Below are 111,947 nucleotides of genomic sequence, written 5' to 3' on the forward strand. Positions count from 1 at the left end.
ACACAGAACCGGACAGACGATGGGACGGACATGATGATCGGACTTGAGCATTACCTAACCGTGGCGGCGACGCTGTTCGTCATCGGGATCTTCGGGCTTTTCCTGAACCGGAAGAACGTGATCATCCTGCTGATGAGCATCGAGCTGATGCTGCTTGCGGTGAACATCAACCTTGTCGCTTTCTCAAGCTTTCTGGGCGATCTGGTGGGGCAGGTCTTTACCCTTTTCGTGCTGACCGTGGCCGCGGCCGAGGCGGCGATCGGGCTGGCGATCCTCGTCTGTTTCTTCCGTAACCGCGGCACCATCGACGTCGAAGACGTCAACGTGATGAAGGGGTAACGATCATGGCACAGATCATCCTATTCGCACCCCTGATCGGGGCCCTGATCGCTGGTTTCGGCTGGCGCCTGATCGGCGAGACCGCGGCCCAGTGGGTGACCACCGGCCTGCTGTTTCTGTCCTGCGCGCTGTCCTGGCTGGTGTTCCTGACGCTGGATGCCAGCGTCACGCAGCAGATCCATATCCTGGATTTCATCCGATCGGGCACGCTCGATACCGCCTGGGCGATCCGGCTGGACCGGCTGACTGCGATCATGCTGATCGTGGTGACCAGTGTCTCGGCGCTCGTGCATCTTTATTCCTTCGGCTACATGGCGCATGACCACGCCTGGAAAGAGGACGAGCATTACAAGGCGCGCTTCTTCGCCTACCTGTCGTTCTTTACCTTCGCGATGCTGGCGCTGGTGACGGCGGACAACCTTGTGCAGATGTTCTTTGGCTGGGAGGGCGTGGGCGTCGCCTCGTACCTGCTGATCGGGTTCTACTACAAGAAACCGTCGGCCAACGCGGCAGCGATCAAGGCCTTCGTGGTCAACCGGGTGGGGGATTTCGGCTTTATCCTCGGCATTGCAGCGCTGTTCTTCCTGGTCGATTCGATCAGGCTGGACGACGTGTTCGCCGCCGCGCCGCAACTGGCCGAAACGCAGCTGACCTTCCTCTGGCGCGACTGGAACGCGGCCAACCTGGTGGCGGTTCTGCTGTTCGTCGGCGCCATGGGCAAATCGGCGCAACTGTTCCTGCACACCTGGCTGCCCGACGCGATGGAAGGCCCGACGCCGGTGTCGGCGCTGATCCACGCCGCCACGATGGTGACGGCGGGCGTGTTCCTGGTCTGCCGGATGTCGCCGCTTTTCGAATACGCGCCCGAGGCCAAGACGTTCATCGTCTATATCGGCGCCACCACCGCGTTCTTTGCCGCGACCGTGGGCCTTGTGCAGAACGACATCAAGCGCGTGATTGCCTATTCGACCTGTTCGCAGCTCGGCTACATGTTCGTGGCGGCCGGCGTGGGTGTCTATTCGGTGGCGATGTTCCACCTGCTGACGCACGCGTTCTTCAAGGCGATGCTGTTCCTCGGCGCCGGGTCGGTCATCCACGGGATGCACCACGAACAGGACATGCGGAACTATGGCGGGCTGCGCAAGAAGTTCCCGGTGACCTTCTGGGCGATGCTGATCGGCACGCTGGCGATCACCGGCGTCGGCCTTCCGCTGACCACCATCGGTTTCGCCGGGTTCCTGTCCAAGGACGCGGTGATCGAAAGCGCCTTTGCCGGGACCAATGGCGGCTATGGCTTCTGGATGCTGGTCATCGCGGCCCTGTTCACCAGCTTCTACAGCTGGCGGCTGATGTTCCTGACCTTCTGGGGCGAGCCGCGCGGCGACAAGCACACCCACGAGCACGCCCATGAAAGCCCCAATGTCATGCTGGTGCCGCTGGGCGTCCTGGCGATCGGCGCGATCTTTTCGGGGATGGTCTGGTATAACAGCTTCTTCGGCCACACCGACAGCATCGGCAAGTTCTTTGGCGTGCCCTACGCCGAGGCCGGGGCGCATGGCGAAGAGGCCGCGCAGGACGAAGAGGCCGCACATGGCGACGAGGCTGCGGCCGGGGGCGAGCACCACTACGTGCTGACCGGCGCCCCGGGCGAGGGTGCCATTCACATGGCCGCCGACAATCATGTTCTGGACGATGCCCACGCGGTGCCGACATGGGTCAAGATCAGCCCGTTCATCGCCATGGTCCTTGGGCTGCTGACCGCTTACTGGTTCTACATCGTCAACCCGGCGATGCCCCGCCGCCTGGCGGAAACCCAGCGGCCGCTTTACCTGTTCCTGCTGAACAAGTGGTATTTCGACGAAATCTATGATGTCGTCTTCGTGCAGCCGGCCCGGAAACTGGGCGGCCTGCTGTGGAGGCGCGGCGACGGTAACGTGATCGACGGCACGATCAACGGCGTGTCGATGGGGGTCATCCCGTTCTTCACCCGCCTCGCGGGGCGCGCGCAGTCGGGCTACATCTTTACCTATGCATTCTGGATGGTGATCGGCATCGCGGTGCTGGTGACCTGGATGTCGCTCAGCGGGGGGGCGCAGTAATGGACAACCTTCTTTCCATCGTCACCTTCATCCCCGCCATTGCGGCGGCGATCCTGGCGATCTTCCTGCGCGGCGACGATCCCGCGGCGCAGCGCAACGCCAAGTGGCTGGCGCTGATTGCGACCTCGGTCACCTTCCTGGTGTCGCTGTTCATCCTGGCGCAGTTCGACCCCGCCGATACCGGCTTCCAGTTCGTGGAAGAACGCGAATGGCTGATGGGCCTGACCTACAAGATGGGCGTCGACGGGATCAGCGTGCTGTTCGTACTGCTGACCACCTTCATGATGCCGCTGGTCATCGCGGCCAGCTGGGAGGTGAACACCCGGGTCAAGGAATACATGGTCGCCTTCCTGATGCTGGAAACGCTGATGCTGGGCGTGTTCATGGCGCTGGACCTGGTGCTGTTCTACCTGTTCTTCGAGGCCGGGCTGATCCCGATGTTCCTGATCATCGGGATCTGGGGTGGCAAGAACCGGATCTATGCCAGCTTCAAGTTCTTCCTCTATACCTTCCTCGGCTCGGTACTGATGCTGGTGGCGATGGTGGCGATGTATGCGGATGCCGGCACCACCGATATCCCGACGCTGATGAACCACACCTTCGGCTCGGAAAGCTTCAGCGTGCTGGGCATCCAGGTTGTCGGCGGATTGCAGACGCTGCTGTTCCTGGCCTTCTTCGCCAGCTTCGCGGTGAAGATGCCGATGTGGCCGGTGCATACCTGGTTGCCCGACGCCCACGTGCAGGCGCCCACCGCGGGCTCGGTCGTGCTGGCCGCGATCCTGCTGAAGATGGGCGGCTACGGCTTCCTGCGCTTCAGTCTGCCGATGTTCCCGGTGGGGGCGGATGTGCTGACGCCGCTGGTTCTGTGGATGAGCGTGATCGCCATCGTCTATACCAGCCTCGTCGCGCTGGTGCAGGAGGACATGAAAAAGCTGATCGCCTATTCCTCGGTCGCCCATATGGGGTATGTGACGATGGGCATCTTCGCCGCGAACCAGCAGGGTATCGACGGCGCGATCTTCCAGATGCTCAGCCACGGCTTCATCTCGGGGGCACTGTTCCTGTGCGTCGGCGTCATCTATGACCGGATGCACACGCGCGAGATCGACGCCTATGGCGGTCTGGTCAACCGGATGCCGGCCTATGCGCTGATCTTCATGTTCTTCACCATGGCGAATGTCGGCCTGCCGGGCACCAGCGGCTTTGTCGGCGAGTTCCTGACGCTGATGGGGATCTTCCAGGTCAACACCTGGGTTGCGGTGGTCGCGGCCTCGGGCGTGATCCTGTCGGCCTCTTACGCGCTGTGGCTTTATCGCCGCGTGGTCTTTGGCGACCTGATCAAGGAAAGCCTGAAGACGATCAGCGACATGACCGCCCGTGAAAAGGCGATCTTTGCGCCGCTCGTGGTGATGACACTGTGGCTGGGGGTCTACCCGGCGGCGGTGACCGACATCATCGGCCCCTCGGTCGAGGCGCTGATCCAGAATTATGACATGGCCCTGGCCGATGGCGCATCCGCCACCCAGGTCGCCCAAGCCGAGTAAAGGACAGACGACATGATCCAGGCTGATCTGAACATTATCCTGCCGGAAATCGTCATCTCGGTCTTTGCGATGGGCGCACTGGTGGCATCGGTCTATACCGGAAAGGATCGCATGGCGGGGCTGCTGACATGGGTCACCGCGGGCCTCATGGCGCTGGTGGCGCTGTGGATCGCCTTTGTGGGCGGCGGAACGAATGTCGGGTTCGGCGGCATGTTCCACGACGACGCCTTTGCCCGGTTCGCCAAGGTCACCATCCTGCTGAGCGCGGCCGTGGTGCTGGTGATGAGCCAGGATTACATGGCGCGGCGCGGCATGCTGCGGTTCGAATACCCGGTGCTGGTGGCGCTGGCCTCGGTCGGGATGATGGTGATGGTCAGCGCGGGCGACCTGATCGCGCTCTACATGGGGCTGGAACTGCAGTCGCTGGCACTGTATGTCGTCGCCTCGCTGCGGCGCGACAGCATGAAATCGACCGAGGCGGGGCTGAAATACTTTATCCTCGGCGCGCTCAGCTCGGGGCTGCTGCTGTATGGTGCCTCGCTGATTTACGGCTTTGCCGGCACGACGCTGTTTTCCGGCATCATCGCCGCCGCGGGCGAGGGGCAGACGCCGCTTGGCCTGCTGTTCGGCCTTGTCTTCGTGATCTCGGGGCTGGCATTCAAGGTGTCGGCGGTGCCCTTCCACATGTGGACACCCGATGTCTACGAAGGCTCGCCCACGCCCGTTACCGCCTTTTTCGCCACCGCGCCCAAGGTCGCGGCGATGGGCCTGTTCGCCCGCGTGATGCATGACGCCTTTGGCGGCGTCGCGGCCGACTGGGGGCAGATCATCGCCATGCTGGCGGTGCTGTCGATGTTCCTGGGCGCGATCGCCGCGATCGGGCAGACCAACATCAAGCGGCTGATGGCGTTCTCGTCCATCGCGCATATGGGCTATGCCCTGATCGGCCTTGCCGCCGGCACCGCAATGGGGGTCGAGGCGATGCTGATCTACATGGCGATCTACGTCACGATGAACGTGGGCACCTTCGCCTTCATCCTGTCGATGGAAAAGGACGGTCAGCCGGTGACCGAAATCTCGGCGCTGAACCTTTATGCCAGGCGCGAACCGGGCCGGGCGCTGGCCATGCTGATCCTGCTGTTCAGCCTTGCCGGCGTGCCGCCGATGCTGGGCTTTTTCGCCAAGCTGGGCGTGTGGCGCGCGGCGCTGGATGCGGACATGGTGTGGCTGGTGGTGGCCTCGGCCGTGGCCTCGGCCATCGGTGCGTTCTACTACCTGCGCATCGTCTATTACATGTATTTCGGCGAAGAGGGCGAGACGCTGGAAACCGGGCGCGCGCCGGTCCTGTGGGTCTGCCTGATGGGCTCGGCCGCGATCATGGTGCTGGGTATCGTGAACCTTTTCGGCATCGAAGGCGCGGCGGCGGCCGCGGCGGCGACGCTTGTCAACTGAGCTTGCGGCATATCGGATGCGGCGGCGCCCAACGGGCGCCGTTCGCGTTTGGGCGGGCCGGGCATGAGCTGGCCCGCGGGATACGGGCGGCGCGTGCTGGCAGAGGTGGACAGCACCAATGCCGAGGCGATGCGGCTGGTGCCGGTGCTGACCGGGCCGGAATGGATACTGGCGCTGCGCCAGACGCAGGGACGCGGGCGGCGGGGCCGGGCCTGGACCGACCCGCAGGGCAATTTCGCGGGCACGCTGGTTCTGCGCCCCGACGGCCCGCCCGATCACGTGGCGCTGTTGTCCTTCGTCGCGGCGTTGTCGCTGTACGACGCCTGCGTGGCCGCGACCGGCCGGCCCGAGGTTTTCGCGCTGAAATGGCCCAATGACGTGCTGCTGAACGGCGGCAAGCTGGCCGGCATCCTGCTGGAAAGCACCGGCGGCGCGGGCGGTGTGACCCATCTGGCCATCGGAATCGGCGTCAACCTGCGCAGCGCGCCGGACACCGCCGGGGTCGAGGCGCGCGCGGTGCGACCGGTTTCCCTGATGACCGGGACCGGCGCGAATGTCGCGCCCGAGGAATTCCTCGACCTTCTGGCCGAGGCTTTCGCGGCCTGGAAGGCGCGGTTCGACGCCTACGGCTTTGCCCCGATCCGCGAGGCCTGGCTTGCGCGGGCGGCCCGGCTGGGGCAGGAGGTGACGGCGCGGACCATGCGGCAGGCGATCACCGGCCGGTTCGAGACGATTGACGACCGGGGCAATCTGGTGCTTGTGACGGCGCAGGGCCGGGTGGCGATCCCGGCGGCTGAGATTTTCTTTGATGGGGGCGGGGATGCTTCTGGCGATTGATTGCGGCAACACCAACACCGTGTTCTCGGTCTGGGACGGCAAGGCGTTCCTGTGCACCCTGCGCACCTCGACCCATCACGCACGGACGGCGGATGCCTATTTCACCTGGTTTTCGACCCTGATGAAACACTACGGGATAGATGCGGATATCAGCGATGTCGTGATCTCGTCCACGGTGCCGCGCGTGGTGTGGAACCTGCGCGTCTTTGCCGACCGTTTTTTCGGGGTGCGCCCGCTGGTGGTGGGCAAGCCCGAATGCCTGCTGCCGCAGGCGCCGCGCGTCGATCCGGGCACGCAGGTTGGGCCCGACCGGCTGGCCAACGCCGCCGCCGCCTTCGACCGGCATGGCGGCGACGTGGTGGTGGTGGATTTCGGCACAGCCACCAATTTCGACGTGGTCGCGGTGGATGGCGCCTATGTCGGCGGGGTGATCGCGCCCGGCGTGAACCTGAGCCTCGAGGCGCTGCACATGGGCGCGGCGGCGCTGCCGCATGTCGACATCACCCAGCCCGAGCGGGTGATCGGCACCAATACCGTGGCCTGTATTCAATCCGGCGTCTTCTGGGGCTATACCGGCCTGATCGAAGGGATCACCACGCGGATCAAGGCCGAGTATGGCCGCCCGATGAAAGTGGTCGGCACCGGCGGGCTTGCGCCGCTATTCGCGCAGGCCGAGGATCTGTTCGACTGTATCGAGGACGATCTGACCATGCACGGTTTGACCGTGATCCATGCCTATAACAAGGAAAACGGCAGCATATGAGCAGAGATAAACTGATTTACCTTCCCCTTGGCGGTGCCGGGGAAGTGGGAATGAATTGTTACGTATTCGGCTATGGGCCCGAGGATCGCGAACGCCTGATCGTCGTCGATCTGGGCGTCACCTTTCCCGACATGGACGGCACGCCCGGCGTGGACCTGATCATGCCGGATATCGCCTGGCTGGAAGAGCGGCGCGACCGGATCGAGGCGATTTTCATCACCCACGCGCATGAGGATCACGTCGGCGCGGTGGGCCATCTGTACGAACGCCTGGGCGCGCCGGTCTATGCCCGCGCCTTCACCGCCCATATCGCGCGCGGCAAGCTGGCCGAATACGGGCTGTCGGACAAGGTGGTGCGCACCGTGTCGGCCTGGCCCGAAACCGTCACCGCGGGGCCGTTCACCGTGGGGTTCCTGCCGGTGTCGCATTCGATCCCCGAAACCAGCGGGCTGGTGATCGACACGCCCGACGGCCGTGTCGTGCATACCGGCGATTTCAAGCTCGACCCGACCCCGATCGTGGGCGAGGCATGGAACCCCGAGCTTTGGGCCGAGGTGGCGCAGCCCGGGGTCAAGGCGCTGATCTGCGATTCCACCAACGTGTTCTCGCCCGATCCGGGGCGCTCGGAATCCGATATTGCCGACAACCTCGAGGCGCTGATCTCCGAGGCGCGCGGCATGGTCGTGGCCACCACATTCGCCAGCAACGTGGCGCGGCTCAAGACGCTGGCCGATGCGGGGCACCGCGCGGGCCGGTCGATCTGCCTGATGGGGCGTGCCATGCGGCGGATGATCGAGGCGTCGGTGACCACCGGCGTCCTGGCCGATTTCCCCTCGGTCGTCAGCCCCGAGGACGCGGCGCAGATGCCGCGCGACAACGTGATGCTGCTGGTCACCGGCAGCCAGGGCGAACGCCGCGCCGCCAGCGCGCAGCTTGCCAATGGCAAGTATAACGGGATGCGCCTGAAAGAGGGCGACCTGTTCCTGTTCTCGTCCAAGACGATCCCGGGTAACGAACGCGGCGTGATCCGCATCATCAACCAGTTCTCCGAGATGGGCGTCGACGTGATCGACGATCAGGGCGGGCGCTATCACGTGTCGGGCCACGCCAACCGGCCCGACCTGACGGCGATGCACAAGCTGATGAAGCCGCAGATCGTGATCCCGATGCATGGCGAACACCGCCACCTGCGCGAACATGCGCGGCTGGCGCAGGCCAACGGGGCGCAATCCATCGTCGCGGTCAACGGCACGATGGTATCGCTGTCGGGCAACGCGCCGCAGATCGCGGGCTATGTGGAAACCGGGCGCACCTATCTGGACGGCTCGGTGCAGATCGGCGCGCTGGACGGGATCGTGCGCGACCGGATTCGCATGGCGCTGAACGGGCATGTGGTGGTGTCGGTCGTTCTGGACGAAAACGACGAGCCGCTGGGCGAGCCGTGGTGCGAGCTGAAGGGGCTGCCGGAAATCGGCCGCTCGAACGCACCGCTGGTCGACGTGCTGGAAGAAGACCTGGACCAGTTCGTCGGGCGCGCGGGGGCCAGGACCCGTGGCGACGACGACAAGCTGGAAGAGGGGATCAGGCGCATCGTGCGCAAGACCTGCCTCGACGAGATCGGCAAGAAGGCCGAGGTGACGGTGATCGTCAGCCGGCTTGAGGCCTGATCGCGGCACCGGGCGCATTCCGAAAGACAAAAAAGGCGGCCTTCGGGGCCGCCTTTTCCTGTCCCGTGTCGCCGTTTCGTCAGCCGGTGCGGCGTTCGTCGAAACTCAGCGCGATGAAGCTGGGCAGGTGATCGCCCATGCCCACGACCTTGTCATCCTTGCCACGCCCGCCGCCGCGGCGGTCGGGTTTCGGCTTGTCGTCCTTGCGCGCGGGTTTCTCTGCGGCCGGTTCGGCGGAAACATCGGGTTTCCCGGCCTCGGCGCTGTCCCTGGCCGGCCTGTCCCGGTCGGACTTCCGCGACCGGCTGCGCGAGGACCGGCGCGGCTTGCCCTCGTCCGCGTCGGCGTCATCCGCCGCGGCGGGGCTTTCGGTGGCCTGGCCGCCCAGCGGGTTGTCGATGCGCGGAATCTCCTGCTGCACCAGCCGTTCGATCGCGTCGAATGCCTTTTCGTCGCGCGGGGTGCAGATCATCAGGGTGGTGCCCTTCTTGCCCGCGCGGCCGGTGCGGCCGATGCGGTGCACGTAATCCTCGGCATGGCCGGGCACGTCGAAATTGAACACGTGGCTGACATCGGGGATGTCCAGTCCGCGCGCCGCCACGTCCGAGGCCACCAGGAACCGCAGGCTGCCGTCGCGGAATCCGTCCAGCGTCCGCATCCGCTGGCTCTGGTCCAGGTCGCCGTGGATCGGGGCCGCGTCATAGCCGTATTTCTTCAACGACTTGGCGACGATATCGACATCCGTCTTGCGGTTGCAGAAGATGATCGCGTTCTTGCACTTGTCGCCCTCGGCGTCGATCAGCGCGCGCAGGAGGTTGCGCTTTTCGCTGCCTTCGCGGTCGCGGCGCGAGCCTTTGAACATCACCACGCCCTGCTTGATGTTCTCGCCGGTCGTGGCCTGGCGGGCCACCTCGATCCGTTCGGGGGCCGACAGGAAGGTGTTGGTGATCCGCTCGATCTCGGGCGCCATGGTCGCGCTGAAGAACAGCGTCTGGCGGGTAAAGGGCGTCAGGCTGAAGATGCGTTCGATATCGGGGATGAACCCCATGTCGAGCATCCGGTCGGCCTCGTCCACCACCATGATCTGCACGCCGGTCAGCAGCAGCTTGCCGCGCTCGAAATGATCGAGCAGCCGGCCCGGCGTGGCGATCAGAACGTCGACGCCGCGGTCGATCAGCTGTTCCTGCTCCTTGAAGCTGACGCCGCCGATCAGCAGCGCCTTGGTCAGCTTCATGTACTTGGTGTAGGTATCGAAATTCTCGGCCACCTGGGCGGCCAGTTCGCGCGTCGGGCACAGCACCAGGCTGCGCGGCATCCGGGCGCGGGCGCGGCCCTTGGCCAGCAGCGTGATCATCGGCAGCGTGAAGCTGGCGGTCTTGCCGGTGCCGGTCTGGGCGATGCCCAGAACGTCACGCCCCTGCAGCGCGGGCGGAATGGCGCCGGCCTGGATGGGCGTGGGCGTTTCATAGCCCGCATCTTCGATGGCTTTGAGAACTTTCGGGTCGAGATTGAGGTCGGAAAACTTCGTCATGTGTGTCCGTTGTTTACGGACACGTCTTGGCCCGCAGCGTCTGAATCGGGTCAGGCCCGTATGGCCCCGCGGCTGTTCGCGTGATGAACCCCTGAGCGGCACTTAGCGCAAAGGCCTGTGGGGGTCAATGCGGGCGCGTCGGGAAAGCCTTGCGCTGTGGTCATATCCGGGTAAATCGGTCGGCTGACGGCGGATTGTTTCCCAGATATGGTCAAATCCCGGGAAAATGGCGTTCGCGTTTCGAATCCAGGTTCAACCGATGGCTGTGCAGCAACCCGTGGCTGTCCAGCCGGTCCAGCAGGTCGGGGCTTGCGGTGCAGACCCGGTCGTAGAACCGGCGTATCGCCTCGTCGCCGCCCTCGGCGATCAGCGTCCCGAACAGCTCATGCATGGTCAGCGCGCCTTTCCGGCCGGGTTTCAGCTCGGCCCGGTAGGAGCCTTTTTCAAGGCGATAGTCCAGCGCGCGGCGGAAGCTGTCCCAGCTTTCGGCGTGCATGTGCAGCAGCATCGTATCGGTCAGCGTCGCCTCGCCCGGGTTCATGTCGTCGCCGACCCAGATGTTGTGGATCTGCACCTTCAGGCCCTCGACCCCGGTGCGATAGATCATCTTGCCCGCGACATGGCTGAGGAACCCGCCGTTCAGATGCGCGCCGTAATCGGGCCAGATCCCGGCGGTCTGGCGGTCGCGGGTGGGGCGGTCGGGGGCGCAGGCCTTGAAATGGGTGACCGGGCCGGGGCCCGCCAGCGCCTCGGCCGGGCGGATGCGCGCGCCCATGCAAGTGGCGGGCAGGGCGGCCAGTTGCCCGGCCAGCGGGGTGGCCGGCCAAAGAAATTCGTCCACGTCGATATGGGCCAGCCAGTCCACCTGCCCGGTGGCGCGGTCATAGGCGTGGCGCGCGTTTTCGAACTGGCGCGACTGGTGCTTGACGCGCCGCTTCATCCCCAGCTTTCGCCAATAGGCGTCGTCGGTCATCACGGGGCGGCATTTCGGATGCGCCTTGAGCGCGTCGAACGCCGCGCGATTGTCGTCGTCGAGATAGAGAAACAGCCGGTGCGCCCCGAGGTCGAGGTGATGGGCCGCGAAATTCAGCACCTCGGTCACCGGCGCCTTGATCGTTGCGACGATCCCCCATTTCGGCGCCGCCATCACGCGCCCTCCGGCAGCGGGCCGAAATGCCGGGCCACGGCGCCGTCCAGGTCGAGCGGGTGTTCGATCAGCATATCATGCGCGCGCAGCCCGGCCACAAGCTGCGGCGTCGCGGTGCAGACCTCGTCGAAAAAGCTGCGCAACCCGGCCTCGCCCTCGGAGTCGATCAGGAAATCCAGCACGTCGCGCAGTTTGAACGCCTCTTTCTCGGCCTTGCGATAGGAACCGCGCGTCATGCGGAACTCCAGATGGGTGCGGAAACTGTCCCAGTCCGGCGCGTGGGCATGGCCCAGCAGCAGGCGCTCCTCGCGCAGGCGGTTGGCGACCGGCGCGCCCTCGTGGCTGAGCGTATGCAGCCCCAGGCGCAGGCCGGGGATGCCGGTGCGGGTGATCAGCTTGCCCTCGAGATGGCTGACGAAGCCGCCGCGCAGATGCGGGCCGAATGTCGGGTAAAGCTCGGCCAGAACGGCCTTGTCCTGCCCGGCCATGCGCGGGGTGGTCTTGAACATCTCGGGCGCGCTGCCCGCCAGCAGCTCGACCGGGGGCATCAGCAGCGCGGCCTGATCGGCGGGCGCGGCGGCCAGCAACTCGGGCAGGCGGGCCTGCGGCAGCAGGAATTCGTCGATGTCGATATGGGCCAGCCAGTCGAGATCGGTGCCGTTATAGCATTGCGTCGCCACCCAGACCTGCCGCAGCTGGTGCGCCTTCATCCGCGGTTTCTTTTGCGTGTCCCACCAGTCATCGTCGCAGGTGACGACCTCGACCGAGGGGTTTCGGGACAGGAAGGCCGCGGTATCCGGCGCGGGCGTATCGAGACAGAGCGTCACGCGCGCCGCCCCCAGGTCGAGGTGATGGGCGGCAAAGCGCGCGATGCGCGGCAGCGGTGCATTGGTCAGCGTCACGGTGCCCCAGCGGATCGCGGAGGCATCGGTTTTCACCGAGGCGGGCACGGGGGCGTCGACCGGGGCGATGTCGGCGGGTTTGCGTGTGCGCAGGCCCTCGGCCGCCAGTTGCTTCCCGCGCCGGGCACGCATGATCCGCAACCGGCGGAACACGCCGCCGGGGTCGTGGATCAGCCGGTTCAGCAGGTCATGGGCCAGCGGCGCGAGCACCGCATCGCCATCCGCATCCTGCCAGAGCCGCCCCAGCATGTTAACGTCCAGCCCACCGCCCGCGATGGAATAGGCGTCCATTTCCAGCGGCAGGCGCGGGGCGGATTTCCGTTTGATGGCAAAGGCCTGGTCGGGGGTCGAGCCGGAGTAGAGCCGCTCGGTCTCGTACAGTTTCATCGTTCCGAACAGCACGGTCAGCGACTGTCCGACGCGGCGCTGCGTTTCGGTCGCGCCGTGATCGCCGAATGTCGTGATCGCCGAGACCAGCCAGCGCGCATCCAGCCGGGCCAGCAGGTACTCGGCCTCTTCCGCCCAGAGTCGTTGAAACAGCGCCGCGCAATGGGCGGGCTGATCCCGGCGGCGCAGGTTGGCGATCAGCAACCCGTGCAGCCGCAGAAGTTCGGGCAGGGTGTCAAACTCTTTCGCCAACTCCCTGAATTTGCGGGCATATGTGCTGCGCGATCCGGCGACTTCGGGGGCGCGGCCATCGACGCGGAGGGCTTTCAGCGGCGCGAAATCCACGTCGGGCGGCGGCAGCGCCTCGCCCGGGCCATAGACCAGCGGATCGCGGCGCCCCTCCATCTGCTGCAGGATCGCGGGAAACCCGCCGGGATAGGTTGGGTCGGGGTCGTTCATGGCGCGAAGATGGCCTGTGCCCGGGGATTGCGCAAGATGGCCATTCAGCCCGGCGGCAACGGGTCACCAGCATCGAGATCGGGGCCATCGCCACGCGCCGCCTCGACCCGGGCGCGGACAAGCGGATTCGCATCCTGCGGCCAGACCCCGCTGAGCGCAAAGCGGAACCGCGCCGAGGCGGCGGCCTCGCGCTCGATCGCGTCGATCAGCGTGGCCCCGTTGCGGACGATCAGAGCCTCCAGCGGGCCGGCGGCGATCATGGCGACGTCCTCGGGCGTGTCGGCCTGCCGCAAAAGCCGGTGCACAAGTGCCAGGCCGGTATCGGGGTGGTCGCTGCACAGGCTGTCGCACAGCAGGTAGGTCCAGGCATCGGGATGGTCGCGCAGCGCCGCCTCGGACGGATCGTCGGCCGCGGTGTCGCGCAGATAGGTCAGCAGCCGCTCGGCCAGGCGGTCCAGCGGCAGGTCGCCCGGCGGCAGGCTGCCGGGATCGACGCCAAGCGCCTGCGCCACGAGATCGCGGGGAAGGGTGGTCATCGTGCTGTCCTCTGCCATGCCCGGAATGCAGCATGGCCTGCCATGCGCCGCCCTGCAACCGGGGAGAGCGCCCTATTCGCTGGACAGCAGGGCGCGCGCCTCTTCGGCATAGGCGAATCCGGGGTCGAGTTCGAGGGCGCGGGCGACCTCGGCCCGGCCTTCGGCTGTCCTGCCCGCGGACAGCAAGGTGCGACCGTGGCGATAGGCGAAAACCGCATTCTGGGGGGCGGCTGCCGCGATCTCGTCGTACAGCGCCAGCGCCTTGTCGGTCTGGCCGGTGGCAAGCTGCGCCCAGGCCAGGGTGTCCATGACGGCAGGCACCTGCCCGGCGTATTCGGCGGCGGACTCGGCCAGGGTCAGGGCGCGGGCCGGATCGTCGGACACGAGCAGAGCGGAAAGGTTGTTGGCTGCAACCCAGTTCTCAGGCTCGGCCTGTAGCGCGCGTTCATAGCTGGCCATCGCTGCGCCGGGCTGACCGGCACGCTCCAGCAGGGTGGCCTGCCAGACATGATCGGCCGCCGCTGCATCGTCGCGCGACGACAGCCGTTCGGCCAGCGCCAGTGCGGCATCGGTCTCGCCCAGCCGCTGTTGGACAAGGCTGAGCCCCTTGAGCAGGCGGCGGTCGTCGGGATGTGCCTCGAGCCCCTCCTGAAAGATCGCGCGGGCCTGCTCATACTCGTTCATCGCGCCCTTGAGGCGGCCCAGTTCGACAAGGATGGCGGCATTCCCGGCAAAGGCGGCGCGGCCCTTTTCCAGCGTGTCGACCGCCCCGGCCAGCGCGCCGTCGCGCCTTTGTGCCTCGGCCAGCCGCAGCACGAGGTTCGGTTCATCAGGCGCGGCGGTAACGGCAGAGCGATAGGTTTCCGCCGCCTCGGCGAACATCTCGGCCCGCAACTGGGCAAAGCCCAGGGCGGTCAGGCCCACCGCATCGTCGGGGCGGCTGGCAACATAGGCGGCCATTACCGTGGCCGCATCGCCCGCCCGGTTCTGCCCGATCAGAAGCTCGGCCAGCCGGAGCCGGGGATAGAGGCGATCCATTGGGGCGTGTTCGACCGTCTTTTCGTACCACGAGATCGCGTCCGCGGCGTGCCCCGCCTTTTCGGCGCTGACGCCCAGGTTTTCCAGCGCAAGCCAGTTCAGGGGGTCCTTGGCGACGGCGGCAAGATAGGTGTCGCGCGCCTCGTTGCCGCGACCGAGCGAGGCGAGGATATCGCCCTTGGTGACAAGCGGGCCGGCATTGTCGTCATAGAACCGGTCGGCCTGGTCGAGCGCGGCGATCGCGTCCTCCATGCGGTCGAGATTGGCCAGCGTCAGGCCCAGCAGGTACCAGACATCGGGCTGTTCCGGGCTTTCGGCCAGCAGCGCCCGGGTCAGGGTTTCGGCACGCTCGAATTTCGAATCCGACAGGGCATCACCGGCCTGGCGCAGCCGGATTGCCTGCCCGGCCGTCAGTCCTTCGCCTGCGCGCGGGATATCGGGCGCCGCGATGCTGCGCCCGGGCGCGGGAAACTGGTCGAGCGAGAATGTGGCGGCAGGCAGGGGCGGGGCGGCCAGCAGCGAAATCGCGGCCAGGCCCGAGGGCAGCCAGGGAAATGATAACGGGCGGAAGGGCATAATGAATTCCCTTGCAGATGGTATTGAAAAGAACTGGTACAAGTGTAGCCGCAGAATGCGCAATCGTCCATGATGAAGCCGCGGTTCCCCCAAACCGTCCTGGGACCATCGCCATGCGGCGTTCACGAAACCTCGACAGACTTGGCTTTTCGTGTTAAAAAAAATGTGAAGGGCGATATTTCCCGCCCTTCTTCAGCGTAGCGGTCGCAGGGCTGTCATGGCCCGCATATTAACGATGGTCGGCCGTTCTTGGACATTGATTTTGACGGGTCGGCCGTCGGGCTGGTGACGGCGTTTATTCTGGATGGCTGATTTCGTCCAAATCTGATTAGCAAAGGGGGGCTTTCCTTTGAGACTATACCAAACATGGGCGGCGGTAGCCGCGCTAACCCTTGCCGGTGGGGTCGCATCCGCGGATTCGATCGACCCGGACACGTTTACGGCCGACCTGGCCGTGGGCGAAAGCGTAACCATCACCAAGACCGTGGTGATTTCCCAGGGCTCGCCGACCACGGCGCCGCTGGACGTCATGTTCCTGTTCGACACCACGGGCAGCATGGGCAGCCAGATCAACAACGCGAAATCGGCCGCGGGCGATATCATCTCGGGCCTCGGCGGGATCGGCGACACCCGGACCGGTGTGGCCTATTACGACGACGTTGCGGGGGCGTTCTCGACACCCGGCACAGGCGCCTGTGCCCCGAGCGAGTGCGGCATCATCTCGGACCTATCGGGCACCGCGGCGAACACCATCTCGGGTATCAACACCCTGTCCGCCAGCGGTGGCGGTGACCTGCCGGAAGAGGGCAATCTTGGTGTTCTGGAGGTTGTGAACAACGCATCCTGGCGCCCGGATTCCAACAAGTTCATCGTCATGCTGGGGGATTCGGCGTTCAAGACCCCGCCGGCGGATGCAACCGTCATGGCCGCGCTCGCGGCCGAGGGCGTCAGCCTGATCGGCATCAACTATGGCGGTTCGGCTTTCGAGAATGACGTCCTCAGCCTTGGCGGCACGGTATTCTCCGGGTCCGGCGGTGGCGCGGACATTCTGGACGACATCATTGGCAGTATCTCGGCCGCCTTCGCCGAATATGACGAGGTGACCCTTACCGACCTGGGGGCCGCCGCGCCGGAGATCTCGGTAAGCATCACCTGCACCGGGGCCGATAGCGGCGCATGTAACGGTGCCGTTGCCGAAGGCGACTATGACCGTTCGGTGGAGCGCACCTTTACCTTCGACGTGACCTTTACCCGCGATGCCGAAGGCGACAAGGACTTCTCGCTGTTCGCCACCACGGATGGGCGCATCGTGGCCGAGGAACTGGACAGCTTCCCGGGCGATGGTGCGGTTATCCCGCTGCCGGCCGCAGGCTGGATGCTGGTTTCGGGTCTGGCAGGTCTCGGCTTTGTCGGGCGTCGCCGCCGCAAGAGCTGAGCCGCGAGGCTGAGACAAGAACGATCGGAGGCCCCCGTTTCGGGGGCCTCTTTTTTCTGGTCCCGATGACGGAACGCCCGCCGTTTCCGCCGCGCGCCTTGCCTCAGACCATCATTTCCTTGGTCGCCGACAGTTTCACGTCCGGGTAGTCGCGTTCGATCCGGTCGATATCCCATTGCAGGCGCGTCAGGTACACGATGTCGCCATCGTGATCGTGGGCGATATGCTGCTTGTTGGCGGCGGTGAACTTGTCCACGGCTTCCTTGGGGCCGGTGACCCAGCGGGCGCTGGTGAATTGCGAGGATTCGAAGCGCACCGGCAGGCCGTATTCCAGCTCGATCCGGCTGGCCAGCACCTCGAATTGCAGCGCGCCCACAACGCCCACGATAAAGCCCGAGCCGAAGGAGGGTTTGAACACCTTGGCGGCGCCTTCCTCGGCGAATTGCATCAGCGCCTTTTCCAGGTGCTTGGCCTTCATCGGGTCGCCCGCGCGGCAGGTTTGCAGCAGTTCCGGCGCGAAAGAGGGGATGCCGGTCACGCGCAGCTCCTCGCCCTCGGTCAGGGTGTCGCCGATGCGCAATTGCCCGTGGTTGGGGATGCCGATGATATCGCCGGCCCAGCCCTCTTCGGCCAGTTCGCGGTCGGAGGCGAGGAACATCACCGGGTTCGACACGGTCATCGGTTTCCTGCTGCGCACATGGGTCAGTTTCATGCCGCGCCTGAAGTGCCCCGAGGCCAGCCGGACGAATGCCACGCGGTCGCGGTGCTTGGGGTCCATGTTGGCCTGCACCTTGAAGACAAAGCCGGAAACCTTTGATTCCTCGGGCGAAATCTGGCGCGGTTCGGCCGATTGTGGCTGCGGTTGGGGGCCGTACTCGGCGATCCCCTCCATCAGTTCCTTCACGCCGAACGAGTTGATGGCCGAGCCGAACCAGATCGGCGTCATATGCCCTTCGAGCACCGATTGCGGGTCGAGCGGGGGCAGCAGTTCGCGCGCCATCTCGACCTCTTCGCGCAGTTTCTCCAGCAGGTGTGCGGGCACGTGTGCGGCCAGTTTCGGATCGTCCAGCCCGTCGATCTGGATCGACTCGGCCACCTTGTTGCGGTCGGCGCGGTCCATCAGTTCCAGCCGGTCGTGCAGCATGTCGTAACAGCCCAGGAAATCGCGCCCCGTGCCGATGGGCCAGCTTGCCGGCGTCACGTCGATGGCCAGCATTTCCTGGATTTCGTCGATGATTTCGAAGGTGTCGCGGCTTTCGCGGTCCATCTTGTTGCAGAAGGTCAGGATCGGCAGGTCGCGCAGCCGGCAGACCTCGAACAGCTTTTGCGTCTGGCTTTCCACGCCTTTCGCGCCGTCGATCACCATGATCGCCGCATCTACCGCCGTCAGCGTGCGATAGGTATCCTCGCTGAAATCGCTGTGGCCGGGCGTGTCGACAAGGTTGAAGCGGAAGGTCCTGAAATCGAACGACATCGCCGAGGCCGAGACCGAGATGCCGCGATCCTGTTCCATCTTCATGAAGTCCGAGCGCGTGCGCCGCGCCTCGCCCTTGGCGCGGACCTGTCCGGCCATCTGGATCGCACCGCCGTAAAGCAGGAATTTCTCGGTCAGGGTCGTCTTGCCCGCATCCGGGTGCGAGATGATCGCAAAGGTGCGGCGCCGCGCGATTTCGGGCGGCAGGTCGGGGCGATTTGGAGCGGCGTCAAGCATGAGCGCGCGTATAGGTAAGGTTTCGGGCGATGGCAAGAAAATGCGCCTGCCACCGGTGCCGGTGCCACCGGGCGGTCAAACTGCCGCGCGCCCCCTTGCAGCCCCTTGGGCGCAACACTAAGACTCCTTTAGGAAGTGAACGCTAATCATCGGCAACAAATCTTAAGCAGGCGGGCGGAAATGAAAGATCCTCTAGACATTTACATGAACACTCTGGTGCCCATGGTGGTCGAGCAGACGAGCCGCGGCGAACGCGCCTACGACATCTTCTCGCGCCTGCTGAAGGAACGGATCATTTTCGTCAGCGGCCCGGTGCATGACGGCATGTCGTCGCTGATCGTGGCGCAGCTTCTGCATCTCGAGGCGGAAAACCCCTCCAAGGAAATCTCGATGTATATCAACAGCCCCGGCGGCGTGGTGACGTCGGGCCTGTCGATCTATGACACGATGCAGTATATCAAGCCCAAGGTCAGCACGCTGGTGATCGGGCAGGCCGCCTCGATGGGGTCGCTGCTGCTGACGGCGGGCGCCAAGGGGATGCGGTTCAGCCTGCCCAACAGCCGTATCATGGTGCACCAGCCCTCGGGCGGGTACCAGGGTCAGGCGACCGACATCATGATCCACGCCGAAGAGACGCTGAAGCTGAAGCGGCGCCTGAACGAGATCTACGTGAAACATACCGGGCAGGATCTGAAAACGGTCGAAGCCGCGCTGGAGCGCGACAATTTCATGAGCCCCGAGGACGCGAAGGACTGGGGCCTGATCGACGAGATCGTCGAAAGCCGCACCGCGGGCGAGGACGACAAGTAACCCCTGTGCCGCACCGCGCCGGTGTGGCACAATTTTCGCATTGTCGGCGCTGGGCGGCTGTTCTAGGCTTGTCCCGGCGCATGACACCGGCCCGCGGGCCGGGAAATGCACGACGAGGCCTGAAAGGGACGACATGGCGACGAATTCCGGCGGCGACAGCAAGAACACGCTCTATTGCAGCTTTTGCGGCAAGAGCCAGCACGAGGTGCGCAAGCTGATCGCGGGCCCAACGGTGTTCATCTGCGACGAATGCGTCGAGTTGTGCATGGACATCATCCGCGAAGAGACGAAAAGCGCGGGGCTGAAATCCACCGACGGCGTGCCCACGCCCCGCGATATCTGCGAGGTGCTGGACGATTACGTGATCGGGCAGGCGATGGCCAAGCGCGTGCTGTCGGTCGCCGTTCACAACCATTACAAGCGCCTGAACCATGCCGCGAAATCCAGCGATATCGAACTGGCGAAATCCAACATCCTGCTGATCGGCCCCACCGGCTGCGGCAAGACGCTGCTGGCGCAGACGCTGGCGCGAATCCTCGACGTGCCGTTCACCATGGCCGACGCCACCACCCTGACCGAGGCCGGTTACGTGGGCGAGGATGTGGAGAACATCATCCTCAAGCTGCTGCAATCCTCGGAATACAACGTGGAGCGCGCGCAGCGCGGCATCGTCTATATCGACGAGGTCGACAAGATCACGCGCAAGTCGGAAAACCCCTCGATCACCCGCGACGTTTCGGGCGAGGGCGTGCAGCAGGCGCTGCTGAAGCTGATGGAAGGCACCGTTGCCAGCGTGCCGCCGCAGGGCGGGCGCAAGCATCCGCAGCAGGAATTCCTGCAGGTCGACACCACCAACATCCTGTTCATCTGCGGCGGCGCCTTTGCCGGGCTGGACCGGATCATCGCGCAGCGCGGCAAGGGCAGCGCGATGGGGTTCGGCGCCGACGTGAAAGACCCCGACGCGCGTCGCGTCGGCGAATTGTTCGCCGAGCTTGAGCCCGAGGATTTGCTGAAATTCGGCCTGATCCCGGAATTCGTCGGCCGCCTGCCGGTGATCGCCACGCTTGAGGATCTGGACGAGGATGCGCTGGTCACCATCCTGACCGAGCCGAAGAACGCGCTGGTCAAGCAATACCAGCGCCTGTTCGAACTGGAAGACGTGCAACTGACCTTTACCGACGACGCGCTGACGGCGATCGCCAAGCGGGCGATCCAGCGCAAGACCGGTGCGCGCGGGCTGCGCTCGATCCTCGAGGATATCCTGCTGGACACCATGTTCGAACTGCCGGGCATGTCCGATGTGCAGGAAGTCGTGGTGAACGAAGAGGCGGTAACCTCGGACGCCAAGCCGCTGCTGATCTACTCCGAAAAGAAAAAGGAAGGCGCGAACGCGGGCTGACCCGCGCGCACCCCGTGCCATCCGGTGAGATAAAGGGGCCTGCGGGCCCCTTTTCCACGTTTTGCGCGGGCATGTTCCCGCGCGCCCGTGCCCGGTTTCGCACTGGACCTTCGGCCCCGAATGCGCCATATCAGGGGCGGTATTTTCGGAGGCACCCATGGGCATCACCACCTTCATCAAGCGTATCTTCATTTGGTGGAACGGCCAGACCCTCGGCACGCAGCTTTTCACCTGGCGCAAGGGCGAGAAGGTCGGCGAGGACGAGCAGGGCAACATCTTCTACCGCTCGCGCGACGGCAAGCGCCGCTGGGTCATCTTCAACGGCGAGGTCGAGGCCAGCCGCATCAGCCCCGACTGGCATGGCTGGCTGCATCACACCTTCGACAACGTGCCGGGCGACCATCCGCTGCCGCACAAGGCATGGGAAAAGCCGCACAAGGAAAACCTGACCGGGTCGCCGCTGGCCTATGCGCCGGCCGGCTCGATCCGCCGGGCCGAACCGGCCGAGCGCCGCGATTACGAGGCCTGGAGCCCGGAATAAACCGATGTCGCATTCCACCACGGAAATCCTGGTCGGCGGCGCGGTCCTGGCGGCCGCGATCGGCTTTGTCGTCTATACCGGCCAGACCACGGGATTCGCCACCACCGCCACGGGCTATCCGCTGACCGCCTCGTTCCGGTCGATCGAGGGGGTGAACGTGGGCACCGACGTGCGGCTGGCGGGCGTCAAGATCGGCACCGTGACCGATATCGCGCTCAACCCGCAGACTTTTCGCGCCGACACCACCTTTACCGTTTCGGACGGGATCGAGATTCCCGACGACAGCGCGGTGGTGGTGTCGTCCGAGGGGCTTCTGGGCGGCAATTTCGTCGAGATCATGCCGGGCGGCTCGCCCTTCAACCTGGAGCCGGGAACCGAGATCGAGGATACCCAAAGCTCGGTCAGCCTGGTGTCGTTGCTGCTGAAATTCGTGTCGGGCGGGGGCGAGGAGCAATGAGGGGCCTGCTGCTTGCCGGGCTGCTGCTGGGGGCAAGCGCGGGTTGGGCCGAGACCGTCAGCCGGGGCAATGGCGCGGTTCTGCGCGTGCTCGACAAGCTGACGGGCGATCTGCAGGATGTGGAACTTGCCGATGGCGACGCGGCCCCGATGGGGCGGTTGCAGGTCGAACTGGCCGAATGCCGCTACCCCGAAGGCAACCCATCGGGCGACGCCTATGCCTTTGTCACGGTGCGCGACACCACGGGCGAGCCGGTGTTTTCCGGCTGGATGATCGCCTCGTCCCCGGCGCTGAACGCGCTGGACCATCCGCGCTATGACGTCTGGGTCATCCGCTGCAAGACATCCTGAGCGTTTTCGGGCAGGGCAAGGTCGGTGAAATCCGCATCGCCTTCCAGCGCCTCGGCCAGCCGCGCGCGATATTCGGCGCGGGGGATTTCCATGGCCCCGAGGGACGCCAGGTGCGGGGTCAGGAATTGCGTGTCGAACAGGGTGAAACCGCAGCGCCGCAGGTGATCCACCAGCCATGCCAGCGCGATTTTCGACGCATCGCGGCGGCGTGAGAACATGCTTTCGCCGAAAAACGCCCGGCCCAGCGTCACGCCGTAAACCCCGCCGATCAGCGTCTTGCCGCCTGCGTCCCATATTTCAAGAGAATGGGCGTGGCCCAGCTCGAAAAGCGACAGGTAAAGGGTGCGGATGCGGTCGGAAATCCAGGTTTCCTCACGATCCGCGCAGCCATCGAGGACGCCCGTGAAATCGCGGTCGATGGTGACGCGGTAATTCTGCCCGCGCAGCGCGCGCCGCAGGCTGCGCGAGAGGCGGAACCCGTCCAGCGGGATCACGCCGCGCCGGCGCGGATCGACCCAGAAAAGATCGGGATCGTCGCGGGTTTCGGCCATCGGAAAGACACCCGCCGCATAGGCGCGCAGCAACAGCTCGGGGCTGATATCGGGGTCGTCGCGTGGCATGGGGGTGAGTCTGCCCGATCGCGGGGAAAATGGCGAGAGGGGGGAACGATGCACCCAGCCCGGAACAGCCGCGCAGCGGCCCGGGCATCGCACGGCCGCCCCCCGGCCGGGCGATTGGCTGCCGCAAGTGCCACGGTCTGAGGGAGGATGTGGCTGCACTATAAACTGCCACGAACAGACGTCGGATCGCCCGACCGCGGCCGTGCGATGCCCTCTGTTGCGAACTGCCTGAACGCTGGCAAGCGTGCACGCCGGTTCAACAGGCCGCCACGACGGGCGGCCTGCTTAGGAAATCACGCCTGCAAATTCGTCTCGAGCCAGCGTTCCAGCCAGTGGATGTTGTAGGTTCCGCTGTGAATGTCGGGCTCTTGCAGCAGCGCGTGGAACAGCGGCACCGTGGTGTCGACACCGTCCACGATCAGCTCACCCAGCGCGCGGTTGAGGCGCGACAGCGCCTCGGCGCGGTCGCGGCCATGCACGATCAGCTTGCCGATCAGGCTGTCGTAATAAGGCGGTATCCGATAGCCGTCATACAGTGCCGAATCCATCCGCACGCCCAGCCCGCCCGGCGCGTGATACTGGGTGATGGTGCCGGGGCAGGGTGCGAAATTCGGCAGCTTCTCGGCGTTGATGCGCACCTCGATCGCGTGGCCGTTGATCTCCAACTCGTCCTGGGTAAAGGACATCGGCAGCCCTTCGGCGACGCGGATCTGCTCGCGCACCAGGTCGACGCCGAAAATCGCCTCGGTCACCGGGTGTTCGACCTGCAGGCGGGTGTTCATCTCGATGAAATAGAACTCGCCATCCTCGTAAAGGAACTCGATCGTGCCCGCCCCGCGATAGCCCATTTCGGCGATCGCGTCGGCACAGATCGCCCCGATGCGCGCGCGTTCCTCGGCGCTGATGGCGGGGCCGGGGGCCTCTTCGAACACCTTCTGGTGGCGCCGCTGGAGCGAGCAGTCGCGCTCGCCCAGATGCACGCCGCCGCCCTTGCCGTCGCCGAAGACCTGGATCTCGATATGGCGCGGCTTTTGCAGGTATTTCTCGATATAGACCTCGTCATTGCCAAAGGCCGCCTTGGCCTCGGACCGCGCGGTCTGGAAGGCGCGCTCCATCTCGGCCTCGGATTGCGCGACCTTCATGCCGCGCCCGCCGCCGCCGGCGGTGGCCTTGATGATCACGGGATATCCGAAATCGGCGCCGATCTTCTTTGCCGCCGCCACGTCCGGCACCCCGCCTTCCGAGCCGGGCACGACCGGGATGCCCAGTTTCTTCGCGGTGTCCTTGGCGGTGATCTTGTCGCCCATGATGCGGATATGTTCCGCCGAGGGGCCGATAAAGGTGATGTCGTGATCTTCGACGATCTGCACGAAATTGGCGTTCTCGCTCAGGAAGCCATAGCCGGGGTGGATCGCCTGCGCGCCGGTCACCTCGCAGGCCGAGATGATGGCCGGGATCGACAGGTAGCTGTCGGTGCCCGGCGGCGGTCCGATGCAGACCGATTCGTCGGCCATGCGCACATGCATCGCGTCGGCATCGGCGGTCGAATGCACCGCGACCGACTGGATGCCCATCTCGCGGCAGGCGCGGATGACGCGGAGCGCGATTTCGCCGCGATTGGCGATCAGGATCTTGTCGAACATGATCGCCGCCTCACTCGATGATCATCAGGGGTGCGCCATATTCCACCGCGCCGCCGTCCTCGACCAGGATGCGTTTCACGGTGCCCGCGCGGGGGGCGGGGATATGGTTCATGGTCTTCATCGCCTCGATGATCAGCAGCGTGTCGCCCTCGGCCACCTTGTCGCCGACGCCGACAAAGGTCGGTGCGCCGGGTTCGGGTTGCAGGTAGACGGTGCCGACCATGGGCGAGGTCACCGCGCCGGGGTGGCTGGCGGGATCGGCCTCGGGCGCCGGGGCCGCCGCGGGGGCGGGGGCTGCCGGGGCGGCGGGGGCTGCCGGGGCGGGGGCCGCCACCTGCGTCACCACCTGGGGGCCGCCACGGCTGACGCGGACATTCAGGCTGTCGTTCTCGCCGTATTCGCGCATCACCTCAAGTTCGGTCAGCTCGTTCTCGCGCAGCAGTTCCGCCAGTGCCTGGATGAAAGTCACGTCGGCATCATGGTTTTTCTTGTTCATCTGTGTCCTCGCCGGTTCTGTCCGTCGGGCGCATTCATATGGCCCGGCCTCTGACCGCCGCTTATAGGGGATAGCTGACCCGACGAAAAGCGGCGGTTTCGGGTGAATTTGGGGGTTTTGCCACCCGAATGCGAGGGGAAAAGCACGCGATTCGCGGCTTTTCGCGCCTCACAGCGGCATCCCCGAAAGTTTCGCAACGAGTTCGGCCAGCTTCCTTGCCTGAAATTTCTCAAGCAGGCGCGCGCGATAGGCCTCGACCGTGCGATAGCTCAGCGCCAGTTCCAGCCCGATTTCCTTGGACGTCATGCCGCGGCAGGTCAGGATCGCCACCTCGCGCTCGCGCCGGGTCAGGGCGACCAGCGGGCGCTCGTCGGACAGGTCGGCGAACGACCAGATGCCGCGGCGGAACGGGTCTTCGGGCGTCAGGCTGTGGCCGCGCACGCGGCACCAGAACAGCGCGCCGTCGGTGCGGCGCATCACGCGTTCGTCGGCGTAATGCCCGGTGTCGCGCATTGCCCGCAGCCCGCGCGCGCCGATACGCTCGTAATCCTCGGGGCTGGGATAGAGCTCGGCGACGGGCCGGTCGGCATAATCCGCCGGTGCGCCCCCGAATACCCCGGCGAACAGGGCGTTGCAGCCCCGGATCACCCGGTTTTCCAGAAGGCACAGCCCGACAGGCGCGTGGTGAAAGGCGGTTTCGGCTATGTTCATGCCCGTAGTTCTACCAATTGATTGCGATCCGGTGCGATGGTTTTGTGAAACACGCAGAGGGAGGGGAGCAAGGCCCATGAATATCGGTTTGTGGCTGCAACGCAGCGCGATCCGCTGGCCGTCGCGGCCGGCGCTTTACCATGGCACCGACCTGGTGGCCGATTATGCCGGGTTCGACGCGGCGGCCCGCGCGGTGGCGGGCTGGCTGCCGACGCAGGGCGTCGCGCCCGGCGACCGGGTGGCGATCTTCATGAAGAACGTGCCGGATTACCTGATCGTGCAATATGGCGCGTGGTATGCCGGCGCGGTGGTGGTGCCGATCAACGCCAAGCTGCACGGGCAGGAGGCGGCATGGATCATCGAAAACAGCGGCGCGAACCTGGCCTTCGCCACGCCCGCGCTGGCCGAGGCCCTGCAGGCGGCCGGGGCTAAGGCGCGCGTGGTCGATACCGGCGGCACGGACTATGCCACCGCCCGCGCCCATGCCGCGATCGGCGGGGTGACGGAACGGGCCTCCGACGATCTGTGCTGGCTGTTCTACACCTCGGGCACCACGGGGCGGCCCAAGGGGGTGATGATCACCAATCGGATGCTGATCAACATGGCGCTGGATTACCAGGTGGATGTCGACCGCGTTTCGCAGGACGATACCGCGCTTTATGCCGCGCCGCTGTCGCACGGGGCGGGGATCTACAACCTGATGCATGTGCAGATGGGCGCGCGCCATGTCTGCCCGCTGTCGGGCGGGTTCGAACCGGGCGAGATTTTCGATCTCGCGCGCTATTTCGAACGGGTGCACATGTTCGCCGCGCCCACGATGGTCAAGCGGATGGTGCTGGCCGCGCGGGACACCGGCGAGACCGGCAAGGGCCTGCGCACCGTGGTCTATGGTGGCGGCCCGATGTACGTGGCGGACATCGTCGAGGCGGTGGACATGTTCGGCCCCGTCTTCGTGCAGATCTACGGGCAGGGCGAATGCCCGATGGCGATCACCGCGCTGTCGCGCGACGAGGTGGCCGACCGCAGCCACCCGCGCTGGCGGGACCGGCTGGCCTCGGTCGGGCGGGCGCAGGCCTCGGTCGCGGTGCGGATCGGCGATGCAGAGGGGCAGGAGCTGCCGCGCGGTGAGGCGGGTGAGATCATGGTGCGCGGCGACACCGTCATGCCCGGCTACTGGCGGAACCCGGAGGCCACGGAAAAGACGCTGCCGGAGGGCTGGCTGATGACCGGCGATGTGGGTTTCATGGACGATGACGGGTATGTCACGATGCAGGACCGGTCCAGGGATGTGATCATCTCGGGCGGCACGAACATCTACCCGCGCGAGGTGGAAGAGGCGCTGCTGACCCACCCGTCGGTGCAGGAGGTCGCGGTGGTCGGCCGGCCCGACCCGGAATGGGGCGAAGAGGTGGTCGCATTCGTGGTGCCGGCGCCCGGAGCGGCTCTGGATTCGGCAATTCTGGATGCACATTGCTTTGCACAAATCGCACGTTTCAAGCGACCGAAAGCCTATTTTCCCGTCCAGGAATTGCCTAAAAACAACTATGGCAAGGTTCTGAAGACGGAATTGCGCAAACATCTGGAGGAGGGCGCGGTATGACGGATCTGAACGGTAAAACAGCCTTGGTGACGGGCTCGGTCCAGGGGATCGGGCTGGCCATTGCCGAGGCGCTGGCCGGGGCGGGCGCGCGGATCGCGGTGCACGGGCTGGCCGGCGACAGCCAGATCGACGAGGTCTGCACCCACCTGCGCGAGCGTGGCGCGCCGCAGGCCGAGTTCTTCCATGGCGACCTGCGCAATCCCAACCGGGTGGATGAGTTGATGGAGGCCGTCGCGGCCTGGGGCGGGGCGGACATACTGGTGAACAACGCCGGTATCCAGAAAACCGCCGCGTTGCGCGACGTGACGCGCGAGACATGGGATACGATCCTTGCAGTCAACCTGTCGGCGGCGTTCCACACCATGCAGGCGGCGATGCCGGGGATGGCCGAACGCGGCTATGGCCGGGTCATCAACATCGCCAGCGTGCACGGGCTGGTCGCGTCGAAGGACAAGGCGCCCTATGTGGCGGCCAAGCACGGGCTGGTCGGGCTGTCAAAGGTGGCGGCGCTGGAATATGCCGATGCGGGCAGCAAGGCGGCGGGCGGCGTCACGGTGAACTGCATCTGCCCCGGCTGGACCGAAACCGCGATCATCGAACCGCAGGTCGCAGCGCGCGCCGCGCAAAGGGGCGGGGACCGCGACGCGGGCATTGCCGACCTGCTGGCCGAGAAGCAGCCCAGCCGCCGCACCAGCGACCCGTCCGAGATCGGAGCACTGGCGCTGTGGCTGTGCAGCCCGGTGGCGCATAACGTGACGGGCGTTTCGATCCCGGTCGATGGCGGCTGGACCGCGCAGTAGCGGTTTCTATACCCGGCTGTCCGGCGTCAGCGCCCTGACATTGGCGCGATAGCTGTTGTCGGCGGGATCGGCCTGAGCGGGCCGCATCTCCGCGGGTAGCAGGCCGGGCTGGGGGAGCGGGGCCACGGCTCTGTCTATGACCACCTCTTGCGCCAGCGCCTGCCGCAGCATGTCCGCCCGAAATCGCGCCTCGCCCAGATCGGAGATGACCGGGCCGTTCGGCGGCAGAATGCGCGGTTCCGGCGTGATACCGCGCGGTTTGTCGGGGCCGGTTTGCCCCCGCGTGGCCGGTGATGTGGCGGTGCCGGGGGCGGGGTGCGTTCCCGGTTGTGGTGCCAGGGCCGGTTGCGCACCGACCGGCGTTGTTCGCGCGGACGAAAACAGGCTGCCGAGCATGATAACCTCGCATCGTTGATGTGATGCCCCCACCGGAATCTTTACAGCAGTCCGGCTGCTGCCCCAAGCTGAACCTCGTCGAATGGTAAACGGGCCGGGGGATCGCCCCGGCCCGTCACGATCCTGTCCGCGATCCGGCGGATCAGCGGTTCATGCGGTTGTCGATCAGATCCTCCACCACGCCGGGATCGGCCAGCGTCGAGGTGTCGCCAAGGCTGCCGTAATCGTTCTCGGCGATCTTGCGCAGGATGCGGCGCATGATCTTGCCCGAGCGCGTCTTGGGCAGGCCCGGCGCCCACTGGATCAGGTCGGGCTTGGCGATCGGGCCGATTTCCTGGCGCACCCAGTCGGACAGTTCCTTGCGCAACTCCTCGCTCGGGGTTTCGCCCGACATCAGCGTGACATAGGCATAGATGCCCTGGCCCTTGATGTCGTGCGGGTATCCGACCACCGCGGCCTCAGCCACCCTGGAATGGGCCACGAGAGCGGATTCGACCTCGGCCGTGCCCATCCGGTGCCCCGACACGTTGATCACGTCATCCACCCGGCCGGTGATCCAGTAGCAGCCGTCGGCATCGCGGCGGCAACCGTCGCCCGAGAAGTAATAGCCCTTGTATTGCTGGAAATAGGTCGACTGGAACCGCTCGTGATCGCCCCAGACGGTGCGCATCTGCCCCGGCCAGCTGTCCTTGATGCAAAGCACGCCCTCGGCCTCGGTTTCGGTGATTTCCTTGCCGCTTTCGGGTTCCAGCACCACCGGCAGCACGCCGAAGAACGGATGCGTGGCCGAGCCGGGCTTGGCCGTGGTGGCGCCGGGCAGGGGGGTGATCATGTGGCCGCCGGTTTCGGTCTGCCACCAGGTGTCGACGATGGGGCGTTTGCCCTGTCCCACGACCTCGTTATACCAGTTCCACGCCTCGGGGTTGATCGGCTCGCCCACGGTGCCCAGCAGTTTCAGGTCGCTCAGGTCATAGCCGGTGACGAACTCGTTGCCCTGGCCCATCAGCGCGCGGATGGCGGTGGGGGCGGTGTAGAACTGGTTGACCTTGTGCTTTTCGCACACCGCCCAGAACCGGCCGGCATCGGGCCATGTGGGCACGCCTTCGAACATCAGCGTGGTGGCGCCGTTCGCCAGCGGGCCGTAGATGATATAGCTGTGCCCGGTGACCCAGCCGACATCGGCGGTGCACCAGAAGATATCGCCGTCGTGATAGTCGAAGGTGTATTGGTGCGTCATCGCCGCATAGACGAGATACCCGCCCGATGTGTGCACCACACCCTTGGGCTGCCCGGTCGAGCCCGAGGTATAGAGGATGAACAGCGGGTCCTCGGCACCCACCTCTTCGGGCGGGCAGTCGGCGCTGACCTTTTCGGCCTCTTCGTGCCACCAGAAATCCAGGTCGCGGCGCCATGCGATCTGGTCGCCGGTGCGCCGGACCACAAGGCATTTCACGTCGGTGGTGTCGTGCAGCAGCGCCTGGTTCACGTTGTCCTTCAGCTTGGTGCGGCGGCCGCCGCGCGGGGCGGTGTCGGCGGTGATCACCAGCTTGGCGTCGCAGCCGTTCACCCGCGCCCCCAGCGCGTCGGGCGAGAAACCGGCGAAGACGACCGAATGGATCGCGCCGACCCGCGCGCAGGCCAGCATGGCATAGGCGGCCTCGGGGATCATCGGCATGTAGATGACCACGCGGTCACCCTTTCTGATGCCGAGGTTTTTCAGCACGTTGGCCATGCGGCCCACCTGTTCGTGCAATTCGCCGTAGGTGATGTGCAGCGCCTCGTCACTGGGATCGTCGGGTTCCCAGATGATCGCGGTCTGATCGCCGCGTGTGGCAAGGTGGCGGTCGATGCAGTTTGCCGCGACGTTCAGCGTGCCGTCCTCGAACCACTTGATCGAGACCTCGCCGAAATCGAAATTCACGTCCTTCACCTTGCCGAAGGGTTTGATCCAGTCGATGCGCTTGCCATGCTCGGCCCAGAACGCTTCGGGGTCGTCGATGGATGCCTGGTACATCCTGGCATAGCCGGCGGCGTCCACATGGGCGTTGGAGGCGAATTCCGGGGTGGGGGGATAGGTTGCGTCAGACATGTTGCGGCCTTCTGTCACTTGGTATTTCCACGAGTTTGTTCTTTCTCGGCCCGCCCTGCAACCAATTGGCTGCGGGCGGGCCGGCCCGGCGCTCAGATCGCCAGGTATTCCGCGCGCAATTCCTCGTTCCCGAGAACCTCGGCCGCGGCCCCGTCGAACACGACCGACCCGGTATCGAGGATCACCGAGCGGTCCGCCAGTTCCAGCGCGCGCACGGCGTTCTGTTCCACGATCACCGTGGTGATGCCCTGTTCCTTGATCAGGCGCAGGGTCTTTTCGATCTCGTCCACGATCACCGGGGCCAGCCCTTCGTAGGGTTCGTCCAGCAGCAGCACCTTGATGTCGCGCGCCAGCGCGCGGGCGATGGCCAGCATCTGCTGTTCGCCCCCCGACAGCGTCACGCCCTCCTGCTTGCGGCGTTCGCCGAGGCGCGGGAACAGTTCGTAGAGCCGCTCGATCGACCAGCCGATGGGCGGGGCGATCTGCGCCAGTTGCAGGTTCTCCTCGACCGTGAGGCCGGGGATGATGCGGCGATCCTCGGGCACCAAGCCGATGCCCAGTTGCGACGCCTGGTGGCTGTTTTTCAGGTGCAGCGGCTGGTGGTCCAGCCAGACCTCGCCATGCGTGATCTGCGGATCGTCCAGCCGCGCGATGGCGCGCAGCGTCGATGTCTTGCCCGCGCCGTTGCGGCCCAGCAGCGCCAGGATCTCGCCCTCGTGCACGTTGAAGCTGACGCCCTGCACGATATAGCTTTCGCCGTAATAGGCGTGGATATCCCAGACCGACAGGTAGGCGGGGGCGGTTTCGGCCAGGTTCTTGCCCTTGGAAAAATCGGGTTTGACGTTCATGTCCGGCCCTCCTTACGCGGTTTCGCCCAGATACGCTTCGCGCACCTTGGGGTTGCCCTTGATGTTCTCGGGGCTGTCTTCGACCAGCGGTGTGCCCTGCGCCAGAACCGTGATCCGGTCGGCCAGGCTGAACACCACATGCATGTCATGTTCGATGATGCACATGGTGATGTCGCGCTTTTCCTTGATCTCTTTCAGCAGGTCGATGGTGTTGTTGGTGTCGGCCCGCGCCATGCCGGCGGTGGGTTCGTCCAGCAGCAGCAATTGCGGCTCCTGCACCAGGCACATCGCCATTTCCAGCCGCCGCTTGTCGCCCCGGCTGAGGCTGGCGGAATGCATGTTGCGCTTGTCGGCCATGTTCAGGTCGTCCAGCATGGCCAGCGCCTTTTCCATGATCTGCCTTTCGTTCTGCACCCCTTCGATCGCGTGCATCCGGAACGCCCCGTCGCGCTTGGCGAAGCAGGGGATCATGACGTTTTCCAGCACGGTCAGGTCGCCGAATATCTCGGGCGTCTGGAACACGCGGGAAATGCCCATCTGGTTGATCTCGAAGGGCTTGCGCCCCAGCACCGACTGGCCGTTGAACATGACCGACCCGGTGTCGGGGATCAGCTTGCCCACCAGGCAGTTCAGCAGGGTGGACTTGCCCGCGCCGTTCGGGCCGATGATGGCGTGGACGGTGTTTTCCGCCACGCTGAGGTTCACATCCCCCAGCGCCTGCAGACCGCCGAAGCGCTTGTTGACGCCCTTGACTTCAAGGATACCCATTGGTCCCTCTCCTTATTCCGCAGGTTGTTTGGCTTTGGTCTGATCGTCTTCGGTCGCTTTCCTGCGGCGGAACAGACGCATGATGCGCTGGCCGCCTTCGACAAGGCCGCCGGGCAGGAAGATCACCACCAGCATGAACAGGATGCCCAGCGTCAGGTGCCAGCCCTTGCCGATGAAGGGATGGATCAGCGTCACGGTCAGGTCCTCGATCCCGTCCGGCATCCATGCGAACCAGCCATGCAGCACGTTGTCGTTGATCTTCGAAAAGATGTTTTCGAAATACTTGATCATGCCCGCGCCCAGCACCGGTCCGATCAGGGTGCCCGCCCCGCCGAGGATGGTCATCAGCACGACCTCGCCGCTGGCGGTCCACTGCATCCGCTCGGCGCCGGCCAGCGGGTCCATCGAGGCCATGAGGCCGCCGGCCAGGCCGGCATACATGCCCGAAATCACGAAGGCCGCCAGCGTATAGGGGCGCGAGTTCAGCCCGGTATAGTTCAGGCGGTTCTGGTTCGACTTGATCGCGCGCAGCATCATCCCGAAGGGCGAGCGGAAGATGCGGATCGCCAGGTAGAAGGCCAGCAGCATCACCACCGCGCAGACGTAGTAGCCCGCCGAGAAGGTGAAGTTCCACGGCCCGAGCGCCATGTTGACGGCGGAACGCATCTCCAGCCCGAACAGGTTGGTCACCGGGATCGAGCCGTCGGCCGTGGCCGAAGCACCCAGGATGCGGGGATCGTCCAGTGTCAGCTGCAGGCCGGTCTCGCCGTTGGTGATCGGCGTCAGCACCGAATAGGCCAGCGCAAAGGACATCTGCGCGAAGGCCAGCGTCAGGATCGAGAAATAGATCCCCGAGCGGCGCAGGCTGACATAGCCGATGACCAGCGCGAACAGCCCCGCGATGATGACCGACAGGACGATCGCCGGGATGATGTTCATGCTGAGCAGCTTGAACATCCACACCGCCGAATACGACCCCACGCCCAGGAAGGCCGCGTGGCCGAAGGACAGGTAACCGGTCAGGCCGAACAGGATGTTGAAACCGATGGCGAAGATCCCGAAGATCACGAAACGCTGCATCAGGTCGGGATAGCCCGCGTTGAACTGCGCCAGTCCGCTGCCGGTGGGAAACGGGTTCAGGATGAAGGGCGCCAGCAGCGTCAGAAGCGCCACCACCAGCAGAAGGGTCAGGTCTTTTTTGTCGAGTCCGAACATGGGCTCAGTCCTCCATCACGCCGGCACGTCCCATCAGACCGCGCGGACGGGTCAGCAGGATGATGATGGCGACAAGGTAGATGATGATCTGGTTGATGCCGGGGATCGTGGTGGTCGCCCAGGTGGTCGAGGCAAAGCTTTCCAGGATGCCCAGCACGAAACCGGCCAGAACGGCGCCGGGCAGCGAGCCCATGCCGCCCACGACCACCACGACGAAGCTGAGCACGAGGAAATCCATCCCCATGTGATAGTTGGGCGCGTTGATCGGCCCGTACATCACGCCCGCAAGCCCCGCCACCGCGGCGGCCAGCCCGAACATGATGGTGAACCGCCGGTCGATGTCGATGCCCAGCAGGCCCACGGTTTCACGGTCGGCCATGCCGGCGCGCACGACCATACCGAAGGTGGTGAACTGCAAAAAGGCAAAGACGCCGCCGATGATCAGCGCGGCAAAGCAGAAATAGACGATCCGCCAGACCGGGTAGACGACGCCGTCCATCAGCGTGGCCACGCCCGACAGCATCTCGGGCGCCGGGGTCTGGATCGGGTTGGCGCCGAAATTGGCCTTGATGATTTCCTGCAGCACGATGGCAAGGCCGAAGGTCACAAGGATCTGGTCGGCATGGGGACGCTTGTAGAAATGCTTGATCAGCCCGCGTTCCATCACGAAGCCGAAGATAAGCATGACCGGGATGGCGAACAGGATCGCCAGCGGCACCGACCAGTCGATGATCGCGGCGCCGACATCGGGGCCGAACCAGCTTTCGACATAGGGTGTCTTGACCTTCAGCGGCTGGCCGAGAAAGTCGGTCTTGTCGGGGTCGACCGTTTCGTAGCTGAGGTTCAGGATACGCTGCAGCGTGACCGCGCAGAACGCGCCGATCATGAACAGCGCGCCATGGGCGAAGTTCACCACGCCGAGCGTGCCGAAGATGAGTGTCAAACCCAGCGCGATCAGCGCATAGGCCGAGCCCTTGTCGAGCCCGTTCAGGATTTGCACGAGAATTGCGTCCATTGTCCCACCCTTAAGCCGGGGAATGCGGAAAATGCCCAGGGCCCTTGCGGGCCGTCAGGCCGGGGCGAAAAGGGTGGGCGTTGCCGCCCACCCTTGCCGGGCGATCAGGCGCCGGCGTTGCACGATCCCAGCGCGCCACCCGCGAACATCGGGTGATCGGGGGCGTAGGTGACCTGCTCGACCGGCGTGACCTCGACGATTTCGACGAGGTTGTATTCGTCCGAGGGGTTTTCCGCCCCGCGCACCACCAGCACGTCCTTGAAGCACTGGTGATCCGCCCCGCGATAGGTCGTGGGGCCGTTGCCCAGGCCGTCGAACTCGAAATCCTCCATGGCCTCGGCCACGGCGCAGGGGTTGAAGCTGCCCGCGCGCTGCACGGCATCGGCATAAAGCAGGGTCTGCGCATAGCAGGTCTGCGCCGCCTGGCTGGGCGGGAAGCCGTATTTCTCGCCAAAGCTTTTCACGAAGGCGTTGGAGCCGGCATATTTGTCGCCGCGCTCGTTTTCCAGTTTCCAGTCCCAGTTCTGCGACCCGACGATGCCCTTGATGTTGGCGCCCGCGCCCTTGGCCATCAGCTCGGAGTAAAGCGGCACGACGATCTCGAAGTTCTTGCCGTTCACCTGCTTTTCACGCAGGCCGAACTGCACCGCGTTGGTCAGCGAGTTCACCATGTTGCCGCCATAGTGGTTCAGCACCAGCACGTCGGCCCCGGCATTCAGCACCGGCGCGATATAGGACGAGAAATCCGTCTGCGCGAGCGGCGTCAGCACGTTCTCGACCGTTTCCCAACCCAGCGCCTCGGTGGCGGCGGCGATGGATTCCTGCTGCGTCCAGCCCCAGGTGTAGTCGGCGGTCAGGTGATAGGCGCGGCGGTCGTTGCCATAGAGTTTCTCCAGCACCGGCGCGAGGGCCGCGCCCGACATGTAGGCGTTGAAGAAGTGGCGGAAGCCGTTGGCCTTCTTGTCCTTGCCGGTGGTGTCGTTCGAATGCGTCAGCCCGGCCATGAAGATCACGCCGGCCTCCTGGCACAGGCCCTGCACGGCCACGGCCACGCCCGAGGACGAGCCGCCGGTGATCATGATGGCGCCGTCCTTTTCGATCATCGACTTGGCCGATGCGCGCGCGGCGTCCGATTTGGTCTGGGTGTCGCCCGAGACGTATTGCACCTTCTTGCCCATGATGCCGGTGCCGTCCAGCACCTTGGAGCTGAAGGTGCCGAGCATACCGCCGTCACCGCCACCGTTCAGGTGTTCGACGGCCAGTTCATAGGCGCGCAGTTCGTCCGCGCCCTCGTCGGCATAGGGGCCGGTCTGGGGCACGTTGAAGCCCAGCGTGACGGACGAACCCGTTGGTTCGTTGGTGAAGGCGCTGGCGGACGATGCTGTAAAGATCGTCGGCAGGGCGACACCGGCACCGATGCCGACACCGCTCTTGAGAACGCCACGGCGCGTCAGAGTCTTGTTGGACATGTAATCCTCCCGTTTCGTGAAAGGCGGGGGCCTCCTCAAGCGTCCCCGCGGGCACAAATGTGCAAAGCGATTATCGGTGAGGATAAGAAAATTCTGCAACAACTGCTTTTAATGAAACAATTTTTTTGTAAAAAATTGCACAATGATATAGTGTGTGTTGTAAAGAAATTATTTGGCGGCGCAGAAAAGCGTTGATTTGTCACGAAAATGTGAGGGTAGAGACATGCCGCAGGGGCAACTGACCGGAACGCGCATCCGCGAGCGTCGGGGACGGCAGGGGATGCGGCAGGCCGATCTGGCCGCGCGGGTGGGGATTTCGGCCTCGTACCTGAACCTGATCGAGCACAACAAGCGCAGAATCGGCGGCAAGGTGCTGGTGGCGATCGCCGCCGAGCTGGGGGTGGAGCCGGCGCAGCTGACCGAAGGGGCCGAGGCCGCGCTGATCGCCGCCCTGCGCGAGGCGCGCGCCGCCCATTCCGGCGCCGGTGCCGAGGCCGAGCGCGCCGAGGAGCTGGCCGGCCGCTTTCCCGGCTGGGCCGAGGTGCTGGCGCGCAGCCACCGGCGCGCGGCCACGCTGGAACGCACGGTCGAAACGCTGACCGACCGGCTGACCCATGACCCGCATCTGGCCGCCGCCCTGCACGAGGTGCTGTCGACGGTGACGGCGATCCGCTCGACCGCCGCGATCCTGGCCGACACCCGCGAGATCGAGCCGGAATGGCGCGACCGTTTTCAGCGCAACATCAACGAGGATGCCGGGCGGCTGGCCGAAAGCGCGCAGGCGCTGGTGACCTACCTGGACCGCGCGGGCGAGGCCGGCGATGGCGAGGCCGCCGCCCCGCAGGAAGAGTTGGATGCCTTCCTGGCCGAGCTGGGCTGGCACGTGCCCGCGCTGGAGGGCGGGCAGGCGGATATCGAGGCGCTGATCGCGGCGGCCGGGACGCTGAAATCCGCACCGGCGCGCGCGCTGGCGCGGTCATGGCTGGAGCGTTACGCCGACGAGGCGGCGCTGCTGCCCGCGCGCGCGCTGGCCGAATGGTGTGCGGCAAATCCGCCCGACCCGGGCCGGGTGGCGCGTGAATTCGGCGTGCCGGTGCCGGTGGCGATGCGCCGTATCGCCAGCCTGCCCGCCGATGGCCCGGCCGGGCGCATCGGCATGGTCAGCTGCGACGCCTCGGGCACGCTGACCTATCGCAAGCCGGTCGACGGTTTCGCGGTGCCGCGCTTTGGCGCGGCCTGTCCGCTCTGGCCGTTGTTCGCGGCGCTCGGCCAGCCGATGGTGCCGCTGCGCCAGGCGGTGCGGCAGGCGGCGCGCGATGGCGGGCGGTTCCTGTGCTATGCGCTGGCGCTGCCACAGGGCGACGTCGATTTCGACGCGCCCCCGGTGCTCGAGGCGCATATGCTGATCGTGCCGCAGGCGGGCGCCGCCGATACCGCCGCGGCCCCCGCGCGCGAGGTCGGCGTAAGCTGCCGCATCTGCCCGCGCGGCGCATGCGCGGCGCGGCGCGAACCCTCGATCCTTGCGGATGGGTTTTGACTTGACCGCACGCATCGCGTTTAACTGTGCCAAAATACGGCGCTCAATGCGCATAAGGGAGGGGACGATGACATGGGCAAGCATGTCCTTGTGATCGAGGATGAACCGAACATCATCGAGGCGATCAGCTTTATTCTCAGCCGCGACGGCTGGCGCGTGGATTCCCATTCGAACGGGCATGACGCGGTCGAGGTGGTCCTGGCCAAGGCACCCGACCTTGTGATCCTGGACGTGATGCTGCCGGGGCGCTCGGGCTACGAGATCCTGACCGACCTGCGCGCGCGTCCCGAAACCGCGCGCCTGCCGGTGCTGATGCTGACCGCGCGCGGCCAGAGCAAGGACCGCGAACTGGCCGAACGGCTCGGCGCGAGCCGCTTCATGACCAAGCCGTTTTCCAATGCCGACGTGCTGGAGGCGTTGCGCGAACTGGTGCCGGCATGAGCGAGAAACCCGCCCCGCTGTTCCTGGAGCGGCGCAGCTATCGCCAGCGCCGGCTGATGGACGCGGCGCGGCTGGCGCCGCTGCTGGCGGCGATCCTGTGGGCGGTGCCGCTGCTCTGGCCGCGGCAGGGGGATGAGGCGATGCCGACCTCGACCTCGATCATCTATATCTTCGGCGTCTGGCTGGCGATGGTCGGGGTCTCGCTGGTGCTGTCGCGCCGGTTGACCGAGGCCGACGACGACACCACCACGCCGCGCGATGGCGGGGGCGGGGCGTGACGGCGACGCTGAACCTGCTGGTGGCGGTGTGCCTCGGCTATGTCGCCTTTCTGTTCCTGGTGGCCTTCGCGGCCGAACGCGCCGCGCTGCGCGGGCAGGGCGGCTGGCTGCGCTCGCCGCTGGTCTACACGCTGTCGCTGTCGATCTACTGCACCGCCTGGACGTTTTACGGCGCGGTCGGCTATGCCGCGCGGTCGGGGCTGGAATTCCTGACCATCTATCTGGGGCCGACGCTGGTCATGATCGGCTGGTGGTGGGGGCTGCGCAAGCTGGTGCGCATCGGGCGCACCCAGCGCGTGACCTCGGTGGCCGACCTGATTTCCTCGCGTTATGGCAAGTCGACGCTGCTGGCGGTGTTCGTCACGCTGATCGCGGTGATCGGCACCACGCCCTATATCGCGCTGCAACTGCAATCGGTCACCGCCTCATTCGCCAGCATCGCGCAGGCCGATCCGAACGCCGCCCCGCTGGAGGATACGCGCCAGATCGCGTTGTCGGTGGCGGTGGGGCTGGCGCTGTTCACGATCCTGTTCGGCACGCGGAACCTGGATGCCAACGAACGCCATCACGGGGTCGTCATGGCCATTGCGGTCGAGGCGGTGGTCAAGCTCTTTGCGCTGATGGCGGTGGGGGTGTTCGTCGTCTGGGGCATCGGCGGCGGCCCCGCGCAGACGCTGGCCCGCATCGACGCCAGCCAGATGGGCCAGTGGCAGGTGGACGGGATGCGCTGGGGGGGCCTGACATTCCTGTCGGCGGCCGCCTTCCTGACGCTGCCGCGGATGTTCCAGGTGCTGGTGGTGGAAAACGAGGACGAACAGCACCTGCGCACGGCAAGCTGGGCCTTTCCGCTGTATCTGCTGCTGATCAGCCTGTTCGTCGTGCCCATCGCGGTGGTCGGGCTGGAGATCATGCCGGCGGGGTCGAACCCCGACCAGTTCGTCCTGACCGTGCCGCTGGCGCAGGGGCAGGACACGCTGGCGATGCTCAGCTTTCTTGGCGGGTTCTCCAGCGCGACCTCGATGGTGATCGTGGCGGCGATTGCGCTGGCGACGATGGTTTCGAACCATATCGTCATGCCGATCTGGCTGAACCTGACCGGCGGCGGCGCGGTGATGTCGGGCGATGTGCGCAACGTGGTCATCACCGCGCGGCGGCTGTCCATCGCGGGGGTTCTGGCGCTTGGCTATGTCTATTACCAGATGTCGGGCGGCGGTGCCGCGCTGGCGGCGATCGGGCTGGTGTCCTTTGCCGGTGTCGCGCAGTTCCTGCCGGCGCTGCTGGGCGGCATCCTGTGGCGCGGCGCCACGCGGGCGGGCGCGCTGGCCGGTCTGAGCACCGGGTTCGTGCTGTGGGTCTGGTGCATGCTGCTGCCCAGTTTCGGGGCCGACGTGGTGATCCCCGGCACGGTGCTGGCCGAGGGGCCCTGGGGCATGGGCTGGCTGCGGCCGCAGGCGCTGTTCGGGATCGCCGGACTGGACCCGACGGTGCACGCGGTGCTGTGGTCGATGCTGTTCAACACCGGGGGCTTCGTCATCGCCTCGCTCCTGACCTTTCCCAGCCCGCTGGAACGGCTGCAGGGGGCGCAGTTCGTCAATGTCTTTCAGCATTCCGCGCGCCCGCAGAACTGGGCCGGCGGCACCGCCCAGAGCGAGGACCTGATCGTGATGGCGCAGCGTATCCTCGGCCCGGCGCAGGCGCAGGCGCTGTTCCAGGACGAGGCGCAGCGCCAGGGGCTTGCGGGCTACCTGCCGGAACCGACGCCGGATTTCCTGGCCCGGCTGGAGCGCGAGCTGTCGGGCTCGGTCGGGGCGGCGACGGCTCATGCGATGGTGGGGCAGATCATGGGCGCCGCGACCGTGTCGGTCGAGGATCTGCTGGCGGTGGCCGACGAGACCGCGCAGATGATGGAATATTCCAGCCAGCTTGAAACCAAGTCCGAAGAACTGGCCCGGACGGCCCGCCAGTTGCGGGCAGCGAACGAGAAGCTGACGCAGATCTCGGTGCAGAAGGATGCCTTCCTGTCGCAGATCAGCCATGAATTGCGCACGCCCATGACCTCGATCCGCGCGTTTTCCGAGATCCTGCGCGATGGCGGCGGGCTCGGATCGCAGGCGCAGTCGAAATATGCCGGCATCATCCATGACGAGGCGATCCGGCTGACGCGCCTTCTGGACGACCTGCTGGACCTGAGCGTGCTTGAGAACGGGCAGGTGAACCTGAATATCCGCACCGGCATCCTGTCGGCGGTGATCGACCACGCGGTCGCGGCGACCGGGGCAGGGCACGGCCTGCTGAAGCTGCACCGCCGCCGCGCCGACGAGGAGGTGACGCTGGAAACCGATCTCGACCGGCTGGCGCAGGTGTTCATCAACCTGATTGCCAACGCGCAGAAATACTGCGACGCGGCCGAGCCCGAACTGACCATCGCGGTGCAGGCACGCGACGGCCGGCTGCTGGTCGATTTCATCGACAACGGCCCGGGGATACCGCGCCAGGTGCAGTCGGTCGTGTTCGAGAAATTCAGCCGGGTCAGCGACCAGAAGGCCGGCGGCGCGGGGCTGGGCCTGGCCATCTGCCGCGAGATCATGGCCCGGCTGGACGGGACGATCGCCTATCTGCCGGGACAGAGCGGCGCGGCGTTCCGCGTCACCCTGCCGCTGTCGCAGCGCATGGCGGCGCAGTGACCGCTCAATGATTTCGTAACCTTGCCGCCGCTATGGTGCCGCTGCATCCGGTTCTTGGTGGCGGAGGGTATGGACAAACCTGGCGAACAGACGGTTCTGCGCCGCAAGGCCCGTGCGGCCCGGGCCGCGCATGAGGCGCGGGCGATGTCGCCCGAGCGGGCGCTGCGGCTTGCGCTGGAACGCTGGGCCGGCGGCGAACTGGGGGTCATGCTGTCGGTGACGGGGGTGGAAACGCGCACCGAACTGGCCGGGACGCTGGCCGCCGACCTGCCGGACCCGGCGCTGATCCTGCTGCTGGACGGGCCGGGTGACGTGCCCGGTGCGCTGGTGCTCGATCCGCAGCTATCCGCCGCGCTGGTCGAGGCGCAGACGATGGGCCGGGTCTCGCCCCGCCCGGCGCCGCCGCGCGCGCCCACCCGCACCGATGCGGCGATGGCCGCGCCGATGGTGGCAGGCGTGTTCGCGCGCCTGGCCGACATGCCGGCCGAGGCGGGGCAATGGGTGCAGGGCTATCGCTATGGCGCGATGGTCGAGGATGCGCGCGCCCTGTCGCTGGCGCTGGGCACCGGGGATTACCGGGTGATGCGGCTGGGTTGCGACCTGGGCCCGGATCGCGCGGGCGAGCTGGTGCTTGCCCTGCCGGCGCCCCGGCCATCGGCCGATCCCGATGCGGCGGGCGATGCGGAACCGGGCGCGGCGGCAAGGCCGGCCCTGCGCGACAGCCTGCTGGCCGCACCGGCGCGGCTCGATGCGGTCCTGTGCCGGGTGTCGGTGCCGCTGTCGCAGATGCACGGGCTGCGCCCCGGCGAGGTGCTGGCGCTGCCTGCGGGCGTTCTGAACGCCGCCCGGCTTGAGGCTGTGCCGGGCCGCGCGGTGGCGCGCGCCACGCTGGGGCAAATACGCGGCCAGCGCGCCCTGCGGCTGCACGGGACGGGGCAGGGCGCGGTGACGCCCGGTGGCGAGGGGATGGGCGAGGCGACAGCCCGGCCGCCAGTGCCGGACACGCCTGTCGCACCGCCCGTTCCGGCCCGGATCGACCCGGCGGCGGGCCTGCCAGACCTGTCGGAATTCGGCCCGCCGGAGGATGCGGCCGGGGACGACCCGCCCGCCGCCGGGGCCGTGCCGGGATAGCTCAGCCGCCCTGCTGCGTGGCCAGCGCGTCGAGCGTGGGGCGCAACTGTTCGAGCTGATAGCCCGCCCGCCCGGCGGTGGTGAGTATCTCATCCACCGGCATATGCCCGGCCTGTCCCAGCGACCAGATCACCGAACAGCGCGTGCCGCTGGCGCAATAGGCCAGCACCGGGCCGTCGGACTCCTCGATCAGCCGGCGCTGGCGGGCGATATTCTCGGGCGTCATCGTCTGGTGCGTCAGCTCCAGCACGTGAAAGGCCAGCCCCGCGGCCTCGGCCGCCTGGCGCATCCCGTCCGCCTGCAGGGCGGGCGGGATCTCGGCATCGGGGCGGTTGCAGATCACCGTGGTGTATCCCGCCGCCTTGATCGCGGGCAAATCGCCCGGTTCGATCTGCGGCGAGACGGCGTAGCGGGGGGTAAGGGCGCGTATCTCCATGATCGCGCTTTACGCCGCGGCGGGCTGCCTGTCCAGCACCCGGCGCAGCGCCGGGGTGACAGCCATGCCCGCCAGCATCGCGGCGAAGAACACCCAGTGCCCCACCCCGCCATAGCTGAGCGAGGCGACGGACGGCCCCGGGCACAGCCCCGCCAGCCCCCAGCCGAAACCGAACATGACCGAGCCCAGGATCAGGTTACGGTCGATCCGCTGCGGCGGCGCGGGCGGAAAGCTGCCGCCCAGCGCGGGCGAACTGCGCCGGTTGCGCAGAAGCCACGCGATCGCCATCGGGATCATCGCGCCGCCCATGACGAAGGCCAGCGTCGGGTCCCAGTCGCCAAAGACATCGAGCCAGCCCTGCACCTTGGCGGTGTCGGTCATGCCCGAGATGAACAGCCCGGCGCCGAACAGCCCGCCGGCGAAGAAAGCGAAAAGGTTGCGCATCAGATCACCCCCAGCAGATGACGGAACAGGATCACGCCGACACCGCCGGCCATGATATAGGCCACGGTGGCCACGAACCCCCGCAGGCTGAGCCGCGACATCCCGCAGACCCCGTGCCCCGAGGTGCAGCCATTGGCGATGCGCGTGCCGATGCCCACCAGAAGGCCCGCGGCGATCAGCACCGCCCAGTTGTCGGTCACATGGGTGTCGATGCTGCTGTAGACCGGGTAGATGATGATCGGCAGCAGGAACACGCCCGCCAGAAAAGCCAGTTTTTCCCATTTCGTATCGCGGGCGGTGCCGTCGACCAGCCCGCCGATGATGCCGCTGGCGCCCATGATCCGGCCATTGGCCAGCAGATACACCGCGCCCCCGGTGCCGATCAGCAACCCGCCGATCAGCCCCCAAATCCAGTCTTGTTCCATTTTCGCGTTTCCTGTTGGTCCTGAAGAAAAATCAGCGGTCGGGATGTGCCGTGTTCGCGCAGCCTTCATGCGATCCCGCGCCGCCCCTGCGGCCCCGGTCAGAGCTTGTTGACCGGAACCTTAAGAAAGACATCGCCCTTCTCGTCCGCCGGCGGCATCTGGCCCGCGCGCATGTTCACCTGCAGCGAGGGGATGATCAGTTTCGGCATCGCCAGCGTGGCGTCGCGCGCGTCGCGCATTTCGACGAACTGGTCCTTGGACTTGCCCGCGCCGACATGGATATTGCGGGCCTTCTGCTCGGCCACGGTGGTTTCCCACGCGTATTCGTCACGGCCCGGCGCCTTGTAATCGTGGCCGACGAAGATGCGGGTCTCGTCGGGCAGGGCAAGGATCTTCTGCACCGATTCGAACAGGGTTTCGGACGATCCGCCGGGGAAATCGCAGCGCGCGGTGCCGAAATCTGGCATGAACAGCGTGTCGCCGACAAAGGCCGCGTCGCCGATCACATAGGTCAGGCAGGCCGGGGTGTGGCCGGGCGTGTGCAGCACGTCGCCGCGCAACTGCCCGATGTGAACGCTGTCGCCCTCGACGAACAGCTTGTCGAACTGGCTGCCGTCGCGCTGGAATTCGGTGCCTTCGTTGAACACCTTGCCAAAGGTGTCCTGTACGATCCTGATCCGGTCGCCGATGCCGATCTTGCCGCCGACCTGTTCCTGGATATAGGGCGCGGCGCTCAGGTGGTCGGCATGGACATGGGTTTCCAGCAGCCATTCCACCGTCAGGCCGTTATCCCTGACGAAGCGGATCACCTGATCGGCCGAGCGGGTATCGGTGCGGCCCGAGGAATAGTCGAAATCCAGAACGCTGTCGATCACGGCGCAACTGCTGCCGGCGGGGTCTTTCACCACGTAGGAGATCGTGTTCGTGGCGTCGTCGAAAAAGGCGGTGACTTCGGGTTTCATGCGGGAATCCTCCGTTTCCCGAAACATATACGATTAAAGGAATGTGTTTCAAGTGCTTCGGTTGACTTGCATCAAGGAAGCGGGAAGACCACCGTATTAGCGTAGGAAAACACCTAACGGAGACACGCGCATGACCACGATCCAGGACCGCCGCAAGGCCCTTTTGAACCGTCTGGCCGAGCTGGACGGCCGGCTGCACACGATCGAGGCCGAACTGGATGCCGAGCATTCGAAGGACTGGGACGATGCCGCGGTCGAACGTGAAGGCGACGAGGTGCTGGAGCATCTGGGGCAGGCGGGTCAGGACGAGATTCGCCGGATTCGCGCCGCGCTGCAACGCATCCGCGACGGGGAATACGGCTATTGCGCGAAATGCGGCGAAGAGATCGCGGCCGAGCGGCTGGACGTTCTGCCCGACACGCCGCTGTGCCGCAACTGCGCCGCCGCCACCGGGTGACGGCGCGACCACAGCGAAAGGAGGAGATCATGGTCAAGGACCCCCGGCTGGTGCCGATGATCGAAGAACTGGAGCAGGCCGCGATGGCCTGTGCGCCCGAGGCCCGCGAAGAGGTGCGCAAGCGCCTGCATTCCATGATCGCGCAATTGCGGGCCGAGGGGCATCCGGTGCCGCAGCGGCTCCGCGATGTCGACGAGATGCTGACCGATGCCAGCGTCGAGGACCGGTTCGACAATATGCCGCTCTGACAGCCCCGTTCCGGGCGCTACACCTTGTGGCCTGCGCTTTTGTCGCATCTAGGGCTTGCGCTCATCCCTGCGCTTTCGGCAAAGTGGGCCCAAGGTCATGGACAGCGGGCGCGACCCGCGGGAGGTGCGCTTGGCACAGGCAGGTGACATGGTGCGGATCGCCCGGCAGGGCGACATCGCCATCCTTTCGCTCGATAATCCGCCCGCCAACCTGCTGGGCGCCCCGCTGCGCGCGGCGCTGATGGCGGCGCTGGACGCGGTCGCGGGCGACGACGGGCTGCGCGGCGCGGTGCTGACGGGCGCGGGCGGCAATTTCAGCAACGGGCTGGACCTGCGCGAGCTTGAGGCGCCGCTGGCCGCGCCTGAACCACGCGACCTGGCCAACCGGATCGAGATGCTGGGCAAGCCCGTGGTGGCCGCGCTGACGGGGCGCGCCTCGGGCGCGGGGCTGGAACTGGCGCTGGCGGCCACGGCGCGGGTGGCGCATCCCGCGACACGGATCATGCTGGGCGATCTGGGGCTGGGCCTGCCGCCGGGGGCGGGGGGCACGCAACGCCTGCCGCGGATCGTCGGCGCCGGGCCGGCGCTGGATCTTGTCCTGACCGCGCGCCCGGTGCCGGCCTCGGCGCTGCCGGCGCTTTTCGACGATACCGATGCCGCCGATCCGCTGGCCGCGGCGGTGGCGCTTGCGCGGGATCTGGCCGATGCGCCGCGCCCGCCCACAAGCGAGCGGCGCGAGGGGTTCGCCGATCCGGCGGCCTACCAGGCCGAAATCGCCCGGCGCCGCGACGAGGCCGCCACCAGCCCGCTGCCCGCCGTGCGCGACGTGGTGGCCGCGGTCGAGGCGGCGTTGCTGCTGCCCTTCGAGGCCGGGCTGGCGCTGGAGGCGCAGGTATTCGCCGATGCGCTGGCCTCGTCCCGGTCGCGGGCGCAGCGCCACGTGGTGCGGGCCGAATTGCGCGCGGCCAACATGCCCGAAACCCGGCCTCGTGCTGCGCGCCATATCGGGCGGGTGGGGATCGTCGGCGGCGGCCCGACCGCCTGCGGCATCGCGCGGGTCTGCCTTGCCGCCGGGCTGCCGGTGATCCAGTTCGAACGCGACGACGCGGCGCTGGCCAAGGCGCAGAAACGGCTGCAGGAGCCCGCGCCGGGCGTGACAGGCCTGGACGGCTGGCAGGGCACCACGGCGCTGCCCGACCTGGCCGGGGCCGACCTGATCGTCGAGGCGGTGGCCGACCTGTTGCGCACCAAGGAGCAGGTCTTTGCCGCGCTGTCCGACATCGCGGGCGACGAGACGATTCTGGCCACGCAATCGGGGCTGCTGCCGATCGACCCGATCGCCGCGGCCACCGCGCGGCCCGAGCAGGTGCTGGGGCTGCATTTCCACGCGCCGGTCGGCCCCGCGCGGCTGGTCGAGGTGATCCCCGGCAGCCGGACCGATCCGCAGGCGGTCGCCAGCGTCGCGGCACTGGTGCGCGGCACGCTGGGCCGTATCGCGGTGCGGTCGGGCACCGGCGGCGGCACGCTGCCCGAGCGGATCACCGCCGCCGCGCGCGATGCGGGCATTGCGATGCTGGTGCCGGGCGTGCCGATCGGCCGGATCGACGGGGTGATGGCGCAATGGGGGCTGCCGCAGGGTATCTTCCGGCAGATCGACATGATCGGCTGCGACGTGGTGCTGGCGCGCGGGCGGCTGCTGGCGCGGGGGACGGGGTTTCCCACCGCCCATCTGGATGCGCTGGCGCGGCTGGTCGAGGCCGGGCGCACCGGCCGCGCCGCGGGCCTCGGGTTCTATCGCTGGGACGAGAAGGGCCATGCCCACACTGACGATGCGCTGGGCGAGGTGCTGTTCGGCGGCGGTTTCGACAGGATGTCGATGCCCGGGGACGAGATCCGCCTGCGCGTGATCGCGGCAATGGCCAACGAAGGGGCGCGGATGCTGCGCGCGGACATGGCGCTGCGCCCGTCGGATATCGACGTGGCCTGCGTGCTGGGCACGCAGTTTCCGCGCTGGCGCGGCGGCCCGATGAAGGCGGCCGACCTGACCGGGCTGTTCGAAATCCAGCGCGCCCTGAAACGTCTTGCCGTGGACTGGCCCGAGCTTTACGGCGCCGATCCGGGCTTTGCCGCGCTGGTCAGGAACGGCGAGAGTTTCGATGCGCTGAACGGGGTGGGCAAGGACCGCCGCAGCATTCCGGGCTAGGCAATCGCGCGCGGCTCAGCCCAGCGAGATGCCGAGGATCACCATCATCAGCCCCAGCACCGACAGCATCAGCGCGCCCATGTTCAGCGGCACGACCTTCTGCACCACGGCGCGCAACTCCTCGTCGGGCAGGCCCGACCGCTTGGCGCGCGCCACGCGCAGGATGCACCAGACAAGCCCCGCAAGCCCGACCACCGATACCGCCGCCCCGATCCAGACAAGGATTTCCATCACGCGTCCCTTTGTTACCGTCGCCCGGCGGGTTAGCGCATTGCCGGGGCGGGCGCAACGCATCCGCCCTTGCGGGGGGCAGGGGCGGGCGCTAGGAAAGGGCCTCGGACATCCACCAACGGGCAGGAAAGACACGCGATGATCGAAGAAAACGACAAACCGGGCGACGCCACCTACCGCGTGACGGCGGACGAGCTGCGCCAGTTCATCGAACGGTTCGAGCGGCTGGAGATGGAGAAAAAGGACATCGCCGACCAGCAGAAGGAAGTGATGGCCGAGGCCAAGGCGCGCGGCTACGACACCAAGGTGATGCGCAAGGTCATCGCCCTGCGCAAGCGCGAGCCCGACGACATCGCCGAGGAAGAGGCGGTGCTGGAAATGTACAAATCCGCGCTGGGCATGGGCTGAGCCGCGTCAGGGCGCGATCGTCGTCACGCCCTGGATGCGGCCGATCTCGAACACGTCGTCATCGTAGATATCGCTCAGCTCGGTCACCAGATCATCGGTCCAGCCGGGCAGGTCCAGCTCTTCCTCGATCTCTTCCTCGATGGCGAACTTGTCGAGAAACGCCGCGATCACCCGGCGTTTCTGGATCTCGTTCATGTTGGGATAGGCCTTGAGATAGGCGCGAAACCGTTTCATCCCCGCGGGCGTCATGATCTCGGACAGCAGGTCGAACCCGCCGGTGATCTTCTGGTTATGCTCCAGCGCGGCCATCTCGCGGATGATCTGCGCCCAGATCAGCGGCGTGTCCTCGTTGCACCAGACGGTGATCTGCAGCCCCGGCACATGGTCGCGGATGCGCCTGACCAGTTCCGACCAGCGCAGGTCGCGCGGATCGGCCCCGGCCATGAAATCGTCAAAGCTCATCTCGGGCGAATTGGCATGCACCGCGGGCAGGAAGCTTGCCGGGTTGCGGATGGCCAGGAACAGCTCGACCTCGTCACCGTCGAATATCTGCGAAAGCTGGGCCAGCTTCAGCTCGGCGCGGGGATAGAACACGCCCTTGGACACGGCCAGTTTCGGCACGGAAAAGAAATTCTCGTTCGACAGCAGCAGGCGCTCGGGATGATCCTCGTCCAGGATCGCGTCAAGCAGCACCATGCGCGCATCCGGCGCCAGGGGGCTGCCGGACATCGCGTTCAGCGTGTCGCGGATCAGCCGGCGATAGCGCGACGGGCCGGGCACGGCGATGCCGCGCTGTCGAAAATCGTCGCGGTTGCGCAAAAGGCATTTGATCAGCCGGTCGTCGTCGGTGTTATGTGCGCCTGCATGTAGGACAACCTGCATCGGGTTTTCCGGTTTCTTCTGGACGTGACAGGGGCGCAATATACGCTCTTTTCTGGACAGTTAAACCGGTTTCGGGCAAGGGAGCGGCATGACCGACACACCCATCACTCCAACCCGCGCGCGGCGCATCCTCCCCGGCGGGGGCGTGTGGTCGGCCGGTGCGGTACTGATCGCGGCGGTGGTGCTGGCGCCGATCCTGTCGGTGCTGGTGATCGCGCTGACGCCCAAGGAAAACATCTGGCCACACCTGATCTCCACGACGCTGCCGCGCTACCTGGGCAATACCGCGGTGCTGATGCTGTCGGTGGGCGTGCTGTCGGGCATGGTGGGCACCGGCGCGGCCTGGCTGATCACGCGGTACCGGTTCTTTTTGTCGCGCTGGCTGGAATGGCTGCTGCTGCTGCCGCTGGCGATCCCGGCCTATGTCGGGGCCTATGCGCTGGTCGACCTGCTGGAATACGCGGGGCCGGTGCAGACCGGGCTGCGGCAGCTCATGGGCTGGCAGAGCGCGCGCGACTACTGGTTCCCCGAGATCCGGTCGATGGGCGCGGCGATCGCGGTGCTGACGGCGGCGCTTTATCCTTATGTCTACCTGTTGACGCGCGCGGCGTTCCGCGAACAATCGGGCGCCAGCGAAGAGGTGGCGATGAGCCTCGGCACCGGCCCGGTAGGCCGCTTCCTGCGGGTGGGGCTGCCGCTGGCACGCCCGGCCATCGCGGCGGGCATGGCCATCGTGATGATGGAAACCGTCAACGATTTCGGCACGGTGGATTATTTCGCCGTGCAGACCCTGACCACCGGCATCTTCAGCGTCTGGCTGGAAAGCAACAATGCCGGCGGCGCGGCGCAGATCGCCAGCGTCGTGCTGGTGCTGGTGATCCTGCTGGTGATGCTCGAAAAATTCAGCCGTCGCCGGCTGCGGTTCTTCAACATGTCGGGCCGCCACCGCCCGGTGCCCAAACGCCACCTGGCCGGGGGGTGGGGCGCGCTGGCCTCTGCCGCCTGCCTGCTGCCCTTCGCGCTGGGCTTCGTGCTGCCGGCATGGGTCATCACCGCGCACGCGCTGGGCAATGCCGACCGCTGGGCCGATCCCGAATTGCTGAGCGCGCTGTGGAACACGCTGAGCGTGGGCGGCGTGGCGGCGGTGGCGACGGTGCTGGCCGGGGTCTTCATGGTCTATGGCGTGCGCCTGTCGGGGCGGAGCCTGCCGCGCCTGCTGCTGCCGCTGACCACCATCGGCTATGCCGCGCCGGGGGCGGTGCTGGGCGTGGGCATCCTGATCCCGCTGGCGCGGGTCGATCATGCGCTGGCCGACGGGGTCGAGGCGGCGAGCGGCGTCGATATCGGGCTGGTGCTGACCGGCTCGGCCTTTGCGCTGGTGCTGGCCTATGGCGTGCGGTTCTTTGCCATCGCGCAGGGCGCGGCGGACGCGGCGATGGGGCGGGTCTCGCCCAGCCTGCCGATGGCCGCGCGGTCGCTGGGGCGCACGCAGGGGCAGGTGCTGGGGCAGGTCTATTACCCGCTGATCCGCGCCTCGGTCGGCTCGGCGCTGCTGCTGGTCTTTGTCGATTGCGTCAAGGAGCTGCCCGCGACGCTGCTGCTGCGGCCGTTCAACTTCGACACGCTGGCCACCCGCGTGCACGACCAGGCGAGCCTTGAGAACCTCGGCGACGCCTCGCCCGCTGCGGTTCTGGTGATCCTCGTCGGGCTGGCGGCGGTGGGTCTGCTGGCACGGGCGAACCGCTGATCTTTCGCTCTTGCACGGACGCCGCGGTTTTCGTATTCCGACGCCCAGTGCCCCTATAGCTCAGCTGGTAGAGCAACTGATTTGTAATCAGTAGGTCCGCGGTTCGAGTCCGTGTGGGGGCACCATAAAGGCCACTTGAAGTGTCTTGTTTCCCATAAGTATTAATGGGCCTGCGCTTTTCCCGATGTCAGGCGGTGAGGGTTTCAGGGCTTTATGATTTCCGGGCGCTGGAATAGGTTGGCTTGGCGCCATTATCAAAACGAGGATTTCCATGAGGCTGTGTGTTGTTTTGTTTGCTGCAATGAGCGGTATTGTTGCTGGTTGCAGTGGTACCATGCAGGGTGTCGTGCGCGGTGAGGGAACGCCGGTGCAGTTCCAGTATGAGCAGGGCGTTGATCGTGATTTCTATCGCACGTCAATTGACGGAGAGTCCTTCTCAGGGCAGGCAGTTAATGCAGGAGCAACCAGCGGTGTCGGAACGGTGTTTGCGAACGGTGCGACCGGAACCGTTTTGGTCACCAGTAGCAGCGGAAACTTCGTCGCCGTGCTGATGGGCGATCGTGGCTCCACCATGCGTTGCCAGATGAACTATGCAGATAGTTCCGGTTTTACCTCTATGGGTGGGGTTGGCATATGCCAGCACAGTGACGGGCGAGTCATAGACGTTACTTGGTGAAGGGTGGCCAGCCCCGGCAGACGCCGAGTGCGCGGTGCATTGGAACAAATCTGAACGCCTCATCCGGCCAAGTTTACTCCGGGAGGATGGCCTTGTTGCGTGAGTTCAGCCCCATTCCTAGGTTGTCGTTTGCTGTCACCCCCCGAAAACCAGCACCCAGCCCTGCAGCAGCCCGATCAGGACCGGCTGGTGCAGCAGATAGATCACGAGGCTGTGCCGCCCCGGCCAGGCGGACAGGCGGGTGAGGGGCGTTTCCCCGGCCACCGGGGCCTCAAGCGTGGGCCACAGGCCCGTCCGTTGGCCCAGCCGCCCCAGTGCCATGCCCAGCAGGAACGGGGCGAGCCAGGGAAAGACCGGCTCGAAATCCATCGAGGGTTGCGGGTGCTGCGCAAGGCCCAGCGATGCCGGCCAGTCGACCGACAGGCCCCAGGTGTCGAACAGGCCGGGCAGGGCGAAGGTCACAATCGCCGCCGCCACAGTCAGGAACACCGGCGCGCGCAGGAAGGCAAGGCCGATCACGCTGGACACCGCGATGGAATGCAGGATGCCGAAATAGACGTAGAAATCGGGCTGCGCCGCCCATGTCGCCACGCTGATCAGCAGCGCCGCGGCGGTGACGCGCGCCAGCCGGTTCAGATAGGGGCGCATTCGCAACCCGCCCCGATGCGCAAGATACAGCGACAGCCCGGCCAGCCCCAGGAAGCTGCCCGCCACCAGTTTCGAAAACAGCGGCCAGCCGCCGGTCTGCGCGGTGTCCGCGGGCAGAAAGCCGAACATCGCCAGGTCGAACACCAGGTGAAACAGGATCATCCCCAGCAGCGCCACGCTGCGCGCGATGTCGATGATCGCGATACGGCGCGGGGCGGGGCGGTCGCTGGGCAGGGCGGTCTGGCTGAGGGTCACGCGCATCTCCGGGGTCTTGGGGGAGACTAGGGGCCGTGGCGGTGCGAGACAAGCCGCCCGTCCGCCCCCCGCGCCGGGCCTTCACGATGGGCGAATTGCCCGTTTTTTGGGCGCATCGCCGGATTACTGGGCGGTTTTTCACGGGCTGCGCCCTGCGCGGGCGCTTCGTTGTGGCCGTTCGGGCCGGGCGGTGCTCTGATGGGATCATATTCAGGATCACGCAATGACCGATACGCAGATTTTCGACGAGATGTGGGGCAGCGACGACAGCCTTCGCGCCCCTTACCAGAAATTCCACGACTGGTTCGGCGCCGAGGATGCCGCCCGCCTGCGGGCCAAGCAGCGCGAGGCGGAAGAGCTGTTTCGCCTGACCGGCATCACCTTCAACGTCTATGGCCGGGCCGAGGCCGAGGAACGGCTGATCCCCTTCGACATCATCCCGCGTATCATCTCGGGCGCGGAATGGCTGCGGCTGAGCCGGGGGATCGAACAGCGGGTGCGCGCGCTCAACGCGTTCCTGGCCGATATCTATGGCGGGCAGGAGATCATCAAGGCCGGGCGCCTGCCGGCCGAAATGATCGCCCGGAACGAGGCGTTCCTGCCGCACATGATCGGGGTCGCGCCGCCGGGCGATGTCTATACCCATATCGTGGGCATCGACCTTGTGCGCACCGGGCCGGGCGAGTTCTACGTGCTTGAGGATAACGCGCGCACGCCGTCCGGTGTCAGCTACATGCTGGAAAACCGCGAAACCATGCTGCAGATGTTCCCCGAGCTTTTCAGCCAGAACCGCGTGCAGCCGGTGCAGACCTACCCGGCCGACCTTCACCGTTCGCTTGCGGCCTGCGCGCCGGCGGCCACCACGGGCGACCCGGTGGTCGCGGTGCTGACGCCGGGCATCTATAACTCGGCCTATTTCGAACATGCCTTCCTCGCCGACCAGATGGGGGTGGAACTGGTCGAGGGGCACGACCTGCGCATCGTCGATGGCCGTGTCGCCATGCGCACCACGCGCGGATACACGCCGATCGACGTGCTGTATCGCCGGGTGGATGACGATTTCCTCGATCCGCTGAATTTCAACCCCGACAGCCAGCTTGGCGTGGCGGGGATCATGGATGTCTACCGCGCGGGCGGCATCACCATCGCCAACGCGCCCGGCACCGGCATCGCCGACGACAAGGCGATCTACAGCTACATGCCGGAAATCGTCGAGTTCTACACCGGCGAGCGTCCGCTGCTGGAAAACGTGCCGACATGGCGGTGTTCGGAACCCGAGGCGCTGGCCTATGTGCTGGACAACCTGTCGGAGCTGGTTGTGAAGGAGGTGCACGGCTCGGGCGGCTACGGGATGCTGATCGGGCCGACGGCCACGAAGAAAGACCTGGCCGCGTTCCGAAAGAAGCTCAGGGCGCGGCCCGGCAACTATATCGCGCAGCCGACGCTCAGCCTGTCCACCGTGCCGATATTCTCGCGCGCGGGCCTGACGCCGCGCCATGTCGACTTGCGCCCCTTCGTGCTGGTCAGCCCCGAGGGCATCCGCGTCACCCCCGGCGGGCTGACGCGGGTCGCGCTGAAGAAGGGCTCGCTCGTGGTGAACTCGTCGCAGGGCGGCGGCACCAAGGACACCTGGGTTCTGGAGGAGTAGGCGATGCTGGGCAAGACCGCGAACGGCCTGTTCTGGATGTATCGCTATCTCGAACGGGCCGAGAACATCGCCCGCCTGATCGAGACCGGCCAGCGCATCGCGCTGACGCGGCTGGGCGACAGCGATGCGGAATGGCGCTCGGTGCTGGAATCGGCGGCGGTTTGGCCGGGCTACCAGGCGCAGCACGAGGAATTGACCAAGGAAACCGCGATAGATTACCTGCTGCGCGCGCGCGACAACCCGTCCTCGGTCATGTCCTGCATCGCGCAGGCGCGGCACAATGCGCGGCTGGTGCGCACCGCCATCACCGGCGAGGTATGGGAGGCCACGAATGCCGCCTACATGACCGCGCATGACGCGCTGGCCCGCCGGGTGTCCGAGCGCGACCTGCCGGGCGTTCTGGGCACGATCCGCCAGCATACCGCGCTGGTGCGCGGCATGACCCACGGCACCATGCTGCGTAACGAGATCTACGATTTCGCCCGCATCGGCACCTTCCTGGAGCGCGCCGACAACACCGCGCGGATACTGGACGTGAAATATTACGTGCTGCTGCCCTCGGCCCGCGCGGTCGGCACCTCGCTGGACAATGTGCAATGGGAAACGATCCTGCGCTCGGTCTCGGCGCGGGGCGGGTTCCGCATGGAATATGGCGGCCGCGCCGGCCCGCGCGAGATCACGCAATTCCTGATCCTCGACAAGCGGATGCCGCGCAGCCTGGCGTTCTGCGCCTCCAAGCTCAGGGACAACCTGCGCTATCTGGGCACCGGCGACAGCGGCACGGCGCCGTCGCTGCAAAAGGTCAACCACATGGAACGGATGTACCTGTCGCACGAGGTCGACGCGATCTTCGATTACGGGTTGCACGATTTCATCCAGAAGATGCTGGACCTGCTGGCCGATCTTTCGCGTCAGATCGAGGTCGATTACAGGTTCTACGAATAGGGCACCGGATGCGGCTGAAGATACATCACGAAACGCGCTACCGCTTCGACGCGCCGGTATCCTACGGGTTGCAGCAATTGCGCAAGACCCCCAAGACCAGCCAGCAGCAATGGGTGCTGAACTGGGATACGCAGGTGACCGGCGGCCGCAAGGAGCTGAGTTTCGACGATTATCACCATAACGTCACCGAGCTGATCAGCTTTGACCGGGGGGTGACGGAGCTGACGGTCACCAGCCGGGGCGAGGTGGAGCTGAGCGATACCCACGGCATCGTCGGCCGCCATCGCGGGCCCGCGCCGCTGTGGCTTTACCGGCGCGAGACCGAACGCACCCGCGCCCGCGCCGGTGTTCGCGCGCTGGTCCGTCAGGCCGCGGGCGCGGACGAGCTGGAGCGGATGCACAGCCTGATCGAGGTGATCCGCGGCGCGGTCGCCTATGAGGTCGGCGTGTCGCATCCCGGCTGGTCGGCCGAAAAGGCCATCGAGGAGGGGCACGGCGTCTGCCAGGACCACGCCCATGTCTTCATCGCCTGTGCGCGCGAGATGGGGCTGCCCGCGCGCTATGTGTCGGGCTACCTGATGCTTGAGGACCGCGTTGCGCAGGACGCCATGCACGCCTGGGCCGAGGTGCATCTCGACGCGCTGGGCTGGGTCGGGTTCGACGTGTCCAACGGCATATCGCCCGACACGCGCTATGTGCGCGTCGCAACGGGGCTGGACTATTCCGACGCCGCGCCCGTATCTGGAACCCGGATCGGCGGCAGCGCCGAGTCGCTCGATGTGCGTATCGAGGTGCAGGCGCAGCAATAGGGGGCGGGCAGGCGGCAGATGACATATTGCGTTGGGATGATGCTCGATCGCGGGCTGGTCTTCATGTCCGACACCCGCACCAATGCCGGGCTCGACAATATCTCGACCTTCCGCAAGATGACGATCTGGGAAGAGCCGGGCGAGCGCATGATCACCCTGATGGCGGCGGGCAACCTTGCCACCACGCAGGCGGTCGTCAGCCTGCTGGACGAGCGCAGCAAATCGCCCGAGGCGCGCCAGCCCTCGCTGATGGCCGCGCCGTCGATGTTCCAGGCCGTGGGCATGGTGGCCGACACGCTGCGCGAGGTCATCGCCAGCCATGCCGAGGCGGGCCAGAGGGCCGACAGCACCTTCAACGCCACGCTGATCCTGGGCGGGCAGATCAAGGGCGGCCCGCCGCGCCTGTTCCTGATCTACCCCGAGGGCAATTTCATCGAGGCCGGCGGCGATACGCCGTTCTTCCAGATCGGCGAAACCAAGTATGGCCGGCCGATCCTCGTGCGGGCCTACGATCCGGGCCTGCGCTTCGAGGACGCGATGAAGCTGCTGCTGGTCAGCTTCGATTCCACGCTCAAGGCCAACCTCACCGTGGGCGCGCCCTTCGACTATCACCTGTATGAAACCGACAGCCTGCGCGCGGGCCGGCGCGGCCGGATCGAGGCGGACGATCCCTATTTCCAGGCGATCTCGCAAGGGTGGGGCGACGCCCTGAAAGAGGCGCTGGACAGCCTGCCGGCCTTTTCGCTCGACGCGTGACACCGCGATCCGGCGGGGCTTGGCACGGTGCGCTCCTGTCTTATGGTGGCGGCAGGAGGACGCGCGATGACCCACTCCCTCGATCCCGAAGACGCGGCCGGGTTTCGCCGCGCCGCGCATGAGTTGCTGGATGCCTGTCTCGACCGGCTGGAAGGCGCGCGCGATCACCCGTGGCAGCCGGTGCCCGGGTCGGTGAAGGCCGGCTATCGCCTTGACGGCGACGATACCGGGCAGGGCGAGGCGGCGCTGGCGCGGCGGCTGGCCTCAGACGTGCTGCCGCATGGCACCGGCAACACCCATCCGCGGTTCTTCGGCTGGGTGCACGGCACGGGGCTGGCCTCGGGGCTGCTGTCGGAAATGGTAGCGGCGACAATGAACGCCAACTTGGGCGGGCGCGATCACGGCGCGGTCTATATCGAGCGCGCGGTGATCGACTGGGCGCGCGGCGTGTTCGGCTTTCCCGAGGGGGCAAGCGGCGTGCTGGTCACCGGCACCAGCCAGGCCACGGTGATCGCGCTGGCCGCCGCGCGGGTGTGCGCGCTGGGGCCGCAGATGCGCAGGACCGGGCAGGGTGCGGTGCGGCTGACCGCCTATGCCGGCACAGGCGCGCATAACGCCGTGAAAAAGGCGCTGGAGCTGCTGGGCATCGGCGCGGACAACCTGCGCGCCATCCCGGAAACCGACCGGGGCATGGACCCGGTCGCCCTGCGCGCCGCCATCGCTGCCGACCGCGCGGCGGGCGCGCGGCCCTTTGCCGTGATCGGCACCGCCGGTTCGGTCGGTCTGGGCCGGTTCGACGACCTGCGCGCGCTGGCCGATATCGCGCGGGACGAGGGGCTTTGGCTGCATGTCGACGGGGCCTTCGGCGCCTGGGCACGGCTTGCCGGCGATCCGTGGCAGGGGCTGGTGGCGGGGATCGAGCGGGCGGACTCGCTGGCCTGCGATTTCCACAAATGGATGTATGTGCCCTATGATTGCGGGCTGGTGCTGATCCGCGACGAGACGGCCCACCGCGCCGCCTTTGCCGCCCGCCCGTCCTATCTGGAGGGGCAGGACAGGGGGCTTGCCGGGGGCGATCCGTGGTTTTGCGACTACGGCACCGACCTGTCGCGCGGCAATCGCGCGCTCCGGGTCTGGTCGGCGCTGGTGGCCTATGGCCCCGAAAGGCTGGGGGCGGCCATCGCCGACAACTGCGCGCGCGCCGCCCAGATGGGCGCGCTGGTCCGGGCCGATCCGCATATGCGGCCGATGGCGCCGGTGATCTCGAACCTGTGCGTCTTTACCGCCGATGCCCGCTTGTCGCCTGAGGCGCAAGGCGACCTCAACACAAGGATCGCGCAGGAGCTGCAACTGTCGGGCGAGGCGGTGTTTTCCACCGTCACCATCGACGGGATCACCGCCCTGCGCGCGGCCATCGCCAACCACCGCACAAGGGCGGAAGACGTGGCGCAGGCCATCGCCGCCGTTGCCCGCGCCCGCGATGCGGGGTAACCCTGCGGACAGGCAGGCAGGGGGCAGCACAATGCGCAAGGCGTTCATCACCGGCACCGCGGGGTTCATCGGCTACCACCTCGCGCAATTGCTGCTCGACGAGGGGTGGCAGGTCGCGGGCTTCGACGGGATGACGGATTACTACGACGTCGCCCTGAAACGCCGCCGCCACGCCATGCTGCTGCAATCGCCGAACTTCACCACGACCGAGGCGATGCTGGAGGATACCGATGCGCTGGACGCGGCGGTGGATGCGTTCGAACCGGACGTGATCGTGCACCTCGCCGCGCAGGCCGGCGTGCGCTACAGCCTCGACGCGCCGCGCGCCTATCTCGACGCCAACGTGCTGGGCACCTTCAACGTGATGGAGGCCGCGCGCCGGCACGACGTCGACCACCTGCTGATGGCCTCCACCTCGTCGGTCTACGGGGCGAATACCGAGATGCCTTATGCCGAGACCGACAAGGCCGACAGCCAGCTGACGATCTATGCCGCCACCAAGAAGGCGACCGAGGCGATGGGCCATGCCTATGCGCATCTGTGGGCCCTGCCCACGACGATGTTCCGGTTTTTCACCGTCTACGGGCCCTGGGGGCGGCCCGACATGGCGCTGTTCAAATTCGTCGACGCGATCCTGAACGGCCGGCCCATCGACATCTATAACCACGGCGAGATGTACCGCGATTTCACCTATGTCGCGGACCTGGTGCGCGGCATCCGCCTGCTGATCGACGCGGTCCCGCAGCGCCCCACCGATCCGGCCCACATCAAAGCGGGCGACAGCCTGTCCCCGGTCGCGCCTTACCGGATCGTCAATATCGGCAATTCCGAAAAGGTGAAGCTGCTCGATTTCGTCGACGCGATCGAAAAGGCGCTGGGCCGCCCCGCGCAGCGCAACATGATGGAGATGCAAAAGGGCGACGTGCCCGCCACCTGGGCCGATGCGACGCTTTTGCAGTCGCTGACCGGCTACCGCCCCGAAACCGATATCCGCGACGGCATCGCGCGCTTCGTGGCGTGGTACCGCGACTATTACGGCAAGTGACCCACCGGCGCGCGCCTTGCGCGCAACGTATTCGTATGCGCCCGGGCCGCGCAGGCCCTGGGGCCTGGGGGCAGCGCCCCCAATCCGTCGTATCCCTTAAAGCCCGCTTTCCTTGACCGCCTGCATCGACACATGGGTCGAGGTCGCGCCGACATGGGGCAGGGCCGAGATCACCTCGCCCAGAACCTGCCGGTAGCTGCGGATATCGGCGGTGCGCACCTTGACCAGGTAGTCGAAGCTGCCCGCGATCATGTGGCATTCCTCGATCTCGGGCACCTTCATCACCGCCGCGTTGAAGGCCGACAGCGCCTTTTCCGTCGTATCGGTCAGCTTGACCTCGGCAAAGGCCACGTGGTCGAGCCCCAGTTTCGCGGGGTTCAGCATGGCGCGGAAGCCCAGGATGTATCCGTGCTCCTGCAATTTTCTGACACGCACCTGTGCGGGGCTTTTCGACAGGCCCACCCGCCGGGCGAGATCGGCGATGGAAATGCGCCCGTCGGCGGACAGGACGCGCAGAATCCTGTGGTCGATGCGGTCCAGATGGTCGGTTTCGGTCCGTAAGGGCATCTTTCGTCCTTTGGTGAAGGTTTCGAAAAAGTCTAACCGCCTGCAGGTGTCCAATCAACGGGACAAAAGTCTTCCAGATTCGGGGTATCCTGAACCATAGCCCATGCCCGCCCGAAAGGAGCCCGCCCATGTCCCGCCTCGAACCCCTGCGCCATGCCATCCGGTCCGCGCATCATGCCGGTGAAGCGGCGGTGCTTGCGGACCTGCAGGCGGCCAGTCCCGTGGATGAGGCAACGCGCGCGGCGGCCCATGCACGCGCGATCCGGCTGGTCGAGGGGATACGCGGCGCGGGCCGGTCCGGGCTGATGGAGGTGTTCCTGTCGGAATACGGCCTGTCCACCAGGGAGGGCGTGGCGCTGATGTGCCTGGCCGAGGCGTTGCTGCGCGTGCCCGACCGCGAAACCATCGACGACCTGATCGAGGACAAGATCGCCCCCTCGGAATGGGGCGCGCATCTGGGGCGGTCGTCCTCGTCGCTGGTCAATGCCTCGACCTGGGCGCTGATGCTGACCGGCAAGGTGCTGCGCGACGACGAAGAGCCGGGGATCGCCAGCGTGCTGCATGGCGCGGTGAAACGGCTGGGCGAGCCGGTGATCCGCTCGGCCGTGGCACGCGCGATGAAGGAGCTGGGCCACCAGTTCGTTCTGGGCCGCGATATCGACGAGGCGGTCCGGCGCGGGGCCGACCGCGCGCGGCAGGGCTATGGCTTTTCCTACGACATGCTGGGCGAGGCGGCGCTGACCGCGCATGATGCGGCCAGGTATCACGCGGCCTATGCCGATGCTATCGCGCGGCTGGCGCGGCACAGCAGATCGGACGATATCCGCGACAACCCCGGTATTTCGATCAAGCTGTCGGCGTTGCATCCCCGCTATGAAGAGGGGCAGCGCGACCGGGTGATGGCCGAACTGGTCCCCGCCACGCTGGAGCTGGCCCTGCAGGCGCGGCAGGCGGGCATGGGGCTGAATATCGACGCGGAAGAGGCCGACCGGCTGGACCTGTCGCTGGACGTGATCGAGGCGGTGCTGCGCGATCCGCGGCTGGCGGGCTGGGACGGGTTCGGCGTGGTCGTGCAGGCCTATGGCAAGCGCGCGGGCCCGGTGCTGGACTGGCTTTATGCGCTGGCCGAGGGGCTGGACCGCAGGATCATGGTGCGGCTGGTCAAGGGCGCCTATTGGGACACCGAGGTCAAGCGCGCGCAGGTCGAGGGGTTGGAGGGGTTCCCGGTCTTCACCCGCAAGCCCGCGACGGACGTCTCCTACCTGTGCTGCGCGCGAAAGCTGCTGGGCATGACCAGCCGGATCTATCCGCAATTCGCCACCCATAATGCGCATAGCGTGGCCGCGATCCTGGAAATGGCCGATGACAGGGATGCCTTCGAATTCCAGCGCCTGCACGGCATGGGCGAGGCGCTGCACGATCTGGTGTTGCAACAGGCCGGAACGCGCTGCCGCATCTATGCGCCGGTGGGGGCGCATCGGGATCTTCTGGCCTATCTGGTGCGGCGGCTGCTGGAGAACGGGGCGAATTCCAGCTTCGTCAACCAGATCGTCGACGAGGACGTGCCGCCCGCGCAGGTGGCGGCCGACCCGTTCGCGGCGCTGGCGCATAGCGAAAGGTCGGCGGCGGTGCGCGACCCGGCCGATCTGTTCCGGCCCGAGCGGGCGAATTCGCGCGGCTTCGACCTGCACGACGCGCGCGACCTGGGGCGGATCGAACGGGCCCGCGCGCCGTTCCGCGATACGCAATGGCAGGCCGGGCCGCTGATCGCGGGCGATGTTGCGGGCGGCGAGCTGCACGAGGTGCGCAACCCCGCGCGGCCCGGCGACGTGGTGGGGCAGGTGGTGCTCTGTTCCGATGCCGATGTGGAAACCGCCCTTGCCGCGGCGCGGCCCTGGCAGGCGGACGCCGCGACGCGGGCCGGGGTGCTGAACCGGGTGGCCGACCTTTACGAGCAGAATTTCGGCGAGATTTTCGCGGTGGTGGCACGCGAGGCCGGCAAGACGCCCGGGGATGCCGTGGCCGAACTGCGCGAGGCGGTGGATTTCCTGCGCTACTACGCCGCGCGCGGGCAAGAGCTGTCGCGCGGGCCGCGCGGGGTCTTCACCTGCATCAGCCCGTGGAATTTCCCGCTGGCCATCTTTACCGGCCAGATCGCGGCGGCGCTGGCGGCGGGCAACGCGGTGCTGGCGAAACCGGCCGAAGCGACGATGCTGACCGCCCATCTGGCGGTGCGGCTGATGCATAAGGCCGGGGTGCCGCGCGACGCGATCCAGCTTTTGCCCGGTCACGGCGCCACTGTCGGTGCGCAACTGACCGGCGACGCGCGGGTGGATGGCGTCTGCTTCACCGGCTCGACCGCCACGGCGCAGCGCATCAACCGGGCGATGGCCGATGGCGTTGCGCCCCCGGCGCCGCTGATCGCCGAAACCGGCGGGCTGAACGCGATGATCGTCGACAGCACCGCGCTGCCCGAACAGGCGGTGCGCGATATCGTGGCCTCGGCGTTCCAGTCGGCGGGGCAGCGGTGCTCGGCGCTGCGTTGCCTTTACGTGCAGCAGGATATCGCGGGTCCGTTCCTGACCATGCTGTTCGGCGCGATGGATGAGCTGCGGCTGGGCGATCCGTGGGAGCACAGCACCGATGTCGGTCCGGTGATCGACGCGCGCGCGCAGGCCGATATCGCCGCCTATATCGACGCGGCCGATGCCGCGGGGCGGCTGCTGAAACGGGTGGATGCCCCGCAACAGGGGCATTTCATCGGCCCCGCCGCGATCCGCGTGTCGGGCCTTGCCGATCTGGAGCGCGAAATCTTTGGCCCCGTGCTGCACATCGCCACCTTCCGCGCACACGAGATCGACGCGGTGGTGGATGCGGTAAATGCCGGCGGCTATGGCCTGACATTCGGGTTGCACACCCGGATCGACGGGCGGGTCGAGCAGGTCACCAGCCGGTTGCGCGTCGGCAATGCCTATGTGAACCGCAACCAGATCGGTGCCGTGGTCGGCAGCCAGCCCTTCGGTGGCGAGGGCCTGTCGGGCACCGGGCCCAAGGCCGGCGGGCCGGATTACGTGCCGCGCTTTGCCGCCGGGGACCTGCCGCGCCACGACCCGGTGCCGGGGGATGCGGCGGACCCGGCGCAGGTGCAGGACCGGCTGGATGCGCTGGCCGCGCTTGAGCTGCCGCGCCTGAGCGTCCGGGACCTGCCCGGGCCCACGGGGGAATCGAACCGGCTGTCGGTCTTTGGCCGGGGCACGGTCCTGTGCCTTGGCCCCACCGCCGCGGATGCCGCCGAACAGGTGCGGATCGCGCGCGATGCGGGATGCCAGGCGCTGGCCGTGGCGCCGGGCGTGCCGCCCGCGCAGGGCATCGACGGGGTCCTGCCGCGCGTGGCGCTGGCCGGCCTGCGGGGCGTCGCGCTGGTGGCGCTCTGGTCCGGTGACGACGATCTGCGCGCGGCGCGGCAGGCACTGGCCCGGCGCGAGGGTGCGCTGATCGGGCTGGCGGCGGGGCACGACCTGGCCGCGCGCTGCCGGCTGGAGCGGCATATCTGCATCGACACCACCGCCGCGGGCGGCAACGCCGCGCTGCTGGCGGCCGAGTCCGGGGCGCCGCAGGCCGCCCCGTGACACCGGCGCAAGGCGGCTGATTGGTCACCTTTCCTGACCAAACCCCTTGGCAGACGGGCACCCGTCGGCTAGCCTTTCGGCGACGGCCCGACAAACGGGCCGCAAACCAGGGAGTGAGACATGCAGAAAATCCTGTCGCGGGTCGCCGTCGCGGCCCTTGCCGCCGCATTCGCCACCGAGGCGATGGCGACCGAATGGAACGTGTCCGTCTGGGGCAAGCGCCGCGCCTTCACCGAACATATCGAGAAGCTGGCCGAGCTTGTGTCGGAAAAGACCGGCGGCGAATTCACCATGAATATCAGCTATGGCGGGCTGAGCAAGAACACCGAGAACCTCGACGGTATTTCCATCGGCGCCTTCGAGATGGCGCAGTTCTGCGCGGGCTACCACCCCGACAAGAACCGCGCGATCACCGTGCTGGAACTGCCTTTCCTGGGCGTGCGCGACCTGGAAGAGGAGGTGGCGGTCAGCAACGCGGTCTATGCCCATCCGGCGGTCGAGCGGGAAATGGCCCAGTGGAACGCAAGGATGCTGATGACCAGCCCGATGCCGCAATACAACCTCGTCGGCACCGGCGAGCCGCGCGACGAGCTGGCCGAGTTCGACGGTATGCGCGTCCGCGCCACCGGCGGCCTGGGCGAGGCGTTCCGCGCCGTGGGCGGCGTGCCCACCTCGGTCACCGCGTCCGAGGCGTATCAGGCGATGGAATCGGGCGTGGTGGACACCGTGTCCTTTGCCCAGCACGCGCACCTGTCTTTCGGCACGATCAACCGGGCGACGTGGTGGACGGCGAACCTGAACCCCGGCACGGTGAACTGCCCCGTCGTCGTCAATATCGACGCCTACGACGCGCTCAGCGACGCGCACCGCCAGGCGCTGGACGAGTCCGTGCCCGAGGCGGTGGCCTTCTACCTCGAAAACTACGGCAAGCTGCTGCAGCGGTGGGACGAGGTGCTGGCCGAGAAGAACGTGCAGAAGGTGACGATCCCCGACGAGGAGCTTGCCAAGTTCCGCGAAGTGGGCGGCCAGCCGATCCACGACGAATGGATCGCCGAGATGTCGGCGCAGGGGATGCCCGCGCAGGAGCTGTACGATCTGGTCCAGCAGACGCTGGAGCAGCATCGCGCCTCGAACTGAGGCAGGCGTGACAACGGGCCGCCGCGCCGGGACATGTGTCCGGCGCGGCGGCTCGGCATCCCGTGCACATCACGAAAACAGGGGGGCAGGGTATGGCAGGTGCGGCGCCCGTGCTGGAGGACGGCAGCGTTCTGAGCCGTCTTGACCGCGGTCTTTTGCGGCTGGAAAGGGGATTTGCGTTGATCGCGGGGCTGGCGGTTCTGTCGCTGATGTTCCTCGCGGTCCGCTCGGTCGGGGGGCGGCTGCTGCTCAATGCGCCGCTGTCGGGCTACGTCGACTGGATCATGCAGCTCATGCCGCTGATCGCGATCCTTGCGGTGTCCTTCGCGCAGCGCGACGGCACGCATATCCGCATGGACCTGCTGGTGGCGCATCTCGGGGGCAGGGCGCTTTGGCTGTTCGAGCTGATCTCGGTGCTGCTGATCCTGTTCCTGATGGTGTTCCTGCTCTGGGGAAGCTGGGCACATTTCCTGCGCAGCTTCGATCTGGCGGCCCCGCTCTGGAGCCGCGATTCCACCATTGATATCGGGCTGCCGATCTGGCCGGCGAAACTGCTGGTGCCGGTGGCGATCTTCGTTTTGTGCCTGCGGCTCTGCATACAGGCCTGGGGCTATGGCCGCGCGCTGGTGCTGGGGCTGGCGAACCCGGTCGCGGTGCCGCTGGTGCAGGATGCCGCCGCGCAGGCCGCGGCCGAGGCCGAAACCCTCGGCGAGAAAGGGTAGGCGCATGGAACCCATCGAAATCGGTCTGTGGGTTTCGGGCGGGATGCTCGTGCTCGTGGTGCTGGGGATGCGGGTGGCCTTTGCCGCCGCGCTGGCCGGGCTGGTCGGCCTGTTCATAATCTTCTGGTCGAAACGCGGCTTCGATCCCGAACAGCTGGGCTGGGCGATCACCGTGGCGGCCAAGACGGCGGGGCAGGTGCCCCATTCCAAGGTGGCCAGCCACGAGCTCAGCCTGATCCCGACCTTCATCCTGATCGGGTATCTGGCCTATTATGCCGGGCTGACCCGCGCGCTGTTCGAGGCGGCGAAACGCTGGATTGCGTGGCTGCCCGGCGGGCTGGCGGTGTCGACGATCTTTGCCACCGCCGGTTTCGCCGCCGTGTCCGGCGCGTCGGTCGCCACCGCGGCGGTGTTCGCACGCATCGGCATCCCCGAAATGCTGAAGATCGGCTACAACAAGCAATTCGCCGCCGGCGTGGTGGCGGCGGGGGGCACGCTGGCCTCGCTCATCCCGCCCTCGGCGATCCTGGTGATCTATGCGATCATCGTCGAACAGGACGTGGGCAAGCTGCTGCTGGCGGGCTTCGTGCCGGGCGCGTTCTCGGCGGTGATCTATGCGCTGCTGATCGTCGGCATCGCGGTGGTGTTCAAATCGGTGGGCCCGCCGGTCAGCGGCTTTACGTGGCGCGAACGCTTTGCGTCGCTGCCCGCGGCGATGCCGATCCTGCTGGTGGTCGTGATCATCATCTTCTTCGTCTACAACCCGTTCGGCGAAAAGGCCTGGGGCACGCCCACCGAGGGCGGCGCGCTGGGGGCCTTCATCATCTTCCTGATGGCGCTGGGCCGCGGGATGCGCTGGGCCGAGCTGAAATCGGCGCTGATCGAAACCGCCAAGCTGACGGTGATGATCTTTACCATCATCTGGGGCGTGCTGATCTACGTGCGTTTCCTGGGCTTTGCACAATTGCCCGACGCCTTCGCCGACTGGATCACCTCGCTGCATTTCTCGCCCTGGGCGATCCTTGTCTGTATCCTTCTGGCCTATGCGGTGCTGGGCATGTTCATGGATGCGATCGGGATGCTGCTGCTGACCCTGCCGGTGGTCTATCCGGCGGTGATGGCCCTGAACGGGGGCGAGTTCGTGTCCGCCGAGGACAGCGCCTTTGGCATGAACGGCACGATGTGCGCGATCTGGTTCGGCATCCTTGTGGTCAAGATGGCCGAGTTCTGCCTGATCACGCCGCCCATCGGGCTGAACTGCTTTGTCGTGGCCGGCGTGCGCGAGGATCTGAGCGTGCAGGACGTGTTCAAGGGGGTCACGCCCTTTTTCATCGCGGATGCGGTGACCATCGGGCTGCTGGTGGCCTTTCCGGCCATCGTGCTGTGGCTGCCATCGCTGGCAAGCTGACAGGGTGGGCGGGAATGCCCGCCCACCCGTCGCCTAAGGGTCAGGCCGCCCGGTATTGCGGGGTCGAGGCCAGGCACCGCCCGTAATGCGCCGCATCCGGGTAGCTGAACTGCTCGGCCAGCGGGTTGGCGTGCCGTGTCCTGCGCGCGCCCATGTCGGCCAGCAATTCGTCGAAATGCCGGAAATGGAACGGCGCCGAGCACAGCCCGCCATAGACCTGCGCCGCGGGCCGGTCGTTGCGCCGCCAGTCCAGCATCATCTGGATGTTGCTGCGCATCCCGGCCTCGGTCGGTTGCCGCGCCAGCTGGCCATCGGCATAGCGCACCAGCCAGTTGGCGATCATCTCGGCCGACAGCACCGTGCAGAAGCTGGAGTTGAACCCGACAAAGCCCATGTCGGGCAGGTCCGGGTTCACCGACAGCCGGTAGGTCTTGTACTGGCCGTCCGGCTCGATCAGTTTTTGCCGATATGCCTCGGGCAGGATCGGCACGCCCAGTTTCCAGCCGACCGCCAGAACCGACACGTCGCAGCCCACGCGCTGCCCGTCGGTCAGAACGATCCCGTCGCCGTCGTAGTGGTCGAAACTGCCGCGCACCGGCACGATGGAGCCGTCGCGGAACCCTTCGAACAGGCCCGGCGTCACGATGGGCAGCGAGCACGAGGCCGTCTTTTCGATCGGCTGGTCGGGCACCATGTCCCATTTCTTAAGCCCCAGTTGCAGCTTCAGCAGGGTTTCCAGCCCGCGGAAATTGGCCCAGACCAGCGGCTTCGTCACCGCCGACAGGACCCGCGCCAGCGGCGAGGGCGCCCAGCCGTTGAACTGCACCTCCTGCGCACGCATGTAGAGCAGCCGCTTGAAGTTGATGCCGCCGATGAAATAGGGCAGCCGCCAGACGTTTTCCCGATAGACCAGCGTGACCTGCTTCGCCCCGTTCTGCGCCGCGTTCACGGCGATGTCGGTGGCCGATTTCGACCCGCCCAGAACCACCACGCGCTTGCCACGGGCCAGCGACGGGTCGGTGTATTCCGAACTGTGCATGACCCGCCCGCCCCGGGCGATGAACTCATCCTGCCCCGGATGGCTGATCGTGTTCTTGTCGGAAAACTGCCCAGTGCAGATGGCGACGAAATCGAAATCCTCGGTCCGGGTCTGGCCGGCCTCGTCGATGGTCAGCCGCCAGCCGGGTTGCCCGTCGGGGCGGCGCTCCATCGCGCGCACGTCGGTGTTGAGGCGGAACAGCCGCCCCAGCTTGTGCCTGTCCGCGTAAGAATGCAGATAGGCATGCACCTGCGGCCCCTTGGGCCATTCGGGATAATCCGCAGGCATCGGAAGATCGGTAAAGCGATACAGATCCTTGGGCGATTGCGTCTGCACGCCGGGATAGGATCGCGACAGCTCCCACACGCCGCCGAAATCGTGGCTGCGTTCGAACCCCGTCACCCGGTGGCCCTGCGCGTCGAATGCCTTGGCCGCGGCCAGCCCGCTGACGCCGCCGCCGATCACGGCGACCGTTTTGCGTTTCACCATTGTTCCGCCCCCGTTACTGCGCGTCGGGGGGCGGCAGGAAATCGACCTCGTGCAGCGCCGAGATGCGCACCAGCTCCTCGGGGTCGGTCAACCCGTCCAGCGCGGTAAAGAGGTCGAACAGCTTGCGCGCGGGGGCCACGCCGAAGACGCAGGTGGCCCCGGCGCCCGAGCGGTTGAAGATGCCATGCACGATCCCGCGCGGCATGCGGATCGTGTCGCCCGGCCCGGCCTTGTGCAGCTCGTCGCCGAACTCGATCTCCAGATTGCCCTCCAGCACGTAGATCCATTCGTCCTGCGTGGGGTGGATATGCGGCGGCACAAAGGTGCCGTCGGGGATATCCGCGTGCCAGACGAACACGCTGTCCGAGTGCAGTTTCGGGGTATATGTGTGCCCCACGACATTCCACGCCTTGCCTTCGTATGCGTCGGCGGCGGGGGTGATCCCTTTGCTATAGTCCATGTGCGTTTCCCTGTTCATTGTTATGTGACGCCACGGTAACAGCCGATCCGGCGCGCCGATTATCCGAAAAACGCAGGAATTCGCATCGCGTCGGGCGCTTTGAAAGGTCAGGCTTGATTTGTACCCGCAACGGCGTAGCCTTTCGGGATGATCGCAGCCGCACAGACCGGGGCCGCCCCGCTGGCCCGTCACAACCTGTTCCAGACCGACGATCTGGACCGTGCGCGCGCCATCGTGGCGCGGCAGTTCTGCGATCACCGGCTGGAACGCGCCAGCCGCGATGCCCCCTTTGCCGCGCTGCACAACCGCGCCGCCGGACAGGCGCTGTCGCTGAATTACCTGTGCTATGGCGCGGATGTGTGCATCGACCCGGGCGAATTGCGCGGCTTCTACCTGATCCAGATCCCGGTCGCGGGCGGGGCCGAGGTGGCCAATGGCGGCGATGCCGTTACCGTCGGGCGTGGCGCGGGCACGATCCTGAACCCCACGCGGCCGACCCGGATGCGCTGGGGCGCGGGCTGCCAGAAGCTGCTGATCCAGATCGAGCGCCGGGCGCTGAACGCGCTGGCCGCCGACTGGGCCGGGCACGAGCTGCCCGCATCGGTGCTGTTCCGCACCCATATGGATTTCACCACTGCGCCGGGGCGCGACTGGCTGCGCCGTGCGATGGCCTGCTTTCGCGCCGCCGAATGCGGGCAGGTCTTTGGCGCAGCCCGCACGCCCGCGCAGGGGCTGATCGAGGAAGAGCTGATGCTGTCGCTGCTGCGGTTCCAGGAAAACAGCGCCCAGCATTTCCTGGACCGCCCGGCCACCGGGCCTGTGCCCGCCCATGTGCGCCGCGCCCGCGACATCATCCATGCCCGGCTGACCGAGGAGTTCACCATGCGCGAACTGGCCGCCGAGGCCGGCACCAGCCTGCGCAACCTCCAGGTCGGGTTCGCCCAGAGCCACGGCATAGGGCCGTTGCAATACCTGCGTGGCGAGCGGCTGAAACTGGCGCGTTTCCGGCTGATCTCGGACGGGCCGGGGGCGCGGGTGGGCGATATCGCCGCGGCGCTTGGATTTGCCCATCTGGGGCGGTTCTCGTCGGCCTATCGCGCGGCCTTCGGCGAACCCCCGCGTCAGACGCTGGCGCGGGGCGCGCCCTGACCCGCGGCGCGGCGCACCATGCCGAACAGGTCGCGCGGATCGTCGGGGTCGGCCAGCATGTCGAGCGGTTCGAACATGTCGGTGCCCGCGATCCGGTCGCGGATATAGCGCAGGGCGCTGAAATCCTCGATCGCGAAGCCCACGCTGTCGAACAGCGTGATCTGCCGCGCGTCGCGCCGGCCCTGCGCCTGTCCGGCGATGACCTGCCACAGCTCGGTCACCGGGTGGTCGGGGGGCAGTTGCTGTATCTCGCCCTCGATCCGTGTCTGCTCGGGGTATTCCACGAAGATATCGGCGCGGTGCAGGATCGCGGGGGCCAGTTCGGTCTTGCCGGGGCAGTCGCCGCCGATGGCGTTGATATGCACGCCCGCGCCGATCATGTTGTCGGTCAGGATGGTGGCGTATTGCTTGTCGGCGGTGCAGGTGGTGATGATCTGCGCGCCCTCGATGGCCTGTTCCGGGCTGGTGCAGGGCACCACCGACAGCGCGGTTTCGGCCAGATTCCGCGCGGTTTTGGCCGTGGCCGCGGGATCGGTGTCATAGAGCCGGACGGTACCCACCCCGCAAAGCGCGTGGAAGGCCAGGCACTGGAACTCCGACTGCGCGCCGTTGCCGATCATCGCCATCACCCGCGCGTCGCCCGGCGCAAGGTAGCGGGCGGCCAGCGCCGACATCGCCGCGGTGCGGATCGCCGTCAGGATCGTCATCTCGGTCAGCAGCACCGGATAGCCGGTATGCACATCCGCCAGCAGGCCGAAGGCGGTGACGGTCTGCAACCCCTCGCGCGTGTTACCGGGGTGGCCGTTGACGTATTTGAAGCCATAGGCCTCACCGTCCGAGGTGGGCATCAGTTCGATCACGCCCACATCCGAGTGGCTGGCCACGCGGGGCGTCTTGTCGAACCTGTCCCAGCGGCGGAAATCCTCTTCGATATAGGCGGCGAGGTCGCGCATCATCGTTTCGATGCCGATATGGTGGATCAGGCGCATCATGTTGGCGACCGAAACGAAGGGCACCAGCGCCTTGTGCGACGGTTGGGTCATGTCCGTTATCCTTATCCGAAGGCGCGGGTGGGCCGGTCGAAGACGCGCCGGCCCATGGCGCTGGCGCACAGATCGACCATCAGCTGCGCGGTGCGGCCGCGTTCGTCGAGAAACGGGTTCAGCTCTACAAGGTCCATCGAGGTGACAAGCCCGCTGTCATGCAGCATCTCGCAGACAAGGTGCCCCTCGCGCACGGTGGCGCCGCCGGGAACGGTGGTGCCGACCGCCGGGGCCACGGACGGGTCGAGGAAATCGACATCGAGCGAGACATGCAGCGCCCCACCTGCCGCCGTCACGCGATCGAGGAACGCCTGCAGCGGGCGGGCGATGCCGGTCTCGTCGATCTCGCGCATGTCGTGGCGGGCGACGTGCGACGCCTGCAGCGCGTCCCGTTCCGCGCCATCGACCGACCGCAGCCCGAGGATGCAGATGTTTTCCTGCGGGATGGGGGCGGGCAGGGCGGGAAAGCCGGGAAAGCCCGGCTGCCCCGTCACATAAGCCAGCGGCGTGCCGTGCAGGTTGCCGCTTTCGGTGGTGGCGACGGTGTGGAAATCCGCGTGCGCATCCAGCCACAGCACGAATTGCGGGCGGCCCGCGCGCGCGGCATGGGCGGCCACGCCCGCGACCGACCCGAGCGAGATCGCGTGATCGCCGCCAAGAAAGACCGGCATGCCTTGATCCATCGCGCGCCCGGCCTCGGCCATCAGGGCCTGCGTCCAGCCGATGCATTCGTTCAGGCGGTGGGGATGCGCGGCGGGGTCGTCGGCCTCATGCGGCGCGGGGGCGAGGTTGCCGCGGTCGACCACCTTGTGCCCGAGCGCGGCCAGCGCCTCGGCCAGCCCCGCGGTGCGGTAGGCATCGGGGCCCATCAGGCAGCCGCGGCGGCGTTTGCCGCAATCCATCGGTGCGCCGATCAGGATGCAGGTTTGCGGGGTCATGCGGGGATACTCCTGTTCGCTATGGGGATGATATTGCGCCGTTTTGGGGTAGAGTTAAGCAGTCATGTTGATCATAAGTGATAAGAAAATGCCGAATTGGAAGGAAAGGCCGGCAATATGGACGATCTGGACCATGCCCTGATCCGCGCCTTGCGGCAGGATGCGCGCGCGCCGCTGTCGTCGCTGTCGGCGCTTCTGGGGGTGTCGCGGGCGACGGTGCGGGCGCGGATCGACAAGCTGCGCAAAAGCGGCGAGATCGTCGGCTTTACCGTGCTGCTGAAGGGCGATGTGGCGCGCGACCCGGTGCGGGGGCTGATGATGCTGGGCATTGAGGGGCGCGGCGCGGACCGGATCAAGCGCCAGCTTGCCGGGCTGCCCGAGGTGCAGGCGATCCACGCGACCAACGGGCGCTGGGACCTGATCGTCGAGCTGGGCACCGGCACGCTGGCGCAGCTTGACCGGGTGCTGGATACGATCCGCCGCTTCGACGGGGTGGCGACCAGCGAAACCAGCCTGCTGTTGTCGACGATGAAATCGGTGGCACGGGCGAATTGAAGCGGGCGGCGCGCCCTCAGCGGGTCGAGGCGCGGCGCAGGATCTCGGCCGCGTCGGGCCGGTCCAGCAGCGATTCCTGCACCTCGTAGGCCATGTGCGGCTTGTGTCCGTGGGCGTTCAGCCCGGCCGACAGGGTTTCGGCCAGCTCTGCCGGCAGGGCGGGCCTTGTGCGCGGATCGACCAGCAGCGTTTCGGCGGCGATCCCCTCGGCATAGATGATCTGGTGGCTGTCGAACAGCAGCTGGAAGTAATCGACGAAACCGCCATCCTGCCGGTAGACCGAGCTGCCGTTCACCAGATGCCGCGCCCTGACCAGAAGCTCGGACCGGCCGGCCCCCAGCGCGTCGGACCGCTGGTAGATGAACAGCCGGTGTTCGGGGCTGACGATCAGGTCATGGGCGTTGTGCAGCGTGCCGGCGGTGATCACGATCGGGGCGTATTCGCCCACCGCGCGCACGGTGTTCTGGCCGATCCAGCGGATTTCCTGCGGGCCCTCGTCGCGGGTCAGCACGCGATCGCCGACGCGCAGATCCTCGATCCGTTTCTGGGCGCCGTTGGCCAGGGTGATATGGGTGCCGCGCGTGAACGAGACGCAGGCCAGCTCCGCCAGCCGGGCGCGGGTGCTGTCGCGGTCGATGGTCACCAGCGCGTAATCGGTCCGGGGCTGCATCGCGGCCAGCGGCAGGGCATAGACCTCGGTCACGCCGCCATCCCCGTCGACCTCGACCAGGATCAGCATTTCGGTGGTCTGCCCGTCGGGCGACATGAAGGTCAGGCAGGAATCGAGATGCAGCTGCGCGCCCGCGCTGCCGGCGGCGGTGTCGGGGGCCACCACCAGCGTGCCATCGTTACGCGGGTGCACGCTGAGGCGGGCCATCTGCACCTGTGGCGCCAGCCGGTAGACGTCGCTGGGCACCAGCTCGTCGGCAAAGGACAGCGGATCGCCCAGGTTGGCGCCGTTCACGACGCTCAGCGCGTCCGAGCGGTAGACGGGCAGGGAAAAGGTGGCGTTTGTGGTGTCGGTCTTCATGCTGGTATTCTTGCAACTCCGGCCCGAAACCCTGGTCCGGCCGAACCGACCTAGGATACGAATGTGGCAGGGGTCGGTCAACGACCGGGTGTTTTGCTGGCAAAGCCCGGGGCTTTGGGCTAGCTCTCGGGGGATATTGCGAAATCCAGTCAGGGAGCGAAGAGATGGATCTGGGGATCAAGGGCAAGCGCGCGCTGGTCTGCGCCAGCAGCAAGGGGCTGGGCCGGGGCTGCGCCGAGGCGCTGGCGGCCGAGGGCGTCGATCTGGTGATGAACGCACGCAGCGACGGGCCGCTGCAGGAGGCCGCGCAGGCGATCCGCGACGCCCACGGGGTCGGGGTGACGGCCGTTGCGGCGGATATCACCAGCGAGGAGGGCCGCGCCAGGGTGCTGGAGGCCGCCGGGCAGGTGGATATCCTTGTCACCAACGCGGGCGGCCCGCCGCCGGGCCTGTGGACGGACTGGGACCGCGAGGATTTCATCAAGGCGCTGGATGCCAACATGCTGACGCCGATCGCGCTGATGAGGGCGCTGGTGCCGGGCATGATGGAACGCGGCTGGGGCCGGGTGGTGAACATCACCTCACAATCGGTCAAGGGGCCGATCCCGGTGCTGGGCCTGTCGAACTCGGCCCGCGCGGGGCTGACCGGCTATGTCGCGGGAACCGCGCGGCAGGTGGCGGAAAAAGGCGTTGCGATCAACAATCTGCTGCCCGGAATTCATGCGACCGACCGTGCGGTATCGCTCGATTCCGGCGTGTCCGAGAAACAGGGTATCACGATGGACGAGGCCCGCAGGCAGCGCGAGGCGACGATTCCCGCGCGCCGCTATGGCACCCCTGCGGAATTCGGCGCGGCCTGCGCGTTCCTGTGTTCGCAATATTCCGGTTTCATCGTCGGCCAGAACGTCCTGCTGGATGGCGGCGCCACCAACGTCACGATCTGACGGGTGACCCCGGGGGCAGGCGCAGCGGGCTTGCCCCCGGGGCGGCCTGTTGCTAGGCAAATCCTTAGCGAAACGATCAGCCAAGCCAGCCGCCGATGAAACACGACACAGCCCGGCCCGAACCGGAAAGGACACAGGTGCCCCAACCCGTCCCCCGACTGGAAATCCGCGACCTGACGCGCGCCTTCGGCGGGCAGCTTGTGGTGGATCATGTTTCGCTCAAGGTGATGCCGGGGCAGGTGACCTGCCTTCTGGGGCCGTCGGGCTGCGGCAAATCGACCACGCTGCGGATGATCGCCGGTGTCGAGATGCAGGATGCAGGCCAGATCTTCGTCGATGGCAACCTGATCTGCGACACCGTGTTCCGCGTGCCGCCCGAACGGCGCCATATCGGGCTGATGTTCCAGGATTTCGCGCTGTTCCCGCATCTGAGCGTCGGCGACAACGTGGCTTTCGGCCTGACCGGCCCGGCCGAGAAGAAACAGGCGCGGGTCACGGAACTGCTCGACAAGGTCGGGCTGCGGCGGTTCGTCGACGAATATCCCTACCAGCTGTCGGGGGGCGAACAGCAGCGCGTGGCGCTGGCCCGCGCGCTGGCGCCGCGGCCGCGAATCATGCTGATGGACGAGCCGTTCTCGGGGCTCGACAACCGGCTGCGCGACGATATCCGCGACGAAACGCTTGAGGTGCTCAAGGCCGAGGATGCCGCCGTTCTGCTGGTCACGCACGAGCCCGAAGAGGCGATGCGCATGGCCGACGAGATCGCCCTGATGCGCAATGGCAGGATCGTGCAGCAGGGTGCGCCCTATAACGTCTACAACGCGCCGGTGGACAGGCAGTCGGTCGCCTTTTTCAGCGATATCAATGTGATACGGGGCAAAGTTCAGGGTGCGCTGACGGATACGCCCTTTGGCCAGTTCCTGGCGCCGGGCGTGCCCGACGGGGCCGAGGTGGATATCGTGATCCGGCCCCAGCACATCAAGCTGGACCTGGATCGCGGCGGGCGCGGCCCCAACCCCACGGTGCAGGACGGCGTCGCCGCGCGGGGCGAGGTGGTGCGCGCGCGCTTCATGGGGTCGGAAAGCCTGGTCGAGATCCGCATGGATTACGACGGCTCGGTGCTGAAGGCGACGGTGCCCAACGTGTTCCTGCCGGGGCCGGGAAAACCGCTCTGGCTGATGATCCGGCGCGACCGCTGTTTCGTGTTTCCCGCCACGCGCTAGGCGGGGCGAATCGCGCCGGGGCAGGCATGTGGGCGCGGCGATGGGCGTCCGGCCGATCAATTTCCGCCTGTTGCGGCGCTTTGGTCCTTCCATGTGGCGGGCTTCGCCATTAGATACGGAAAATGATTTTCGCAGGGTCCGGGGGAACGGACCCCGACCAAGGGAGAGATGACATGCTCAACAATATCGGCCTTCCCGGCCTTCTTCTGATCGCCGTCGTCGTGCTGGTGCTGTTCGGCCGTGGCAAGATCAGCTCGCTCATGGGTGAGGTCGGCAAGGGGATCACCTCGTTCAAGAAGGGCGTTGCCGAAGGCAACAAGGAGCTTGAGACAAGCGAGGACGAGGTTGCCAGCGCCGCCAAGGACGTGACGCCGGAAAGCGACAAGGACAAGGCATAATCCATGTTCGACCTTGGCTGGACCGAGCTGCTGCTGATCGGCATCGTGGCCCTTATCGTGGTGGGCCCGAAGGATCTGCCGGGCCTGTTCCGCTCGGTCGGCCGTTTCGTCGGCAAGGCCAAGGGCATGGCGCGTGAATTCAGCCGCGCCATGGAAGAGGCGGCGGACGATTCCGGGATGCGCGACATCACCAAGACCATCCGCAGCGCCGCCAACCCGATGGGCACGGCGATGGACGGGGTCAAGGACGCGGCGAAATCGCTGACCGATATCGACCCCGACAGCGAGACCGGCAAGCTGTCGGCCGAACGCCAGGAAGCCAAGAAGAAGATCGAGGCCGCCTCCGCCCGCAAGGCGGCCGAGCGCAAGCAGCGCGAGGCGCAGGAGGCGCTGGCCAAGGCCGACGCCGCCGAGGCTGCGCTGAAGACGGACAGCCCCGCGCCCGAGGCCAAGGCAAAGCCTGCGGCCGCCAGGGCGGCGCCCAAGGCGAAAAAGGCCGCGCCCAAGGCCAAACCCAAGCCTAAGGCCAAGGCGGCGGCGGACACCCCCAAGGACAGCGCATGAGCGACACAGACGAGATCGACGACAGCTCGGCCCCGCTGATCGAGCATCTGGCCGAGCTGCGCACGCGGCTGATCCATTCGGTCATCGCCTTCGTGATCGGGATGGTGATCTGTTTCACTGTGGCGACACCGATCTTCAATTTCCTGACCGACCCGCTGTGCCAGGTGTTGTCCAGCCGGGGGCAGGATTGCGACCTGATCTTCATCAGTCCGCAGGAAGGGTTCTTCGTCGCCATCAAGATCTCGCTTCTGGGCGGCTTCATGCTGGCCTTTCCCTATATCGCCAACCAGATGTGGCGGTTCGTGGCGCCGGGCCTTTACAAGTCCGAGAAGGGGGCGTTCCTGCCGTTCCTGGTCGCCTCGCCCTTCATGTTCTTCCTTGGCGCCGCCTTCGCCTTTTATGTCGTGACGCCGCTGGCCTATGATTTCTTCCTTGGCTTCCAGCAATTCGGCCAGGGCGGCGAGGCCGTGGTGGGCGAAGAGGTCAACCAGGGCCTGTCGGTGGTGTTCCAGGGGTCGGCCCAGGAGTACCTGAACCTGACGATCAAGTTCATCGTGGCCTTCGGGCTGTGTTTCCAGCTGCCGGTGCTGCTGACGCTGATGGGCAAGGCCGGGCTGGTCAGCGCGCAGGGCCTCAGGCAGATGCGCAAATACGCGGTGGTGGGCATCCTTGTGCTGGCCGCGCTGGTGACGCCGCCGGATGTCATCACCCAGGTGATCCTGTTCGTCGTGGTCTACGGGCTTTACGAGGTCTCGATCTTCCTTGTCGGGCGCGTCGAGAAAGAGCGCGAGGAACGGCTGAAGGAAGAGGGCCTGTGGTTCGAGGATGACGAGGAAGAGTTCGACGACCCCCTGATGAAGGAATTCGACGAGGGCGACGACGACCCCGGTATGGTGAACAAGGACTGATGGACGAGCAGACGCTGAAACGCATCGCCGAGGCGCTGGAACGCATCGCGCCCGCGCCGATGGCCGCCCCCGATTTCGACGCCGCCGATGCCTTTGTCTGGCATGTCGCGCCCGACCGGCTGGTGCCGGTGCCGCAGGTCAACCGGATGCCGATCGGGCTGCTGGTGGGGATCAACCGGTCGCGCGACACGCTGCTGGAAAACACCCGCCAGTTCGCCCGTGGCCTGCCTGCGAACAACGCGCTGCTCTGGGGCGCGCGGGGCATGGGCAAGTCGAGCCTGGTCAAGGCCGCGCAGGCGGCGGTTCTGGACGAGGGGCTGGCGCTGAAGCTTGTCGAGCTGCAGCGCGAGGATTTGCCCAGCGTCGGGCGGCTGCTGAATATCCTGCGCGCGGCGCCGGACCATCGCTTCGTGCTGTTTTGCGACGACCTGTCGTTCAGCCATGACGACCAGCATTACAAATCGCTCAAGGCCGTTCTGGATGGCGGGATCGAGGGGCGGCCCGACAACGTGATCTTCTACGCCACGTCGAACCGCCGCCACCTGATGCCGCGCGACATGATCGAGAACGAGCGCTCCAGCGCCATCAACCCGTCCGAGGCGGTCGAGGAAAAGGTGTCGCTGTCCGACCGGTTCGGGCTGTGGCTGGGCTTTCACCCCTGCGACCAGGACGAATACCTGGCGATGATCCGCGGCTATTGCGATGCCTACGGGGTGGTGATCGACGACGACACGCTGCGCGCCGAGGCGATCGAATGGCAGGCCACGCGCGGCGGCCGCTCGGGCCGGGTGGCCTGGCAGTTCTTTACCGATCTGGCCGGGCGCAGGGGCGTCCCGCTCTGAGGCGCGCCGCGCCTCAGTTCAGATAGGGCGTGGGATCGACGCTTTCGAATCCCTTGCGCACTTCGAAATGCACGTAATTGGCGTTGCCGCCCCGGATCTTGCCGATGGACTGCCCGCGGCTGACGCTGTCGCCCTTCTTGACCTGGATGCCTTCGATATTGGCATAGACGGTCAGCAGGTTGTCGGGGTGTTTCACCACCACAATCGGCACCTGGTCGGCATCCGAGGTGATCGCCGCCACCGTGCCGGCGCTGGCCGCCTTGACGGCGCTGCCGGCGCTGGCCTGGATGTCGATGCCGTCGTTCTTGCCCTTGGCATAATCGCGGATGATCGTGCCCTGCACCGGATAGCCCATGCGCGCGTTCGCGTTGCCCGACTGGGTGGTGCCAAGGTCGGGCGCCGGGGTGGCGGCGGCGGCCGGCGCGGCGGCGGGCGTGGTGTCCTGCGGCAGCGGTTGCGAGGCCGAGGGCGGCGTGGGCGTCGGGCTGCCGGTGCCGGGCTGCGTCGTGGTCGCCACGGCCGGAGCGGCCGCCGCGGTGGCGGTCGCGGGGGCGCTGGTATCGGGGACGGGGATCAGCAGGTACTGGCCCTCGCGCACGGCGAAATCGCGGCCCAGCCCGTTCCAGTCGGCCAGCGACCGGACCGATACGTTGTAAAGCCGGGCGATGGAATAGGCGGTTTCGCCGCGCTGAACCTTGTGGCGCACGGGTTCGACCCCGGTCTGCGCCTGCGGCAGCTCGTTCGATTGCACGCCCGTGGGCTGGGCGCGGTCGATGGCATCGCCCGCCAGCGTGGTGATATCGACCTGCGACGGCGGCTGGATCGGGCCGGTGCCCAACGCGCCGGTGGCGGGCGAGGGTTCGGCCACACGGTTGGGCAGGGCGATCACCTCGCCCGCGCGCAGCCTGTCGCCGATCTGCAACCCGTTATAGCGGGCAAGCGATGCCGGATCGGTGCCGGTGCGGTTGGCCACCTCGACCACGGTATCGCCGCGCTCGGCCACCGCGACCTGGTAGCCGGGATAGGAGATGACGCCGCGATTGTCGGGCTGCGGCCGTGGCGCCACCGCCTGCTGCGCGGCCTCGCTGGTCGACATCGCTTCGCCGAAATTGCCGCGCAGGTCGAAATCGAGCGGTTGCTGGCATCCGGCGGCAAGGCCGAGGGCCGCGCCGGCCAGCAGCCAGCGTGTCCGGCGGATCGTGCGGGTGGGATAGGTCGCGGCGGTCATCTCGATGTCCCTCATATTCGTTCGTGCCCCTTGTTGTCCGGGGCTTTCGTTCATCTGTGCAGCGGCGCGCTGCGCCTGTCACTCGTCGCGCCCGAGCCCCTCGACCAGCGGCACGAAACGTACCGGGCGCAGTTCGTCGTAATCGAACCCGCCCTCGTGCCGGGTCACGCGGATCAGGCTCTGGACCGTGTCGGACTGGCCCACGGGCAACACCATGATACCCCCGATCTTGAGCTGGGCCAAGAGCGGGCCGGGCGGGTCTTCGGCGGCGGCGGTCACGAGAATGCGATCAAAGGGCGCCTGGTCGGGCAATCCGAACGAGCCATCGGCGGTAACGGCGGTGATATTGACCAGCCCCAGCCGGTCGAACACCGCCTGCGCCTCGCGCACCAGGCGGCGGTAACGGTCCACGGTATAGACGCGGCGCGCAAGCTGGCTGAGGATCGCCGCCTGGTAGCCCGAGCCGGTGCCGACCTCGAGCACCTTGTCGCGGGGGCTGACCTGCAGCGCCTGGCTCATCAGCCCGACCACCGAGGGCTGGCTGATGGTCTGCCCGCAGGCGATCGGCAGCGGCATGTCCTCGTAGGTGCGGTCGGCAAAGATGCCCCGCACGAAGGGCGCGCGGTCGATCCGCTCCATCGCCGTCAGCACGCGCGCATCCGTCACCCCGCGCGAGCGGAGCGCGAAAAGGAACTGCATCTTGCGTTCGGCACTGTCGCTGTCGTCGCTCATAGGGCGTCTTTCAGGGTCTCCAGCGTGTCGTGGCAGGTCAGGTCCGCGCGCATCGGCGTGACCGAGATGAAACCGTCGAGATTCGCCGCCGCGTCCGAGCCCGGCTCGGTCTGGATGTGCTGGTCGCCGCCCTTGATCCAGACGAACCGCCGCCCCGAGGGCGACAGGTGCGGCTCCACCGTGAAGGGCGCGTTGCGGCGATAACCCTGCCGCGCCAGCACGGCGCCGCGCACCCGCGCCGCCGGGACGGGCGGGAAGTTGATGTTGAAGAACAGCCGGTAATCGGCCTCGTCGGCGGGCAGGGCGGCCAGCAGCCTGCGGATCAGGTCGGGCCCGTGCAGGCCGGCGGCCTCGAACGGGTTGTCGGCGGCAAAGTTCTGCGGGCCCAGGTATTGCGACAGCGCCATCGCCGGGATGCCCTGCAGCGCGGCCTCCATCGCGCCGCCCAGCGTGCCGGAATAAAGCGCGTTCTGCGCCGAGTTGTTGCCGCGGTTGACGCCGGACAGCACAAGGTCGGGCCGGGTATCGACCATCACGTCATGGATACCGGCCAGCACGCAATCGGCGGGGCTGCCCTCGGCGGCGAAGCGGCGCTCGCCCATCTTGGCCATGAGGGTGGGGCGGGTATAGCTGATGCAATGCGCAACGCCCGATTGTTCGAAGGCGGGCGCGACCACCCAGACCTCGCCATCGGGGCCGGCCAGATCGGCGGCGATCTCTTCCATGACCCGCAGGCCCGGTGCGTTGATCCCGTCGTCATTGGTGATGAGGATGCGCATTTCCTGCCCCTGTCTTGCCCTTGCCTGTCCTTAGAGGAGCGGCGGGCGCGGGGCAAGCGCGGGAACGCGCGGCAGGGGCGCCAGGGGGGCTTTGCCCCCCTCGGCCTGCGGCCTCACCCCCCCGAGTATTTCGGGAACGATGAAGATCAGGGCAGAGTCGCAAGAAGGCGGCTTGCCACCTCGGACGGTTGCGCCAGGCCATCGCGGTTTTCGCCGGGAAAGAACCGGGCGCGGGTGGCGGTGGGCATCGGGTCGGGCGTCAGCACATGCACGCGGGGGCCGGTTTTCACCGTTTCGGCGGCCCAGCTTTTCGCCAGCGCGGTCTGCGCCGCCTTGGTGGCGCCGTAGGCGCCGAAGAATTTTTCGCCCGCGCGCGGATCGTCGAAGAACAGCGCGGTGCCGGCCTCGCCCAGCAGCGGGGCGATGAAGGGGATCAGCACGCCGGTGGCGGTGACGTTGACATCGACCGATTTCTGCCAGTCCTTCTGGTCGATGAAAAAGGCGGGGCTGAGCGGGGCTGCATGGATCGCGCAATGCGCCCAGAGATCGAGCCTGCCCCAGCGATCGAAGACCGAGCGGCACAGCTGGGCCATCGCGTCGCGGTTGGTGATGTCCATCGGTGCCAGCGTGGCGCTGCCGCCGCGGGCCTGGATACGGTCGTCCAGCTCCTCCAGCGCGCCGGTGGTGCGGGCCACGGCGACGATATGGTGGGTGTCGCAAAGTGTTTCGGCCAGCGCGGCGCCAAGCCCGCGCGAGGCCCCGGTGATGAGGGCGATCTTATCGGTCATGGCGGTGCTTTGCGCCTTTTCACCGGGCAGGTCAAGGCGGCGGGGCTGCGGCTTAAGCGCCTCGGTAAAACCTTGAGTCGCCTTGTGCTGCCTCTTGCCTTCGGCTCGAACGCAAAAAGCGATACATGATGGTTCAGGTGTTTCCCGAAACGCTTTATTTACCCGGGATCGTCAGGGTCATCGGCTGCCCGCGCCGGGTGGCGTGCAGCGTGCCGGGGGCGATGGCGGTAACCTGAAGGCCGGCCACGCGGTTGCCCGCCTCGACCCGCGCCACCCGGCCCGAGGGCAGGCGCAGCAGGGCCTTTGCGTCCGCATCGGTGCCGAAGGTGCCGATCAGCACCGGATCGCGGGGTTGCGGCGGGATTTTCTGCGTGGCGAGCGCCGCCACGTTGTCGGGCGTCGGGTCGGGGTTTGCCATGTCGGGACGGTCCGTTTCGAGTGTCAGACCGCGCCAATAGGCGGATGCTGCGACCGCGAAAAGAGGCGATTTCACCATGCGCGCCTTGCCGCCGATGCCCCGGCGTCAGGCGTCGGGTTATTCCGCCGCCTTCAGCTCGAACCCTTTTGCGATCATGTCCGAGGGCGCCACCGGGTAGTCGCCCGAGAAGCATGCGTCGCAATATTGCGGGCAGGATGCGTCGCGGCCCGTGGCCTCGCCCACGGCGCGGTAGAGCCCGTCGAGCGAGATGAACTTCAGGCTGTCCACCGCCAGGTGGTCGCGCATCTCGTCCTCGCTCATGGTGGCGGCAAGGAGTTTTTCGCGTTGCGGCGTGTCGACGCCGTAAAAGCAGGGCCAGGCGGTCGGCGGGCTGGCGATGCGGAAATGCACCTCGGCCGCGCCGGCATCGAGGATCATTTCCTTGATCTTGCGGCTGGTGGTGCCGCGCACCACGCTGTCATCCACGAGGATCACGCGCTTGCCCCGGATCAGCGCGCGGTTGACGTTGAGTTTCAGCCGCACGCCCATGTTGCGGATCTGCTCGGTCGGTTCGATGAAGGTGCGGCCCATATACTGGTTGCGGATGATCCCCATGCCGTAGGGAATGCCGCTTTCATGGGCGAAACCGATGGCCGCGGGGGTGCCGCTGTCGGGCACCGGGCAGACCAGGTCGGCCTCGACCGGCGCTTCGCGGGCCAGTTCCACCCCGATCTGGCGGCGGGTTTCATAGACCGAACGCCCGCCGATGATCGAATCGGGGCGCGAGAAATAGACATGTTCGAAGATGCAGAAACGCGGCTTGGCCGGCATGAAGGGGCGCAGGCTTTTGAGTTCGCCATGCTCGATCACCACCATCTCGCCGGGTTCGACGTCGCGCAGGTATTCGGCGCCGATGATGTCGAGCGCGCAGGTCTCCGACGACAGGACCCAGCCGTCGTCGCCGATCCGGCCGATCACCAGCGGGCGCACGCCCAGCGGATCGCGCACGCCGATCAGCTTGGTCCGGGTCATCGACACGACCGAGAACGCGCCCTCGACCCGGCGCAGCGCATCCATGATCCGTTCGGGCACCTTGCGTTGCAGCGAGCGGGCCATCAGGTGAATGATGCATTCGCTGTCCGAAGAGGACTGGAAGATCGAGCCGCGCTCGATCAACTCGCGGCGCAGCGCGTCGGCATTGGTGATGTTGCCGTTATGGGCAATCGCCGCGCCGCCCATCGAGAATTCGCCGAAAAACGGCTGCACGTCGCGGATCTGCGTGGCGCCCTTGGACCCGGCGGTGGAATAGCGCACATGCCCGATCGCCAGAGCGCCGGGCAGGGTTTCCATCAGCGACTGCTTGGTGAAATTGTCGCGCACATAGCCGAAGCGGCGGGCAGAGTTGAAGCCGCTGCCGGGATCGTAGCTGACGATACCGCCGGCCTCTTGCCCGCGATGTTGCAGCGCGTGCAGCCCGAGGGCCACGAAATTGGCGGCATCGGTCACGCCGATGACGCCGAAAACGCCGCATTCCTCGTGCAGTTTGTCGTCGCCCGCATCACCGGACAGGGCGTCGAAATCGAAGGGATGGGCGGGGGGCATATGCTTGGACAAGGGCAGCTCCGAATCCGTATGGCCTGCTTACGCGCCACTCTTAAGGATTTGCGACGCGACTGTCACGGAACTATCACATGACGGGCCCGGTCATTCGGTGACCGGGGCCTCGCACACGCCCACGAGCTGTTCGTATTGCGCGGTGATCCATCCCAGCGCGGCCTCGGGGTTCCGGCTTTCGACGCTCTGGGTCATGCGGCTGAACACCCGGGCCGAGCGGGAATCGTCGATCATCGCCACGTCCTGGCTGGTGATCACCGTTTCGTAGACGAAATAGGCCACCGCCACCAGAAGGATGCCGCGCAGCACGCCGAACAGGAACCCGACGCCCTGGTCGATGCCGCCAAGGGCGGATCGTTGCACGACCGAGGAAAACAGCGGCGTGAACAGCGATGCCACCACCAGCGCCACGGCAAAGACGGCGGCGAAGGCGGCGATGATCGACAATTCGCAACTGTCGGCCAGCATCGCGCCGACCACCGGCACCTCGCGGACCAGCGGCTGAACCTGCGGTGCGAAGACGAAGGCCAGGATGCCCGCGACGATCCAGCCCGCGATGGCCAGCGCCTCGCGGACGAAACCGCGCGCATAGGCCAGAAGCGCCGAGACGATGATGACCAGCGCCACGACGCCGTCGATTATGGTGAAACCTTCCATCCCATTCCCCGCCTGCGAGGCGCTAACCCGCGCCGAACAACTCACCCACGAAACCGGCCAGATCCTTCATTTGCGTCAGGCTCAGGCCGCCATCCCCGGTCAACTTTCCGCCGGCGGGAACGATCGCAGCGTTGAAACCAAGTTTTCGGGCTTCTTTCAACCTGTTTTCCGCCTGACCCACCGGGCGCAGCGCGCCGGACAGGCTGATTTCGCCGAAAACAACCGTTTCCGCGGGCAGGCTGACATCCTCGCGCGCCGACAAAAGCGCGGCGGCCACCGCGAGGTCGGCGGCCGGTTCGCTGACCTTCAGCCCGCCCGCCACGTTGAGATAGACATCGAGCCCGGCAAAGGGGATGCCGCAGCGCGCCTCGAGCACGGCCAGGATCATCGCCAGCCGCCCGCCGTCCCAGCCCACCACGGTACGGCGCGGCTGCGCCTGCGGGGTGGGGGCGACCAGCGCCTGGAACTCGACCAGCACGGGCCGGGTGCCCTCGATCCCGGCAAAGACGACCGAGCCGGGGCTGGGCTCGCCACGTTCCGACAGGAACAGGGCCGAGGGGTTGGGCACCTCGGCCAGCCCGCCGCCGGTCATTTCGAACACGCCGATCTCATCCGCCGGGCCAAAGCGGTTCTTGACGCTGCGCAGGATGCGGAACTGGTGGCCGCGCTCGCCCTCGAAATAAAGCACGGTGTCGACCATGTGTTCGACGACGCGGGGGCCGGCGATCTGGCCCTCTTTCGTGACATGGCCCACCATCACCACGCTGACGCCGCGCCGCTTGGCGAATGTCGTCAGCTCGTGCGCGGCGGCGCGCACCTGGGATACGCTGCCCGGCGCGCTGTCGACGTTGTCGGCCCACATGGTCTGGATCGAGTCGATGATGACCAACTGCGGCTTCTCGGTCTCAAGCGTGGTCAGGATGTCACGCAGGTTGGTTTCGGCCGCCAGTTGCACCGGCGCCTGGTCCAGCCCCAGCCGCTGCGCGCGCATCCGCACCTGGGCGCTGGCCTCTTCGCCGCTGACATAAAGCGTCTTCAGCCCCGCCTGCGCAAACCGCGCGGCGGCCTGCAACAGCAGCGTGGATTTGCCGATGCCGGGATCGCCGCCGACAAGGATCGCGCTTGCCGGGACCAGCCCGCCGCCAAGCACGCGGTCCAGCTCGTCCAGCCCTGATCGGGTGCGGGGCGGCGGGGTTTCCTCGGTCGCCAGATCGGTCAGCGGCACGCTGCGCCCGCGGCTGGCGCCCAGCGATTTCGAGGCCGGGCCGGCGGAAAGCGGCGCCTCTTCGACGATGGAATTCCATTCGCCGCAGGCGTCGCAGCGCCCGGACCACTTGGAATGGGACGCGCCGCAGGCCGTGCAGGTGAAGCTGGGTGTCTTTGCCATGTCAGGTTAGTGCCGCAACCGGTGCGGGTGGTCAAACGTCATTTGCCGGATGCACTGCGCGGCGGTGCGACAAAAGCCCGATGGCCAGCGAGGTCAGGATACAGGCGGTGAACAGGTAAAGCCCCCATGCGGTTTCGATCCGGCCCACGCCGATGCCCTTGGCCACGGTGATATAGAGCGCGATCAGGAAGATATCGGCCATCGCCAGCTTGCCCAGAACCGTCAGCACCGGCATCACCCGGTTGTCGAGCAGCCCGAACTGCACCAGCGCAAGGCCCAGCGTTTTCAGGTAGGGCGCGAACAGCGCGAAGACGGTGACCAGCAGCGCAAGGAAAACATCCGTTTGCCACAGCGATTGCAGCCCGGTGATCACGCTGATTTCCGACAGGCCGAACAGCGGCAGCAGCCCGGCGCGCAGCAGCGGCGCGAACCACGCGACGGGGAACAGCACCAGAAGGGCCAGGTTGGCAAGGCGAAGGGCGGTCTGCATCGGTTATGCCTAGCGGCAGGCCAGGGCGGGGGCCAGTGCAAAACGCCTAGCGCGCCAGCAGCCACAGCCCCAGAAGCGCGCCCAGCAGCAGGATATGCAGCGCGTCGATCCAGCGCCAGCGCGTGCCCGGCAGCATGGACGAGACCAGCATCGGCGCGCTGGCGATCAGGGGCAGGGCCATGCCGCCGCCCAGATCGCCCGCCCGCATCGCGGCGCGCGTCACCGTGCCGCCCTGCATCCCCGTCATGGCCGGGCCGAGCAGCGCCGCCGCGCCCAGCACCGCCAGCAGCAGCGCCAGACCCGCCGCCCAACGCGCGCCCGCGCGCGCCGAAAGCACCCGCAGCAGCGCAAGGATCGCCAGCGCCGGCAGGTAGGCGATTTCTTTCAGCAGGATGAAATTCAGCAGCAGCGGATCGGGCTGAAAGGCGTTCATGGCGGATCGCTCCTATCGGACCGCGGCGATCGGGCCCTCTGCGCGGCCGTGGATGAACTGGTCGAGATAGGGATCGCCGCTGTCGTCCAGACGCGTCACCGGCCCCGTCCATTTGATCACCCCATCATGCAGCATGGCGATGTTGTCGGCAATCGCGCGCACCGATGTCATGTCATGGGTGATGGTCATGGCGGTGGCGCCCATCTCGGTCACGATTTCGCGGATCAGGTCGTTGATGACCCCGGCCATGATCGGATCGAGCCCGGTGGTGGGCTCGTCGAAAAAGATGATCTCGGGCTCGGCGGCGATGGCGCGGGCAAGGCCCACGCGTTTCTGCATCCCGCCCGACAGCTCGGCCGGGAACTTGTCGGCCACGTCCGGCGTCAGCCCGACGCGGCGCAGTTTCTCGATGGCGATCTCGCGCGCCTCGGATTTGGGGCGTTTCAGGCTGCCGCGCAGCAGGCGGAACGCCACGTTCTGCCAGACAGGCAGCGAATCGAACAGCGCGCCGCCCTGGAACAGCATTCCGAACCGCGCAAGGAACGCGTCGCGGTCGGCTCTGGTCACGTCCTGCCCGTCCAGCGCGATGGTGCCGCTGTCGTGTTTCACAAGGCCGAGGATGCATTTCAGCAGCACCGACTTGCCGCTGCCCGAGCCGCCGATGATCACCATCGAGGTGCCCGAGTCGATCGTCAGGTCGACGCCGCGCAGCACGCGGTTGGTGCCGAATGTCTTGTGCACACCGGTCAGGGTGATCATGCCATGCCCCCCCTGGCGGCCCGCGATATGTGCGTGGCCCGTGTCATACCGAGAAAAACAGCCCCGTCAGCAGGAAGTTGGCGGCCAGGATCAGGATCGCCGCCGCCTGCACCGAGCCCTTGGTCGCCCCGCCCACGCCCTGCGCGCCGCGGCCCGAGTTCATGCCGTAGAAACAGCCCATCACGGTGGCGATCCCGCCGAACACCGCGCCCTTGACCAGCGACGAGACGATATCCAGCGGTTCAAGGAAATCGACCGTGTTCTTGAGATAGGTCGCGGCGTTGAAATTCAGGTTGTTCACCGCCACCGCATAGCCGCCGAACACGCCGATCACGTCGCCGATGCCCACCAGCACCGGCACCACGATCAACCCGGCCAGCAGGCGCGGAACGGTCAGGTATTTCATCGGGTGGGTGGACAGCGTCACCAGCGCGTCGATCTGTTCGGTGACTTTCATCGTCGCGATCTCGGCCGCGATGGACGAGGTGACGCGCGCCGCGATCATCAGCCCCACCAGCACCGGGCCCAGTTCGCGCACCATGCCGATGGCGACGATCTGCGGCACCACCGCCTCGGCGTTGAAGCGCGCGCCGCCGGCATAGATCTGCAACGCCAGCGCGCCGCCGGTGAAGATCGCGGTCAGCCCCACCACCGGCAGCGACAGCCAGCCGATCTGGAACAGCGCGGCCAGCATCTCGCGCGCGTAGAACGGCGGGCGGACCATGTGGCTGAACGCATCCAGCGCGAACAGCGCGACCCGCCCGATCATCGCCAGCGCCGACAGCACCGCCCGCCCCAGCGCGCCAAGCGGTTTGGTCAGAACGCTCATGTGCTGTGATAGCGCCGCCTGTAGCGCGCGCCGAGCGAGGTAAGGATTTCGTAACCGATCGTGCCGGCGGCATCGGCCAGCGTGTCGACCGTGTTGTGATGGCCCAGCAGCTCGACCTCGGCCGGATCGGCGCCGAGTGCCGTGACATCCACGCCGATCAGGTCCATCGAGATGCGGCCGACGACAGGGCAGGGCGTGTCGCCGACCCAGACATTCGCTTTCAGGGCCATCGCGCGCATTATCCCGTCGGCATAGCCCGCGGCGATGGTGGCGATGCGGGCGGGCGCGGGGGCGGTCCAGGTGTTGCCGTATCCCACGGTTTCGCCCGGTTCCACGTCGCGGACCTGGATCACCGGCACGCTGACATGGGCGGCGGGCTGCGCCTCGGCAAAGGGGGCGCCGCCGTAAAGGCCCACGCCCGGGCGGGTCACGTCGAAATGATAGTCCGGGCCCAGCAGGATGCCGCCCGTCGCCGAAAGCGAGCGGGGCACGTCAAGATCGCCGGTCATTTCCCTGAAAACGCGCAATTGTTGCGCGTTCATCGGGTGGTCGGGCTCATCCGCGCAGGCCAGGTGCGACATGATCAGGGTCAGGTTCTGCTGGCTGGCGATGTCGCGCAGGGCAGCCCATTCCGCAGGCTCCATCCCCAGCCGGTTCATCCCGCTGTCCAGCTGGATGCCGAACGGGTGGCCGGGCAGCGCCTCCAGATGGCGAAGCATCTGGTCGAGCGAGTTGATCATCGGCGTCAGCGACAGGTCGTGGATCATGTCGGTGTCGCCGGGCATGTGGCCGGAAAACACGTTGATCTCGGGCCCCGGTCCCAGCGCCTGCCGCAGGGCGGCGCCTTCCTCGGCCAGCGCCACGAAGAACCGCCGCGCGCCTTCGCGGGCCAGGCGGCGGGCCACCTTGCCCGCGCCGCAGCCATAGCCGTCGGCCTTGACGACGGCGGCGGTTTCGCAGGCGGTTCGCGCGTCCAGCGCGCGCCAGTTGGCGGCGATGGCGTCAAGGTCGATGGTCAGGGTCGCGGCAGTCATGCGGCGGTTTTGGCAGACGGGCGCGCGGGGTCAAGCAAAAAGCGGGCGGCGCTCAGGGCTCCGAGAAGATATGCATGTTGCGTTGCCAGATTTCCTCGCCGACCAGGCAGTTGTATTCGGGGCGCTGGCGCATCTGCGCGGGGATGACGCGCGCGGGCAGGCCCGAGATTTCCATCACCAGCTTGCGCCGCACGGCGGTGCCGAAATCCTCCCACCGGGTCACGGGGATCAGGAAGGCGCCCGGCCCGCCGATCACGCAGGCCTCGTAATAAAGATCGAGGTCGGGGATACCCCAGCGCGCGCCCAGCCCGTCCGAGGTCATCAGCGGCAGGCCGTTGATCGTGATGCCCTGCGCCAGCACGCTGTCGCGGGTTTCGTCCACCGCGCGGCCCTGGTTGTTGGGGCCGTCGCCCGACACGTCGATCACCCGGCGCAGACCCTGGAATTCGTTGCCGTCGATCGCCTGCGCGCCGAAATCCAGCGCCCCCGAGATCGAGGTGCGGCGCATCCCGCCGCCCGATTGCGTCAGGATCTGCGCGGCGATCCATTCCGCATCCTCGGGGTCCTCCAGCACTGTCCAGGGCACGATCACGCGCTGGGTGCCGCTGCCGGCCCATTCCACATAGGTGATGGCGATCCGCCCCAGCAGCCCGCCGCGCACCGCGCCCAGCACCGCCTCGGAGGTCAGCGCCGCGGCATAGCCCTGCCGCTGGATCTCCAGCTCGGCCGGCGTCATCGAGCGTGACACGTCCACCGCCAGCACAAGCTCCACATCCACCTCGACAAGGGTCTGGGCGGGCAGGGCGGTGGCCAGGCAGGTCAGGCAGGCGGCAAGAAGGCGGCGCATGGCCCCATTGCGCCACAAGCGGTGGGGGCCTGTCCACTCACATCTGCGCGGGGGGTGTCAGAACCCGTCGCCGGAATCGCCCTGCTGCCAGGGTTTCACCAGGTTGCCGAAGCGGGTGAACTGCGATTCGAAGGCCAGCTCGACCGTGCCGATGGGGCCGTGCCGCTGCTTGCCGATGATCACCTCGGCCTTGCCGTGCAGGCGCGCCATGCGATCCTGCCACTGGCCCATTTCCTCGAGCTTTTCGTCCGAGGGTTTCTCGCGCTCGACATAATATTCCTCGCGGAATACGAACATCACCACGTCGGCATCCTGTTCGATCGAGCCGGATTCGCGCAGGTCCGACAGTTGCGGGCGCTTGTCGTCGCGGCTTTCGACCTGCCGGCTGAGCTGCGACAGCGCGACCACGGGAATGTTCAGCTCCTTGGCGATGGCCTTGAGCCCCATCGAGATTTCGCCGATCTCCTGCACCCGGTTGTCGGAGGTGCCGCGCACAAGCTGCAGGTAGTCGACGATCAGCAGGTCCAGCCCGTGCGTGCGTTTCAGCCGCCGGGCGCGGGCGGCAAGCTGTGCGATGGGGATCGCGGCGGTGTCGTCGATAAAGAGCGGGCACGCCTCAAGCGCCTTGGCGGCTTCGACGAAGCGGCGGAACTCGCTTTCGTCCATGTCGCCCTGGCGAATCTTGTGCGACGAGATCTCGGACGCTTCGGCCAGAACCCGCGCGGCCAGCTGCTCGGCGCTCATTTCCAGGCTGAAGAACCCCACGACGCCGCCATCCACCGCGCCCTCGGTGCCGTCGGGCATCGTGCCCTTGCGATAGGCCTTGGCGACGTTGAAGGCGATGTTGGTCGCCAGCGAGGTCTTGCCCATCGACGGGCGGCCGGCAAGGATCAGCAGGTCGGACTTGTGCAGCCCGCCCAGTTTCTTGTCGAGGTCGATCAGCCCGGTGGAAATGCCCGCCAGCCCGCCGTCGCGCTGGTAGGCGGCGTTGGCCACGTTCACCGCGTCGGTGACTGCGCGCAGGAAGGATTGAAAGCCGGTTTCGCTCTGCCCCTGTTCGGACAGGGTGTAAAGCGCCTGCTCGGCCTCGACGATCTGCTCCTTCGGGTCGATTTCGATCTCGACCTTGCGCGCCTTGGCGGTGATGTCCTGCCCCAGCCGGATCAGTTCGCGCCGCACCGCAAGGTCATAGATCATCTGCGCATAGTCGCGCACCGCGTAGGCCGAGATCGCCGCACCGGCCAGCCGCGCCAGGTAGGCCGGGCCGCCCAGTTCCTTCAGCCCCTCGTCATCCTCGAAGAACGCCTTGAGCGTCACCGGGCTGGCCAGGTTGTTCTTGGCGATGCGCGCGGCGGCCACCTCGTAGATGCGGGCGTGCACGGGGTCGTAGAAATGCCTGGCCGTCATGATCGAGGCCACGCGGTCATAGACGTCGTTATTGGTCAGGATCGCGCCCAGAAGCTGCTGCTCGGCCTCGATCGAGTGGGGCATCGTGTCGGCATCCTGGACCTCGGCCCCGGTCGGATTGAATGTCGTGATCTCGTTCATCTTCGTCCCCTGTCCCGGACGATGTCATAGAAACGCAGGCGATTCCCGGCAAATTGTATGTTTTTGTGGAAAAGCTGTGAGTAGCTTGCCTGCCCCTGCATACTGGGGCGACGGGCCGGGTTTCGTCAACATCTTGGGTCGGTGGCCCGCATTTTCGGTGGCAGGCCGCCGGTGATATTGGTCAGTTCATGCGCGCTTTCTGCCATTCGCGCGGGGCGCGCAGGAAGGATTCGACCTCGGCCAGCGTTTCCTCGGAAAACGCGCCCTGTTCCCTGGCCTCTTCCAGCACGTCCCACCATGTGCACAGGTAATGCAGGCTGACGCCGTGATCGCCCAGCGTCTTTTCGGTCTGCGGGAAGATGCCGTAGTAGAAGATCACCGCCGTATGCGCGCACTCGGCGCCGGTGTCGCGGATCGCGTCGACGAAGGACAGTTTCGATCCGCCATCGGTGGTCAGGTCCTCGACCAGCAGAACGCGCTGGCCCTCGGTCATCTCGCCCTCGATCCTTGCGTTCTTTCCGTAGCCTTTCGGCTTCTTGCGCACATAGGTCATCGGCAGGCCCATGCGTTCGGCCACCATGGCGGCAAAGGGGATGCCGGCGGTTTCGCCGCCCGCGATGTTGTCGAACGCCTCGAACCCGGCATTGCGCATGATCGTGACGGTCAGGAAATCCATCAGCGTCGCGCGGATGCGCGGGTACGAGATCAGCTTGCGGCAGTCGATATAGCTGGGCGAGGGCAGGCCCGAGGCCAGCGTATAGGGCTCGTCGGTGTTGAAATTCACCGCGCCGATTTCCAGCAGCATCCGCGCGGTCAGCCGGGCGATTTCCTCGCGGGTGGGATAGGAGGTGGGGATCATGAACTTGTCCTTTCGCGTCAGGCGGAAACGCTCCAATGCAGGGGGAAGCCGGGGTCGAAGACGGTCACTTCGCCCTCGCCGGTGATGATCTTGGCGGGATATGTCACGGCTTCGCCCCGCGTCAGGGTAAGCGTGGCCGCGTTCACGGGAAGCCGATAGAACGCCGCGCCATTGCCCGAGGCAAAGCCCTCCAGCCGGTCCAGCGCGCCTTCGTCCTCGAACACCTGGGCAAGGATCGACATCGTGTTGGTGGCGGTGAAACAGCCCGCGCAGCCGCAGGCGGTTTCCTTGTTGGCGTCGGTATGCGGCGCGCTGTCGGTGCCCAGAAAGAACCGCGCATCGCCGCCGGTCGCGGCCGCGCGCAGGGCAAGGCGGTGCTCCTCGCGCTTGGCGACGGGCAGGCAATAGTAGTGCGGCCTGATCCCGCCCACCAGGATGTGGTTGCGGTTGATGATCAGGTGATGGGTGGTGATCGTCGCGCCCAGGTCGGTGTCGTTCGCCTTGACATACGCGACCCCGTCGCGCGTCGTGATGTGTTCCATCACCACGCGCAGGCCGGGGGTGGCGCGGCGGATCGGGTCGAGCACGCGGTCGATGAACACCGCCTCGCGGTCGAAGATGTCAACCTCGGCATCGGTCACCTCGCCATGCACGCAAAGCGGCAGGCCGATCTCGGCCATCTTGTCCAGCACGCCGCGCACCCGGTCGAAATCGCGCACGCCGCTGGCCGAATTGGTGGTGGCCCCCGCGGGGTAGAGCTTGACCGCCTTCACCAGCCCGGTTTCCGCCGCCGCGGCGACATCCGCCGGATCGGTATCCTCGGTCAGGTAGAGCGTCATCAGCGGCTCGAACGTCATGCCGTCGGGCAGGGCGGCCAAGATCCGGTCGCGATAGGCGGCGGCCTGCGCGCCTGTCACCACCGGCGGCACGAGGTTCGGCATGATGATGGCGCGTGCGAAATGGCGCGCGGTTTCTGGCAGCACGGCGCGCAGCATCGCGCCGTCGCGCAGATGCAGGTGCCAGTCGTCGGGGCGGGCGATGGTCAGCGTCTGGTTCATGCGCCGCGATTAGCGCATCGCGCGCGGCTGCGCCAGTGCCCTTGGCTCAGGCGTCGTCGCGCCGGGGCGGCAGGGTGATCTTGCCCTCGGCCTCGGCCTTTTCCAGCGCGTCCAGCCGCCGGCGGAAATGCGGCGCGGTCATCCGGGCGTTCACGTTGCGGCACAGCATCGCCGCCAGGTACGGCCGTTCGCGCGCGCCCAGCACGCCCAGCAGGTTGCGCAGGTAGACGCGGTAATCGCGCCGCGCGCGGAACAACCGGGCAAAGCCGGGCGTCGTCAGCCGGTCCCCGGCGACCTGTTCCAGCAGCGGGGTCAGGATCTCCATCCGTTGCAGGTCGCCCTGCAGCGCGGCGCCGAAAAAGGGCATGCGGAACCTGGTGACGTTGGGCCGGGTGAACAGGGCGGCGTGCATCGCGTCAAGCGCCTCGGCCGGATCGTAGAAGACAAAGGCGCTGTGCGCCGCATCCAGCATGTCCGGGGCATAGCCGTAGCGGTCGGTGAAATCGGTGCGGCGCATATGGGTAAAGCGGTCGTCCCATTCGGTCACCCGCGGGTCGAGCGTGGCCTGCGGTTGCAGCGCCAGCACGCGCGCGCCGGGGGCGGCCACGGAAAACGCCGCCGCCGCGTAGCCGGCCGGCCCCGCACCATAGAAGATCACGGTATCGAATTCCTCGAAGAACCCGTCATCGACCAGCCGGTCGAAATAGCCATAGACATGGTGGTCGCGGAACCAGGTATCGCCGTCCGAGAACAGCCCCAGGTGCGACCAGCCCTGGTCCAGCACGAAATCCCAGCCCAGCGGCCGCCCGCCCTCGGGGTTTGCCTGCGCGCCCTGCATCGTCTCGAACGTCACCAGCAGCGTGCTGCCCTTTTCGACCAGCGCGCCGAAATGGCGATGCCCGCAGGACTGGAAATGCCCGTGCTCGTCGGCCGCGGCGGCGACCTTGCGAATCCACGCGACCTTGTTCAACCCTTCAAGGTTGTCTTCAAGGCACTCTTCCAGGCTGCGCTGGGCGTCGTCCTGCATACCACTCGTCCTCGGGTCTTGCGGCGCCCGTTGCGGTCGGGCGCGGGTCTTCTTTGGGCGGAAAGCTAGGCGGAATTTGCGGCAGGATTTGGGAGAAAGCGTGTGAATTTCGCGCTATGTGCCGCCGCCGGTCCGGGCGCGGTTGGCATAGCGGATCATGACGCGCGCGGCCTCGGGCGGCAGGGGGCGCGTGGGCGGCGTCATCAGCAGCCGCCCGAACAATGCGCGACAGGGATCGTGCAGCATCAGCGCGTCGAACCGCGCCTTGCGCCACGCGACCGCCGCGTCGTGCAGGCGGGCAAGCTCGGGGTCGGATTTCAGCGCGGCCAGCGCCGCCGAACTGTCGAGCGCGTGAATGCTGGTATCCTCGTCGGTGCAGAAATTCCGCTCGACCCAGTAATCGAGGCCGAGCATGTGGTCGGAATGCACCGCGCGGCCGCGATCGGCCTTGACGACATAGCTTTCCATCGCGCCCAGCGGATAGTGGTTGAGCTGCACAAGCGCATGGTTCGGCCGCCCGTAATTTGAGAATATCCGGGTGGTTTTGAAACTGTCGTCCAGCTCGCGCCCCTGGCCGTCGAACCAGCGCGCCTGCGCCAGCCTGTCGGGATCGGGGTTGCGCGGCCGGTGCACGCCCGGTTTGCGATAGGTGCCGTCGTTGCGGTAAAGCGTCTTGAACATCGCCGCGCGCCACGGCCAGTGCATCACCGCGGGCGCGGCGCGGGTGAATTGGCGGGTGACGGGCGCATCCTCGTAATGCACGATACCGGCATTGCCGAACAGCCGCCATGTCAGGGTGATCGCGGTGGCCTGCGGCAGAGCCGCCAGCAGCGCGGGCAGGGTGCGGTCGCCCGCGTGGATATTCATGAACTCGTCCACGTCCAGCGGCAGAACCCAGTCGGCGCGACGCAGGATCGGCAGCTTTTCGGCGGCCTTGAGCGCGGTGAACTGGATACCGCCCTTGTCGTGCGGCCCGTCGTTGCGCCTGTGCGTGACAAGCCCCATCGCATCCAGCCGGTCGAGCATCGCATCGGTGCCGTCCTGGCAATCGTTGGAAAAGACCAGGAAATCGGTAAAGCCCACGGCGCGGTGATGCGCCAGCCATTCCAGAAGAAAGGCACCTTCGTTTCGAACGGTCAGGATCGCAAGGAAATTCAATTCGTTACACGCCTTTCCTAATTCTTCGTATCAAGTGTCATCGCGTAGGCCACGCGCTCGACCCCGGTCAGGTTCATCCTCAGCGCCTGCTGGTACAGTTCTTCGAATTCCGGCATGGCGTGCAGTTTTTCGGCCGTGGCGCGATGCCATTCAACGCCCTTCGCGTGCCATCCGGCAAGCGCCTTGTCCGCCATCAGCCGGTCGTATTCGGCGCGCAGGCGGGGGATGTTGCGCTTGATCGTCAGGTCGCGCACATCGCCCCAGTCCATGCGAACCCAGTAATTCAACCCGATGGCGCGGTCCACATGCAGCGCGCGGCCGCGCTGGCGCTTGATCAGGAACGACTCGGCCGAGCGCAGCGCGTAATGGTTCAGTTGCAGCAGGTCGTAGCCGATGGTCCTGCGCGAGCTGCGCCAGCCCTGCCGGGCGGCTTCGCGGGTCATGTCCCGGCCCGATCCGTTGACCCATTTCACCTTGTTTTCAAATACTTGCGACAGGTTGTTCGGGCGGTGGCAGCTTAACCTGGAATAGGCGCCGGTATTGCGGAACAGCGTCTTGAAGCCCCAGACGGTATGCGGCTTGGGGCAGTATTTCGGCGCGCAGCTGTCGAACTGGTCGATCACGAACCGGTCGCCGAACCGGGCCACGCCGTTATGGCCGAACAGCCGCCAGGTCATGGCGATATTGGTGGCATCGGGCACGGCGGCAAGGAGATCGTCCAGCGTGCCGTTGCCGCAGCGGACATTGATGAACTCGTCCACGTCGATATGGGCGATCCAGTCGGCATCCCTGACCACCGCCTCGTCCATCGCAAGGCTCAGCGCGTGTTGCTGGGGCGATCTGCCTTTCCAGCCGTCGTTGTCGCGGTGCTGCACGATGCCCATCGCGTCCAGCCGGCGCAGGAGCTCGGCGGTGCCGTCGCTGCAATCGTTGGTGTAGATCAGGAAATTGTCGATCCCGATGGCGCGGTGATAGGCGACCCATTCGAGGATATAGGGCGCCTCGTTCTTCATGCAGCCGACGATCACCCGGCCGGTCGACCCATCGGGCAGGCTGCGGGGCGGCAACGGTTCGTAAGGGGGGGCGGGCGCGTCCTCGTCCGTGCGGCCCAGGTCGTTATGGGGGCAGAGCGTGCCGGCCTTCAGCCTGTGAAAATTCTCGACCGCCAGCGGCGGCAGGATGGCGCGTGCCGCCGGGCTCAGCCGGTCCTGCGCCGGTGGGGCGTCGCCACCCGCCTGCGCCTCGCGCGTGGCCTTGTCGATGCGCGGCAGGAAGGCCAGCAGGTATTGCGAGGCGCGGTAGCCATGGCCGGGATCGGCCTCGGACCAGCCGCCCGGCGTGGCGCGGTCGGGTTGCAGGCATTCGGGCGTCAGCGCCGGATGCGCCGCCAGCAGCGCCTTGTTCTGCGTCCCGAACGCCCGGGCGATGGCAGACAGGTCGCCGGGGTCGAGCGGGTCGCCGTCAACCGCGATCTCGGCATGGAACCTGCGCCAGAGTTGCCGGGGCAGCACGCGGTCGGTGCGTGCCAGCAGGCGCAGGATCAGGTCGTTCAACTGCCGCGCGCGGGCCAGCGAGGCCGCCGATGGCGGTGCATCGGGGCTGGCGGGTTGCGCCGGGTCCGGCGTTTCGCCGATGTCGAACATATCCCGCAACTCCCCGGTGGCGTCCGGGCCGTAAAACCGCCCCTCGTCATAGGGCCGCAGGGTGACCGACCCGGCGCCGAAAACATCCTCCCAATGGGTGACAAGCCGTTGATAATCCAGCCAGAAGGCTGGGGCTTGCACCTCGGGGAACCGGCCCTTTCCGGGATCGCCCGCATGCCAGTGCGACAGCGCGTCGTCCCACCAGTTCTGGCCGCCTGCCAATCCCAGTTCAAGGTCCAGCGCGGTGCCGCGCCCCCCTAGCACCTGTTGCGCATAGTGGCGGGTCAGTGCGCGGGCCTGTTCGTCCACATGGGCGAGGATGCGGATATCGTCCGACAGCGGGGACAGCAGCGCCTTCAGCCGCTCCAGCTCGGACCGGCGGGCCAGCGACGGTCCCAGTTGCGAGGCCGAGAGGATCAGCGCCTTGGGCTTTGCCGCCGCCACCTCGCGCGCCAGCGCCGCCGCCAGGTCATCGCGGAGCGCGGCCTGCCGTTCGGCGGTGACATAGCCGCGCCTGAACCGCATCGGATCGACATGGCCGGGGTCGGTAACGGCCATGAACAGGCGGGTGTGGTTGCCGCCCCCCGCCGCGCGCGGGACGAGGTATCCCATCTGCGCCAGCTGCACGCGGCTGTCGGCCAGCACGTCCTGCAGCCGCGCCGCGCCCATGGTCGCAAGGCCGATATGCAGGTAGATGCGGATCAGGCGCTCTCCGTCGGTTTGGCCTTGCGGGGCTTGCCCACGTTGCGCCGGCCCCACCATTTCAGCGCCACGCCCAGGTGGCCGCCGATCAGGTCGGGCGCCCCGGGATCGGCGATGTCGAACCGAAGGTAGCTGTCGTCGCCCTGAAACAGCCGGTCGATATGGGCGTAATGCGCCGTGATCCAGCGCACGCGCTCGTCATCGGTTTCGCCGAAACCGGCGGGCAGGCCGGGGATCTGCCCGCGCGGCAGCCGTTCGGTGCCCAGGTTCGACCAGCGCAACATGCTGTCCGAGATCGCGTGCGGGTCGCGCCAGCTTGCCAGGAAACGCGCGCCGGGATGGTGACGGCGGATCGCGTCGATCAGCCCCCAGTCCATCTGCGGCCACAGCGAAAGACCGCCGCGCAACACGTTGATTTCCGAGAAACAATCGAACACGTCCATCTTTGCCAGCGGGTCGCCGGTGTGGAAATACCCCTCGTACATCAGCTGGCCGACGAATTGCCGTTGCAAGGTCTCGTCATCGGTCTGGTGCGGGCGGATGCGGTAATCGGCGGTCTTCAGCCCCGACCGTTTCAGCGCATGGCCCAGCGTCGTTGTGCCCGATTTCGGCAGGCCGAGATTGATGACGCGCAGGCGGCCGGTCACGGGGCCAGCCCCAGCTCGGCCAGCAGCGCCTCTTCCGCCGGGGGCAGCTTGCTGGCGGCCCTCAGTTGCGCACGCATCCGGCGATAGCCCGGTTGCGCCAGCAAGGTGTCGCGCCGGGCCTTGTGCAGCCGCACCGCCTCGCCATGCAGGGCGGCGATCCTGGGGTCGGATTTCAGCGCAGCCAGCGCCTTTTCCAGCGCCGGCAGGTGGCGCTGGATCGAGGTGTCCAGGCAGGCCGGATCGTTCCTTTCGCGCCAATAGGTGTCGTCGAAGGCGCGGTTCTCGCGGTTCACGTCGCCGCGGTCGGTCTTGACCATGTAGCTGTCGAGCGAGCGCAGCGCGTAATGGTTGAGCGTGGCGAATTCGCGCGCGCCGGCGGCCGCGAACCTGCGGGTGCTGCGCCGGCTGGCGGCGGTCAGGAACCTGTAGGGCACCTTGCGCCCCGATCCGTCTGTCCAGCGCGGCCGTTTGCGCGGCGGCAGCGACGGTTTGAAGAACGGCCTGTGCGCGCCGTAATAATGCAGCGGAAAATCCTTGCGCACCAGTGTCTTGACCTCGATCGCGGTTTCCCCGCACCACAGGTCGGGATTGTGGCTGCGGGTGAATTGCCCGATCACCGGGCGGTCCACGAACCCGTCCACGTCGTCATTGGCGAAAAAGCGGAAGGTGACGCTGATCGCCTGCGGATCGCCGCAGGCCTCGATCAGCGCGGGGATGGTGTGATCGCCCGCGTGGATGTTCAGGAACTCGTCCACATCCGCGACCCAGACCCAGTCGGCCTCGCGCACGAGGGGCTGTTTTTCGGCGTCCTGCAACGCCTCCATCTGGTAGTTGCGCCCGCGGGCCGGGTTGGGCAGGTGTTGCACGATCCCGCGCGCGGCCAGCGCATCCAGCAGCCGGTCGGTCCCGTCGGTGCAGTCGTTGGAATAGAACAGGTGGTCGGTGACGCCGATCAGCCGGTTGAAGGCGATCCATTCCAGCAGGAAAGGGCCCTCGTTCTTAACGCAGGTGACGGCGGTAATGCGCATCACGCCTGCCCCCCGGCTGTCATGTCGGCAATCATCACTGGTCTTACGCCTCGGGTGGCCTGCCGGGTTGCGCCCCGTATGGCCGGAGTTTATGGCCAAAACCATGACAGGTCAGGGGAAAAAGGTCAATCTCGGGCCCCGCCGTGGCATCGCGGGTGTTGACCTGCCGCGCGGCAGATGCACTTCTCTTGCTGGCAGGGAGGACCGGTATGAAGGACTTTGCAACCATCGACGCGGTGCAGGACGCGCTGGCCGGCCAGAGCTATGTCTGCGGGCGGGCGCTGGCGACGGTGGTGTTCCTGTCGCTGCGGCTGGGCCGGCCGCTGTTTCTGGAGGGCGAGGCCGGCACCGGCAAGACCGAGATCGCCAAGGCCATCGCCGCGGCGCTTGGCCGCCGCCTGATCCGGCTGCAATGCTACGAGGGGTTGGATGCCGCCTCGGCGGTCTATGAATGGAACTTTGCCGAGCAGATGATCGCCATCCGCACCGCCGAGGCCGCTGGCGGCGCCGACCGCGACGCGCTCAAGACCGAGCTGTTCACCGAGGAGTACCTGATCGAACGCCCGCTGCTGCAGGCGATGCGCCCGCAGGTCGGCGGCGCGCCGGTGCTGCTGATCGACGAGATCGACCGCACCGACGAGCCGTTCGAGGCGTTCCTTCTTGAGGCGCTCAGCGATTTCCAGGTGACGATCCCGGAACTCGGCACCGTCAAGGCGCCCGAGCCGCCCATCGTCATCCTGACCTCGAACCGCACGCGCGAGGTGCATGATGCGCTGAAGCGGCGCTGCCTCTATCACTGGGTCGACTATCCCGGCTTCGAGCGCGAGATCGAGATCCTGCACGCCCGCGCCCCCGAGGCCGCCGAAACCCTGTCCCGCGAGGTGGTGGCCTTTGTCCAGCGGTTGCGCACCGAGGATTTGTTCAAGAAACCGGGCGTGGCCGAAACCATCGACTGGGCCAAGTGCCTGCTGGCGCTCGATGTGATCGACCTGTCGCCCGAAGTGATCGCCGACACGCTGGGCGCGATCCTGAAATACCAGGACGACATCGCCCGCCTGCAAGGCTCCGAGGCAAAGCGCATTCTCGACGAGGCGCGCGCCGGGCTGGAACCGGCCTGATGCATCCTCTCTCGTCAAATATCCTCGGGGGGTGCGGGGGGCAGACAGCCCCCCGTTGCAACCGCGGGCAAAGGCGCCATGCCTGAATACCCCGCGCTGGACCTTCCCCAGAACCCGAAGCTTACCCATAACATCACCCATTTCGCCCGCGCGCTGCGCAAGGCCGGGCTGCCGATCGGGCCGGGCCGGGTGATCGACGCCATCCGCGCGGTCGCGGCGGCGGGCTTTACCGAGAAACGCGATTTCTACTGGGTGCTGCACGCCTGTTTCGTCTCGCGCCCCGAACAGGCGCGGGTATTCGCGCAGGTCTTTCGCCTTTACTGGCGCGATCCGCGTTACATGGAACACATGATGGCGATGATGCTGCCCGCCGTGCGCGGCGTGCAGGAGGAACGCGCCGCACAGGCGGCCGAGAAACGCGCGGCCGAGGCGTTGCTGGACGGTGTCGACCGCGAGGTGGACACCCCCGAAGCGGGCGAGGAGGAAACGCAGATCGAGGTCGACGCCTCGATGACGATCAGCCGCGAGGAGCGGCTTAAGACGCTGGATTTCGAACAGATGAGCACCGCCGAGGTGGCCGAGGCGAAACGCATGATCGCGCGGCTGAAGCTGCCGGTGCAGCCGTTACGCTCGCGCCGGATGCGCGCCAGCCTGACGGGGCATGCGCTGGACTGGCGGCGCACGATGCGCGCCAGCCTGCGGCAGGGGGGCGAGCTGCGCGACCTGAACCGCAGGGCGCATCGCACGCGCTGGCCGAACCTCGTGGTGCTGTGCGATATTTCCGGTTCGATGAGCCAGTACAGCCGGATGGTCCTGCATTTCCTGCATGCGGTGGCGAATGAAAAGGGCGCGGGCTGGGCGCGGGTCCATGCCTTTACCTTCGGCACGCGGCTGACCAACATCACCCGGCACCTGGCCACCCGCGACGTCGATCAGGCGCTGGCCGCCGCCGGGGCCGAGGCGCAGGACTGGGAGGGCGGCACCCGCATCGCCGCCTGCCTGCACGCTTTCAACCGCGACTGGTCGCGCCGTGTGATGGGGCAGGGCGCGGTGGTGCTGCTGATCACCGACGGGCTGGACCGCGACACCGATCACGACCTCGGCCGCGAGATGGAGCGGCTGCACCTGTCCTCGCGGCGTCTGATCTGGCTCAACCCGCTGTTGCGCTGGGATGGGTTCGCGCCGAAGGCCGAAGGTATCCGCGCCATGCTGCCCCATGTCGATGCCTTCCGCGCGGGCCACAATATCCAGAGCCTTGCGGCGCTGGGCCGCGCGATTTCCGAGGCGGGCGACCGGGGCGACAAGGACCGGCTGATGGCGATGCTGTGATCCTGGCGGTGCCGGTGCGCGGGAGGGAACCCCGCGCCGGGGCGGTGCGTTGAATGGCGGACATTTCAGGAAACGGAAGGACCCGTCATGCCCGGACCGAAGCATACTCTTGTATCGGCGCTCGCGCTGTCCCTGGCGTTCACCATCCCGGCAGCGCCGCAGGTTCCGCAATCGGATTACGAAACCCCCGAAGACCTGCCGCCCGCCGTTCAGGAGCGGTTGAGCGAGCTTGCCGAAGCTTGCGAGAACGCTGAAGGCGCGGCCCCGAACCTGCCCGAGGGTCTGGATTGCGACAGCGTGATGCGGCTGGCCGATATGCAGGACGATACCGGGGATACGGATGTCGTGCCGGACACGGGGGAAACCACCGATGTCGCGCCGGATCAGGACAATCCGAAAGGCACCGAGCAGGGTCAGGCGCAGGAGTCGCAGGCGGCCGAGGACACCGCCGAAACGCCCGAGGCCGATCCGCAGGCTGCCGAGGCCGCGCCGGAACAGGCTGAGCAGACCGAGGGTCAGGAAACGCAGGCCGATCCACCCGCGCAAGGCGACAACGCCGACACGCCCGCAGAGGCGGCTGAAACCGACGCGCAGGAGCCCGCTGACATTCCTGCCGAACAGGCGGAAACCGGGCAGGCCGCGGAAGCGCCTGCCGGTGACACGTCGGACCCGCAAGCTGCGGAACAGGATGTGACCCCCGAAGAGCAGGCCGCCGAACAGCAGCAGGACGCGGACCCGCAGACCGAAGAGCCTGCGGCGACGCAAGAGCCCGCGCCGGAAGAGCAGGCCGCCGACCAGGCGCCGACGGATCAGGCCGGGGAATCGGTCGCCCCCCAGACCGAGGCCGAGGCACAGGCACAGGCCGACGCGGTGGCCCAAAGCGACAACACCGCCGCCGCGGCCGCCGCGCAGCAGGATGCGTCGGCGGACTCGGCAGAGGCCGAGGTTGTCGAGGAAACCATCGCCGAACAGGACGTCCGGCAATCCTCGGAAGATTTCGAAACCGGGATCGACCAGAGCGCCGAGGGGTCGGCAGAAGTCGGCGCCGAGGCCCGCGACGAAGACGATGACGACAACGACACCTTGCGCAACGCCGCCATTCTGGGGCTGGGCGCGCTGGCGCTGTCGCAGATCCTTGGCGACAACGCCGAGGTGGTTTCGAACAGCGGCGACCGGATCGTGGTGCAGGAGGGCGACCGCCTGCGCGTGTTGCGCAACGACGACGTGCTGCTGCGCCGCCCCGGCGCCGAGGTGCAGACCTACCGCTTTCAGGACGGCTCGACCCGCAATGTCGTCAGCTATGACGACGGCACGCAGGTGGAAACCATCCGCACCGCCGATGGCCGCGTGCTGCGCCGCACCCGTATCCTGCGCGACGGCTCCGAAGTGGTGTTGTTCGACGATACGCAGCAAGAGGAACAGGTCGTCGTGAACGAACTGCCCCAGACCGACGAGCGCCGGCAGATCCGCTTTCAGGATGTCGATCCCGAGACGCTGGCCGACGCGCTGCGCGCGCAAGAGGTGCAGGGCACGAACCGCGCCTTTACCCTGAACCAGGTGCGCAACATCGACCGCGTCCGGCAGCTTGTGCCCGAGATATCGGTGACCACGATCAATTTCGAAACCGCGTCGGCCGCGATCCGCCCGCGCGAGGCCGAGGAACTGGCCGCGCTGGGCAACGCGATGCGCCGCATGATCGAGCGCGACCCGCGCGAGGTGTTCCTGATCGAGGGCCATACCGACGCCGTGGGCAATGCCGCCTATAACCTGGCCCTGTCCGACCGGCGCGCCGAGTCCGTGGCGCTGGCGCTGACCGAGTATTTCGACGTGCCGCCTGCCAACATGGTGTTGCAGGGTTATGGCGAAAGCGACCTTCTGGTGCCGACCGCGCAGGCCGAGCACGCCAACCGCCGTGCCGCGGTGCGCAGGATCACGCCGCTGCTGCGCCAGTCCGCCTCGCGCTGACGGCCTGGCGGATTAGCAAGGCGAAAGGGCGGATCGCATGGTCCGCCCCTACGCATTCCGAATGCAGAATTCATTGACGCAGGTCAAAGCCGGACCCGGGGCGCCGTTGTATTCCTGTTGCGGAATGTAACCACCCGGGAGGGCAAGATGCCACTCAATTGGAAAACGGGCGGGGTTCTGCTGGGCCTTGTCTTCTTCCTGGCGGTGCTGCTGGTCAAGCCGATCGGCGTCAGCACCCAGTTCGTCATCCTCGACGGCATGATCGCGGATGCGGTCAATTCCGAATTCATCACGGAAACCGAAGAGGGCTATACCTCGACCAACGCCTATATGGCGAAATCGGGCGGTAAATACGCCGGGAACGCCATGAACCCGCTGAATTACAGCTTTGTCTTCGTGCTGGCGATGATGCTGGGCGCGTTCCTGTCGGCGATGGCGCGTGGCGGCATCGGCGCGGCGGAACGCCAGAGCCCGGCGCTCTGGCGGGCGAATTTCGGCGACGGGCCGGTGAAACGCTATGCCGTTGCCTTCCTGGGCGGGTTCGTCGTGCTTTACGGCGCGCGGCTGGCGGGGGGCTGCACCTCGGGGCACATGATGTCGGGCATGATGCAGACCTCGCTTTCGGGCTACATCTTTGCCGCCGGGGCCTTTGCCAGCGCGGTGCCCGTGGCCATGATGATGTATAGGAAGGAGGGCTGAGCCATGACCCCGATCATTCTTGCAATCGTCATCGGCGCGGCCTTCGGCGCAGTGCTGGACCGGGTCGGCGCGACCAATCCCGACTGGATCGGCCGGATGCTGTCGCTGAAACATCTGCACCTGATGAAGACGATCCTGCTGGCCATCGGCACCGGGTCGGTCCTCATGTTCGCGGGCCAGATGCTGGGCCTTGTCGATGTCGGCCACATGGACGTCAAGGCGGCCTATGCCGGCGTCTTCATCGGCGGCCTGCTGCTGGGCGCGGGCTGGGCGGCCTCGGGCTATTGCCCCGGCACCGGTGTCTGTGCTGCCGCCTCGGGGCGCAAGGACGCGCTGTTCTTCATCGCGGGCGGATTGCTGGGGGCTGCGGCCTACATGGCGACCTACCCGATGTGGAAGGCCAGCGGTCTGCTGGACGACCTTGCCGGCGGCAAGGTCACGCTGGGCAGCGTGCCGGGATCGAAATTCGACGGGATCTGGGCGATGCAGGGCGATATCCTGGGCATTCTCCTCGGGCTTGGCTTCATCGCCGTGGCCTTTGTGCTGCCCGAACGCCTGTCCGGCGGGGGGCAGGTGGCGGACATGCCCGCCGAATAATAACGCATCACTCACGCGGACCGGGCGGTCATCCCCTTGGGGTGGCCGCTTTTTTCTGGCAACATCCCTGCAACACCGCAACAGGGAGGGCCGCCTGATGGATCGGATACCGGAAATCGCACTGGACTGGCATCGTGCGGGCAAGGGCGCGGCACTGTGCACCGTGGTGCAGACATGGGGCAGCGCCCCGCGCCGCGTGGGCAGCCAACTGGTCGTCTCCGGCCTGGGCGAGATACAGGGCAGCGTGTCGGGCGGCTGCGTCGAGGGCGCGGTGATCGTCGAGGCGCTGGAGGCACTGGAGGATGGCAGGCACCGGCTGCTGGAATTCGGGGTCAGCGACGACGATGCCTTTGCCGTGGGGCTGGCCTGCGGCGGCACCATCCGCGTGCTGGTCGAGCCGGTGGGCAAGGTGCTGCCCGAGGACGTGCTGGCCGAACTGGTCGCTGCGCGCGCGGCCCGGCAGGCGGTTGCGGTCGTGGCCGACCTTGAGGATGGCAGCCGCCGGATCGTGCATGACGGATATGCCGACCGGTTCCGCATGGACCGCTCGGGGTTTGAAGAGGAAGAGCAGGTTTTCGTCACCATCCATAACCCGCCGCTGCGGATGCTGATCGTGGGGGCGGTGCATATCGCGCAGGCGCTGGTGCCGATCGCGCGGGTTGCGGGCTATGACCCGGTGCTGATCGACCCGCGCGAAACCTTCGGCTCGCAAGAGCGGTTTCCGGGCGAGACCATCGTCAATGAGTGGCCCGACGAAGGCGTGCGCGCCTTTGGGCTGGACGCGCGCACGGCGCTGGTGCTGCTGACCCACGATCCCAAGCTCGACGATGCCGCGCTGGCCGAGGCGCTGCGCTCGGACGTGTTCTATATCGGTGCGCTGGGCTCGACCCGCACCCATGGCAAGCGGGTGGAGCGGCTGACCGAAGCGGGCTTTTCCGAGGCCGGGATCGCGCGCATCCACGGCCCCGTGGGGCTGGATATCGGCGCCGCCAATCCCGGCGAGATCGCGGTATCGATCATGGCCGAGATCACGAGGGTGCTGAGGCAGGGGGCATGAGGTTCGGCCCGGTCCCGCTGGAACAGGCGCCGGGCGCGGTGCTGGCGCATTCGCTGACCCTGCCGCAGGGCCGGATCGCCAAGGGCCGGGTGCTGACCGGTGACGATATCGCGCGGCTGCGCGCGGCCGGGATCGCCGAGGTCATCGTCGCACAGCTTGATCCCGGCGATGTGGCCGAGGACGCCGCCGCGCTGGCACTGGCGCAGGCGCTGGTGCCCGATCTGCCCGCGCAGGGGCTGCGCCTGTCGGGGGCGGGTGCCGGGCGGGTCAACCTGATCGCGGACGGTCCGGGGCTTTTGCGGGTGGACACGACGGCGGTGAACGCGCTGAACGCGGTCGATCCGATGATCACGCTGGCCACGCTGCCGCCGCTCAGGCGCGTGGTGCAGGGTGCGATGGTCGCCACGGTCAAGATCATTTCCTACGCCGTGCCGCGGGACGCGCTGAAGAATGCCTGCACCAGCGCGCGGGCGGCGCTGTCGCTGATCGCGCCGGTTCTGGAAACCGTTACCCTGATCGAAACCCGCGTCGGCGATGCGCTGCCGCCCGACAAGGGGCGCCGGGCCACGGCCGAGCGCGTGGCGCGGCTGGGCGCGCGGCTGACGCCGCGAACCGTCGTGCCGCACGAGGAAACCGCGCTGGCCGATGCCATCGCCGCGGCCGGGGGGCAGGCGATCCTGATCCTGACCGCCTCGGCCACTTCGGACGTGGCCGATGTCGCCCCGGCGGCGCTGCGCCGCGCGGGCGGCACGGTCACGCGATTCGGGATGCCGGTCGATCCCGGCAACCTGCTGTTCATCGGCCGCGCGGCCGACGCCCGCCCGGTCGTCGGCCTGCCCGGTTGCGCGCGCAGCCCGGCCCTGAACGGCGCCGACTGGGTGCTGGAGCGTGTGCTTTGCGGGCTTGACGTCACCGGCGCCGATATTGCCGCGATGGGGCTGGGTGGGCTGCTCAAGGAGATGCCCACGCGCCCCCGTCCGCGCCGCGCGCCGGGCGGCTGAACCCGGGCCACGCCGCCGCCGGAAAGCCGGCGCCCCGAGTTTTTTGTTCTCAACCGCAGGATGGCGTGTTTAACTCGACCTAACCGACAACAATACGTTCTGGGAGGATCCTCAATGACCAAGGTCACGATGACGGTGAACGGCAAGCCCGCGTCCGGCGATGTCGAAGGCCGGACGCTGCTGGTGCAGTTCCTGCGCGAGAACCTGCGCCTGACTGGCACCCATGTGGGCTGCGACACCAGCCAGTGCGGCGCCTGCGTCGTGCATGTGGACGGCAAGGCGGTGAAATCCTGCACCATGCTGGCGGCCGAGGCGGATGGCGCCGAGGTCACGACGATCGAGGGCATGGCGAATGCCGACGGCTCGCTCAACACCATCCAGCAGGCGTTCCAGGATCACCACGGGCTGCAATGCGGGTTCTGCACGCCGGGCATGGTGATGTCGGCCTCGGCGCTGCTGGCCGACAATCCCAGACCGACCGAGGCCGAGGTGCGCGACTATCTCGAAGGCAATATCTGCCGCTGCACCGGCTATCACAACATCGTCAAGGCGATCATGGCGGCGTCCGGCCAGGATGTCGGGGCCATTGCCGCGGAATGACTGCGTGACGCGCTTGTCGGGGAGGATGAGCGCCAGAGGATACCAGGGAGGATAAGATCATGCCGAAGGATCATGGCATCGGCGCCAGCCCGAAGCGGCGCGAGGACGTGCGGTTCCTGACGGGGGCCGGGAATTACACCGACGATATCAACATCCACGGGCAGGCCTACGTGGCCTTCCTGCGCTCGGACGTGGCGCATGGCCGGATCAAGGGCGTGGACACGTCCGCCGCAACGGACATGCCCGGCGTGGTGCGCATCTTTACCGGCGCCGATTTCGAAGGCGTCGGCGGGCTGCCCTGCGGCTGGCAGGTGACCGACCGCCATGGCGAGCCGATGCAGGAACCGGCCCACCCGGTGCTGGCCCAGGGCAAGGTGCGCCACGTGGGCGACCCGATTGCCGCCGTCGTGGCCGACACGCCGGAACAGGCGCGCGACGCCGCCGAGGCGATCGAGGTCGATATCGAGGAACTGCCCGCCGTCATCGACATGAAGGCCGCGCTCAAGGACGGCGCGCCCAAGGTGCATGACGACCTGACAAGCAACCTGTGCTACGACTGGGGCTTCGTCGAGGAGAACAAGGCCGCCGTGGACGAGGCGTTCGGCAAGGCCGCGCATGTCACCACGCTGGAACTGGTCAACAACCGCCTGATCGCCAACCCGATGGAGCCGCGCGTGGCGGTGGGCGATTACAGCCGGGCCACCGACGAATCGACGCTCTACACCACCAGCCAGAACCCGCATGTGATCCGGCTGCTGATGGGCGCCTTCGTGCTGGGCATCCCCGAACACAAGCTGCGCGTCGTCGCGCCCGACGTGGGCGGCGGTTTCGGCACCAAGATCTTTCACTACGCCGAAGAGGCGTTCTGCACCTTCGCCGCGCGGCAGCTGGCGCGGCCGGTGAAATGGACGGCCAGCCGGTCCGAGGCGTTCATCTCGGACGCACATGGCCGCGACCATGTGACGAAGATCGAACTGGCGCTCAATGGCGACAACAACTTTACCGCACTGCGCACCGAAACCTATGCGAATATGGGCGCCTACCTGTCGACCTTCGCGCCCTCGGTGCCGACATGGCTGCACGGCACGCTGATGGCGGGCAATTACAAGACGCCGCTGATCTACGTGAACGTGAAGGCGGTGTTCACCAACACCGTGCCGGTCGATGCCTATCGCGGCGCGGGCCGGCCCGAGGCGACCTATCAGCTTGAGCGCGTGATCGACAAGGCCGCGCGCGAACTGGGCGTCGATCCGATCGAACTGCGGCGGCAGAACTTCATCACCGAGTTTCCCTATGCCACGCCGGTGGCGGTGGAATACGACACCGGCGATTACCACGCCACGATGGACAAGCTGCTTGAGATGATGGACCGCGACGGGTTCGACGCGCGCGCCGCCGAGTCGCAGAAGCGCGGCAAGCTGCGCGGGCTGGGCGTCAACTGCTATATCGAGGCCTGCGGCATCGCGCCGTCGAACCTTGTGGGCCAGCTGGGCGCGCGGGCGGGGCTTTACGAAAGCGCCACGGTGCGGGTGAACGCCACCGGCTCGATCAGCGTGATGACGGGCAGCCACAGTCACGGGCAGGGGCATGAGACCGCCTTTCCGCAGGTGATCGCCGAGATGCTGGGCATCGACGAATCGATGGTCGAGATCGTGCATGGCGACACCGCCAAGACGCCGATGGGCATGGGCACCTATGGCTCGCGCTCGCTGGCGGTGGGGGGCTCGGCGATGGTGCGGGCGACCGAAAAGATCATCAACAAGGCCAAGAAGATCGCGGCGCACCTGCTGGAAGCTTCCGAGGCGGATATCGAGCTGAAGGACGGCGCCTTTACCGTGGCGGGCACCGACAAGTCGGTGGCCTGGGGCGACGTGACGCTGGCGGCCTACGTGCCGCATAACTACCCGCTGGACGAGATCGAGCCGGGGCTGGAGGAAACCGCCTTCTACGATCCGGCGAACTTTACCTACCCCGCCGGCGCCTATGCCTGCGAGGTCGAGGTCGACCCCGATACCGGCAAGGTGACGATCGAACGCTTTGCCGCGGCCGACGATTTCGGCAACGTCGTCAACCCGATGATCGTGACCGGCCAGGTCCATGGCGGGCTGGCGCAGGGCATCGGGCAGGCGCTGCTGGAGGGGGCGGCCTATGACGAGAACGGCCAGCTTCTGAACGGCTCCTACATGGATTACGCGATGCCGCGCGCCGATGACGTGCCGTTCTTCCAGGTGGATCACTCGTGCCAGACGCCCTGCACCCACAACCCGCTGGGCGTGAAGGGCTGCGGCGAGGCCGGGGCGATCGGATCGCCCCCGGCGGTGGTCAACGCCGTGGTGGACGCGCTGCAGCGCGCGGGCAGGGAGGTCACCCATATAGACATGCCCCTGTCGCCCGCACGCGTCTGGGCGGCGCTGAACGGTTAGGCCGGGAGCGAGGGGCCAGCCCCTCGCGCACCCCGGAGTATTTTTGGCAAGATGAAGGCGGGATGTCCCGCACTTGCAGAAAGGAACGACAGGAATGTACGCATTCGATTTCGAGAAACCCGGCAGCATTGCCGATGCGGTGGCGGCGCTGAAGGACGAGGACGCACAGGCGCTGGGCGGGGGGCAGACCCTGATCCCGACGCTGAAACAGCGGCTGGCGATGCCGTCGAAACTGGTCAGCCTGACCGGCATCGCCGAGATGCAGGGCATCAGCAAGGCCGGTGGCGAGATCGTCATCGGCGGGGCGACGCCCCATGCGGCGGTCGCGGACGGAGTTGCGGGGGATTATCCCGCGCTGGCGGAACTGGCGGCGCATATCGGCGACCCGGCGGTGCGCAACCGTGGCACCATCGGCGGCAGCCTGGCCAATAACGACCCGGCGGCGTGCTACCCGGCGGCGGCGCTGGGATCGGGGGCGACCATCGTGACCGACCGGCGCGAGATCGTGGCCGACGATTATTTCCAGGGCATGTTCACCACCGCGCTGGACGAGGGCGAGATCGTCACCGGGGTGCGGTTTCCCGTGCCGGAAAAGGCCTCCTATATGAAGTTCGAGCAGCCGGCCTCGCGTTTCGCGCTGGTGGGGGTGTTCGTGGCGAAATACGCCGACGGTGTCCGCGTGGCCGTGACCGGCGCATCGGAAGAGGGTGTGTTCCGCTGGTCCGAGGCCGAGGCGGCGCTGTCGTCGGATTTCTCTCCCGCCGCGCTGGACGGGCTGAGCGTGCCGGCAGATGGCATGATTTCCGACCTGCACGGCTCGGGCGCGTATCGTGCGCATCTGGTGGCTGTGATGGCAAAGCGCGCGGTCGCCGCCGCCGGCTGAGCCGTCCCGGGCAAGGGAAAAGGCCCCGGCCGGTGTGCCGGGGCCTTTTTCGTTCCGCGAACCCGCCTGTCAGGCCGGTTTGCGGGCGATGAAATCCAGCAGCGCCGACATGCCGGAATGGCCGCGCCCCTCCTGCACCTCGCGGTCGTAGGCGCGCAGCTCCAGCACCTCCCAGCCGGGGAAAAGCCCGCGCAGGATCGCGTCGGTATACATGTTTTCCGCGAAGGGCGGCCCGCCGGTGCCATAGTCGAGCTGTTTCGGCGTATAGCCGTGCAGCATGATCAGCCCGCCGGGCCTGACGCTGCGTTTCATGCCGTCGAACAGGCGGCGGCGGTCGTCGGGGCCGACGAACTGGATGAAGATGCCCGCGACAAGGTCGTAGGTCTCCGGCCAGTCATGGGCCAGCACATCCGCCTGCCGGAACTCCACCGTCACGCCGCGCGCCTCGGCCAGCCTGCGGGCCTTGGCGATGGCCGAGGGCGCGTATTCCAGCGCCGTCACCGCCATCCCGCATTGCGCCATGAAGACGGAATTGCGCCCCTCGCCATCGGCGACCGAAAGGGCGGTCTTGCCCGGCTCCAGCCATGCCCGGTGGTCGCGCAGGAACTGCGCGGGTTCGGTGCCGAACACGTAGTCGGGGGTGTTGAACCTGTCTTCCCACATGGCGTTGCCTTTCAAACGAAAACGCCCCGCCGGAGGGGGCGGGGCGGTTACCGGGCCAGCAAGGGGTTACTTGGTGACCGGGCCGATCATCATGATCATCTGGCGGCCTTCCATTTTCGGCATGTTCTCGACCTTGCCGATTTCCTTGACGTCCTCGGCCACGCGCTCCAGCAATTCGCGGCCCAGGTTCTGGTGCGCCATCTCGCGGCCGCGGAATCGCAGCGTGACCTTCACCTTGTCGCCGTTTTCAAGGAACTTCACCACGTTGCGCATCTTGACGTCATAGTCATGGGTGTCGGTGTTGGGGCGGAACTTCACCTCCTTCACCTCGATGACCTTCTGTTTCTTGCGCGCCTCGGATTCCCGCTTTTGCTGTTCGTACTTGAACTTGCCGTAATCCATGATCTTGCAAACGGGCGGGGTGGCGTTGGGCGAGATTTCGACCAGGTCGAGCCCGGCCTCTTC

108 protein-coding genes and 1 tRNA gene (1 of these 109 only partly in view) are annotated in these 111,947 nt (G+C 66.9%); 55 read left to right on the forward strand and 54 right to left on the reverse strand.

Annotated elements, in window-relative coordinates:
- Positions 1-33: 33 nt before the first annotated feature.
- The 7 genes from nuoK (at position 34) to F3H87_RS04175 (ending at position 8,701) form a co-directional block, all read left to right on the forward strand.
- Positions 34-339, forward strand: coding sequence for an NADH-quinone oxidoreductase subunit NuoK (nuoK, locus tag F3H87_RS04145; RefSeq protein ID WP_009157946.1), 306 nt, complete (start codon positions 34-36; stop codon positions 337-339).
- Between the two features lie 5 nt (positions 340-344).
- A complete protein-coding gene (gene nuoL / locus F3H87_RS04150) occupies positions 345-2,438 on the forward strand; it encodes an NADH-quinone oxidoreductase subunit L (protein ID WP_149786306.1) in 2,094 nt (697 codons plus the stop codon).
- The gene (locus tag F3H87_RS04155) at positions 2,438-3,982 is read left to right on the forward strand and encodes an NADH-quinone oxidoreductase subunit M (protein WP_149786305.1); all 1,545 of its coding nucleotides are present in this window, start codon (positions 2,438-2,440) and stop codon (positions 3,980-3,982) included. Before nuoL ends, F3H87_RS04155 begins: the two co-directional genes overlap by 1 nt.
- Positions 3,983-3,994: 12 nt before the next feature.
- Positions 3,995-5,434, forward strand: a complete 1,440-nt coding sequence (gene nuoN / locus F3H87_RS04160) for an NADH-quinone oxidoreductase subunit NuoN (RefSeq protein ID WP_149786304.1) — start codon at positions 3,995-3,997, stop codon at positions 5,432-5,434.
- Between the two features lie 63 nt (positions 5,435-5,497).
- Positions 5,498-6,271: a biotin--[acetyl-CoA-carboxylase] ligase gene (locus F3H87_RS04165; protein WP_149786303.1), complete on the forward strand. Its 774-nt coding sequence runs from the start codon at positions 5,498-5,500 to the stop codon at positions 6,269-6,271.
- On the forward strand, positions 6,255-7,034 hold the full coding sequence (locus tag F3H87_RS04170; RefSeq protein ID WP_149786302.1) for a type III pantothenate kinase: 780 nt from the start codon (positions 6,255-6,257) through the stop codon (positions 7,032-7,034). The genes F3H87_RS04165 and F3H87_RS04170 overlap by 17 nt, the downstream gene beginning before the upstream one ends.
- On the forward strand, positions 7,031-8,701 hold the full coding sequence (locus tag F3H87_RS04175) for a ribonuclease J (RefSeq protein ID WP_149786301.1): 1,671 nt from the start codon (positions 7,031-7,033) through the stop codon (positions 8,699-8,701). The genes F3H87_RS04170 and F3H87_RS04175 overlap by 4 nt, the downstream gene beginning before the upstream one ends.
- A gap of 79 nt (positions 8,702-8,780) precedes the next feature.
- On the opposite strand, the gene F3H87_RS04180 is transcribed toward F3H87_RS04175, so the two are convergent.
- The 5 genes from F3H87_RS04180 to F3H87_RS04200 all read right to left on the reverse strand — a co-directional run bounded on the left by F3H87_RS04180 (position 8,781) and on the right by F3H87_RS04200 (position 15,277).
- On the reverse strand, positions 8,781-10,232 hold the full coding sequence (locus F3H87_RS04180) for a DEAD/DEAH box helicase (protein ID WP_149786300.1): 1,452 nt from the start codon (positions 10,230-10,232) through the stop codon (positions 8,781-8,783).
- A gap of 211 nt (positions 10,233-10,443) precedes the next feature.
- On the reverse strand, positions 10,444-11,379 hold the full coding sequence (locus tag F3H87_RS04185; protein WP_149786299.1) for a glycosyltransferase family 2 protein: 936 nt from the start codon (positions 11,377-11,379) through the stop codon (positions 10,444-10,446).
- Complete coding sequence (locus F3H87_RS04190) at positions 11,379-13,127, reverse strand: glycosyltransferase family 2 protein (protein ID WP_149786298.1); 1,749 nt, start codon at positions 13,125-13,127, stop codon at positions 11,379-11,381. The genes F3H87_RS04185 and F3H87_RS04190 overlap by 1 nt, the downstream gene beginning before the upstream one ends.
- A 44-nt stretch (positions 13,128-13,171) precedes the next feature.
- Positions 13,172-13,663 carry a DUF6869 domain-containing protein gene (locus tag F3H87_RS04195; RefSeq protein ID WP_149786297.1) on the reverse strand — a complete coding sequence of 164 codons (492 nt, stop codon included), beginning with the start codon at positions 13,661-13,663 and terminating at the stop codon, positions 13,172-13,174.
- 72 nt (positions 13,664-13,735) lie between these two features.
- Positions 13,736-15,277: a tetratricopeptide repeat protein gene (locus F3H87_RS04200; RefSeq protein ID WP_149786296.1), complete on the reverse strand. Its 1,542-nt coding sequence runs from the start codon at positions 15,275-15,277 to the stop codon at positions 13,736-13,738.
- Positions 15,278-15,626: 349 nt separating this feature from the next.
- On the opposite strand from F3H87_RS04200, the gene F3H87_RS04205 reads away from it, so the two are divergent.
- Positions 15,627-16,712: a VPLPA-CTERM sorting domain-containing protein gene (locus F3H87_RS04205; protein WP_149786295.1), complete on the forward strand. Its 1,086-nt coding sequence runs from the start codon at positions 15,627-15,629 to the stop codon at positions 16,710-16,712.
- 103 nt (positions 16,713-16,815) lie between these two features.
- Here F3H87_RS04205 and F3H87_RS04210 read toward each other — a convergent pair whose 3' ends face one another.
- Complete coding sequence (locus F3H87_RS04210; RefSeq protein ID WP_149786294.1) at positions 16,816-18,423, reverse strand: peptide chain release factor 3; 1,608 nt, start codon at positions 18,421-18,423, stop codon at positions 16,816-16,818.
- 180 nt (positions 18,424-18,603) lie between these two features.
- Here F3H87_RS04210 and F3H87_RS04215 point away from each other — a divergent pair, with 180 nt between their 5' ends.
- The 5 genes from F3H87_RS04215 to F3H87_RS04235 all read left to right on the forward strand — a co-directional run bounded on the left by F3H87_RS04215 (position 18,604) and on the right by F3H87_RS04235 (position 21,980).
- A complete protein-coding gene (locus tag F3H87_RS04215) occupies positions 18,604-19,233 on the forward strand; it encodes an ATP-dependent Clp protease proteolytic subunit (RefSeq protein WP_149786293.1) in 630 nt (209 codons plus the stop codon).
- A gap of 133 nt (positions 19,234-19,366) precedes the next feature.
- Positions 19,367-20,632: an ATP-dependent Clp protease ATP-binding subunit ClpX gene (gene clpX / locus F3H87_RS04220; protein ID WP_149786292.1), complete on the forward strand. Its 1,266-nt coding sequence runs from the start codon at positions 19,367-19,369 to the stop codon at positions 20,630-20,632.
- 157 nt (positions 20,633-20,789) lie between these two features.
- A complete protein-coding gene (locus F3H87_RS04225; RefSeq protein WP_149786291.1) occupies positions 20,790-21,173 on the forward strand; it encodes an NADH:ubiquinone oxidoreductase subunit NDUFA12 in 384 nt (127 codons plus the stop codon).
- A gap of 4 nt (positions 21,174-21,177) precedes the next feature.
- Positions 21,178-21,630 carry an outer membrane lipid asymmetry maintenance protein MlaD gene (gene mlaD / locus F3H87_RS04230; RefSeq protein ID WP_149786290.1) on the forward strand — a complete coding sequence of 151 codons (453 nt, stop codon included), beginning with the start codon at positions 21,178-21,180 and terminating at the stop codon, positions 21,628-21,630.
- Positions 21,627-21,980: a DUF2155 domain-containing protein gene (locus F3H87_RS04235; RefSeq protein ID WP_149786289.1), complete on the forward strand. Its 354-nt coding sequence runs from the start codon at positions 21,627-21,629 to the stop codon at positions 21,978-21,980. Before mlaD ends, F3H87_RS04235 begins: the two co-directional genes overlap by 4 nt.
- Here the strand turns inward: F3H87_RS04235 and aat are convergent.
- The 4 genes from aat to F3H87_RS04255 all read right to left on the reverse strand — a co-directional run bounded on the left by aat (position 21,944) and on the right by F3H87_RS04255 (position 25,450).
- Positions 21,944-22,600 carry a leucyl/phenylalanyl-tRNA--protein transferase gene (aat, locus tag F3H87_RS04240; RefSeq protein ID WP_149786288.1) on the reverse strand — a complete coding sequence of 219 codons (657 nt, stop codon included), beginning with the start codon at positions 22,598-22,600 and terminating at the stop codon, positions 21,944-21,946. The two genes, F3H87_RS04235 and aat, sit on opposite strands and share 37 nt — an antisense overlap.
- A gap of 293 nt (positions 22,601-22,893) precedes the next feature.
- The gene (gene accC / locus F3H87_RS04245; RefSeq protein ID WP_149786287.1) at positions 22,894-24,243 is read right to left on the reverse strand and encodes an acetyl-CoA carboxylase biotin carboxylase subunit; all 1,350 of its coding nucleotides are present in this window, start codon (positions 24,241-24,243) and stop codon (positions 22,894-22,896) included.
- A gap of 10 nt (positions 24,244-24,253) precedes the next feature.
- Complete coding sequence (gene accB, locus F3H87_RS04250) at positions 24,254-24,739, reverse strand: acetyl-CoA carboxylase biotin carboxyl carrier protein (protein WP_149786286.1); 486 nt, start codon at positions 24,737-24,739, stop codon at positions 24,254-24,256.
- Between the two features lie 168 nt (positions 24,740-24,907).
- Positions 24,908-25,450 carry a PAS and helix-turn-helix domain-containing protein gene (locus F3H87_RS04255; RefSeq protein WP_394852146.1) on the reverse strand — a complete coding sequence of 181 codons (543 nt, stop codon included), beginning with the start codon at positions 25,448-25,450 and terminating at the stop codon, positions 24,908-24,910.
- 76 nt (positions 25,451-25,526) lie between these two features.
- Between F3H87_RS04255 and F3H87_RS04260 the strand changes: the two genes are divergently transcribed.
- Complete coding sequence (locus F3H87_RS04260) at positions 25,527-27,050, forward strand: class I adenylate-forming enzyme family protein (protein ID WP_149786285.1); 1,524 nt, start codon at positions 25,527-25,529, stop codon at positions 27,048-27,050.
- Positions 27,047-27,850 carry a 3-hydroxybutyrate dehydrogenase gene (locus tag F3H87_RS04265; protein WP_149786284.1) on the forward strand — a complete coding sequence of 268 codons (804 nt, stop codon included), beginning with the start codon at positions 27,047-27,049 and terminating at the stop codon, positions 27,848-27,850. The genes F3H87_RS04260 and F3H87_RS04265 overlap by 4 nt, the downstream gene beginning before the upstream one ends.
- A gap of 6 nt (positions 27,851-27,856) precedes the next feature.
- Here the strand turns inward: F3H87_RS04265 and F3H87_RS04270 are convergent, their stop codons facing one another.
- The 7 genes from F3H87_RS04270 to F3H87_RS04300 all read right to left on the reverse strand — a co-directional run bounded on the left by F3H87_RS04270 (position 27,857) and on the right by F3H87_RS04300 (position 35,650).
- Positions 27,857-28,246 (reverse strand): hypothetical protein, encoded by a 390-nt coding sequence (locus F3H87_RS04270; protein ID WP_149786283.1) that lies wholly within the window; start codon positions 28,244-28,246, stop codon positions 27,857-27,859.
- Between the two features lie 142 nt (positions 28,247-28,388).
- The gene (gene acs, locus F3H87_RS04275) at positions 28,389-30,335 is read right to left on the reverse strand and encodes an acetate--CoA ligase (RefSeq protein ID WP_149786282.1); all 1,947 of its coding nucleotides are present in this window, start codon (positions 30,333-30,335) and stop codon (positions 28,389-28,391) included.
- 92 nt (positions 30,336-30,427) lie between these two features.
- Complete coding sequence (locus F3H87_RS04280; protein ID WP_149786281.1) at positions 30,428-31,183, reverse strand: ABC transporter ATP-binding protein; 756 nt, start codon at positions 31,181-31,183, stop codon at positions 30,428-30,430.
- Between the two features lie 12 nt (positions 31,184-31,195).
- Positions 31,196-31,951 carry an ABC transporter ATP-binding protein gene (locus tag F3H87_RS04285; RefSeq protein WP_149786280.1) on the reverse strand — a complete coding sequence of 252 codons (756 nt, stop codon included), beginning with the start codon at positions 31,949-31,951 and terminating at the stop codon, positions 31,196-31,198.
- A gap of 12 nt (positions 31,952-31,963) precedes the next feature.
- Complete coding sequence (locus F3H87_RS04290; RefSeq protein WP_149786279.1) at positions 31,964-33,166, reverse strand: branched-chain amino acid ABC transporter permease; 1,203 nt, start codon at positions 33,164-33,166, stop codon at positions 31,964-31,966.
- A gap of 4 nt (positions 33,167-33,170) precedes the next feature.
- Positions 33,171-34,181 (reverse strand): branched-chain amino acid ABC transporter permease, encoded by a 1,011-nt coding sequence (locus F3H87_RS04295; RefSeq protein WP_149786278.1) that lies wholly within the window; start codon positions 34,179-34,181, stop codon positions 33,171-33,173.
- A 104-nt stretch (positions 34,182-34,285) separates the two neighbouring features.
- A complete protein-coding gene (locus F3H87_RS04300; RefSeq protein ID WP_149786277.1) occupies positions 34,286-35,650 on the reverse strand; it encodes a substrate-binding protein in 1,365 nt (454 codons plus the stop codon).
- A gap of 223 nt (positions 35,651-35,873) precedes the next feature.
- Here F3H87_RS04300 and F3H87_RS04305 point away from each other — a divergent pair, with 223 nt between their 5' ends.
- The 5 genes from F3H87_RS04305 to F3H87_RS04325 all read left to right on the forward strand — a co-directional run bounded on the left by F3H87_RS04305 (position 35,874) and on the right by F3H87_RS04325 (position 41,721).
- Positions 35,874-37,187, forward strand: a complete 1,314-nt coding sequence (locus tag F3H87_RS04305) for an XRE family transcriptional regulator (RefSeq protein WP_149786276.1) — start codon at positions 35,874-35,876, stop codon at positions 37,185-37,187.
- Between the two features lie 72 nt (positions 37,188-37,259).
- Positions 37,260-37,628: a response regulator transcription factor gene (locus F3H87_RS04310; RefSeq protein ID WP_149786275.1), complete on the forward strand. Its 369-nt coding sequence runs from the start codon at positions 37,260-37,262 to the stop codon at positions 37,626-37,628.
- Positions 37,625-37,906: a hypothetical protein gene (locus F3H87_RS04315; protein ID WP_149786274.1), complete on the forward strand. Its 282-nt coding sequence runs from the start codon at positions 37,625-37,627 to the stop codon at positions 37,904-37,906. Before F3H87_RS04310 ends, F3H87_RS04315 begins: the two co-directional genes overlap by 4 nt.
- Positions 37,903-40,590, forward strand: coding sequence for an ATP-binding protein (locus F3H87_RS04320; RefSeq protein WP_149786273.1), 2,688 nt, complete (start codon positions 37,903-37,905; stop codon positions 40,588-40,590). Before F3H87_RS04315 ends, F3H87_RS04320 begins: the two co-directional genes overlap by 4 nt.
- 69 nt (positions 40,591-40,659) lie before the next feature.
- Positions 40,660-41,721, forward strand: coding sequence for a FliM/FliN family flagellar motor switch protein (locus F3H87_RS04325; RefSeq protein WP_149786272.1), 1,062 nt, complete (start codon positions 40,660-40,662; stop codon positions 41,719-41,721).
- A gap of 1 nt (position 41,722) precedes the next feature.
- On the opposite strand, the gene F3H87_RS04330 is transcribed toward F3H87_RS04325, so the two are convergent.
- The 4 genes from F3H87_RS04330 to F3H87_RS04345 form a co-directional block, all read right to left on the reverse strand.
- On the reverse strand, positions 41,723-42,157 hold the full coding sequence (locus F3H87_RS04330; RefSeq protein ID WP_149786271.1) for a TIGR01244 family sulfur transferase: 435 nt from the start codon (positions 42,155-42,157) through the stop codon (positions 41,723-41,725).
- 9 nt (positions 42,158-42,166) lie between these two features.
- Positions 42,167-42,601: a YeeE/YedE family protein gene (locus tag F3H87_RS04335; protein ID WP_149786270.1), complete on the reverse strand. Its 435-nt coding sequence runs from the start codon at positions 42,599-42,601 to the stop codon at positions 42,167-42,169.
- Complete coding sequence (locus tag F3H87_RS04340; protein ID WP_149786269.1) at positions 42,601-43,026, reverse strand: YeeE/YedE family protein; 426 nt, start codon at positions 43,024-43,026, stop codon at positions 42,601-42,603. Before F3H87_RS04340 ends, F3H87_RS04335 begins: the two co-directional genes overlap by 1 nt.
- A 98-nt stretch (positions 43,027-43,124) precedes the next feature.
- On the reverse strand, positions 43,125-43,988 hold the full coding sequence (locus F3H87_RS04345) for an MBL fold metallo-hydrolase (RefSeq protein ID WP_149786268.1): 864 nt from the start codon (positions 43,986-43,988) through the stop codon (positions 43,125-43,127).
- A 130-nt stretch (positions 43,989-44,118) separates the two neighbouring features.
- Here F3H87_RS04345 and F3H87_RS04350 point away from each other — a divergent pair, with 130 nt between their 5' ends.
- The 3 genes from F3H87_RS04350 to F3H87_RS04360 all read left to right on the forward strand — a co-directional run bounded on the left by F3H87_RS04350 (position 44,119) and on the right by F3H87_RS04360 (position 46,896).
- Positions 44,119-44,445, forward strand: a complete 327-nt coding sequence (locus tag F3H87_RS04350; RefSeq protein WP_149786267.1) for a TraR/DksA family transcriptional regulator — start codon at positions 44,119-44,121, stop codon at positions 44,443-44,445.
- A gap of 29 nt (positions 44,446-44,474) precedes the next feature.
- Positions 44,475-44,693: a hypothetical protein gene (locus tag F3H87_RS04355; protein WP_149786266.1), complete on the forward strand. Its 219-nt coding sequence runs from the start codon at positions 44,475-44,477 to the stop codon at positions 44,691-44,693.
- A 130-nt stretch (positions 44,694-44,823) separates the two neighbouring features.
- Positions 44,824-46,896 carry a 3-hydroxyacyl-CoA dehydrogenase NAD-binding domain-containing protein gene (locus F3H87_RS04360; RefSeq protein ID WP_188129123.1) on the forward strand — a complete coding sequence of 691 codons (2,073 nt, stop codon included), beginning with the start codon at positions 44,824-44,826 and terminating at the stop codon, positions 46,894-46,896.
- Positions 46,897-46,911: 15 nt separating this feature from the next.
- Here F3H87_RS04360 and F3H87_RS04365 read toward each other — a convergent pair whose 3' ends face one another.
- Positions 46,912-47,127 carry a hypothetical protein gene (locus F3H87_RS04365; RefSeq protein ID WP_149786264.1) on the reverse strand — a complete coding sequence of 72 codons (216 nt, stop codon included), beginning with the start codon at positions 47,125-47,127 and terminating at the stop codon, positions 46,912-46,914.
- Positions 47,128-47,265: 138 nt separating this feature from the next.
- On the opposite strand from F3H87_RS04365, the gene F3H87_RS04370 reads away from it, so the two are divergent.
- On the forward strand, positions 47,266-47,535 hold the full coding sequence (locus tag F3H87_RS04370) for a DUF2312 domain-containing protein (RefSeq protein ID WP_149786263.1): 270 nt from the start codon (positions 47,266-47,268) through the stop codon (positions 47,533-47,535).
- Between the two features lie 6 nt (positions 47,536-47,541).
- On the opposite strand, the gene F3H87_RS04375 is transcribed toward F3H87_RS04370, so the two are convergent.
- Positions 47,542-48,417 (reverse strand): hypothetical protein, encoded by an 876-nt coding sequence (locus F3H87_RS04375; RefSeq protein ID WP_149786262.1) that lies wholly within the window; start codon positions 48,415-48,417, stop codon positions 47,542-47,544.
- Positions 48,418-48,505: 88 nt separating this feature from the next.
- Here F3H87_RS04375 and F3H87_RS04380 point away from each other — a divergent pair, with 88 nt between their 5' ends.
- The 3 genes from F3H87_RS04380 to F3H87_RS04390 all read left to right on the forward strand — a co-directional run bounded on the left by F3H87_RS04380 (position 48,506) and on the right by F3H87_RS04390 (position 50,840).
- Positions 48,506-50,164, forward strand: a complete 1,659-nt coding sequence (locus F3H87_RS04380; protein WP_149786261.1) for an ABC transporter permease — start codon at positions 48,506-48,508, stop codon at positions 50,162-50,164.
- A 49-nt stretch (positions 50,165-50,213) separates the two neighbouring features.
- Positions 50,214-50,289, forward strand: a tRNA-Thr gene (locus tag F3H87_RS04385).
- Between the two features lie 146 nt (positions 50,290-50,435).
- Positions 50,436-50,840, forward strand: a complete 405-nt coding sequence (locus F3H87_RS04390) for a hypothetical protein (RefSeq protein WP_149786260.1) — start codon at positions 50,436-50,438, stop codon at positions 50,838-50,840.
- Between the two features lie 135 nt (positions 50,841-50,975).
- Here F3H87_RS04390 and F3H87_RS04395 read toward each other — a convergent pair whose 3' ends face one another.
- On the reverse strand, positions 50,976-51,743 hold the full coding sequence (locus tag F3H87_RS04395; protein WP_223227956.1) for a heparan-alpha-glucosaminide N-acetyltransferase: 768 nt from the start codon (positions 51,741-51,743) through the stop codon (positions 50,976-50,978).
- 223 nt (positions 51,744-51,966) lie between these two features.
- Between F3H87_RS04395 and F3H87_RS04400 the strand changes: the two genes are divergently transcribed.
- The 6 genes from F3H87_RS04400 to F3H87_RS04425 all read left to right on the forward strand — a co-directional run bounded on the left by F3H87_RS04400 (position 51,967) and on the right by F3H87_RS04425 (position 58,437).
- Positions 51,967-53,391 carry a circularly permuted type 2 ATP-grasp protein gene (locus F3H87_RS04400; RefSeq protein WP_149786258.1) on the forward strand — a complete coding sequence of 475 codons (1,425 nt, stop codon included), beginning with the start codon at positions 51,967-51,969 and terminating at the stop codon, positions 53,389-53,391.
- A gap of 3 nt (positions 53,392-53,394) precedes the next feature.
- Entirely contained in the window at positions 53,395-54,336 is a 942-nt protein-coding gene (locus tag F3H87_RS04405) for an alpha-E domain-containing protein (RefSeq protein ID WP_149786257.1), read from the forward strand.
- 8 nt (positions 54,337-54,344) lie between these two features.
- Positions 54,345-55,145, forward strand: a complete 801-nt coding sequence (locus F3H87_RS04410) for a transglutaminase family protein (protein ID WP_149786256.1) — start codon at positions 54,345-54,347, stop codon at positions 55,143-55,145.
- Positions 55,146-55,163: 18 nt separating this feature from the next.
- Complete coding sequence (locus F3H87_RS04415) at positions 55,164-55,901, forward strand: proteasome-type protease (protein ID WP_188129122.1); 738 nt, start codon at positions 55,164-55,166, stop codon at positions 55,899-55,901.
- 66 nt (positions 55,902-55,967) lie between these two features.
- The gene (locus F3H87_RS04420; protein WP_149786255.1) at positions 55,968-57,392 is read left to right on the forward strand and encodes a pyridoxal phosphate-dependent decarboxylase family protein; all 1,425 of its coding nucleotides are present in this window, start codon (positions 55,968-55,970) and stop codon (positions 57,390-57,392) included.
- A 31-nt stretch (positions 57,393-57,423) separates the two neighbouring features.
- Positions 57,424-58,437, forward strand: coding sequence for an NAD-dependent epimerase/dehydratase family protein (locus F3H87_RS04425; RefSeq protein ID WP_149786254.1), 1,014 nt, complete (start codon positions 57,424-57,426; stop codon positions 58,435-58,437).
- A gap of 96 nt (positions 58,438-58,533) precedes the next feature.
- On the opposite strand, the gene F3H87_RS04430 is transcribed toward F3H87_RS04425, so the two are convergent.
- Complete coding sequence (locus F3H87_RS04430; RefSeq protein WP_149786253.1) at positions 58,534-59,004, reverse strand: Lrp/AsnC family transcriptional regulator; 471 nt, start codon at positions 59,002-59,004, stop codon at positions 58,534-58,536.
- A gap of 128 nt (positions 59,005-59,132) precedes the next feature.
- On the opposite strand from F3H87_RS04430, the gene putA reads away from it, so the two are divergent.
- From putA to F3H87_RS04450, 4 genes are all read left to right on the forward strand, one after another.
- A complete protein-coding gene (putA, locus tag F3H87_RS04435; protein WP_149786252.1) occupies positions 59,133-62,633 on the forward strand; it encodes a bifunctional proline dehydrogenase/L-glutamate gamma-semialdehyde dehydrogenase PutA in 3,501 nt (1,166 codons plus the stop codon).
- 120 nt (positions 62,634-62,753) lie between these two features.
- A complete protein-coding gene (locus F3H87_RS04440; protein ID WP_149786251.1) occupies positions 62,754-63,770 on the forward strand; it encodes a C4-dicarboxylate TRAP transporter substrate-binding protein in 1,017 nt (338 codons plus the stop codon).
- Between the two features lie 92 nt (positions 63,771-63,862).
- Positions 63,863-64,492, forward strand: coding sequence for a TRAP transporter small permease subunit (locus F3H87_RS04445; protein ID WP_149786250.1), 630 nt, complete (start codon positions 63,863-63,865; stop codon positions 64,490-64,492).
- Positions 64,493-64,496: 4 nt separating this feature from the next.
- Positions 64,497-65,900: a TRAP transporter large permease gene (locus F3H87_RS04450; RefSeq protein ID WP_149786249.1), complete on the forward strand. Its 1,404-nt coding sequence runs from the start codon at positions 64,497-64,499 to the stop codon at positions 65,898-65,900.
- A 40-nt stretch (positions 65,901-65,940) separates the two neighbouring features.
- Here F3H87_RS04450 and F3H87_RS04455 read toward each other — a convergent pair whose 3' ends face one another.
- A complete protein-coding gene (locus F3H87_RS04455) occupies positions 65,941-67,428 on the reverse strand; it encodes a flavin-containing monooxygenase (protein ID WP_149786248.1) in 1,488 nt (495 codons plus the stop codon).
- 13 nt (positions 67,429-67,441) lie between these two features.
- Positions 67,442-67,888, reverse strand: a complete 447-nt coding sequence (locus F3H87_RS04460; protein WP_149786247.1) for a cupin domain-containing protein — start codon at positions 67,886-67,888, stop codon at positions 67,442-67,444.
- A gap of 147 nt (positions 67,889-68,035) precedes the next feature.
- Here F3H87_RS04460 and F3H87_RS04465 point away from each other — a divergent pair, with 147 nt between their 5' ends.
- On the forward strand, positions 68,036-69,037 hold the full coding sequence (locus F3H87_RS04465) for an AraC family transcriptional regulator (RefSeq protein ID WP_149786246.1): 1,002 nt from the start codon (positions 68,036-68,038) through the stop codon (positions 69,035-69,037).
- Here the strand turns inward: F3H87_RS04465 and F3H87_RS04470 are convergent.
- Positions 69,010-70,080, reverse strand: a complete 1,071-nt coding sequence (locus F3H87_RS04470; protein WP_149786245.1) for an ornithine cyclodeaminase — start codon at positions 70,078-70,080, stop codon at positions 69,010-69,012. The two genes, F3H87_RS04465 and F3H87_RS04470, sit on opposite strands and share 28 nt — an antisense overlap.
- An 11-nt stretch (positions 70,081-70,091) precedes the next feature.
- Entirely contained in the window at positions 70,092-71,018 is a 927-nt protein-coding gene (gene rocF / locus F3H87_RS04475) for an arginase (protein WP_149786244.1), read from the reverse strand.
- A 117-nt stretch (positions 71,019-71,135) separates the two neighbouring features.
- On the opposite strand from rocF, the gene F3H87_RS04480 reads away from it, so the two are divergent.
- Positions 71,136-71,573, forward strand: coding sequence for an Lrp/AsnC family transcriptional regulator (locus tag F3H87_RS04480; protein WP_149786243.1), 438 nt, complete (start codon positions 71,136-71,138; stop codon positions 71,571-71,573).
- A gap of 16 nt (positions 71,574-71,589) precedes the next feature.
- On the opposite strand, the gene F3H87_RS04485 is transcribed toward F3H87_RS04480, so the two are convergent.
- Positions 71,590-72,603, reverse strand: coding sequence for a Hint domain-containing protein (locus F3H87_RS04485; protein WP_149786242.1), 1,014 nt, complete (start codon positions 72,601-72,603; stop codon positions 71,590-71,592).
- Between the two features lie 164 nt (positions 72,604-72,767).
- Here F3H87_RS04485 and F3H87_RS04490 point away from each other — a divergent pair, with 164 nt between their 5' ends.
- The 6 genes from F3H87_RS04490 to F3H87_RS04515 all read left to right on the forward strand — a co-directional run bounded on the left by F3H87_RS04490 (position 72,768) and on the right by F3H87_RS04515 (position 77,482).
- The gene (locus tag F3H87_RS04490; RefSeq protein ID WP_149786241.1) at positions 72,768-73,547 is read left to right on the forward strand and encodes an SDR family oxidoreductase; all 780 of its coding nucleotides are present in this window, start codon (positions 72,768-72,770) and stop codon (positions 73,545-73,547) included.
- Between the two features lie 95 nt (positions 73,548-73,642).
- A complete protein-coding gene (locus F3H87_RS04495; protein WP_149786240.1) occupies positions 73,643-74,770 on the forward strand; it encodes an ABC transporter ATP-binding protein in 1,128 nt (375 codons plus the stop codon).
- A gap of 173 nt (positions 74,771-74,943) precedes the next feature.
- The gene (locus F3H87_RS04500; RefSeq protein ID WP_149786239.1) at positions 74,944-75,168 is read left to right on the forward strand and encodes a twin-arginine translocase TatA/TatE family subunit; all 225 of its coding nucleotides are present in this window, start codon (positions 74,944-74,946) and stop codon (positions 75,166-75,168) included.
- Between the two features lie 3 nt (positions 75,169-75,171).
- The gene (gene tatB / locus F3H87_RS04505) at positions 75,172-75,732 is read left to right on the forward strand and encodes a Sec-independent protein translocase protein TatB (RefSeq protein ID WP_149786238.1); all 561 of its coding nucleotides are present in this window, start codon (positions 75,172-75,174) and stop codon (positions 75,730-75,732) included.
- Positions 75,729-76,640, forward strand: a complete 912-nt coding sequence (gene tatC, locus F3H87_RS04510; protein WP_149786237.1) for a twin-arginine translocase subunit TatC — start codon at positions 75,729-75,731, stop codon at positions 76,638-76,640. Before tatB ends, tatC begins: the two co-directional genes overlap by 4 nt.
- Positions 76,640-77,482 carry an ATP-binding protein gene (locus F3H87_RS04515; RefSeq protein ID WP_149786236.1) on the forward strand — a complete coding sequence of 281 codons (843 nt, stop codon included), beginning with the start codon at positions 76,640-76,642 and terminating at the stop codon, positions 77,480-77,482. The genes tatC and F3H87_RS04515 overlap by 1 nt, the downstream gene beginning before the upstream one ends.
- Before the next feature lie 13 nt (positions 77,483-77,495).
- Here F3H87_RS04515 and F3H87_RS04520 read toward each other — a convergent pair whose 3' ends face one another.
- The 22 genes from F3H87_RS04520 to F3H87_RS04625 form a co-directional block, all read right to left on the reverse strand.
- Positions 77,496-78,725, reverse strand: coding sequence for a peptidoglycan DD-metalloendopeptidase family protein (locus F3H87_RS04520; RefSeq protein WP_223227957.1), 1,230 nt, complete (start codon positions 78,723-78,725; stop codon positions 77,496-77,498).
- Positions 78,726-78,788: 63 nt separating this feature from the next.
- Positions 78,789-79,442 (reverse strand): protein-L-isoaspartate(D-aspartate) O-methyltransferase, encoded by a 654-nt coding sequence (locus tag F3H87_RS04525; protein ID WP_149786235.1) that lies wholly within the window; start codon positions 79,440-79,442, stop codon positions 78,789-78,791.
- A complete protein-coding gene (gene surE, locus F3H87_RS04530; protein ID WP_149786234.1) occupies positions 79,439-80,221 on the reverse strand; it encodes a 5'/3'-nucleotidase SurE in 783 nt (260 codons plus the stop codon). Before surE ends, F3H87_RS04525 begins: the two co-directional genes overlap by 4 nt.
- A gap of 146 nt (positions 80,222-80,367) precedes the next feature.
- Entirely contained in the window at positions 80,368-81,009 is a 642-nt protein-coding gene (locus F3H87_RS04535; RefSeq protein ID WP_149786233.1) for an SDR family NAD(P)-dependent oxidoreductase, read from the reverse strand.
- Positions 81,010-81,163: 154 nt separating this feature from the next.
- Positions 81,164-81,427, reverse strand: coding sequence for a pilus assembly protein PilZ (locus tag F3H87_RS04540; protein ID WP_149786232.1), 264 nt, complete (start codon positions 81,425-81,427; stop codon positions 81,164-81,166).
- Between the two features lie 117 nt (positions 81,428-81,544).
- On the reverse strand, positions 81,545-83,029 hold the full coding sequence (purF, locus tag F3H87_RS04545; RefSeq protein ID WP_149787095.1) for an amidophosphoribosyltransferase: 1,485 nt from the start codon (positions 83,027-83,029) through the stop codon (positions 81,545-81,547).
- A 102-nt stretch (positions 83,030-83,131) separates the two neighbouring features.
- Complete coding sequence (locus tag F3H87_RS04550; RefSeq protein ID WP_149786231.1) at positions 83,132-83,698, reverse strand: CvpA family protein; 567 nt, start codon at positions 83,696-83,698, stop codon at positions 83,132-83,134.
- 22 nt (positions 83,699-83,720) lie between these two features.
- Positions 83,721-85,085 (reverse strand): DNA repair protein RadA, encoded by a 1,365-nt coding sequence (gene radA / locus F3H87_RS04555; protein ID WP_149786230.1) that lies wholly within the window; start codon positions 85,083-85,085, stop codon positions 83,721-83,723.
- A 31-nt stretch (positions 85,086-85,116) separates the two neighbouring features.
- Positions 85,117-85,575, reverse strand: coding sequence for a paraquat-inducible protein A (locus F3H87_RS04560; protein ID WP_149786229.1), 459 nt, complete (start codon positions 85,573-85,575; stop codon positions 85,117-85,119).
- Between the two features lie 46 nt (positions 85,576-85,621).
- Complete coding sequence (locus tag F3H87_RS04565; protein ID WP_149786228.1) at positions 85,622-86,008, reverse strand: hypothetical protein; 387 nt, start codon at positions 86,006-86,008, stop codon at positions 85,622-85,624.
- A 12-nt stretch (positions 86,009-86,020) separates the two neighbouring features.
- The gene (locus F3H87_RS04570) at positions 86,021-86,767 is read right to left on the reverse strand and encodes an ABC transporter ATP-binding protein (RefSeq protein WP_149786227.1); all 747 of its coding nucleotides are present in this window, start codon (positions 86,765-86,767) and stop codon (positions 86,021-86,023) included.
- A 43-nt stretch (positions 86,768-86,810) separates the two neighbouring features.
- On the reverse strand, positions 86,811-87,596 hold the full coding sequence (locus F3H87_RS04575) for an MlaE family ABC transporter permease (RefSeq protein ID WP_149786226.1): 786 nt from the start codon (positions 87,594-87,596) through the stop codon (positions 86,811-86,813).
- Positions 87,593-88,630 carry an alanine racemase gene (gene alr, locus F3H87_RS04580; RefSeq protein ID WP_149786225.1) on the reverse strand — a complete coding sequence of 346 codons (1,038 nt, stop codon included), beginning with the start codon at positions 88,628-88,630 and terminating at the stop codon, positions 87,593-87,595. The genes F3H87_RS04575 and alr overlap by 4 nt, the downstream gene beginning before the upstream one ends.
- A 52-nt stretch (positions 88,631-88,682) precedes the next feature.
- Positions 88,683-89,477: a DUF1194 domain-containing protein gene (locus F3H87_RS04585; RefSeq protein ID WP_149786224.1), complete on the reverse strand. Its 795-nt coding sequence runs from the start codon at positions 89,475-89,477 to the stop codon at positions 88,683-88,685.
- Positions 89,478-89,534: 57 nt separating this feature from the next.
- Positions 89,535-91,025, reverse strand: coding sequence for a replicative DNA helicase (locus tag F3H87_RS04590; protein ID WP_149786223.1), 1,491 nt, complete (start codon positions 91,023-91,025; stop codon positions 89,535-89,537).
- A 181-nt stretch (positions 91,026-91,206) separates the two neighbouring features.
- Positions 91,207-91,884 (reverse strand): orotate phosphoribosyltransferase, encoded by a 678-nt coding sequence (locus tag F3H87_RS04595; RefSeq protein WP_149786222.1) that lies wholly within the window; start codon positions 91,882-91,884, stop codon positions 91,207-91,209.
- A gap of 17 nt (positions 91,885-91,901) precedes the next feature.
- Positions 91,902-92,942 (reverse strand): dihydroorotase, encoded by a 1,041-nt coding sequence (gene pyrC / locus F3H87_RS04600; RefSeq protein ID WP_149786221.1) that lies wholly within the window; start codon positions 92,940-92,942, stop codon positions 91,902-91,904.
- Between the two features lie 46 nt (positions 92,943-92,988).
- Positions 92,989-93,969, reverse strand: coding sequence for a phosphoadenosine phosphosulfate reductase (locus F3H87_RS04605; protein ID WP_149786220.1), 981 nt, complete (start codon positions 93,967-93,969; stop codon positions 92,989-92,991).
- 114 nt (positions 93,970-94,083) lie between these two features.
- A complete protein-coding gene (locus tag F3H87_RS04610) occupies positions 94,084-95,127 on the reverse strand; it encodes a glycosyltransferase family 2 protein (RefSeq protein ID WP_149786219.1) in 1,044 nt (347 codons plus the stop codon).
- A gap of 17 nt (positions 95,128-95,144) precedes the next feature.
- Entirely contained in the window at positions 95,145-97,532 is a 2,388-nt protein-coding gene (locus F3H87_RS04615) for a glycosyltransferase family 2 protein (RefSeq protein WP_223227958.1), read from the reverse strand.
- Positions 97,472-98,119, reverse strand: a complete 648-nt coding sequence (locus F3H87_RS04620; protein WP_149786218.1) for a sulfotransferase family protein — start codon at positions 98,117-98,119, stop codon at positions 97,472-97,474. The genes F3H87_RS04615 and F3H87_RS04620 overlap by 61 nt, the downstream gene beginning before the upstream one ends.
- Positions 98,116-99,147, reverse strand: coding sequence for a glycosyltransferase family 2 protein (locus F3H87_RS04625; protein ID WP_149786217.1), 1,032 nt, complete (start codon positions 99,145-99,147; stop codon positions 98,116-98,118). Before F3H87_RS04625 ends, F3H87_RS04620 begins: the two co-directional genes overlap by 4 nt.
- A gap of 209 nt (positions 99,148-99,356) precedes the next feature.
- Here F3H87_RS04625 and F3H87_RS04630 point away from each other — a divergent pair, with 209 nt between their 5' ends.
- The 10 genes from F3H87_RS04630 to F3H87_RS04675 all read left to right on the forward strand — a co-directional run bounded on the left by F3H87_RS04630 (position 99,357) and on the right by F3H87_RS04675 (position 110,819).
- Positions 99,357-100,265, forward strand: a complete 909-nt coding sequence (locus tag F3H87_RS04630; protein WP_149786216.1) for an AAA family ATPase — start codon at positions 99,357-99,359, stop codon at positions 100,263-100,265.
- Positions 100,266-100,343: 78 nt separating this feature from the next.
- A complete protein-coding gene (locus F3H87_RS04635; RefSeq protein ID WP_149786215.1) occupies positions 100,344-101,594 on the forward strand; it encodes a vWA domain-containing protein in 1,251 nt (416 codons plus the stop codon).
- Positions 101,595-101,681: 87 nt separating this feature from the next.
- Positions 101,682-103,559, forward strand: a complete 1,878-nt coding sequence (locus F3H87_RS04640) for an OmpA family protein (protein WP_149786214.1) — start codon at positions 101,682-101,684, stop codon at positions 103,557-103,559.
- 147 nt (positions 103,560-103,706) lie between these two features.
- Positions 103,707-104,258 carry a YeeE/YedE thiosulfate transporter family protein gene (locus F3H87_RS04645; RefSeq protein WP_149786213.1) on the forward strand — a complete coding sequence of 184 codons (552 nt, stop codon included), beginning with the start codon at positions 103,707-103,709 and terminating at the stop codon, positions 104,256-104,258.
- A gap of 3 nt (positions 104,259-104,261) precedes the next feature.
- Positions 104,262-104,855, forward strand: coding sequence for a YeeE/YedE thiosulfate transporter family protein (locus tag F3H87_RS04650; protein WP_149786212.1), 594 nt, complete (start codon positions 104,262-104,264; stop codon positions 104,853-104,855).
- 97 nt (positions 104,856-104,952) lie between these two features.
- Positions 104,953-105,912 carry an XdhC family protein gene (locus F3H87_RS04655; protein ID WP_149786211.1) on the forward strand — a complete coding sequence of 320 codons (960 nt, stop codon included), beginning with the start codon at positions 104,953-104,955 and terminating at the stop codon, positions 105,910-105,912.
- The gene (locus F3H87_RS04660; protein ID WP_149786210.1) at positions 105,909-106,913 is read left to right on the forward strand and encodes a molybdopterin-binding protein; all 1,005 of its coding nucleotides are present in this window, start codon (positions 105,909-105,911) and stop codon (positions 106,911-106,913) included. The genes F3H87_RS04655 and F3H87_RS04660 overlap by 4 nt, the downstream gene beginning before the upstream one ends.
- Before the next feature lie 114 nt (positions 106,914-107,027).
- On the forward strand, positions 107,028-107,513 hold the full coding sequence (locus F3H87_RS04665) for a (2Fe-2S)-binding protein (protein WP_149786209.1): 486 nt from the start codon (positions 107,028-107,030) through the stop codon (positions 107,511-107,513).
- Positions 107,514-107,572: 59 nt separating this feature from the next.
- On the forward strand, positions 107,573-109,936 hold the full coding sequence (locus F3H87_RS04670; protein ID WP_149786208.1) for a xanthine dehydrogenase family protein molybdopterin-binding subunit: 2,364 nt from the start codon (positions 107,573-107,575) through the stop codon (positions 109,934-109,936).
- A 94-nt stretch (positions 109,937-110,030) separates the two neighbouring features.
- Positions 110,031-110,819 carry an FAD binding domain-containing protein gene (locus F3H87_RS04675; protein ID WP_149786207.1) on the forward strand — a complete coding sequence of 263 codons (789 nt, stop codon included), beginning with the start codon at positions 110,031-110,033 and terminating at the stop codon, positions 110,817-110,819.
- Positions 110,820-110,888: 69 nt separating this feature from the next.
- Here F3H87_RS04675 and F3H87_RS04680 read toward each other — a convergent pair whose 3' ends face one another.
- Both F3H87_RS04680 and infC read right to left on the reverse strand, forming a co-directional pair.
- Positions 110,889-111,482 (reverse strand): SAM-dependent methyltransferase, encoded by a 594-nt coding sequence (locus F3H87_RS04680; RefSeq protein WP_149786206.1) that lies wholly within the window; start codon positions 111,480-111,482, stop codon positions 110,889-110,891.
- Positions 111,483-111,548: 66 nt separating this feature from the next.
- Positions 111,549-111,947, reverse strand: partial view of a translation initiation factor IF-3 gene (infC, locus tag F3H87_RS04685; protein ID WP_317511113.1) — the 3' portion only. The gene runs 156 nt beyond the window's last position; 399 of the gene's 555 nt are visible here — the last part of the coding sequence; its start codon lies beyond the right edge, outside the window — the gene reads right to left on this strand; its stop codon occupies positions 111,549-111,551.

Origin of the sequence: Lutimaribacter pacificus (genome assembly GCF_900142185.1) — a bacterium.
Classification (GTDB): Bacteria; Pseudomonadota; Alphaproteobacteria; order Rhodobacterales; family Rhodobacteraceae; genus Lutimaribacter; species Lutimaribacter pacificus.

Bases quoted from the DNA above. Each gene is read 5' to 3' on its own strand.
- nuoK (WP_009157946.1), top strand. From the start codon at position 34: ATGATCGGACTTGAGCATTACCTAACCGTGGCGGCGACGCTGTTCGTC.
- nuoL (WP_149786306.1), top strand. From the start codon at position 345: ATGGCACAGATCATCCTATTCGCACCCCTGATCGGGGCCCTGATCGCT.
- F3H87_RS04155 (WP_149786305.1), top strand. From the start codon at position 2,438: ATGGACAACCTTCTTTCCATCGTCACCTTCATCCCCGCCATTGCGGCG.
- nuoN (WP_149786304.1), top strand. From the start codon at position 3,995: ATGATCCAGGCTGATCTGAACATTATCCTGCCGGAAATCGTCATCTCG.
- F3H87_RS04165 (WP_149786303.1), top strand. From the start codon at position 5,498: ATGAGCTGGCCCGCGGGATACGGGCGGCGCGTGCTGGCAGAGGTGGAC.
- F3H87_RS04170 (WP_149786302.1), top strand. From the start codon at position 6,255: ATGCTTCTGGCGATTGATTGCGGCAACACCAACACCGTGTTCTCGGTC.
- F3H87_RS04175 (WP_149786301.1), top strand. From the start codon at position 7,031: ATGAGCAGAGATAAACTGATTTACCTTCCCCTTGGCGGTGCCGGGGAA.
- F3H87_RS04180 (WP_149786300.1), bottom strand. From the start codon at position 10,232: ATGACGAAGTTTTCCGACCTCAATCTCGACCCGAAAGTTCTCAAAGCC.
- F3H87_RS04185 (WP_149786299.1), bottom strand. From the start codon at position 11,379: ATGGCGGCGCCGAAATGGGGGATCGTCGCAACGATCAAGGCGCCGGTG.
- F3H87_RS04190 (WP_149786298.1), bottom strand. From the start codon at position 13,127: ATGAACGACCCCGACCCAACCTATCCCGGCGGGTTTCCCGCGATCCTG.
- F3H87_RS04195 (WP_149786297.1), bottom strand. From the start codon at position 13,663: ATGACCACCCTTCCCCGCGATCTCGTGGCGCAGGCGCTTGGCGTCGAT.
- F3H87_RS04200 (WP_149786296.1), bottom strand. From the start codon at position 15,277: ATGCCCTTCCGCCCGTTATCATTTCCCTGGCTGCCCTCGGGCCTGGCC.
- F3H87_RS04210 (WP_149786294.1), bottom strand. From the start codon at position 18,423: ATGCTTGACGCCGCTCCAAATCGCCCCGACCTGCCGCCCGAAATCGCG.
- F3H87_RS04215 (WP_149786293.1), top strand. From the start codon at position 18,604: ATGAAAGATCCTCTAGACATTTACATGAACACTCTGGTGCCCATGGTG.
- clpX (WP_149786292.1), top strand. From the start codon at position 19,367: ATGGCGACGAATTCCGGCGGCGACAGCAAGAACACGCTCTATTGCAGC.
- F3H87_RS04225 (WP_149786291.1), top strand. From the start codon at position 20,790: ATGGGCATCACCACCTTCATCAAGCGTATCTTCATTTGGTGGAACGGC.
- mlaD (WP_149786290.1), top strand. From the start codon at position 21,178: ATGTCGCATTCCACCACGGAAATCCTGGTCGGCGGCGCGGTCCTGGCG.
- F3H87_RS04235 (WP_149786289.1), top strand. From the start codon at position 21,627: ATGAGGGGCCTGCTGCTTGCCGGGCTGCTGCTGGGGGCAAGCGCGGGT.
- aat (WP_149786288.1), bottom strand. From the start codon at position 22,600: ATGCCACGCGACGACCCCGATATCAGCCCCGAGCTGTTGCTGCGCGCC.
- accC (WP_149786287.1), bottom strand. From the start codon at position 24,243: ATGTTCGACAAGATCCTGATCGCCAATCGCGGCGAAATCGCGCTCCGC.
- accB (WP_149786286.1), bottom strand. From the start codon at position 24,739: ATGAACAAGAAAAACCATGATGCCGACGTGACTTTCATCCAGGCACTG.
- F3H87_RS04255 (WP_394852146.1), bottom strand. From the start codon at position 25,450: ATGAACATAGCCGAAACCGCCTTTCACCACGCGCCTGTCGGGCTGTGC.
- F3H87_RS04260 (WP_149786285.1), top strand. From the start codon at position 25,527: ATGAATATCGGTTTGTGGCTGCAACGCAGCGCGATCCGCTGGCCGTCG.
- F3H87_RS04265 (WP_149786284.1), top strand. From the start codon at position 27,047: ATGACGGATCTGAACGGTAAAACAGCCTTGGTGACGGGCTCGGTCCAG.
- F3H87_RS04270 (WP_149786283.1), bottom strand. From the start codon at position 28,246: ATGCTCGGCAGCCTGTTTTCGTCCGCGCGAACAACGCCGGTCGGTGCG.
- acs (WP_149786282.1), bottom strand. From the start codon at position 30,335: ATGTCTGACGCAACCTATCCCCCCACCCCGGAATTCGCCTCCAACGCC.
- F3H87_RS04280 (WP_149786281.1), bottom strand. From the start codon at position 31,183: ATGAACGTCAAACCCGATTTTTCCAAGGGCAAGAACCTGGCCGAAACC.
- F3H87_RS04285 (WP_149786280.1), bottom strand. From the start codon at position 31,951: ATGGGTATCCTTGAAGTCAAGGGCGTCAACAAGCGCTTCGGCGGTCTG.
- F3H87_RS04290 (WP_149786279.1), bottom strand. From the start codon at position 33,166: ATGTTCGGACTCGACAAAAAAGACCTGACCCTTCTGCTGGTGGTGGCG.
- F3H87_RS04295 (WP_149786278.1), bottom strand. From the start codon at position 34,181: ATGGACGCAATTCTCGTGCAAATCCTGAACGGGCTCGACAAGGGCTCG.
- F3H87_RS04300 (WP_149786277.1), bottom strand. From the start codon at position 35,650: ATGTCCAACAAGACTCTGACGCGCCGTGGCGTTCTCAAGAGCGGTGTC.
- F3H87_RS04305 (WP_149786276.1), top strand. From the start codon at position 35,874: ATGCCGCAGGGGCAACTGACCGGAACGCGCATCCGCGAGCGTCGGGGA.
- F3H87_RS04310 (WP_149786275.1), top strand. From the start codon at position 37,260: ATGGGCAAGCATGTCCTTGTGATCGAGGATGAACCGAACATCATCGAG.
- F3H87_RS04315 (WP_149786274.1), top strand. From the start codon at position 37,625: ATGAGCGAGAAACCCGCCCCGCTGTTCCTGGAGCGGCGCAGCTATCGC.
- F3H87_RS04325 (WP_149786272.1), top strand. From the start codon at position 40,660: ATGGACAAACCTGGCGAACAGACGGTTCTGCGCCGCAAGGCCCGTGCG.
- F3H87_RS04330 (WP_149786271.1), bottom strand. From the start codon at position 42,157: ATGGAGATACGCGCCCTTACCCCCCGCTACGCCGTCTCGCCGCAGATC.
- F3H87_RS04335 (WP_149786270.1), bottom strand. From the start codon at position 42,601: ATGCGCAACCTTTTCGCTTTCTTCGCCGGCGGGCTGTTCGGCGCCGGG.
- F3H87_RS04340 (WP_149786269.1), bottom strand. From the start codon at position 43,026: ATGGAACAAGACTGGATTTGGGGGCTGATCGGCGGGTTGCTGATCGGC.
- F3H87_RS04345 (WP_149786268.1), bottom strand. From the start codon at position 43,988: ATGAAACCCGAAGTCACCGCCTTTTTCGACGACGCCACGAACACGATC.
- F3H87_RS04350 (WP_149786267.1), top strand. From the start codon at position 44,119: ATGACCACGATCCAGGACCGCCGCAAGGCCCTTTTGAACCGTCTGGCC.
- F3H87_RS04355 (WP_149786266.1), top strand. From the start codon at position 44,475: ATGGTCAAGGACCCCCGGCTGGTGCCGATGATCGAAGAACTGGAGCAG.
- F3H87_RS04365 (WP_149786264.1), bottom strand. From the start codon at position 47,127: ATGGAAATCCTTGTCTGGATCGGGGCGGCGGTATCGGTGGTCGGGCTT.
- F3H87_RS04370 (WP_149786263.1), top strand. From the start codon at position 47,266: ATGATCGAAGAAAACGACAAACCGGGCGACGCCACCTACCGCGTGACG.
- F3H87_RS04375 (WP_149786262.1), bottom strand. From the start codon at position 48,417: ATGCAGGTTGTCCTACATGCAGGCGCACATAACACCGACGACGACCGG.
- F3H87_RS04380 (WP_149786261.1), top strand. From the start codon at position 48,506: ATGACCGACACACCCATCACTCCAACCCGCGCGCGGCGCATCCTCCCC.
- F3H87_RS04390 (WP_149786260.1), top strand. From the start codon at position 50,436: ATGAGGCTGTGTGTTGTTTTGTTTGCTGCAATGAGCGGTATTGTTGCT.
- F3H87_RS04400 (WP_149786258.1), top strand. From the start codon at position 51,967: ATGACCGATACGCAGATTTTCGACGAGATGTGGGGCAGCGACGACAGC.
- F3H87_RS04405 (WP_149786257.1), top strand. From the start codon at position 53,395: ATGCTGGGCAAGACCGCGAACGGCCTGTTCTGGATGTATCGCTATCTC.
- F3H87_RS04410 (WP_149786256.1), top strand. From the start codon at position 54,345: ATGCGGCTGAAGATACATCACGAAACGCGCTACCGCTTCGACGCGCCG.
- F3H87_RS04415 (WP_188129122.1), top strand. From the start codon at position 55,164: ATGACATATTGCGTTGGGATGATGCTCGATCGCGGGCTGGTCTTCATG.
- F3H87_RS04420 (WP_149786255.1), top strand. From the start codon at position 55,968: ATGACCCACTCCCTCGATCCCGAAGACGCGGCCGGGTTTCGCCGCGCC.
- F3H87_RS04425 (WP_149786254.1), top strand. From the start codon at position 57,424: ATGCGCAAGGCGTTCATCACCGGCACCGCGGGGTTCATCGGCTACCAC.
- F3H87_RS04430 (WP_149786253.1), bottom strand. From the start codon at position 59,004: ATGCCCTTACGGACCGAAACCGACCATCTGGACCGCATCGACCACAGG.
- putA (WP_149786252.1), top strand. From the start codon at position 59,133: ATGTCCCGCCTCGAACCCCTGCGCCATGCCATCCGGTCCGCGCATCAT.
- F3H87_RS04440 (WP_149786251.1), top strand. From the start codon at position 62,754: ATGCAGAAAATCCTGTCGCGGGTCGCCGTCGCGGCCCTTGCCGCCGCA.
- F3H87_RS04445 (WP_149786250.1), top strand. From the start codon at position 63,863: ATGGCAGGTGCGGCGCCCGTGCTGGAGGACGGCAGCGTTCTGAGCCGT.
- F3H87_RS04450 (WP_149786249.1), top strand. From the start codon at position 64,497: ATGGAACCCATCGAAATCGGTCTGTGGGTTTCGGGCGGGATGCTCGTG.
- F3H87_RS04455 (WP_149786248.1), bottom strand. From the start codon at position 67,428: ATGGTGAAACGCAAAACGGTCGCCGTGATCGGCGGCGGCGTCAGCGGG.
- F3H87_RS04460 (WP_149786247.1), bottom strand. From the start codon at position 67,888: ATGGACTATAGCAAAGGGATCACCCCCGCCGCCGACGCATACGAAGGC.
- F3H87_RS04465 (WP_149786246.1), top strand. From the start codon at position 68,036: ATGATCGCAGCCGCACAGACCGGGGCCGCCCCGCTGGCCCGTCACAAC.
- F3H87_RS04470 (WP_149786245.1), bottom strand. From the start codon at position 70,080: ATGACCCAACCGTCGCACAAGGCGCTGGTGCCCTTCGTTTCGGTCGCC.
- rocF (WP_149786244.1), bottom strand. From the start codon at position 71,018: ATGACCCCGCAAACCTGCATCCTGATCGGCGCACCGATGGATTGCGGC.
- F3H87_RS04480 (WP_149786243.1), top strand. From the start codon at position 71,136: ATGGACGATCTGGACCATGCCCTGATCCGCGCCTTGCGGCAGGATGCG.
- F3H87_RS04485 (WP_149786242.1), bottom strand. From the start codon at position 72,603: ATGAAGACCGACACCACAAACGCCACCTTTTCCCTGCCCGTCTACCGC.
- F3H87_RS04490 (WP_149786241.1), top strand. From the start codon at position 72,768: ATGGATCTGGGGATCAAGGGCAAGCGCGCGCTGGTCTGCGCCAGCAGC.
- F3H87_RS04495 (WP_149786240.1), top strand. From the start codon at position 73,643: ATGAAACACGACACAGCCCGGCCCGAACCGGAAAGGACACAGGTGCCC.
- F3H87_RS04500 (WP_149786239.1), top strand. From the start codon at position 74,944: ATGCTCAACAATATCGGCCTTCCCGGCCTTCTTCTGATCGCCGTCGTC.
- tatB (WP_149786238.1), top strand. From the start codon at position 75,172: ATGTTCGACCTTGGCTGGACCGAGCTGCTGCTGATCGGCATCGTGGCC.
- tatC (WP_149786237.1), top strand. From the start codon at position 75,729: ATGAGCGACACAGACGAGATCGACGACAGCTCGGCCCCGCTGATCGAG.
- F3H87_RS04515 (WP_149786236.1), top strand. From the start codon at position 76,640: ATGGACGAGCAGACGCTGAAACGCATCGCCGAGGCGCTGGAACGCATC.
- F3H87_RS04520 (WP_223227957.1), bottom strand. From the start codon at position 78,725: ATGAGGGACATCGAGATGACCGCCGCGACCTATCCCACCCGCACGATC.
- F3H87_RS04525 (WP_149786235.1), bottom strand. From the start codon at position 79,442: ATGAGCGACGACAGCGACAGTGCCGAACGCAAGATGCAGTTCCTTTTC.
- surE (WP_149786234.1), bottom strand. From the start codon at position 80,221: ATGCGCATCCTCATCACCAATGACGACGGGATCAACGCACCGGGCCTG.
- F3H87_RS04535 (WP_149786233.1), bottom strand. From the start codon at position 81,009: ATGACCGATAAGATCGCCCTCATCACCGGGGCCTCGCGCGGGCTTGGC.
- F3H87_RS04540 (WP_149786232.1), bottom strand. From the start codon at position 81,427: ATGGCAAACCCCGACCCGACGCCCGACAACGTGGCGGCGCTCGCCACG.
- purF (WP_149787095.1), bottom strand. From the start codon at position 83,029: ATGCCCCCCGCCCATCCCTTCGATTTCGACGCCCTGTCCGGTGATGCG.
- F3H87_RS04550 (WP_149786231.1), bottom strand. From the start codon at position 83,698: ATGGAAGGTTTCACCATAATCGACGGCGTCGTGGCGCTGGTCATCATC.
- radA (WP_149786230.1), bottom strand. From the start codon at position 85,085: ATGGCAAAGACACCCAGCTTCACCTGCACGGCCTGCGGCGCGTCCCAT.
- F3H87_RS04560 (WP_149786229.1), bottom strand. From the start codon at position 85,575: ATGCAGACCGCCCTTCGCCTTGCCAACCTGGCCCTTCTGGTGCTGTTC.
- F3H87_RS04565 (WP_149786228.1), bottom strand. From the start codon at position 86,008: ATGAACGCCTTTCAGCCCGATCCGCTGCTGCTGAATTTCATCCTGCTG.
- F3H87_RS04570 (WP_149786227.1), bottom strand. From the start codon at position 86,767: ATGATCACCCTGACCGGTGTGCACAAGACATTCGGCACCAACCGCGTG.
- F3H87_RS04575 (WP_149786226.1), bottom strand. From the start codon at position 87,596: ATGAGCGTTCTGACCAAACCGCTTGGCGCGCTGGGGCGGGCGGTGCTG.
- alr (WP_149786225.1), bottom strand. From the start codon at position 88,630: ATGACTGCCGCGACCCTGACCATCGACCTTGACGCCATCGCCGCCAAC.
- F3H87_RS04585 (WP_149786224.1), bottom strand. From the start codon at position 89,477: ATGCGCCGCCTTCTTGCCGCCTGCCTGACCTGCCTGGCCACCGCCCTG.
- F3H87_RS04590 (WP_149786223.1), bottom strand. From the start codon at position 91,025: ATGAACGAGATCACGACATTCAATCCGACCGGGGCCGAGGTCCAGGAT.
- F3H87_RS04595 (WP_149786222.1), bottom strand. From the start codon at position 91,884: ATGATCCCCACCTCCTATCCCACCCGCGAGGAAATCGCCCGGCTGACC.
- pyrC (WP_149786221.1), bottom strand. From the start codon at position 92,942: ATGAACCAGACGCTGACCATCGCCCGCCCCGACGACTGGCACCTGCAT.
- F3H87_RS04605 (WP_149786220.1), bottom strand. From the start codon at position 93,969: ATGCAGGACGACGCCCAGCGCAGCCTGGAAGAGTGCCTTGAAGACAAC.
- F3H87_RS04615 (WP_223227958.1), bottom strand. From the start codon at position 97,532: ATGGTGGGGCCGGCGCAACGTGGGCAAGCCCCGCAAGGCCAAACCGAC.
- F3H87_RS04625 (WP_149786217.1), bottom strand. From the start codon at position 99,147: ATGCGCATTACCGCCGTCACCTGCGTTAAGAACGAGGGCCCTTTCCTG.
- F3H87_RS04630 (WP_149786216.1), top strand. From the start codon at position 99,357: ATGAAGGACTTTGCAACCATCGACGCGGTGCAGGACGCGCTGGCCGGC.
- F3H87_RS04635 (WP_149786215.1), top strand. From the start codon at position 100,344: ATGCCTGAATACCCCGCGCTGGACCTTCCCCAGAACCCGAAGCTTACC.
- F3H87_RS04640 (WP_149786214.1), top strand. From the start codon at position 101,682: ATGCCCGGACCGAAGCATACTCTTGTATCGGCGCTCGCGCTGTCCCTG.
- F3H87_RS04645 (WP_149786213.1), top strand. From the start codon at position 103,707: ATGCCACTCAATTGGAAAACGGGCGGGGTTCTGCTGGGCCTTGTCTTC.
- F3H87_RS04650 (WP_149786212.1), top strand. From the start codon at position 104,262: ATGACCCCGATCATTCTTGCAATCGTCATCGGCGCGGCCTTCGGCGCA.
- F3H87_RS04655 (WP_149786211.1), top strand. From the start codon at position 104,953: ATGGATCGGATACCGGAAATCGCACTGGACTGGCATCGTGCGGGCAAG.
- F3H87_RS04660 (WP_149786210.1), top strand. From the start codon at position 105,909: ATGAGGTTCGGCCCGGTCCCGCTGGAACAGGCGCCGGGCGCGGTGCTG.
- F3H87_RS04665 (WP_149786209.1), top strand. From the start codon at position 107,028: ATGACCAAGGTCACGATGACGGTGAACGGCAAGCCCGCGTCCGGCGAT.
- F3H87_RS04670 (WP_149786208.1), top strand. From the start codon at position 107,573: ATGCCGAAGGATCATGGCATCGGCGCCAGCCCGAAGCGGCGCGAGGAC.
- F3H87_RS04675 (WP_149786207.1), top strand. From the start codon at position 110,031: ATGTACGCATTCGATTTCGAGAAACCCGGCAGCATTGCCGATGCGGTG.
- F3H87_RS04680 (WP_149786206.1), bottom strand. From the start codon at position 111,482: ATGTGGGAAGACAGGTTCAACACCCCCGACTACGTGTTCGGCACCGAA.